Source organism: Prevotella sp. P4-119 (assembly GCF_002251345.1).
Classification (GTDB): domain Bacteria; phylum Bacteroidota; class Bacteroidia; order Bacteroidales; family Bacteroidaceae; genus Prevotella.
Map to the genome: position 1 here is coordinate 57,672 of NZ_NPJB01000063.1, position 115,343 is coordinate 173,014.

97 protein-coding genes, 2 tRNA genes and 1 pseudogene (1 of these 100 only partly in view) are annotated in these 115,343 nt (G+C 45.1%); 56 read left to right on the top strand and 44 right to left on the bottom strand.

Features of this window, described 5'->3' with window-relative positions; genetic code table 11:
• Positions 1-76, bottom strand: partial view of a hypothetical protein gene (locus CIK89_RS13915; protein ID WP_256387817.1) — the 5' portion only. It extends 47 nt beyond the left edge of the window; the window shows 76 of its 123 coding nt (coding positions 1-76); its start codon is at positions 74-76; its stop codon lies beyond the left edge, outside the window.
• Between the two features lie 525 nt (positions 77-601).
• Between CIK89_RS13915 and CIK89_RS06555 the strand changes: the two genes are divergently transcribed.
• Positions 602-1,951 carry an ATP-binding protein gene (locus CIK89_RS06555; RefSeq protein ID WP_094390592.1) on the top strand — a complete coding sequence of 450 codons (1,350 nt, stop codon included), beginning with the start codon at positions 602-604 and terminating at the stop codon, positions 1,949-1,951.
• Here CIK89_RS06555 and CIK89_RS06560 read toward each other — a convergent pair.
• On the bottom strand, positions 1,894-2,883 hold the full coding sequence (locus tag CIK89_RS06560; RefSeq protein WP_094390593.1) for an alpha/beta hydrolase: 990 nt from the start codon (positions 2,881-2,883) through the stop codon (positions 1,894-1,896). The genes CIK89_RS06555 and CIK89_RS06560 overlap by 58 nt on opposite strands.
• Positions 2,884-3,156: 273 nt before the next feature.
• Here CIK89_RS06560 and CIK89_RS06565 point away from each other — a divergent pair, with 273 nt between their 5' ends.
• From CIK89_RS06565 to CIK89_RS06620, 12 genes are all read left to right on the top strand, one after another.
• Complete coding sequence (locus CIK89_RS06565; RefSeq protein ID WP_094390594.1) at positions 3,157-5,160, top strand: glycoside hydrolase family 2 protein; 2,004 nt, start codon at positions 3,157-3,159, stop codon at positions 5,158-5,160.
• 21 nt (positions 5,161-5,181) lie between these two features.
• A complete protein-coding gene (locus CIK89_RS06570) occupies positions 5,182-7,173 on the top strand; it encodes a transglutaminase domain-containing protein (RefSeq protein WP_094390595.1) in 1,992 nt (663 codons plus the stop codon).
• 45 nt (positions 7,174-7,218) lie between these two features.
• Entirely contained in the window at positions 7,219-7,938 is a 720-nt protein-coding gene (locus CIK89_RS06575) for a copper homeostasis protein CutC (RefSeq protein WP_158214984.1), read from the top strand.
• A gap of 398 nt (positions 7,939-8,336) precedes the next feature.
• Positions 8,337-9,542: a BamA/TamA family outer membrane protein gene (locus tag CIK89_RS06580; RefSeq protein WP_094390597.1), complete on the top strand. Its 1,206-nt coding sequence runs from the start codon at positions 8,337-8,339 to the stop codon at positions 9,540-9,542.
• On the top strand, positions 9,542-11,227 hold the full coding sequence (locus CIK89_RS06585) for a phosphoethanolamine transferase (protein ID WP_094390598.1): 1,686 nt from the start codon (positions 9,542-9,544) through the stop codon (positions 11,225-11,227). The genes CIK89_RS06580 and CIK89_RS06585 overlap by 1 nt, the downstream gene beginning before the upstream one ends.
• Positions 11,224-12,198, top strand: coding sequence for a PCMD domain-containing protein (locus CIK89_RS06590; RefSeq protein WP_094390599.1), 975 nt, complete (start codon positions 11,224-11,226; stop codon positions 12,196-12,198). The genes CIK89_RS06585 and CIK89_RS06590 overlap by 4 nt, the downstream gene beginning before the upstream one ends.
• A gap of 270 nt (positions 12,199-12,468) precedes the next feature.
• On the top strand, positions 12,469-14,598 hold the full coding sequence (locus CIK89_RS06595; protein WP_094390600.1) for a pectinesterase family protein: 2,130 nt from the start codon (positions 12,469-12,471) through the stop codon (positions 14,596-14,598).
• Positions 14,599-14,838: 240 nt separating this feature from the next.
• Positions 14,839-15,948 (top strand): nucleotidyltransferase family protein, encoded by a 1,110-nt coding sequence (locus CIK89_RS06600; RefSeq protein ID WP_094390601.1) that lies wholly within the window; start codon positions 14,839-14,841, stop codon positions 15,946-15,948.
• Entirely contained in the window at positions 15,945-16,790 is an 846-nt protein-coding gene (locus CIK89_RS06605; protein WP_094390602.1) for a hypothetical protein, read from the top strand. Before CIK89_RS06600 ends, CIK89_RS06605 begins: the two co-directional genes overlap by 4 nt.
• Complete coding sequence (locus CIK89_RS06610) at positions 16,730-17,206, top strand: S24/S26 family peptidase (RefSeq protein ID WP_254046634.1); 477 nt, start codon at positions 16,730-16,732, stop codon at positions 17,204-17,206. The genes CIK89_RS06605 and CIK89_RS06610 overlap by 61 nt, the downstream gene beginning before the upstream one ends.
• Positions 17,207-17,211: 5 nt before the next feature.
• Complete coding sequence (locus tag CIK89_RS06615; protein WP_094390604.1) at positions 17,212-17,478, top strand: PqqD family protein; 267 nt, start codon at positions 17,212-17,214, stop codon at positions 17,476-17,478.
• The gene (locus CIK89_RS06620) at positions 17,475-19,100 is read left to right on the top strand and encodes an ABC transporter ATP-binding protein (protein WP_094390605.1); all 1,626 of its coding nucleotides are present in this window, start codon (positions 17,475-17,477) and stop codon (positions 19,098-19,100) included. The genes CIK89_RS06615 and CIK89_RS06620 overlap by 4 nt, the downstream gene beginning before the upstream one ends.
• Positions 19,101-19,592: 492 nt before the next feature.
• Here CIK89_RS06620 and CIK89_RS06625 read toward each other — a convergent pair whose 3' ends face one another.
• The 10 genes from CIK89_RS06625 to CIK89_RS06660 all read right to left on the bottom strand — a co-directional run bounded on the left by CIK89_RS06625 (position 19,593) and on the right by CIK89_RS06660 (position 29,836).
• Positions 19,593-21,173 (bottom strand): hypothetical protein, encoded by a 1,581-nt coding sequence (locus CIK89_RS06625; RefSeq protein WP_094390606.1) that lies wholly within the window; start codon positions 21,171-21,173, stop codon positions 19,593-19,595.
• A 19-nt stretch (positions 21,174-21,192) separates the two neighbouring features.
• Positions 21,193-22,791, bottom strand: coding sequence for a fimbrillin family protein (locus CIK89_RS06630; protein ID WP_158214985.1), 1,599 nt, complete (start codon positions 22,789-22,791; stop codon positions 21,193-21,195).
• An 11-nt stretch (positions 22,792-22,802) separates the two neighbouring features.
• Positions 22,803-22,934, bottom strand: coding sequence for a hypothetical protein (locus CIK89_RS13920; protein WP_256387818.1), 132 nt, complete (start codon positions 22,932-22,934; stop codon positions 22,803-22,805).
• A gap of 486 nt (positions 22,935-23,420) precedes the next feature.
• Positions 23,421-24,995: a hypothetical protein gene (locus CIK89_RS06640; RefSeq protein ID WP_158214986.1), complete on the bottom strand. Its 1,575-nt coding sequence runs from the start codon at positions 24,993-24,995 to the stop codon at positions 23,421-23,423.
• Between the two features lie 11 nt (positions 24,996-25,006).
• Positions 25,007-25,138, bottom strand: a complete 132-nt coding sequence (locus CIK89_RS13925) for a hypothetical protein (RefSeq protein ID WP_256387819.1) — start codon at positions 25,136-25,138, stop codon at positions 25,007-25,009.
• A gap of 433 nt (positions 25,139-25,571) precedes the next feature.
• The gene (locus CIK89_RS06645) at positions 25,572-27,050 is read right to left on the bottom strand and encodes a hypothetical protein (RefSeq protein WP_158214987.1); all 1,479 of its coding nucleotides are present in this window, start codon (positions 27,048-27,050) and stop codon (positions 25,572-25,574) included.
• 11 nt (positions 27,051-27,061) lie between these two features.
• Positions 27,062-27,193, bottom strand: a complete 132-nt coding sequence (locus tag CIK89_RS13930) for a hypothetical protein (protein WP_256387820.1) — start codon at positions 27,191-27,193, stop codon at positions 27,062-27,064.
• Positions 27,194-27,611: 418 nt separating this feature from the next.
• Positions 27,612-28,583, bottom strand: coding sequence for a Gfo/Idh/MocA family protein (locus tag CIK89_RS06650; protein ID WP_094390611.1), 972 nt, complete (start codon positions 28,581-28,583; stop codon positions 27,612-27,614).
• A 172-nt stretch (positions 28,584-28,755) separates the two neighbouring features.
• Complete coding sequence (locus CIK89_RS06655; RefSeq protein WP_094390612.1) at positions 28,756-29,451, bottom strand: LrgB family protein; 696 nt, start codon at positions 29,449-29,451, stop codon at positions 28,756-28,758.
• Entirely contained in the window at positions 29,444-29,836 is a 393-nt protein-coding gene (locus CIK89_RS06660; protein ID WP_094390613.1) for a CidA/LrgA family protein, read from the bottom strand. The genes CIK89_RS06655 and CIK89_RS06660 overlap by 8 nt, the downstream gene beginning before the upstream one ends.
• A gap of 1,296 nt (positions 29,837-31,132) precedes the next feature.
• Between CIK89_RS06660 and CIK89_RS06665 the strand changes: the two genes are divergently transcribed.
• The 8 genes and pseudogenes from CIK89_RS06665 to CIK89_RS06700 all read left to right on the top strand — a co-directional run.
• Positions 31,133-32,284, top strand: coding sequence for an SGNH/GDSL hydrolase family protein (locus tag CIK89_RS06665; RefSeq protein WP_094390614.1), 1,152 nt, complete (start codon positions 31,133-31,135; stop codon positions 32,282-32,284).
• 740 nt (positions 32,285-33,024) lie between these two features.
• On the top strand, positions 33,025-33,246 hold the full coding sequence (locus tag CIK89_RS06670; protein ID WP_040552952.1) for a DUF6140 family protein: 222 nt from the start codon (positions 33,025-33,027) through the stop codon (positions 33,244-33,246).
• Positions 33,247-33,355: 109 nt separating this feature from the next.
• Complete coding sequence (locus CIK89_RS06675) at positions 33,356-35,530, top strand: hypothetical protein (RefSeq protein ID WP_144007368.1); 2,175 nt, start codon at positions 33,356-33,358, stop codon at positions 35,528-35,530.
• A gap of 5 nt (positions 35,531-35,535) precedes the next feature.
• Positions 35,536-36,126 carry a DUF4112 domain-containing protein gene (locus CIK89_RS06680; protein WP_094390616.1) on the top strand — a complete coding sequence of 197 codons (591 nt, stop codon included), beginning with the start codon at positions 35,536-35,538 and terminating at the stop codon, positions 36,124-36,126.
• A 259-nt stretch (positions 36,127-36,385) separates the two neighbouring features.
• The gene (locus CIK89_RS06685) at positions 36,386-37,012 is read left to right on the top strand and encodes a hypothetical protein (protein ID WP_094390617.1); all 627 of its coding nucleotides are present in this window, start codon (positions 36,386-36,388) and stop codon (positions 37,010-37,012) included.
• 17 nt (positions 37,013-37,029) lie between these two features.
• Positions 37,030-37,440: a hypothetical protein gene (locus tag CIK89_RS13325; RefSeq protein WP_144007369.1), complete on the top strand. Its 411-nt coding sequence runs from the start codon at positions 37,030-37,032 to the stop codon at positions 37,438-37,440.
• Between the two features lie 604 nt (positions 37,441-38,044).
• On the top strand, positions 38,045-39,307 hold the full coding sequence (locus CIK89_RS06695; RefSeq protein WP_094390618.1) for an ATP-binding protein: 1,263 nt from the start codon (positions 38,045-38,047) through the stop codon (positions 39,305-39,307).
• A 779-nt stretch (positions 39,308-40,086) separates the two neighbouring features.
• Positions 40,087-40,296, top strand: a pseudogene (locus CIK89_RS06700) (serine/threonine protein phosphatase); the annotation flags it as partial.
• Positions 40,297-40,348: 52 nt separating this feature from the next.
• On the opposite strand, the gene CIK89_RS06705 reads toward CIK89_RS06700, so the two are convergent.
• Both CIK89_RS06705 and CIK89_RS06710 read right to left on the bottom strand, forming a co-directional pair.
• Positions 40,349-41,527: an ATP-binding protein gene (locus CIK89_RS06705; protein ID WP_094390619.1), complete on the bottom strand. Its 1,179-nt coding sequence runs from the start codon at positions 41,525-41,527 to the stop codon at positions 40,349-40,351.
• A gap of 306 nt (positions 41,528-41,833) precedes the next feature.
• Positions 41,834-41,918: transfer RNA gene (locus tag CIK89_RS06710), tRNA-Ser, on the bottom strand.
• A gap of 101 nt (positions 41,919-42,019) precedes the next feature.
• Between CIK89_RS06710 and CIK89_RS06715 the strand changes: the two genes are divergently transcribed.
• Entirely contained in the window at positions 42,020-44,572 is a 2,553-nt protein-coding gene (locus tag CIK89_RS06715) for an endonuclease MutS2 (RefSeq protein ID WP_094390620.1), read from the top strand.
• Between the two features lie 780 nt (positions 44,573-45,352).
• Here the strand turns inward: CIK89_RS06715 and CIK89_RS06720 are convergent.
• Positions 45,353-45,426: transfer RNA gene (locus CIK89_RS06720), tRNA-Thr, on the bottom strand.
• Between the two features lie 694 nt (positions 45,427-46,120).
• Here CIK89_RS06720 and CIK89_RS06730 point away from each other — a divergent pair.
• From CIK89_RS06730 to CIK89_RS06775, 10 genes are all read left to right on the top strand, one after another.
• Positions 46,121-46,648, top strand: coding sequence for a DUF4199 domain-containing protein (locus CIK89_RS06730; protein ID WP_094390622.1), 528 nt, complete (start codon positions 46,121-46,123; stop codon positions 46,646-46,648).
• A 37-nt stretch (positions 46,649-46,685) separates the two neighbouring features.
• The gene (locus tag CIK89_RS06735; protein ID WP_094390623.1) at positions 46,686-47,654 is read left to right on the top strand and encodes a glycosyltransferase family 2 protein; all 969 of its coding nucleotides are present in this window, start codon (positions 46,686-46,688) and stop codon (positions 47,652-47,654) included.
• A 4-nt stretch (positions 47,655-47,658) separates the two neighbouring features.
• On the top strand, positions 47,659-48,198 hold the full coding sequence (locus CIK89_RS06740) for a DUF6452 family protein (protein ID WP_254046635.1): 540 nt from the start codon (positions 47,659-47,661) through the stop codon (positions 48,196-48,198).
• Entirely contained in the window at positions 48,149-48,844 is a 696-nt protein-coding gene (locus CIK89_RS06745; protein ID WP_094390624.1) for a DUF6048 family protein, read from the top strand. The genes CIK89_RS06740 and CIK89_RS06745 overlap by 50 nt, the downstream gene beginning before the upstream one ends.
• 25 nt (positions 48,845-48,869) lie before the next feature.
• Complete coding sequence (locus tag CIK89_RS06750) at positions 48,870-49,901, top strand: FAD:protein FMN transferase (RefSeq protein ID WP_094390625.1); 1,032 nt, start codon at positions 48,870-48,872, stop codon at positions 49,899-49,901.
• A 5-nt stretch (positions 49,902-49,906) separates the two neighbouring features.
• Positions 49,907-50,611, top strand: a complete 705-nt coding sequence (locus CIK89_RS06755) for a Crp/Fnr family transcriptional regulator (protein ID WP_094390626.1) — start codon at positions 49,907-49,909, stop codon at positions 50,609-50,611.
• Positions 50,612-51,076: 465 nt separating this feature from the next.
• The gene (locus tag CIK89_RS06760; protein WP_094390627.1) at positions 51,077-53,137 is read left to right on the top strand and encodes a M3 family metallopeptidase; all 2,061 of its coding nucleotides are present in this window, start codon (positions 51,077-51,079) and stop codon (positions 53,135-53,137) included.
• Positions 53,106-53,537, top strand: a complete 432-nt coding sequence (locus CIK89_RS06765; RefSeq protein WP_094390628.1) for a dCMP deaminase family protein — start codon at positions 53,106-53,108, stop codon at positions 53,535-53,537. Before CIK89_RS06760 ends, CIK89_RS06765 begins: the two co-directional genes overlap by 32 nt.
• Position 53,538: 1 nt before the next feature.
• The gene (locus CIK89_RS06770; protein ID WP_094390629.1) at positions 53,539-55,239 is read left to right on the top strand and encodes a S41 family peptidase; all 1,701 of its coding nucleotides are present in this window, start codon (positions 53,539-53,541) and stop codon (positions 55,237-55,239) included.
• A gap of 5 nt (positions 55,240-55,244) precedes the next feature.
• On the top strand, positions 55,245-55,772 hold the full coding sequence (locus CIK89_RS06775) for a 5-formyltetrahydrofolate cyclo-ligase (RefSeq protein ID WP_094390630.1): 528 nt from the start codon (positions 55,245-55,247) through the stop codon (positions 55,770-55,772).
• Here CIK89_RS06775 and CIK89_RS06780 read toward each other — a convergent pair whose 3' ends face one another.
• On the bottom strand, positions 55,773-56,063 hold the full coding sequence (locus CIK89_RS06780; protein WP_094390631.1) for a DciA family protein: 291 nt from the start codon (positions 56,061-56,063) through the stop codon (positions 55,773-55,775).
• Positions 56,056-57,171 (bottom strand): DNA replication/repair protein RecF, encoded by a 1,116-nt coding sequence (locus CIK89_RS06785; RefSeq protein ID WP_094390632.1) that lies wholly within the window; start codon positions 57,169-57,171, stop codon positions 56,056-56,058. The genes CIK89_RS06780 and CIK89_RS06785 overlap by 8 nt, the downstream gene beginning before the upstream one ends.
• A gap of 149 nt (positions 57,172-57,320) precedes the next feature.
• Here CIK89_RS06785 and CIK89_RS06790 point away from each other — a divergent pair, with 149 nt between their 5' ends.
• From CIK89_RS06790 to CIK89_RS06815, 6 genes are all read left to right on the top strand, one after another.
• Positions 57,321-57,977 carry a tol-pal system YbgF family protein gene (locus CIK89_RS06790; RefSeq protein WP_094390633.1) on the top strand — a complete coding sequence of 219 codons (657 nt, stop codon included), beginning with the start codon at positions 57,321-57,323 and terminating at the stop codon, positions 57,975-57,977.
• A 6-nt stretch (positions 57,978-57,983) separates the two neighbouring features.
• Positions 57,984-58,460, top strand: coding sequence for a 6,7-dimethyl-8-ribityllumazine synthase (gene ribH / locus CIK89_RS06795; protein ID WP_094390634.1), 477 nt, complete (start codon positions 57,984-57,986; stop codon positions 58,458-58,460).
• A 76-nt stretch (positions 58,461-58,536) separates the two neighbouring features.
• Positions 58,537-59,286: an exodeoxyribonuclease III gene (locus CIK89_RS06800; RefSeq protein WP_094390635.1), complete on the top strand. Its 750-nt coding sequence runs from the start codon at positions 58,537-58,539 to the stop codon at positions 59,284-59,286.
• 7 nt (positions 59,287-59,293) lie between these two features.
• The gene (locus tag CIK89_RS06805; RefSeq protein ID WP_094390636.1) at positions 59,294-61,360 is read left to right on the top strand and encodes a protein-disulfide reductase DsbD; all 2,067 of its coding nucleotides are present in this window, start codon (positions 59,294-59,296) and stop codon (positions 61,358-61,360) included.
• A 116-nt stretch (positions 61,361-61,476) separates the two neighbouring features.
• Positions 61,477-62,118 (top strand): outer membrane beta-barrel protein, encoded by a 642-nt coding sequence (locus CIK89_RS06810; protein WP_094390637.1) that lies wholly within the window; start codon positions 61,477-61,479, stop codon positions 62,116-62,118.
• Positions 62,119-62,188: 70 nt separating this feature from the next.
• Positions 62,189-63,313 carry an Mrp/NBP35 family ATP-binding protein gene (locus CIK89_RS06815; protein ID WP_094390638.1) on the top strand — a complete coding sequence of 375 codons (1,125 nt, stop codon included), beginning with the start codon at positions 62,189-62,191 and terminating at the stop codon, positions 63,311-63,313.
• 473 nt (positions 63,314-63,786) lie between these two features.
• On the opposite strand, the gene CIK89_RS06820 is transcribed toward CIK89_RS06815, so the two are convergent.
• From CIK89_RS06820 to CIK89_RS06840, 5 genes are read right to left on the bottom strand one after another with little or no spacing between them, the layout of a single operon-like run.
• Positions 63,787-65,028, bottom strand: a complete 1,242-nt coding sequence (locus CIK89_RS06820) for an ABC transporter permease (RefSeq protein ID WP_094390725.1) — start codon at positions 65,026-65,028, stop codon at positions 63,787-63,789.
• Between the two features lie 9 nt (positions 65,029-65,037).
• Entirely contained in the window at positions 65,038-66,207 is a 1,170-nt protein-coding gene (locus CIK89_RS06825; protein WP_094390639.1) for an ABC transporter permease, read from the bottom strand.
• A gap of 30 nt (positions 66,208-66,237) precedes the next feature.
• The gene (locus tag CIK89_RS06830) at positions 66,238-67,224 is read right to left on the bottom strand and encodes an HlyD family secretion protein (protein ID WP_094390640.1); all 987 of its coding nucleotides are present in this window, start codon (positions 67,222-67,224) and stop codon (positions 66,238-66,240) included.
• A gap of 47 nt (positions 67,225-67,271) precedes the next feature.
• Positions 67,272-68,774, bottom strand: a complete 1,503-nt coding sequence (locus CIK89_RS06835; protein ID WP_094390641.1) for a TolC family protein — start codon at positions 68,772-68,774, stop codon at positions 67,272-67,274.
• Positions 68,775-68,801: 27 nt separating this feature from the next.
• A complete protein-coding gene (locus tag CIK89_RS06840; RefSeq protein ID WP_094390642.1) occupies positions 68,802-69,704 on the bottom strand; it encodes a hypothetical protein in 903 nt (300 codons plus the stop codon).
• A 335-nt stretch (positions 69,705-70,039) separates the two neighbouring features.
• On the opposite strand from CIK89_RS06840, the gene CIK89_RS06845 reads away from it, so the two are divergent.
• From CIK89_RS06845 to CIK89_RS06865, 5 genes are all read left to right on the top strand, one after another.
• Positions 70,040-70,816: a MotA/TolQ/ExbB proton channel family protein gene (locus CIK89_RS06845; protein ID WP_094390726.1), complete on the top strand. Its 777-nt coding sequence runs from the start codon at positions 70,040-70,042 to the stop codon at positions 70,814-70,816.
• Positions 70,809-71,192, top strand: a complete 384-nt coding sequence (locus CIK89_RS06850) for a hypothetical protein (protein WP_144007370.1) — start codon at positions 70,809-70,811, stop codon at positions 71,190-71,192. Before CIK89_RS06845 ends, CIK89_RS06850 begins: the two co-directional genes overlap by 8 nt.
• A gap of 10 nt (positions 71,193-71,202) precedes the next feature.
• Positions 71,203-71,772, top strand: coding sequence for a biopolymer transporter ExbD (locus CIK89_RS06855; RefSeq protein ID WP_094390644.1), 570 nt, complete (start codon positions 71,203-71,205; stop codon positions 71,770-71,772).
• Complete coding sequence (locus tag CIK89_RS06860) at positions 71,769-72,248, top strand: biopolymer transporter ExbD (protein ID WP_094390645.1); 480 nt, start codon at positions 71,769-71,771, stop codon at positions 72,246-72,248. The genes CIK89_RS06855 and CIK89_RS06860 overlap by 4 nt, the downstream gene beginning before the upstream one ends.
• Positions 72,249-72,342: 94 nt before the next feature.
• Positions 72,343-72,822, top strand: coding sequence for an Lrp/AsnC family transcriptional regulator (locus tag CIK89_RS06865; RefSeq protein WP_094390646.1), 480 nt, complete (start codon positions 72,343-72,345; stop codon positions 72,820-72,822).
• Between the two features lie 66 nt (positions 72,823-72,888).
• On the opposite strand, the gene CIK89_RS06870 is transcribed toward CIK89_RS06865, so the two are convergent.
• Genes CIK89_RS06870 through CIK89_RS06880 form a run of 3 tightly spaced genes read right to left on the bottom strand, consistent with a single transcriptional unit; the run spans position 72,889 to position 75,342 of the window.
• A complete protein-coding gene (locus tag CIK89_RS06870; RefSeq protein WP_094390647.1) occupies positions 72,889-73,371 on the bottom strand; it encodes a dihydrofolate reductase in 483 nt (160 codons plus the stop codon).
• Positions 73,368-74,162, bottom strand: a complete 795-nt coding sequence (locus CIK89_RS06875) for a thymidylate synthase (protein WP_094390648.1) — start codon at positions 74,160-74,162, stop codon at positions 73,368-73,370. Before CIK89_RS06875 ends, CIK89_RS06870 begins: the two co-directional genes overlap by 4 nt.
• Positions 74,137-75,342, bottom strand: a complete 1,206-nt coding sequence (locus tag CIK89_RS06880) for a hypothetical protein (protein WP_094390649.1) — start codon at positions 75,340-75,342, stop codon at positions 74,137-74,139. The genes CIK89_RS06875 and CIK89_RS06880 overlap by 26 nt, the downstream gene beginning before the upstream one ends.
• 120 nt (positions 75,343-75,462) lie before the next feature.
• On the opposite strand from CIK89_RS06880, the gene CIK89_RS06885 reads away from it, so the two are divergent.
• The 3 genes from CIK89_RS06885 (at position 75,463) to CIK89_RS06895 (ending at position 77,073) form a co-directional block, all read left to right on the top strand.
• Positions 75,463-76,125 carry a DUF6249 domain-containing protein gene (locus CIK89_RS06885; protein WP_144007372.1) on the top strand — a complete coding sequence of 221 codons (663 nt, stop codon included), beginning with the start codon at positions 75,463-75,465 and terminating at the stop codon, positions 76,123-76,125.
• Positions 76,126-76,208: 83 nt separating this feature from the next.
• Complete coding sequence (locus tag CIK89_RS06890) at positions 76,209-76,742, top strand: RNA polymerase sigma factor (RefSeq protein WP_094390651.1); 534 nt, start codon at positions 76,209-76,211, stop codon at positions 76,740-76,742.
• Complete coding sequence (locus CIK89_RS06895) at positions 76,735-77,073, top strand: DUF5056 domain-containing protein (protein ID WP_158214664.1); 339 nt, start codon at positions 76,735-76,737, stop codon at positions 77,071-77,073. The genes CIK89_RS06890 and CIK89_RS06895 overlap by 8 nt, the downstream gene beginning before the upstream one ends.
• A gap of 193 nt (positions 77,074-77,266) precedes the next feature.
• On the opposite strand, the gene CIK89_RS06900 is transcribed toward CIK89_RS06895, so the two are convergent.
• Genes CIK89_RS06900 through CIK89_RS06910 form a run of 3 tightly spaced genes read right to left on the bottom strand, consistent with a single transcriptional unit; the run spans position 77,267 to position 81,989 of the window.
• A complete protein-coding gene (locus CIK89_RS06900; RefSeq protein WP_094390653.1) occupies positions 77,267-79,267 on the bottom strand; it encodes an OmpA family protein in 2,001 nt (666 codons plus the stop codon).
• A gap of 9 nt (positions 79,268-79,276) precedes the next feature.
• A complete protein-coding gene (locus tag CIK89_RS06905; protein ID WP_094390654.1) occupies positions 79,277-81,337 on the bottom strand; it encodes a DNA topoisomerase 3 in 2,061 nt (686 codons plus the stop codon).
• A 22-nt stretch (positions 81,338-81,359) separates the two neighbouring features.
• The gene (locus CIK89_RS06910) at positions 81,360-81,989 is read right to left on the bottom strand and encodes a hypothetical protein (protein ID WP_254046636.1); all 630 of its coding nucleotides are present in this window, start codon (positions 81,987-81,989) and stop codon (positions 81,360-81,362) included.
• Between the two features lie 426 nt (positions 81,990-82,415).
• Between CIK89_RS06910 and ald the strand changes: the two genes are divergently transcribed.
• Complete coding sequence (ald, locus tag CIK89_RS06915; protein WP_094390655.1) at positions 82,416-83,522, top strand: alanine dehydrogenase; 1,107 nt, start codon at positions 82,416-82,418, stop codon at positions 83,520-83,522.
• A 348-nt stretch (positions 83,523-83,870) separates the two neighbouring features.
• Here the strand turns inward: ald and CIK89_RS06920 are convergent, their stop codons facing one another.
• The 7 genes from CIK89_RS06920 to lepA all read right to left on the bottom strand — a co-directional run bounded on the left by CIK89_RS06920 (position 83,871) and on the right by lepA (position 96,341).
• The gene (locus tag CIK89_RS06920) at positions 83,871-84,758 is read right to left on the bottom strand and encodes a carbohydrate kinase (protein ID WP_094390656.1); all 888 of its coding nucleotides are present in this window, start codon (positions 84,756-84,758) and stop codon (positions 83,871-83,873) included.
• Positions 84,759-84,794: 36 nt separating this feature from the next.
• Complete coding sequence (locus CIK89_RS06925; protein ID WP_094390657.1) at positions 84,795-85,952, bottom strand: MFS transporter; 1,158 nt, start codon at positions 85,950-85,952, stop codon at positions 84,795-84,797.
• A gap of 75 nt (positions 85,953-86,027) precedes the next feature.
• A complete protein-coding gene (locus tag CIK89_RS06930; protein WP_094390658.1) occupies positions 86,028-87,923 on the bottom strand; it encodes a GH32 C-terminal domain-containing protein in 1,896 nt (631 codons plus the stop codon).
• A 286-nt stretch (positions 87,924-88,209) separates the two neighbouring features.
• The gene (locus tag CIK89_RS06935; protein WP_094390728.1) at positions 88,210-90,513 is read right to left on the bottom strand and encodes a TonB-dependent receptor; all 2,304 of its coding nucleotides are present in this window, start codon (positions 90,511-90,513) and stop codon (positions 88,210-88,212) included.
• Positions 90,514-90,710: 197 nt separating this feature from the next.
• On the bottom strand, positions 90,711-93,509 hold the full coding sequence (locus CIK89_RS06940) for a substrate-binding domain-containing protein (RefSeq protein ID WP_094390659.1): 2,799 nt from the start codon (positions 93,507-93,509) through the stop codon (positions 90,711-90,713).
• Positions 93,510-93,917: 408 nt separating this feature from the next.
• Complete coding sequence (locus CIK89_RS06945) at positions 93,918-94,511, bottom strand: Crp/Fnr family transcriptional regulator (RefSeq protein WP_094390660.1); 594 nt, start codon at positions 94,509-94,511, stop codon at positions 93,918-93,920.
• A 48-nt stretch (positions 94,512-94,559) separates the two neighbouring features.
• Positions 94,560-96,341, bottom strand: coding sequence for a translation elongation factor 4 (gene lepA / locus CIK89_RS06950; protein ID WP_094390661.1), 1,782 nt, complete (start codon positions 96,339-96,341; stop codon positions 94,560-94,562).
• Positions 96,342-96,574: 233 nt separating this feature from the next.
• On the opposite strand from lepA, the gene CIK89_RS06955 reads away from it, so the two are divergent.
• The 3 genes from CIK89_RS06955 to CIK89_RS13520 are packed head-to-tail and all read left to right on the top strand — an operon-like array spanning position 96,575 to position 98,908.
• Positions 96,575-96,925 carry a PadR family transcriptional regulator gene (locus tag CIK89_RS06955; protein WP_094390662.1) on the top strand — a complete coding sequence of 117 codons (351 nt, stop codon included), beginning with the start codon at positions 96,575-96,577 and terminating at the stop codon, positions 96,923-96,925.
• A complete protein-coding gene (locus CIK89_RS06960; RefSeq protein WP_094390663.1) occupies positions 96,922-98,697 on the top strand; it encodes a PspC domain-containing protein in 1,776 nt (591 codons plus the stop codon). Before CIK89_RS06955 ends, CIK89_RS06960 begins: the two co-directional genes overlap by 4 nt.
• A 52-nt stretch (positions 98,698-98,749) precedes the next feature.
• Positions 98,750-98,908, top strand: coding sequence for a hypothetical protein (locus CIK89_RS13520; protein ID WP_158214988.1), 159 nt, complete (start codon positions 98,750-98,752; stop codon positions 98,906-98,908).
• Between the two features lie 955 nt (positions 98,909-99,863).
• Here CIK89_RS13520 and CIK89_RS06965 read toward each other — a convergent pair.
• Both CIK89_RS06965 and CIK89_RS06970 read right to left on the bottom strand, forming a co-directional pair.
• A complete protein-coding gene (locus tag CIK89_RS06965) occupies positions 99,864-100,898 on the bottom strand; it encodes a glycosyltransferase family 2 protein (RefSeq protein WP_094390664.1) in 1,035 nt (344 codons plus the stop codon).
• A gap of 277 nt (positions 100,899-101,175) precedes the next feature.
• Complete coding sequence (locus CIK89_RS06970) at positions 101,176-102,198, bottom strand: glycosyltransferase (protein ID WP_094390665.1); 1,023 nt, start codon at positions 102,196-102,198, stop codon at positions 101,176-101,178.
• Positions 102,199-102,552: 354 nt separating this feature from the next.
• On the opposite strand from CIK89_RS06970, the gene CIK89_RS06975 reads away from it, so the two are divergent.
• Positions 102,553-103,398, top strand: a complete 846-nt coding sequence (locus CIK89_RS06975; RefSeq protein WP_094390666.1) for a glycosyltransferase family A protein — start codon at positions 102,553-102,555, stop codon at positions 103,396-103,398.
• 74 nt (positions 103,399-103,472) lie between these two features.
• Here CIK89_RS06975 and CIK89_RS06980 read toward each other — a convergent pair whose 3' ends face one another.
• Together CIK89_RS06980 and CIK89_RS06985 are read right to left on the bottom strand one after the other, a co-directional pair.
• Complete coding sequence (locus CIK89_RS06980) at positions 103,473-104,405, bottom strand: beta-1,6-N-acetylglucosaminyltransferase (protein ID WP_094390667.1); 933 nt, start codon at positions 104,403-104,405, stop codon at positions 103,473-103,475.
• Between the two features lie 18 nt (positions 104,406-104,423).
• Positions 104,424-105,569, bottom strand: coding sequence for a glycosyltransferase family 4 protein (locus CIK89_RS06985; protein WP_158214989.1), 1,146 nt, complete (start codon positions 105,567-105,569; stop codon positions 104,424-104,426).
• A 97-nt stretch (positions 105,570-105,666) separates the two neighbouring features.
• Here CIK89_RS06985 and CIK89_RS06990 point away from each other — a divergent pair, with 97 nt between their 5' ends.
• Positions 105,667-106,824 (top strand): glycosyltransferase, encoded by a 1,158-nt coding sequence (locus CIK89_RS06990; protein ID WP_094390669.1) that lies wholly within the window; start codon positions 105,667-105,669, stop codon positions 106,822-106,824.
• Positions 106,821-107,192 carry a GtrA family protein gene (locus CIK89_RS06995; RefSeq protein WP_094390670.1) on the top strand — a complete coding sequence of 124 codons (372 nt, stop codon included), beginning with the start codon at positions 106,821-106,823 and terminating at the stop codon, positions 107,190-107,192. The genes CIK89_RS06990 and CIK89_RS06995 overlap by 4 nt, the downstream gene beginning before the upstream one ends.
• A gap of 6 nt (positions 107,193-107,198) precedes the next feature.
• On the opposite strand, the gene CIK89_RS07000 is transcribed toward CIK89_RS06995, so the two are convergent.
• Positions 107,199-108,365, bottom strand: coding sequence for a glycosyltransferase family 4 protein (locus tag CIK89_RS07000; RefSeq protein ID WP_094390671.1), 1,167 nt, complete (start codon positions 108,363-108,365; stop codon positions 107,199-107,201).
• A 94-nt stretch (positions 108,366-108,459) separates the two neighbouring features.
• On the opposite strand from CIK89_RS07000, the gene CIK89_RS07005 reads away from it, so the two are divergent.
• Entirely contained in the window at positions 108,460-109,056 is a 597-nt protein-coding gene (locus tag CIK89_RS07005; protein ID WP_094390672.1) for a DapH/DapD/GlmU-related protein, read from the top strand.
• Between the two features lie 43 nt (positions 109,057-109,099).
• Positions 109,100-110,227: a glycosyltransferase family 1 protein gene (locus CIK89_RS07010; protein ID WP_094390729.1), complete on the top strand. Its 1,128-nt coding sequence runs from the start codon at positions 109,100-109,102 to the stop codon at positions 110,225-110,227.
• 17 nt (positions 110,228-110,244) lie between these two features.
• Here CIK89_RS07010 and CIK89_RS07015 read toward each other — a convergent pair whose 3' ends face one another.
• The 3 genes from CIK89_RS07015 to aspS all read right to left on the bottom strand — a co-directional run bounded on the left by CIK89_RS07015 (position 110,245) and on the right by aspS (position 112,828).
• A complete protein-coding gene (locus tag CIK89_RS07015) occupies positions 110,245-110,589 on the bottom strand; it encodes a hypothetical protein (RefSeq protein ID WP_094390673.1) in 345 nt (114 codons plus the stop codon).
• 65 nt (positions 110,590-110,654) lie between these two features.
• Positions 110,655-110,954, bottom strand: a complete 300-nt coding sequence (locus CIK89_RS07020) for a winged helix-turn-helix domain-containing protein (RefSeq protein WP_094390674.1) — start codon at positions 110,952-110,954, stop codon at positions 110,655-110,657.
• Between the two features lie 113 nt (positions 110,955-111,067).
• Positions 111,068-112,828, bottom strand: a complete 1,761-nt coding sequence (gene aspS, locus CIK89_RS07025; RefSeq protein WP_094390675.1) for an aspartate--tRNA ligase — start codon at positions 112,826-112,828, stop codon at positions 111,068-111,070.
• Between the two features lie 456 nt (positions 112,829-113,284).
• Between aspS and CIK89_RS07030 the strand changes: the two genes are divergently transcribed.
• Complete coding sequence (locus tag CIK89_RS07030) at positions 113,285-113,668, top strand: DUF1573 domain-containing protein (protein ID WP_094390676.1); 384 nt, start codon at positions 113,285-113,287, stop codon at positions 113,666-113,668.
• 291 nt (positions 113,669-113,959) lie between these two features.
• On the opposite strand, the gene CIK89_RS07035 is transcribed toward CIK89_RS07030, so the two are convergent.
• Entirely contained in the window at positions 113,960-115,258 is a 1,299-nt protein-coding gene (locus tag CIK89_RS07035) for a DUF3078 domain-containing protein (protein ID WP_254046637.1), read from the bottom strand.
• Positions 115,259-115,343 lie beyond the last annotated feature (85 nt).

A 115,343-nucleotide genomic window follows, 5' to 3' on the forward strand; every position in this document is an offset into this window, starting at 1 on the left:
ATTTGATGAGCGAATGCAAGAGTTTTCCAATATTTTTTTTCGGCTTTGCTTTTTCTCCATCTTCAGAATCAATCATTTTTTTCAAACAAAACAGGACATCGAGGATCTCTCCCTAAATCTGATTTTGGTGGTCGATGTGTGGTCGAAAATCACAGTTTCCGCCATTCGACCACACAGGGCATTTCATTCTCCTTCAATGTTTTAGCCCAGTCTGGTGGTCGAGTGGTAACAAAAGTGCGACATCGCGTGTGCGCATGCACGCGAAGGTCCCTATTCATAGGAAACGCATCCTTTGCTTTTTTTCTCCAAATATATAGCTTTTGCAGCATACTAAGAAAACAAGCAGCTATTACGCATCAGGCTGTATGGCAGAAACATGCTTAGGAATTTTGTGATTTTACAGCCTAAAAACCATGGAATTTTGTGATTTTATAGTCTAAAAACTATGGAATTTTGTGATTTTATAGCCTAAAAACCATGGAATTTTGTGAGAAATACACCAAAAAACTATGGAATTTTGTGATTTTATAGCCAAAACGCTTGGGAATTTTGTGAAAAACAAGTATCTTTGCAAACAAAATAGAACCAAAAAGTATTGATTATGAAGCTTTTGCAAAGAAAGATTGACAGCATTCTAAAAGAATGGAAGAAAAACGAGAACAGACTTCCTCTTATCGTCAAAGGTGCACGACAAGTGGGAAAGACAGCTTCTATCTTGCAATTTGCCCATAGCAACTACAAAAATGTAGTAGCCATCAACTTCGTATTGCAACCCAAATACAAAGCAATATTCGAAGAAGGTTACGAGGTGGATGACATCATCAGAAATCTAACACTTATCGATCCTTCTCTGAAGATTGAACCTACAAACACGCTCATTTTCTTCGATGAAATGCAAGACTGCCCAGCCTGCGCCACCAGTCTGAAAGCCTTTAAGATAGACGGCAGATATGATGTTATCTGCTCTGGCTCGCTGATGGGCATCAACTATCAGGAAATAGAATCAAATAGTGTAGGATATAAAGAAGATTACACCATGCATTCCATGGATTTCGAAGAGTTTTTGTGGGCAAAAGGTTATGACTTCTCTTTCATAAATAGTCTATACGACAAAATGACTACCGTCACTCCACTTACTCGTATAGAGATGGATATTCTGGAGAAGATATTCCGTGAATACATGACCATTGGCGGCATGCCTGCTGTGGTCAACCAGTTTGTCTCTAACAATAACTTCAGTGGCACACTCAAAATGCAGCAACAACTTCTGCTCGACTACGAAGAAGACATTACCAAATATGCACACGGACTCGACAAAGGCAGAATCAAGAATGTCTATGACCACATCACCGTATTCCTTGGACAAGACAATAAGAAATTCCAAATAAGTAAAATTGCCCGTGGAGCGAGAAACAGAGAATATGTGGGAACCATTGAATGGTTGCGCAATGCCGGTATCATCAACGTATGCTATTGTTTGTCACAACTTACCCTTCCACTAAAAGGCAATTATGATCCCAAAACCTATAAACTCTATTATAAAGACACAGGATTGTTGGTTGCCTCACTCGACGAAGAATCACAAGAAGACCTAAGGACAAACAAAAACTATGGCACATACAAAGGTGCTATTTATGAAAACATCGTGAGCGATATGCTTGTCAAACAAGGATACAACCTGTATTTCTATCGCAATGAGAAATCCACTATTGAGATGGACTTCTTTATCCGCGATGCCAAATCACTCATCCCCGTAGAGGTTAAAGCCACTGACAATGCCACTAAATCACTGTCAAAACTGACAGCGCAAGATGGAAAATATCCCGACATCCGTTACGGCATCAAACTCTGCAACAAGAACATAGGATTCAATGGGAAATTCTATACGTTTCCCTACTTTCTCACCTTCTTGCTCAAAAGATTGCTGAGCACGAACTCCCTCACACGCTGAGTATATTCCTGATGATGGTCACGATAGGCATGCGCATGGTCTGACCCTGTTGCCACATAGATGGCTTTGCGACCGTGTGTCTTTGCCTCGTAAAGGGGTTTCAGCATGCGATAAGGCACGAAGTCATCGCAGTCGCCATGGATAAAGAGCATCGGTTTCACACTCTTGCGCACCTGGTCGATCTGTCGGGCTTCGTCAAACGACCAGCCATAACGTGCCTCGCAGAGCCACGACGTGGTAGTCATCAACGGAAAGGCGGGCAGTCCAAACTGGTCTTTCAGCTGTGCAGCAAACTCATCCTTCACCGAGCTGTAGCCACAGTCTTCCACGAAACACTCCACTCTATCGGGTGTTTGCTCTCCAGATAGTGCCATCACCGTAGCGGCACCCATCGAAATGCCATGAATCACCTGACGCGTTGACTGCCCGTCAGCAAAGATGCCATCAGCCACTTCCGACCATCGCAACACATCCCAACGGTCGTTCCACCCCATCTGTATATGGTCGCCCTCACTTTCGCCGTGGGCATAGAGGTCGGGCAATAGCACATTGAATCCCATATCATGATTGTAGAGATAGGCAATATGGAGCATACCCTCTGCCCTCACCTTATAGCCATGCACCACCACTGCCGTGCGGTTGGTGTGTTTCGGCGCATAGAGGTAGATGGCATGGGCACGATAGCCCGATGGCATCGTGACAAAGGTATCTTTCACACAGTGGTTCTGATAGACAGAGTCCATCCAGTGTGTCGTCCACGGACATTCGTCTTTGATGCGGTCTTGCCAATGTTCGGCACTGTTACGCTCTTGTTGTGGATAGCCCAACGAATAGTCGATCATATAACTGCTGGCTCCTGCCAGTATCAATGCCACCAATATCAAAACAATGGCAACCGAGGCTCGGAAGCGTCTTTTCTTTCTCTTTATCATTGCGTTACAATCTTTATTATCTTTGCTTTTTCATTGGCGAAGATACAACATTTCATGTAAACCTGTATCATCCTCACTCATATTTTATAATATCTTCACAACCGCAAGAGTCTTTCCACCATCTCTTGTCATCGGAATTATTCGTTTCTTATCATCAATAACCAAAAACACCTAAACGATAAAGAAACAAACACGAATGCTTGGTATTCACAGACAAATAGTGTAACTTTGCATAAGACTATTACTTTTCCAACAATAACATACCACACTAACATGAAAAAAGTATTATTCCTATTGTTTCTAATTGGAACAACTTTCACTGTATCTATATCAGCTTCTGTCAATATACCATTAAACGATGGATGGCTTTTCAACCGTGGCTTTCAAGCTTCTTCTGGAATGACAAAAGTAAACCTGCCACATACATGGAATGCAGAGGACGGAATGTTTGGCAACACCGATTACTATCGCGGACTGTGTAACTACACCCGTAAACTGCAACTCCCTATCCAATACCAAGGGAAACGCATATTTCTGAAAGTCGGTGCTGCACAAACAGTGGCTGATGTCTTTGTGGATCATCATTTTGTGACACAACACAAAGGCGGATATACGGCATTTGTGGCTGAGTTGACCGACTTTATCAAACCAGGAAAGGAGAGTACATTGGAGATTCGTGTCAATAATGCGCCAACTATGGATATTGCACCTATATGTGGTGACTTCAATATCTTTGGCGGTCTATACCGTGGTGTAGAACTGATAGTGACCGATGATGTTTGTATTGCACCTGACTATTATGCAAGTTCTGGTGTGTTTTTCACTCAAACAGAGGTAACAGAAAAGAAAGCCGCATTGAAGATAGAAACTCTACTTTCTTCAAAAGAAACATCACTGGATGGTTGCGAAGTGGAATTTCAGTTATACGACAGGGGGAAACAACTTCGTCGCTTGGTCTGCAACGAAATATCAGAAGGGAACAAGGTGGTAATGACCACTACAATAGACAATCCTCACTTGTGGAATGGAGTGAAAGATCCGTTTCTGTATCAGGCTGTTGTCATATTGCGAAAGAATGGACGAGAAATAGACAGGAGGCAGGAGGCAATAGGATTCCGCTATTATCACGCAGATGCAGATAAAGGATTCTTTCTGAATGGAAAGCCATATCGACTCAATGGGGTTAACATGCATCAAGACAGGGCAGAAATTGCCACAGCACTCCATCAGTACAACCATGACGAGGACTTGGATATCGTTCAGGAGATGGGATGCAATGCTATCAGACTCAGCCATTACCCCCAATCCAAATACCTACACCAACAAATGGATCGTCGCGGATTGGTAGCATGGGCTGAAATTCCTTTCGTCAATGTATATGTCACAAACCCCAACTATGACGAGAACCTACGTCAGCAGTTAAAAGAACTGATACTACAAAACTACAATCACCCATGTATCTTGTTTTGGGGACTCTTCAACGAAATCAACTCTGGATGGTTAGACCGCCCTTCTAAAATGGCAAAAGACCTCCATGACTTGGCACATCAATTAGACCCTTCACGCCCAACAATGGGGGCAAGCAATCAAGATGATGATTTCAACGGCACACCCGATTTGATTGCATTCAACAAATATTTCGGATGGTATGACGACAAAATGGGAGAAATTGGCAACTGGGCTGACAACGAGCACCGCAAACACCCAGAAAGGAAAATGGGTATCAGCGAATATGGAGCAGGCGCATGCGTATTCCAACAAACAGATTCATTAATTCACCCAGACCCATTAGGACAATGGCATCCTGAAAACTGGCAAACCTATTACCACATCAGGAATTGGACTGAACTACAGAAACGCCCATACCTATGGTGCAACTTTATTTGGTGTATGTTCGACTTTGCTTCTGCTGGTCGTAGAGAAGGCACCATTCCTGGTCGCAACGACAAGGGACTGGTAACTTACGACAGGCGCACAAAGAAGGACGCTTATTATTTCTACAAAGCCAACTGGAACAAAGACGATCAATTTGTGTACATTGCAGGAAAGAGAAATACACTAAGAAACTGTAAAACCACTACTATACAGGCATTTAGCAATAGCGGCCCTGCCAGCTTGTATATCAATGGAAAGTCTTACGGACAGGCATTTCCTGACAACGTTAATGTGTTACAATGGAAGAATGTTACACTGGACACTGGTGTAAACACTATCGAAGTAAAAAACAAACACAGTAAAGACACATGTAAATGGGTATTGTCTGACACCATTGACTAATATCACTTCACAACGAAAACGATGAAACACCTACTGATTACTACAGTGGCACTGATGACATTGGGAACTAACGCAATGGCACAAACCGAAAACGAATGCCTTGACTTCCTCTATCAGCACATGCCCACACCCGACAGCGTGGATTACCCCAAATCTTATTGGCGCAACCAAGTGCGACTCGCACTGAAAGCCAGAAAGACCATGTCCTGGGGACACACCGTACCCCTATGGGAATTTCAAAACTTCGTACTGCCCGTGCGTGTCAACAACGAAGCACTCGATGAAGCACGTGCCACCATTTATAAAGAACTGATGCCACGACTGAAAGGAATGACTATGGAGGAGGCGGCACTCGAAGTCAACCACTGGTGTCACGAGAAAGTAAGCTACCGACCAAGCGACGGCAGAACCGCTGCACCACTGGCTACCATGCGCAACAGCATAGGGCGCTGTGGCGAAGAGAGCACCTTCACTGTGTCTGCCATGCGTAGCGTGGGCATCCCTGCACGACAAGTATATTGCCCACGATGGGCACACACCGACGACAATCATGCATGGGTTGAGGTGTGGATTGACGGTAAATGGCGATTCTTGGGAGCATGCGAACCTGAAGCCACACTCGACAAAGGATGGTTCAACTGGGCGGCAAGTCGTGCCATGCTGGTAAGGGCATTCGACTATGAAGGCAACAGCATCTCTACCACCACGACATACGCTCCAGTCAAGACACTCAACGTGAAAGTGGTGGACGAGAACGGAACGCCCATCAAGAATGCCACCGTAGATTTCAGACTCTACAACTATTCGGAGTTTTATCCCTTGCATACTGCAAAAACAGATGCAGAAGGATGCGCTGCGTTTCAAACCGGATACGGCGATCTGCAGGTATGGGTGAGCACTGGCAATAGATACGGAGCTATGAAGGCTGATGCCTACACCACAACCATGACCATCACCCCCAATCGCAAAACAGGATGCGAATGGACTGAGCAATACGACTGGCATGTGCCGACAACTGTACTGCAAGAACCTGACCGCAGCATTGTAGATACAGTCAGCGCAAATGGAAGACGACTGATGCGCGAAGACAGCATACGCGCTGCCTATCAGCAACATACTTTCTACAAAGGACAAGACGAGACGCTTCGCAAAGCGCGTAGCAACTGGAAGGTAATAGAACGATTCATCAAGGAGAACCACCCCCATACGGCTCTCGTGCTGAAAGGCCTCAACGAGAAAGATCTAAGCGACGTGACGATTGATGTGTTGCACGATGCCTGCCTCATGAACGAAGAGGCTCTAAAATGTGGCGGTGTGCGCATCTCTACCGAACACCTCCGTCCCTTTGTGGCTTTCCTGCAAAAACAACTGCCGAAGATGACCGCTAAGGAATGGATCAACTGGGTGGAACAAAACATTGCTGTAGATAACAGCAAAAATCCAAAACAGCTCTATACCTCAGTGGTGGGTATCTATAACAGCAGACGATGCAACGACCGAAGCCGCGAACTCTTTACCGTTGCGGGCGCACGGGCATTGGGCATGAAAGCGGAACTCGACCCACTGGGCAAAGCAATGGTGGCAGACAACAACGCTACAGCAACAAGCGGATGGCTCAGACTTGCTAACAAAGAAGAGAAAGTGGAACAGGTTGCAATGGGCACACTACAACTGGATGTGCCGAAAGACATCATGTACTACCATGGCTACACCATTTCGAAAATGGTCAACGGACGACCCACACCACTCGACTATGCAGACGATGACCCTACCGTAACAGGCAAATTCCGCGAAGGATTGATGTTGCCTGAAGGCGACTATCTACTCACCACGGGCACTCGACTGAAAGGCGGCGATGTGCTTACCCATAGCACCATGTTCTCGTTGAAGGCAGGAGAGACCAAGAAGGTGAACGTACTCTTCCGCACCAGTCAACACAGTGTGAAGGGCGACTTACAACTCGACGACAGCGAAATCAACTCAAATGCCACTTCCCATCAGAGTGCACAATAACGCTGTGGTCTATTCATGAGCATTCACTATTCATTCAATAAAAATATGATATTAGAACTTTGCTGTGAAAACATCGAGAGCGTAGAGGCTGCTGTCCTTGGCGGTGGCAATCGTATAGAACTGTGTCGCAATTTGGAAGTAGGCGGACTGACTCCCGATCGCGAACTGACCCGTCAGGCGGTAAAATGCTGTCATGAAGGCGGTTTGAGTGTGCAGGTATTGATTCGTTCACGTGGCGGTGATTTCGTCTATACCGATGACGAAGTGGAACAGATGGCAGAAGACATACGCATGGCTATCATCGACGAAAAAGCTGACGGTATCGTGATTGGAGCACTCACCAAAGAGGGTGACATCGACTTGGAGGCTTGTCGCAAATGGATGGACATGGTGCGCCAACCAGACGGCACCTTCTCTTGCGAAGTGACCTTCCATCGTGCTTTCGACAGATGCCGTAACCCGATGGAGGCTATCGAACAGATTGCTGCCATGGGATGCGTTCGTATGCTCACATCGGGTCAGCAACCCACAGCGGAAGAAGGTATTCCCCTACTCCGTCAACTCGTAGAGAAAGCCAAAGAACTGTCTGTGAAATATGGTCATCCGTTCAACATCCTATGTGGTTCAGGTGTTACAGAAGTGAGTGCACCCATCATCCTGCAAGCCACAGGAGCTACAGAGATTCATGGTTCACTGCGCACTGGACGTGCCACAGATGTGGAAAAGGTTAAAAAGGTGATGGCATTTATGGCTGAGCAAGGCTAACCGCTCATCACTTTCTATCATCCTGATAATAAATAGGAGGGAATCACACATACGAATTTATCATGACTTTATGGTTGTTTGTCAAATATATACACTATATTTGCAACATCTCTGTGGGTTCTGCATGGTAACCACAATCCTTCATCATCATACTATTATAGTGGCAGACCAACAGGGTCTGCCACTATTTGTCTAATCCTAATCGGTCAATAGAGTTTGGTACGCGTAATGGCGAAACATCATTCGACTTTACGCTATTCTTGTTCTAAAAGGATGTTTTTAGAAAAGAAAAGCAGAGGATTGTGACAGATATGAAAAGAAAACGCTATATTTGCAGTCAGCTTTCTGCCGATTGCACAAAGGATCTGCAATACGGCAAAATGATATAAGACATACTGATGAAAAGAACAAAAAGACATAGTTTCCAACAGCTATTTGTTTTCCTGTTGACGCTCTGCATGGCGATGACTACAATGCAAACGACAGCACAAAACACAGATACTGACGCTGCCACCGTCCTACAAAACGACAGCAACACAATACGGAAGAAAGGACTGGTGGACAAACTGATGCAATATCTGGCAGAGAGCGACAAACCAGACCCTAACAAGAAGATTGACTTCGGCATCCTCGGCGGACCACACTACAATAACGAGACAGGACTGGGACTTGGCATTGTAGCTTCTGCCACCTATAGTGCCGACCGCAGCGACTCGCTGTTGGAACGGTCCAACGCTTCACTCTACGGCGACATCACTACCAAAGCCTTTATGATGGTGGGACTTTCCGGCAACCACTTCTTCCCCAAACGCCACTTCCGACTGGACTATACCTTATATGCCTATACCTTCCCGTCGTATCTCTGGGGATTGAGTTATCCACAGAGCGACAACGATGACAACAAAAGCAAATACAGTCACGACAAACTGGAAGTGATGACACGACTGTTGGCACGCCTGAACCGATATTCGTATGTAGGTCCTATCGTGCGCTACCAACTGGTGCATGCCTATAAACTGAAAGACCGCGCACCACAACTGCTTGAAGGTCAACCCATGACGGTCAACGACATCGGTGTGGGATTGAGCTATACTTTAGACTCTCGAGACTTTATCCTCAACGCCTCCAAAGGTTGGTTCTTACAACTCGACCTCATGACATCGCCCACTATGTTGGGCAATAAGCACACCTACTATTCGGCAGAACTGCAACTTGCCACCTACCGCAAAGCATGGCGTGGCGCCATCATAGCAGCAGAAATACACACCCGACAGACAACAGGTGAGGTGCCTTGGTCATCGCTCTCTGAAGTAGGATCAGGCAGAAGAATGCGTGGCTACTACGAAGGACGCTATCGCGACAAAAACGTGATAGACGCACAGATAGAACTGCGACAACATGTATGGCATCGCAACGGCATCGTCGTATGGTTGGGTGCCGCAGAGGTATTCCCTCGTTACAGTGAGATGCGTCTGAACCGCATCTTACCCAATGCAGGTATAGGCTACCGCTGGCAGTTCAAGAAGGGAGTCAACGTGCGACTGGACTATGGCTTCAGTCGTAACGGCACAGGATTCATATTCAATATCAACGAGGCATTCTGATGATGAAACAAAAGACTATCAACAAACTGTTTTACTTCTTCCTCACAGTACTCATCCTGCCTAACATCATACAGATCTATACCGAAGGACTTGGACTGTGGGGCAACATGGTGAATATCATCGCACCAATAGCCTTCTATATACTGGCACTAACCGTGGGACGACGTATAGGTCGCACGGTCATACTCCTCTTTCCCATCCTATTCCTGGGTGCCTTCCAACTGGTACTGACCTATCTTTATGGTCGTGGTCCTATTGCTGTGGATATGTGGCTCAACCTCGTCACTACCAATGGAGACGAGGTGGGCGAACTTCTCTCACAACTTTTGCCTGCCATCGGTTGGGTGGTCATCATCTATGTACCTACCATCATCCTCGCCATCACGCTATGGACGAAGAAAAGGGATTTAGACCATACATTCGTGAAACACTGGAGAAAGAGTGGATTCATCATGGCTGTGGCGGCTATTCTACTGACCACAACGGTGACAATCTCCACAGACTTTATACCTACCAACAGCATTTTCCCACTGAATGCCTGCTACAATTGCACCTTAGCATTCGGTCGAGAGAAGGCATCGGCAGAATACCATAAGACTTCTGACCATTTCACTTTCAATGCCAAGAGTACGATAGACCCGACAGATACTACACGCCAAACGATTGTCTGTGTGGTGGGTGAAACAAGCAGATCCGACAACTGGCAACTCTATGGCTACCACCGCCCCACCAACCCATTGCTGACAAAACAGCAAGGACTGACGGTGTTTTCCAACTATATGAGTCAAAGCAACACGACCCATAAGAGTGTGCCGATACTGCTGTCGTTGGCATCGGCAGAGGATTTCAATATCCTGTTTCGTACCAAAGGCATCATGCAGGCTTTCCGAGAAGCAGGATGGCACACCGCATACATCTCCAACCAACAGCGCAACCACTCGTTTATTGACTTCCTCGGCGAACAGGCTGACGACTGCATCTTCCTGCACGATACAGCCAATGGAGGCAGTAAAGCCATGACAACAGATAGCGATGTGCTGACTCCACTCCGAAAACAACTGGCAAAAGACTATCACAAACTCTTTGTCGTGGTACATACTTATGGTTCACACTTCGACTATACCGACCGCTATCCGAAGTTGATGGCACACTTTCTGCCCGATTCTTACAATGGAGCAAAACCACAATACCGACAGATGATGGTAAACGCCTACGACAATTCCATACGTTTCACCGACTGGCTATTACACCGTATCATCAGATTGGCTCAACAGCGAGGAGGCGCTACTGCCATGCTCTTTACCTCAGACCACGGAGAAGACATCTTCGACGATAGCCGCAAACTATTCCTCCATGCCTCACCCTATCCGTCATTCTACCAACTGCATGTGCCGATGGTGATATGGACTTCTGAGGTTTACACCAAACAATTTCCCAACGAGGCTGATGCGCTGCATCGCAACAGCCAGTTGCCAGCATCCAGCAACTGTGTGTTTCACACGCTGCTGACCTTGGGCCACGTGGCAACAACCTACCGCAACGATACGCTGTCGCTGGCAAGTCGGCGGTTTATGCCCCAACAGAAACGCTTCTTCCTCGACGACCACAACACGCCAAGAACCTACGAGGAATGTATGCAGGAAACGGATATAAGACTCTTGAAACTTAAACACATCATAAAATGACAAAGGCCATACTCATGAAAGCGGGCGCCATATTGGCGCTGACTTTGACCGCTACGACAGATGCTAACGGCCAGAACATTCAACCTATTAAATATGGTGATATGAACCAATGGGTGACACGCCATGTGAAAGAGAGTGCTATCATTGGTGGAAACACCAAAACCCTCTACGAGATAGCGCCTGCCAAAACGTGGAAACAGAATGCACCATACACCAACTGGGGCGGTTCGCCTTGGGGTACGTCAAACGTGATGGCGAAGGTGTCGGGCATTACCAAAACCAACGTATCGGTCTATAGAGACAGTCATCCGGGACATGGCTTTTGTGCCAAACTGGTGACACACATCGAGACGTGTAAGGTGTTGGGCATAGTCAACATCAAAGTATTAGCTGCTGGAAGCATCTTCCTCGGCGAAACCCTCGAACCCATAACTTCGACCTCAAACCCTATGGCAAAACTCGATGCGGGTATGAAATTCACCGGAAAACCCAAAGCACTGGTGTTCGACTATCGGGTGCAACTATCGGGACACCCCAACCGCATCAAGGAAACGGGATTCAGCAAAGTGAAAACCGTGGCAGGCATCGACATGGCAGACTGCGTCTGTTTGCTACAAAAGCGATGGGAGGATGCCAAAGGCAACATCTGGGCTAAACGTGTAGGCACTATGGTGGTGCGCTTTGCCAAAACTACCAACGGATGGGTGGAGAATGCATCTTTTCCCATCCACTACGGTGACATCACCCGACAGCATTTCTACAAACCCTATATGGGACTATTGTCAGGAAATGACATAAAATGGGCGAAAAACTCGAAAGGCAAGATGATGCCTGTGAAGGAAATAGGATGGGCTACTGCCAACGAAGCACCTACCCACATGATTCTGCAGTTTGACTCCAGCCACGGTGGTGCCTATATCGGTTCGGTGGACAACACCCTTTGGGTGGACAACGTAAGAGTGGAGTATTAAGAATACAGAAAGAAAACATAATTTTCTTTTTGTATTCTGCTCACTTAATCGTACCTTTGACCTGTCGGTCTTAGGTACTCGCGTTCGATAATACAAAAGAAAAACTTAATTTTCTTTTTGTATTCTACTCACTTAATCGTACCTTTGACCTGTCGGTCTTAGGTACTCGCGTTCGATAATACAAAAAGAAAAACATAATTTTCTTTTTGTATTCTGCTCACTTAATCGTACCTTTGCAATAGAAAACTACTAAAAAGACAAATCAACAACATGAAACAACAACTGACAAGGGTGGCAGTCTGCATCATCGCCATCCTCTTGGGATGCAACATTCAGGCTGCCAAGAAAGTATTCACACTGGGCGATTCCACTATGGCCCCCTACGACGTCAACACGACAAAAATGCGTGGATGGGGTATGTATTTCGGCAATTTCCTTACCCATGGATGGGTGAGCCTCAACTATGCAAAAGGCGGAAGAGACTCGCGTGCCGGATATAACGAGCTATGGCAGAATGCCAAGGATAGCGTGGGCTCTGGCGACTATGTGCTCATACAGTTTGGACACAACGATGAGAAGTTCAACGGCATGGACAACCAAGAACTTCAGACCTTCTATGCTACACAGGGAAACGATGCACAGTTGGCTACTGTAAGAAAGGACAAACGAGGCACCATCCCCCACTCCACCTATAAAGAATGGTTGAGAAAAATCATCAGAGAGGTAAAGGCAAAAGGTGCAACTCCTGTGCTTATATCACCCGTATGCAGATGTTATTTCGGTGCTGACCACAAGATAACACGTGCCGGACAACACGATTTGGGCGATAAGTTTGATGCTTTGCACCAAGATACTATCATGACCCAGCAACACATTGACAGCGACAACCATGACATGGACTATCCCTACCACATGAGACAGTTGGCTAAAGAGGAACATATCAGTTTTGTGGATATGACCACAGCCACCAAAAACCTCTACGAGCAATACGGCAGTTTTGACGCATGCTATGCGGCACTCTTCGACAAAGGTACTACCACCGACAAGACGCACTATAACAAAAAAGGTGCTATGGCTGCTGCACAACTCTGCGCACAACTGCTGAAAGAGCAGGGTATTTTGGCTAAACACATCACGATTCCTACAGAAGCCAAACATGCCTATGATGCTGTGGTGTCAACAACTGCCGAACTCTGCCATGCTATTGCTGCTGCCAACAGCCGCAAAGACCAACAGACGCGTTACCGCATCTTGGTAAAAAAAGGCACTTACAAAATGCCGACAGGAGCAATGAAACACTATAAGCATACGGGAAAAGACCGCACCACCGTATTGTGGGAAGGCGATCTGCCCGACCCTATCACCTATATCACCGCTGCCAACCTCTCGCTGATTGGTGAAGACCGCGACGCCACCATCATCACACAAGACATCTCCAACGATTCGAACATGCTCTTCAAAGGTCCGTTTGGCACTGCCCACAAATACGAAACCATACGCTATAGTCCTGTTTTCCAACTGACAGACGCTGCCGTTGGCACCTATTTCCAAGACATCACCATCAAAAGTGGCATCGACGACAGACTCGGACGCAACCTCGCTGTCTATGACTGTGCCACCAACACCATCTATAAGAACACCCTGCTCTATGGCTACCAAGACACATGGACCAGTAGCAACGAACAAGGACTCTACTACTTTGAGGGCGGTCAGGTGCGCGGACGTACAGACTATCTCTGCGGTAAAGGAGATGCCTATTTCAACCAGTTGGAACTGCTACAGATTGCCGGTGGATATACTGCAGTACCGTCGAAACCGAGAAACGTAGGTTGGGTGTTCAAAAACTGCACCATCAGCGCATCAGGCAACGACGTCGATGGCACCTACACCTTGGGGCGCCCATGGGGCAAGGCAACACCTGTTGCCGTGTTTATCGACACACGAATGAATGTGAAACCTACCACTCTGGGATGGAACGAGATGCATGACGGATGGCCTGCACGCTTTGCAGAATGGAACTCAAGAGACTGCAACGGAGTGACCATCGAAACCGCTGGACGCAAGACCATCTTTGCCAATAGCCATGAAAACAATCCCACACTGACAGAAAAAGAAGCTGATACCTACAGCAACATGAACCGTATGTTTGGCGACTGGCAACCTACCGATGATACCAAACAAGCTGCTATTCCTGTTGACATCCGCGTCAACGCCGGTGTACTGACATGGAGCAAGAGTTACGACACATGGTTGTGGGCCATCTGTAAAGATGGCAACGTGATCGATTTCACCGAACAACCCACCTATACTGCAAAGCAAGCTGGAATCTACAGCGTGCGCGCAGCCAACCCTATGGGCGGACTGAGTGCACCTTCGGCAACAGTGACCGTCACCTTGTAAGCCACAGAAAAGTCACACAGGCTGGTACCTTCATCATGCGTGGACTAACAAACGAGCAACCATTAAACAGTATAAACAATTCGTTGGGATTGGCTTTATACTGCTGACCTATGGCAACCTTCTTCAATCCCTTGCAGTTTTGGTAACAAATAAATCTCAATATGCAAAATTTCCGTGGATTTATTCTGCTGATTTCATATAAAAGTTTTATCTTTGCAGTCAATTATATGCAGATGAGAAATGAATGACACAAAGTGGACATTGATACGGCTGATGAGAATGGCTGTGGGCTGCGAACCTTATGAGCCAATGACACTCCCGGAAAGGGAGTGGAAGGAGGTTTATATACAGATATGCCAACAAACGCTCACTGGGGTGATATATTGTGTGGTAAATCGGATGAGTGGCGACGTTGGCATACCCAAACCGCTACTGATGGAATGGACCCTGAAAGCCGAAGCTATACGCAGATTCAACGCTAAGATGAACGCAGAGGCTGCAAGGCTAACGCGATGGTTTGGCGAAAGAGGACGGAAGACGGCAATACTGAAAGGACAAGCCAACGCACGACTGTATCCTCACCCCGACGAACGGCAACCCGGAGACATTGATATATGGGTGGAAGGCGGCAGGGACAGCGTCGTGAAACTGCTGGGCGACGAGGGCGTTCTGGACACAAAGGACACCGTGTCGTATCATCATGTGCACCTGAATAAAAACGCAAGCGGTATCGCGGTGGAGGTGCACTTCCGACCATCGTCGGGTAATTACAACCCCATCACCAACCGCCGACTGCAACGGTTTCTCGAAAAGGAAATCCTGCTGTCGGAGAGTTGTCCCGAAGGCTTTGACGTGCCCACCTGCAGATTCGCCCTGATCATGCAGATGGCGCATATACAAAGGCATTTCCTCTCGGGAGGCATCGGACTGAGGCATATCGTGGATTACTATATGCTGATGAAGATTTCATCTGAGGAAGACCGGCGATTTGTAGCCTCCCAACTGTCAAGGTTCGGACTGCGGAAAACGGCAGGAGCGGTGATGTGGATGATGAGCGAACTGTTCTCAATGGAGAGCGACAGGATGATATGCCCGAAGGATGAAAGGCGTGGCAGATGTATGCTCGACGAGGCATTTAAGAGCGGAAACTTTGGGTGGTATCACGAAAACCGCCGAAAGGGATACTGGCCAACCGTAATCAGTGGCATACTGATACCGATAAGGCTGATGGGATTCTCATTCCAGGAATGTCTGTGGATTAATGTCAAGTTTGTGATCTATATCATACGCACAATACCCAAGAGGATTAAATACAGAAGTTTATCACTAAGATATGTTCACGAAGAATGACAACAAGATATTATAGTGTGGCACGACATGTGATGGCATTGACTGCCGGGGACGACATCTTCGCATTGCTCGACAACTGCCGTCCGTTTGAGGTGACTCCGTCGGAGCCGCTGATAAGTGTCGTGATACGCGAGAATGCTCTCCTACCCGAGGCTTGGACAGAGGAATGGCGACAGGAGGAAGAGGGCGACGAGATAGCATGCGGACATTCGGGAGGAAATCCGTTGTTTGTGTTCCGCTCGCACGGGAAGATGGCCGGCTGGATGGAATGTGGCAGCGACTATCGCAGGGCGACGGTATATACTGGCGAACTGCCCAAGTTGGCTATCGACAACGCGATGATGATTGCATTTGCCCTTGCCACGGCGGAAATGGACACACTGCTGTTTCATGCGTCGGTGGTATGTCGCGGGGGAAAGGCGTATATGTTCCTCGGACCGAGCGGAACGGGCAAGAGCACTCACACCCGCTTGTGGCTCAAATATATAGAAGGTAGCCGACTGCTAAACGACGATAATCCCGTGGTGAGGATAGAGGCTGACGGGGAAGCGGAGGTGTATGGATCGCCATGGAGCGGAAAGACTCCGTGTTATGTCAACGAGCATTATCCCTTGGGTGCAATAGTGAGGCTTCGCCAGGCACCTCATAACGCCATCCGACGGATGTCGCCCATCGAGGCATACGCCACCATGGCATCAAGTGTGTCGGGAAAGAGGTGGGAGAAGAACATCGCCGACGGACTGCATCGTGCACTCAACTCACTGACTGCAACGGCAAGAATGTGGCACATGGACTGTCTGCCCGACGAGGCGGCAGCGAAAATGACAAGCTCAACGATATGAACGACAACAAGATAATTGACGAGGCTGTGGCACTGATGAACGAAGGATATAGTGTGACTCTGCCTGTTTCGGGGCGCAGCATGCTGCCGTTTATCATCGGCGGCAAGGAGAGTGTCATACTCGCTCCTCCTGCAGGGCTCAAGCGCGGCATCGTGGCATTGGCATGGGTGGAGAACAGGCGATATGTGCTCCACCGCATAGAGAGGATTGAGGGCGAGAGTGTGACGCTGATGGGCGACGGAAATCTTGTCGGACGCGAACACTGCTCCATAGGCGACGTCAAGGCTATTGCCACTCATGTGGTGGACAGTAATCAAAAGCGTCATTATCTATACACCCGTTGGCGCAAGACGGCATCCGAAATATGGTGGGCGCTATTGCCCTTAAGACGATACATATTGAAATTAATCATTTAGAAGATATGAAGAAGAAAGACGGAATGGTGCTCCGCGAAGTATGCGGAGAGAAAGTGCTGGTGGGCGAAGGACTTGGAGCCGTGGATTTCGGCAGGTTGATAAGTCTCAACGACACTGCGGCATACCTTTGGGAACAGCTCGAAGAGGATTCGGACATCGACTCCTTGACACTGGCATTGTGCAAGGAATACGACGTGGAACAAGAGGTGGCACGACATGACGTGGAGGCCATCCTGGAAGAATGGATAAAGACCGGAGTGGTGGATAGATGAAGTATGCAAGGTGGTTTATAGACAACTCGCGCGGCATAAGACTGAATATCCTTGTGCGCATAATGGCAGGACTGCTGCAGACAGGGCTTGCATTGTGCGTAGTATGGCTGAGCAAGAGGCTCATCGACGACGTAGCCATGAGGGGCACCATGAGCGAGATGGCTGTGCAGGCATTGCTCATAGCTGCTGCCGTAGTGGCGGGGGTGAGCATACGCCAACTAAACCAATACCTTGCCAATAAGGCATTTATCAAGAAGGTGGCGGAACTGCGTCTCGCTATCTTCTCGCAACTCTTCAACCGACGATTGTTTGAGGCCAATGATATACACTCGGGGGACGTCACCTCGAGGATGGCCAAGGACATAGATGCAGTGAGCGAGACATTGGCTGTGCAACTGCCGCAGGTGGTGGTGATGACTATACAACTGGTTGGAGCGTTCCTCCTGATGAGATGGTTTGACAGCCGACTGGCATGGGCGCTCATTCTCATCACTCCACTCGCAATAATCATCGGTAAGTATATCTCCCACCGACTGAAACGCATCACTCTCTCGATACGCGAGGATGAGAGCAGAATAATGGCGAGGATACAGGAGAGTGTGGAATTGAATGTTGTGCTGAGGGCATTACAGGGCGAGAGATGGATGCAGGACAGGGTGGAAGAACTGCAGGACAGGCAGACCGCCAACTATATCCGTCGTTCACGGTTTATGGTGTTCAGCCGGTTTGCACTTGGTTGCACATTCGGCTTGGGATATATGCTCGCCTTTGTGTGGGGAGCCTACGGACTGCGCACGGGGGCAATCACCTTCGGAGTGATGACATCCTTCCTTCAACTCGTAGGACAGATACAACAACCTATCCTGTCATTGCTCGGCGCATTTCCGTCAATCATATACAGCACTGCCAGTATCGACCGGCTGAAGGAGATGGAACATGGCGAGGAGAAGCAATCATGCGACGGCGAAGACATCACTACCCGCACATTGCTTGGCATACGCATGGACAACGTGACATTCCGATATGCCAAGGGCGACAGGGAGGTGATGAGTAATTTCTCGCATGACTTCCGTCCGGGCACCAAGACCGCAATACTCGGAACAACAGGTGCAGGAAAGACAACGCTCTTCCGACTCATACTCAATTTCATACAACCCGACAGTGGAGAGGTGACATTCTACGGGAATGGATTCACTCATGCTGCCGACAAGAGCATGAGGAAGAATGTGGTGTTTGTGCCACAGGGAAACACTCTGATAAGTGGCACGATACGCAATAACCTGCTGATGGCAAAACCGGATGCATCCGACGAGGAACTGCATACTGCACTTCACACATCGTGTGCCGACTTCGTCTTCGACTTGCCGCAAGGTATCGACACGGTATTGTCGGAACATGGCGGAGGATTGAGTGAGGGACAGGCGCAACGCATAGCCATAGCACGCGGACTTCTCCGACCCGGTGCCGTCTTTTTGCTCGACGAGATCAGTTCGGCTCTCGACGAGGACACGGAACGAGAATTGTTCAGTCGCCTTTTCGCCGCCCGTCCATCCACCACCATCCTACTTATCACCCACAGAAAGAAAGTGGCGTCACTATGTGATGAACGCCTTGAGATTTAAATCATCGGGGACAGGTTCATCGCCCCTAAAGAGTGAACCAATGTACCTGTCCCCATGACCCTTGGTATAAAAATAAAACGACCCGCCGATTTAAGCATCGTAGAGAGGCTTGGCGGGTTCTTGTGGTGCAAAGGTAAGACATGTATTTGGATTGTGCAAGGCTTTTGGAAGAAATGTGCGGAATTGGAGGTGATTTTTAACAGTTGTTGGGTGTTGGAAATACAAAATGAGGTATCTGCAAACCAAAGAGGGTCATCTACAAACCATATTGGGCGGTTCTGAGGATTGGATGTAATTTCGGGAATCATCGGGGACAGGTACTTGAACCATCTATATACAATTGAGAAATGGCACGTACAGCAAGAAAGCATTCAGATAGCGGAGTCTATCACGTTATATTGAGAGGGGTTAAAAGAATCATCGGGGACAGGTTCATCGACCCTAAAGAGTGAACCAATGTACCTGTCCCCATGACCCAATATTGCTGAAGTTTCAATCCACTGCAACCAAGCGCACCGGGCGCACCGAACAACCGTTTTGGCGATTGTTATAGTCATTATGAGTTACATTTTTGTCTTTGCATTTCAGGCGATACGCGCGTTCGCTCGAGCGGGCTGTGGCTGACAAGTAGTAGCCTATAGAGCCGACTTCCATGAACTCAGTCCTAGAGACGTAGCCAGCTGCAGGCAAGAAGAGCAACTGACCAGATCCGTCATTCCTGACTATAGAAATTCCGTTGATTCTTCCATCCCTTTGGTCAAAGGTCCATTTTCCCTCGGGTCCCCAATAGACCTGTTCATGATTGGCATATTCCAAAGCCATCCAAATCTCTTTTGTTGGTATCTGCCAGTCACCTTTAAGTATCTGACGAGCGGCATCGTCTGCTGCTTCAAGGTTTTTTCCATCTTCCGCGTATTTGGTACCTTTGTAATATGGGGCATTGGCTGTCGTGTATCCCTTTTCTTTGCCATTTTGCCAAATTTTATTAGTAAAATTCGCATCTTCATAACCTTTTCCATCATAAGTATAAGAAGTTAACCAAGGCGCAGTAGCTCCCCAAGCAAAGTAATCACCAAAATCATATTCATGTGTGGCAAGACCATCTTTTGTGAGGTTGGATTTGGCGAATATTAACCTATAGTTTTTTCCATTAATTTGAAACACTCCCATATCAAGTTCTTGACTTTTATCTACTATGCCACGCGAATTATATGTCCATTCCCCCAATTTTTTACCTGTTGTATCAAATATGCCTGTTGTCTCAAATTTGCCGATGTGTTTAAACTTACTACGATTAAACGTATTGCTTTTGGTGCTTGTTCGAGTGTAAACACAATATTCCTCAGAGGCATGGAAACTAATGCTGAAACCTTTTGTCAAGGTTATAGGAGGAACTACAATAAAATACTGATCACCTTTTTTAAGATATTTTCCTGTAGCAGGTTTCAAAGTAATGGTCTTCGATTGGTTTGACGTAAAAGAGATTGAAGGTTCACCATTATTATAAGTTAGAGTTCCTGTACCTGCAATATCCTCGTTTGCAGTCAGCACTATCTTCTTGCAAGGAAACTCTATCTGTAACTTTATAAGACTTACGGCATTCTTGAAATCCAAATTATACTTTTTGTCTTTTGTCGATACAGCCATCATCAATGCTGCCTTTGGGTCGAAACTCCAAATAGTTGCAGTTTGTTCTGCAGGAAGAGTTATACCACTTACACTACCATCTTTTTCAAGTGTAGCTCCTTCTGTGTATGGATAAACAGCAGTGAAAGATGTTGCTTCTGACGATGCAGTGCCAGAAAATTTTCCGTCTTCAACATCTTCTGTTAATGTAAACGTCCGGTTACCTTGACCATCAAATACACTAATCTTATCACCTGTCTGCCAATCGACAGTGCCAGCATTAAGAGCCGTACGAGTACCAACATTTGATTCTTGTGTGGCAGTGAAAGTCATTGGAACTAACTTGCTTTCTTCTTTGATTTCTGCCACTTCATCGTCTGACGATGAGCAACTTGCCATTGCCATCAGCATGGCAATGGACATAAAAGGTAGAATATATTTCTTCATTGTTCTTTTAATTTAATAATTATTCCCATTTGAAATCGTTTTCATAATCATATGCCTCTGTAGTAGCAACAGGATCCGCCAAAGATTCCACAACCAAGCGCACCGGGCGCACCGAATAACCGTAGTAGCGATATTTTGGGGAGATATCCTTATTGTCAGTGTAATATAAATATAAGTACAGGGAATATGCGGCATCATTCGAGTTGGCTGTGCCTGACCAGTAGGAGCCGGAAGTACCGGCACCGCTGAGCGAAGATCTATTGACTTCGCCAGCTACAGGCAAGAAGATAGTTCCTGTTTCACTTTTTTTGCTTTTCACTTGGTAGCCATTGTATTTTGCTTTTTTAGTCTTAGTCCATTCGTACTTTGAAGACTCAAACAATTTATCCCAAATCTCTTTTGTTGGTATCTGCCAGTCACCATTAAGTATCTGATGAGCGGCATCGTGCTCCATAGCAAGTTTTTCGCCATCATTAATGTATTGGTTGCAATACCAGTGATTACCATCTCTAAATGGAAGAGTTGTATAATCGTAAACTGTGGCATTTTTGGTGTTCACCCAAGCCGTTAGTGAAACTTGAACGTTATATCCTGTGCCAGTACGAGAATATTGCGTACACCAAGGCTCAGTAGCTCCCCAAGCAAAATAATCACCAAAATCATTTTCATTTTCGGCAAGACCATCTTTTGTTAGGTTGGATGTGGCGAAGATTAATCGATAATTCTTATCACCAATTGTAAACACTCCCATATCAACCTGTTTGTCCGCTGGCACTTCACCATTTTGTGATAACGTCAATTTCAACTTATTGTCAGTTCTTGAAAACTCACCGAGATTAATGATAGTATTTCTCTTAAATGTAATACTCTTAGAACCTGTGCGAGTGTAAACATCACCGGTGGTGTCAGTGAACGAAATGCTCCAACCTGCGTTGAGTGTTACGGCAGGAACAGCTATGTAATAAACCGTGTTCGCAGTAATGTTTCCCGATAGTGTAATGGATGTTGATTGTCCAGAGGTAAATGTTATCGACGGTGTACCATCGCCGTATGAGAGTGTACACTTTCCTGCAAGATATTCAGATGCTCCACCTGCCTTCAACACAATCTTGCTGCAAGCAAACCTTGGTTTCACCTTCACATAACCAACGGCATTTTTGAATTCCAAAGTTGTGTTGGTGCTCTTTGCCATCATTAATGCAGCTTTCTTGTCAAAACTGTTGTCTCTGGCATATTGAATGGCAGGAAGAGTAACGTTTGTAACATCATTGCCCGAAAGAGAGGCATTTTCCTGATATGGATAAACGGCTGTATAAGAATTTGATTGTCCTGCATTACCTGAAAACTTACCAAATATAGTTTCAGCACCGTCAGTTAGCGTAAACTGATTATTATTCGTCCCATCGAAGATGCTTATTTTGTCTTCTGAGTCCCAGTGAATATTGGTACCGCTTAGTATAGCCCTAGTGCTTGCCTCATTACCTTCTTGCGTTGCAGTAAAGGTCATTACCTTTGTCGCACTCTCGTTTTCAATTGTAGTGTTGTTGTCCTCCGACGAACATGACGCAAAGGACACGATGGCTGCAAAAGCCATCATAGATTGAATATATTTCTTCATTTTCATTCTTTTTACCATCTATATTCTTCTTCAACAAGTGTTTCTGTTTCTCCTTGTCCACTTCCCGCCAAAATCTGTGTCCTGCTGATTTCATAAACCGTCATAATAGGAGATTGATAGATTTTCTTTTCTTTTTTTTCCATTTTTGTGTTTCTTGATTCTCGGTTGCCTATAGGTTCTCGGAGTCGGCTGGTTGTTATAATATTGTTATAATATGGATAAGGTGAACCTATAAATGAAAGAGCGTGGAACCTGACACTTGCCTGTTCCACTTCTCGAGGTTCTGGAATACCTGATTTCGAGAAGTCAGAAACAAAGCGCATGAAGACGCTCTCCCATAAATAGAGACAAATGCGGAGCCAAACTCTATTGGCTCAGAAGCCCAAGCGAGTTGGGCAACTTGCAAATGTCGGTGCAAAATTAGTGATGAAACTGCCAAACTTTTCGGCAACTTTTTTGCTTGGTTTCCCATCCTACCCTCCTCGCGCAACGACGGCGCGTGGAGGGAGGGGGAATGGGGTGATTCATATACACAGGGCTCACGCCCTGTGCTGGGCTATGTCACCCCTTCGGGGTTTAGGAGGCGGAGGGATATATAAATCCCATCGCCATGCGCTATTGCTGAAGTTTCAATCCACTGCAACCAAGCGCACTGGACGCACCAAGTAACCGTAGTAGCGACCGAAGTTGCCCTTCGGATAGACACTTTTAAAAAATAAATTGAAGTTCAGGCAATACGCGCCAGTGTTCGGGTCGGCTGCTGTGCCTGACCAGTAGTTGCCTTTCGAGCCGACATTGTAAAACGAAGTCCCCATATTCTCGCCTTGGCCAGCTTGGCCACCCGCAGGCAAGAAGATATAAGTATTAGAATCGTCTTTCTTGCTTATCTTCATTCCTTGGACTATTGTTTCCGAAACCTTATTTCCATAAAACTCCCAATTCACCATTTTTGTATTGGCATCGTACAATGCCTGCCAAATCTCTGTAGTTGGTATCTGCCAGTCACCACCGAGAATCACGTTTGCGGCATCGTCAGCTGCTTCAAGGGTATTTCCAGCCGTGTATTTGGTATAAGAGCCATTGTAATATGGGGCATTGGCTTTAATGTATCCACCTGATTTGTCCCAATTAGGGCCTTCTCCTACTATCGGTGTTCCACCAGGAGCATTAATGTGATAAGAAACATACCAAGGCTTAGTTGCTCCCCAAGCAAAATAATCGCCGTAGTCGTATTCATAATAGGCAAGACCTGTACCTGTGCCTGTTGAGAGGTTGGCATTGGCAAAAATAACTTTATAATTCTTTGTGCCAATCTTTATTGTAAATCCCAAATCAACCTCCCTATTTTCATCTATTTTTCCTCTTGGCTCATACCAATTTGTTTCATTGATATCAAACTCACCAAGGTTGGTCACCTTGTTGCGAGTGAAAGTGATGTCTTTTGTTCCCTTGCGGGAATATACTGTACCATCAGACGCTGTGAATTTTATAGTCCAACCAGCCTTAAGTGTAACTGGGGGTACTGCAATATAGTAGTAATTGTCAGCCTTGATTTCTCCTTGAAGTGTGATGGCATAATCCTTTATTTCCGCCTTGGAAAGATTGAGTGTTGGTTCTCCTCCGTTATAAGAGACTGTGCCAGTACCTGCCAATACCGCAGAGTTGTCAAAAGCCTTTAAATCTATTCTTGTGCAATTGAAAGTAGGTTGCACTTTTACATAGCCTACGACATTCTTGAATTCCAAAGTTGTGTTGGTGCTCTGAGCCATCATTAATGCAGCATTCTTATCGAAGCTGTTATCGGTAGCGGTTTGAGTTGCAGGAAGGGTTACGTTTGTAACATCATTGCCAGAAAGAGATGCAGTTGACTGATGTGGATAAACGGCTGTATAAGAACCCGACTCAAGTGCCTCACCTGTAAAAGTAGCATTTGGTGTTCCTTTACCATCCTTCAATGTAAACTGCTTATTATTCGTCCCATCAAAGATGCTTATTTGGTCTCCTTCTTGCCAATTGATGACTTTACTTTCAGTGCTTGAAATAGCTGCCCTTGTTGATTGTTCGTCACCCTCTTGCGTTGCAGTAAAGGTCATTACCTTTGTCGCACTCTCATTTTCAATTGTAGTGTTGTTGTCCTCCGACGAACACGACGCAAAGGACACGATGGCTGCAAAAGCCATCATAGATTGAATATATTTCTTCATTTTCATTCTTTTTACCATGTATAATTTTCTTCATCAAGTGTTTCTGTTTCTCCTTGTCCACTTCCCGCCAAAATCTGTGTCCTGCTGATTTCATAAACCGTCATAGTAGGAGATTGATAGATTTTCTTTTCTTTTTTTTCCATTTTTGTGTTTCTTGATTCTCGGTTGCCTATAGGTTCTCGGAGTCGGCTGATTGTTATAATATGGATAAGGTTAACCTATAAATGAAAGAGCGTGGAACCTGACACTTGCCTGTTCCACTTCTCGAGGTTCTGGAATACCTGATTTCGAGAAGTCAGAAACAAAGCGCATGAAGACGCTTTCCCATAAATAGAGACAAATGCGGAGCCAAACACTATTGGCTCAGAAGCCCAAGCGAGTTGGGCAACTTGCAAATGTCGGTGCAAAATTGATAAATAAAAATGAAACTGCCAAACTTTTCGGCAACTTTTTATCGTTTTACAACTTTTTTGCTTGGTTTGAAGGGTGTTCACAGAATCATCGGGGACAGGTTCATCGACCCTAAAGAGTGAACCAATGTACCTGTCCCCATGACCCTTCGCTATTGCAGAAGTTTCAATCTACTGGAATCAAGCGCACCGGGCGCACCGAACAACCGTATGAGCGAGCGATGTCACTCACTTTGAGTTTTCCGTCAGAGAAGGACAGGCGATATGCGTAAGAGCTCGAGTAGGCTGTGCCTGACCAGTAGCGGCCTTGAGAGCCGTAATCATTGAAATATTTCGCACGGACGTAGCCAGCTGCAGGCAAGAAGAGAGTTTGACTATTATTTGTAAATGTATATCCTTTTCTATCACTATCCCAACTTTTTGAGCTTGAATTATTCACAAACGCATACCATATCGCTTTGGTCGGTATCTGCCAGTCACAACCGAGAATCTTGCGAGCAGGGTCATCTGACATTTCAAAATCTTTTTCAGACGTATATTCGGGGGAGAAGGCTGGGGCTGTTCCACTTGCATATCCGCTACTATGCTCAGGTTTCCAACCTTGAAAATTTTCACCTGAATAAGAGGTATACCAAGGTTCCGTAGCTCCCCAAGCAAAGTAATCACCGTAGTCGGATTCACTTGCGGCAAGACCATCTTTTGTGAGGTTGGATTTGGCGAAGATTAATCTATAGTTTTTTCCATTAATTTCAAACACTCCCATATCAACCTGTTTGTCCGCTGGCACAATACCATTCTGTGTTAACGTCAATTTTAAGTTATTGTCAGTTCTTGAAAACTCACCGAGATTAATTACAATATTTCTCTTAAATGTAATACTATTAGAACCTGTGCGAGTGTAAACATTACCGGTGTTGTCAGTGAACGAAATGCTCCAACCTGCGGTGAGTGTTACGGCAGGAACAGCTATGTAATAAGCCGTGTTCGCAGTAATGTTTCCCGATAGTGTAATGGATGTTGATTGTTCTGAGGTAAATGTTATCGACGGTTTACCATCGCCGTATGAGAGAGTACACATTCCTGCAAGATATTCTGATTCTCCTGCTGCCTGCAACACAATCTTGCTGCAAGCAAACTTTGGAGTCACCTTCACATAGCCTACGACATTCTTAAATGTCAATGTGGTGTTGTCGCCCTCTGCAATCATCAAGGCTGCTTCCTTGTCAAAACTATTGTCGGTAGCGTTTTGAGTTGCTTTAAGGGTGATGCCTGTTACTTTGCCATTCGATGTGTCATAACTTGCCTCTGACTGGTAAGGATATACAGCAGTATATTTAGCTGCTGTTGCAGCGTTACCTTGGAAGGTCGCACTCTTTGTCCCTGCACCATTCTTCAAAGTAAACTGATTATTCGTTTTACCATCGAAGATGCTTATTTGGTCTCCTTCTTGCCAATTGATGACTTTACTTTCAGTGCTTGAAATAGCTGCCCTTGTTGATTGTTCGTCACCCTCTTGCGTTGCAGTAAAGGTCATTACCTTTGTCGCACTCTCATTTTCAATTGTAGTGTTGTTGTCCTCCGACGAACATGACGCAAAGGACACGATGGCTGCAAAAGCCATCATAGATTGAATATATTTCTTCATTTTCATTCTTTTTACCATGTATAATCTTCTTCATCAAGTGTTTCTGTTCCTCCATCAGCACTTCCCGCCAAAATCTGTGTCCTGCTGATTTCATAAACTGTCATAGTAGGAGATTGATAGAATTTCTTTTCTTTTTTTTCCATTTTTGTGTTTCTTGATTCTCGGTTGCCTATAGGTTCTCGGAGTCGGCTGGTTGTTATAATATGGATAAGGTTAACGTATTAATGAAAAAGCGTGGAACCTGACACTTGCCTGTTCCACTTCTCGAGGTTCTGGTTTACCTGATTTCAAGCTGTCAGAAACAAAGCGCATGAAGACGCTTTCCCATAAATAGAGACAAATGCGGAGCCAAACTCTATTGGCTCAGAAGCCCAAGCGAGTTGGGCAACTTGCAAATGTCGGTGCAAAATTGATAAATAAAAATGAAACTGCCAAACTTTTCGGCAACTTTTTATCGTTTAACAACTTTATATACTTTTTCATAGGGGTTATACCCCATTTATCATTCGGTCTGTTCTATCGCAGCGTCAGGCATTGTCTATCTGCCATACACATCATCCATCAGTCCATCGGGTAATGCACGCCCCACTCTTTCCTCAGCGCGTCCATCTGTCGCATAATGGCAAGTGTCTCTGCGTGAGGCATCATAGGCGATTCAAGGAGTCCTGCCTCCAAACAGCGTTGACATTCGATGACTTGATACTCATAGCCATTAACCATATCTGCTGGTTTATGGTAAGAGGCGACAAGTTGATAGTTGCGATAAACCTCTATCAGTTCTGGACAGTTGATATTATCCACACGAATGTAACCCTCCGTGCCACTGATAATGCCTTGGCGGTCGTTCAGACACAGAGCTCCCGACTGGAGATTGGCCATACGACCATCACGGTATGAGAGCGAGATACTCTCGTGCATGTCAACTCCTGTGTCACTCTTATGCACATTGCTTACCATGCGACAAATATCTGTACCGAAATACATACGTGCAAAATTCAAGCAATAGACTCCGAGGTCGAGCAATGCACCGCCACACAGTTCAGGGCGCACGATACGCTCTTTCTGTTCCATCATATAACATAAGGTGGCTGTCAGAACACGCGGTTCACCTATCACGCCAGAATCCATAATCTCCTTCACCCGATGCGACAATGGCATATAACGGGTCCATATCGCCTCAGTAATGAAGAGTCCCTTCTCATGAGCCAAAGCCAACAGCTGTTCTGCCTCGCGGGCATTGGCAGTAAAGGCTTTCTCCACCAAACAGGGTTTTCCGTGTTCAAGAGCCAAACGGGCATGAGGATAATGATGAGAGTGAGGGGTGGCGATATAAACGATATCCACCGCAGGATCGCTGACCAGTTCTTCGTAAGATCCATACACCTTATTTATATAGAACTGTTTGGCAAAAGCTTCAGCCTTTTCCAGTGAGCGTGAAGCCACAGCATAACACTCACATCCATGTGGTTTGTTGGCAAGTGCCTCTGCCATCTTTTGAGCTATCCACCCTGCTCCAATGATTCCTAATCGCATAGTAACTTTTAAAGTTTTAATCCAAATGGGGAGTTTCCCTCACCTCATTTCTCATGCAAATATACTCAATCTTTTCGTAATACCATCTTTTTCCCTTCTAAAAAAGCATAATTCTCCCTAATGACAGATTGGTGTCATGCACAAACCAAGCCATGAATCTCGCAAGACCGTATCAGCTCATCAGTTCAACGATGGTGGGTGTCAGTATGGCGGTCAGTATGCCATTGAGCGTGAGGCCAAGGCTGGCATAAGCCCCCACAAACTCGTCGCGTTCCATGGCTACCGAGGTGCCCACAGCATGCGATGCCGCACCCATCGACAGTCCCTTAGCCATAGGATTGTATATATGTCCTACCGCCATGAGTTTAAATCCCACTACACCGCCTATCAGACCGGTTATCACGACGATGGCTGCCGTGAGCGATGGTATTCCGCCCAACGCCTGCGTCACCTCCATCGCTATCGGCGTGGTCACCGACTTACTGGCGAGCGATGCCACTACTTCACGTGAGGCGCCAAGCATTCGTGCGGTCACTACTACACTGATAATACCGACTACACAGCCCATCATCTGCGAGGCCAGTATTGGCACAATCTGCTTTTTGATCTGCGAGAGTTGCAGATACAGCGGCACACCAAGTGCCACCACTGCGGGTTTGAGCCAGAAGTCTATCATCTTGGCGCTTTCGTGATAGGTGTCATAAGGAATGTCGCAGACTTTGAGAAACACAATTACTAAACCGATTGTTATGAGTATCGGGTTGAGCAGGATGGATTGCGTGCAGTGTTGCACCATTTTTGCACCTTGGTAGATGCCGAAAGTCAGCGCCAGAAGAAAATACTGGTTGGTTACTATCTGTTCAATCATGTTTGCTCCTTTCCTCCATTTTGTCCTTGATCACGTTAGTTATCTTCTTCTCGCCCTTGGCCACCATCTGATGTGTGTGTCCCGTAACGAGTAGTACCAAAGCTGTACTTACCAGTGTTGCTCCGATGATGGGCACAAGCTCAGCCCTAATCAGATCGAAGTGTAACATCAGCGCGACGCCAGGTGGCACAAAGAAGAATCCCAGATTGGCAATGAGAAAGTCGGTAAGCCCTCTTACCCATTCCAGTTTAATCACTTTTACCTTCAACAGCAGCGTGAGCAACAGCATACCGATGATGCTGGAAGGTAGTTTCACTCCAGTGAGTGTAGTTATCAACTCACCCAAAGCCATACATCCAAAGAGGATGAAGCATTGTCTAACCATAAATTTACTTAGCGAAAAGTTATCCTAAAACATTCTAAAACTGTAATCGAGTGCAAAGGTATATAAAATTTCTGATATGACACACATCCATCCCCACTAATTTTCAAACCATCTCCTTACCATCTGCTGGTGTAAAATGACAAGGACAGATTATTGGCATCAAATGAAAGCAAAGACAATAATGTCGATCTCCTTTGTAGAGAACGCCAATCGCCGGTCAAGAGAACGCCAATCGCCGGCCGAGAGAACGCCAATCGCCGGCCGAGAGAACGCCACTCTCTACAAGTATGGGGTTATACTCCTATTTTACATCGAATATTTTATTTACATAAGATATTTGATTTTCTATCATATCCCATCCTATTATCTTTGGAATACTCGACTTCATTTATAAGACTTTTTATCTCTTCTTAAAATCATGGAGTTGTTCTTAAGGCACATGATTTATGTGAATATATCTATATTTTAGTTAAACTAAATTAAAAATTAACTAAAAGAGTGACAAAGAGTGACAAAGATGGACATCTGGGTTTTGTGATGTTGTATCTTTGCAGCCCTACCTGAGGATGATATTCAAAACAAGAAGGCACCTTAGCACCAAACCAAATATCGCATAACTAAAAATACTACAATTATGTTTACAGACATCACGCTCAACAATCCAAACTGGTCGCAACAGAAGAACCACGGCTTTTTGATTGACACCCGACATGTTCTCGATAGCTTCTCGTTCGGTTCTCGATCACTTCTCGTTAGTTCCTCGTTCGTCTCTCGTTCGTCTCTCGTTGCTTATTCGTTAGTCTATCGAAGACCGAACGAGGACCGAACGAGGAACAAGCAAAAAACGAACGAAAGAGCAACGAGACTGGGACGAGAAAGCAACGAGAAACTATCGAAAACTCGACGACAAACGATTGGTTTGGCGATGAGGAATCCCCAAACTGGCCTGACGCCAGATGGCACAACAATGCACCTACTGCATGTTGAAGTCGGGGGTGAAGTTTGCATCTGAGTATTTGCTCCACACAATCTCTGTGCATTTCACTTGAAGAATGGATACTCACTTACGAAAGTTCAGTGATTATAAAGGGGCTACTGCGATATTGTTGTTACCCTCCTGCGTCTTCACGGCTTGTATAGAACTGGAGCTTGATCACTTAGTTGAAAGTTGCCCTAAATCAATTTCTTGTTTGTTTAGACATGATTACAGACCTTAAACAGGCATTTTGCGTAATATAAACTTTGCTGTCTAAGAAAAAATGAGTAGTTTTGCATCCTGATTTCACATAAACATTTATGACTCAACAGAAAGATAAATATACCAAATGGGTGGCATGCTGGGGTAATGCCACGTCCATCACAGACAGAAAAGAGTGTGTTTACGCCAAAGATATCACCCTGAGATACCCCGTAAGAGTTGTTTTCTCAGGATCTAAGATGCGCTTCCGTTTCTCAAATCTTACGGGTACGGAAGACGTTGCAATGACTAAAGCATACGTAGCAAAGCAAAATGAGAACTACGGTGCTGTACCTATAACATTCGAAGGAAATGCTTCGGTGGTAATAAAACCAGGAAAAGAGGTGGAGAGCGATGAAATAGCTTTCGACATCGAGGCTGGAGAGACGGTCGATGTGAGCATGTATTTCGCAGGCTTCACACAGATGAATGCAGGCACTCTAATTACCGGACCGCTCTCCAAGGGGAAGTATTCCTATGGAGATTTCGCCTCAGAGAAGGAACTTCCTATCGACTTGACGCGTAATACCAACTGGTTTTATTTCCTCAATACGATAGATGTGCTGACGGAAGAGAAAAATCATGCTCTCGTTTGCTTCGGTGATTCCATCACGGCACAGAGCTGGCCCGACTGGCTTGCTATCCGTGCATGGGAAAATGGTTTCCATAATGTGGCTATCATACGTCGTGCTGTAAGCGGAACAAGAATCCTCCGACAGTATGACTGCATCACATATCAGGCTTACGGACTGAAAGGTGAGACGCGTTTTCCTATTGAGATGAATGTAGCAGGTGCCAGTGCAGTAATCATTCAGCACGGTATCAATGACATCATACACCCTGTTGGTGTGGAGGTTAATCCATTCCGACCTTGGAGCGATATGCCTACTTGCGAAGAATTGGAATGTGGAATGGAGAACATCTATGTGAAACATGCCCGCAAACTGGGACTGAAAGTATGGAGTGGAACGCTGCTTCCTATCTTCGGATGGCGCACTTACAATGAGAAGCGTGATGAGATGAGGACTCGATTGAATGATTGGCTTCGCTCTTCCGACCTCTTTGACGGTTGTGTAGATTTCGATTTAGCTGTCCGCGACCGCAGTAATCCTGCATCTTTCGCTCCTGGCTTCGATTCTGGAGACCATCTGCATCCAAGCGAAACTGCTTACGCTGCTATGGCAGACTGTGTGCCTGAGGAGCTATTGTAAAATGGCAAAAAACGCGTACTGATGCAGTCACACGAATCTCGCAGATGATTTTTTTATTTTTATTGTGAACTGAATTTAGTATTCTATCTGGAATATGCTGTTGAATATATTGTATTTCATCTTCAATTTAATCTTCCCTCTTCATTTTTTCTCCTCCTATGTCAGATTTTGACGCATCCTGATTGTACTTTTGCCACAGAATTGACAATCATTCTATCTATAATAAGGTATGGATGCAGGAAGAAGGAGGGAGTGGAGTCCCTGAGATGTGAAATATAAGAGGAATCCATAAGATTTCTTGTTAAAAATTTGGTGGCTCATCAGATTTTTAATACATTTGCCATTGGTTAGTGACAGGGCAGGTGAAAGTCCTCGCTTGAAGTCGCTACGATGCAGAGAAACAAGATAATCTTGTGGACACGAGCAAACTATTCAGTTCTGTAAGTTGAAATCTGGTAAATTGAAACGTAGAAAGAACGCGAATCTGTTTGAGCGAGTTTACGCCGTCATAGGTGTGGATTCCTCTTTCGCATTTTCTTTTCTACGGGTTTTACCAGAGCCTAACTTACAAGGATGTGAAGAAAGTAGGGGTTCGCACCTTTCTTTTTTTTACTTATGGACCATTATGGACTTGTTTGGTTCGCAGATTTTCCTTATCTTTGCCCCTAAAAGTAAATGATTCGCTGTTTCGGCAGAAAAGCAGGAACAGTTATATATAAAGAACCTAAAACTGAATGCTTATGAGTAAGGTATTTCAAGTAAAGCCTAAGCGCCTCAAACGCTCTAACGGTACCGTCCTCACTCCCGATATGGTAGTGACCGTAACAACCATGCAGCACACCGCCACCCCTTTTTACAATGGAGCCAAGGAGGTGCAAGAAGCCTACATGCGCATCTATGCTTTCGATTATAAGAAAGCATGCTGCAATCCGAATGATTTCGAATTTAAGAAGTTGGACTAAATTTTTGCAGCCGAAATCGAATATATAACTATATAAGGTAATGTAACAATGAAAAAGAATAATCGTAGGTTGTGATAAAGAATAAATTAATATAAATACGATGAATAGTATGGCTGATAATCAAAAAGTATATCAGGCAATCAAGACGATTGCTGATGAGCTCTGCAAGGTGAATGAGACGTATCTTCGTGCAGATTTGGCTTCTGAACTGAAGAAGTATGGTATAGCTTCCGATTCCTCGGAGGTGAGTAAGTTGGTATTTGATGCCTACAGATATTTCCATGATTATGGCAATATCGCCATTGCTTTTGTTTCCAATAATTCACGTACAACCCTTGTGGCTGAATACAAGTTGAATGACAGTCTGGAACAGGGCAACAAGGAGGAGGCTTTGAAGATAGCTGAGACGGAACTGGCGTTGTCTTCATCTGCTTTGGAGCAGTTGAAAGAGCAAGTGGAATTGAACCTTAACTTGGTTCTTGCTAAGGGAACGTCGAAGATGGCTGATATTGTCATGGGCACGAATGGCGTGAAAGATGTAAGAAGTAAGGCGTCTACCATGTTTGATAAATATACCAAGATGGTGGAGGCTTATCACTATGCTGAGGATAGCGTTCGTGGAAACATCGAAGATTTTACTTCCTTGCGTAGTGATATCGGGACGGTTTATCGTGATTATGCCCTGAAACTGATTGATATCTATGGTGACTCTATTAAGATGGTTTCACCTGATCTGTTCGACTTCAAGCGAATAGAGTGGCTGGATGTGGACGAGATGCTTAAGTATGTGGAGCTGGAATATAATAAGCTCACGGAAAAATGTGCAGCTCTGATTGGTGAAATTTCTGATAGTTTCCGCACTTCTTTGCAGGGTTCTTTGCAGGCTTATAAGTCTTTGTCGAACGGCAACAAGTCATTGGGCTTGGCGATGGCAGGATTGACCATGCTCAAACACTATATGGGAGCAAGTGAACGCGCTAATCGATTGAAATCAGATTTGTCAGTTTTCCAGATGAGCGTGAAGCATGATGCCACTCGCATCAAGGCTGATATGGGACGATTGTTGGTGATCTGCAAAACGCTCAATGATGTGGTAATCCCGAAGGCGAATGTGTTCTTGCGCTATGGAGAAAAACTGTTGGCTTCTGACTTGAAGGCGACTCTTGATGCTTTGTATGCGGATGAGACTATTCGTCCATTAGAGGAGCAACGAAGAAGTCTGCTTCAGCAGATGAAGGCGATGGACATAGAAATGAACGATCATCTCCAGAACATCGATGTCTATACCTCGCTGATTAATGACATCACCGCTACCTTGGAGTCGAAGCATGGAAACTATCTGGAAGCCAAGGCGAAAGAACCTTCCAAACCTTTCTTCTTGGTCAACTGGATTACCTTAGGTATGGCCAACAAGAACTACTATCGTGACTTCGCTGAATGGAATGCTGTATGCTTCCCTCTTGTGAGAGAATACGAGAGCTATCAGGTAGATTTGAAGTTGGATAAGGAGGAATTGGAATCGCATCGTGAGGAACAAACCCGTATCAAAAATGAGTATGCCAAACTCTCCAGTGAACTGGATAAGGTTTCTAAGGAGATCAGAAACAAGATAGTTTGCTCTGATGAATTGAAGTTGAAGATGCTGAAACATCTTCGTGATATGGTTGCCATGTTGAAACTTGGTCGTGAAATCATGGAGAGCAAGATAGATGAGAAGTTGGTGCACACGGTCGAAATACCCGATTATAGGGAGGCCGCCAAGCTTCCTGCTGATGTGGAACAGAACCTTTCTCTGTTTACAGGAATGTTGGCAGACAATCTCCATGCCGACAAGGATATGGCTAAGAATCTGCTTGACGGAGTTGAAGCATACACGAAAGACCCTAAGAAGATAGAGGGTAAGACCGCACAACAGAACAAACCTGCAGAGTATAGCGAGGAAGACTTGGCGCAGTTAACTGGTGCTATGGAACAATCCTTACAGAAAGGTATCGCTCTGTTTGATAGTTTCGCTAAGCTCAAAGCGCAGCAACTCAACGGAAAGCTGGCTTCTGTAGCTTATGATAAGGAGTTGAAGAAACAAGCAGATGATTTTAAGCGTGAAATGGCTAAGATAGACAACAAGAGTGCTTATCTTCGTGAGGTGTTCAAGCGTATCAATCTGGCTGGTAGTGAGGAGAAACGTCAGCAAGCTATGGAGTTGATGAGCGACTTGAGCGGTTTTTCTCTTTCGGAACAGGAGTTCACGGAATTTATAAATGGTAAGAAACAAATAGAATTATAAGGCGTATGGAAAGTTCAAGAAGACAGCAAGCTCAGGCTGATTTGGGCATGGATTTCGCTAAGGAAGACCAAAAGCGAAAGGCGGCTCTTGCCAAAGAACAGGCGAGGGCTGATAAAAAAGCAGCAAAGCGTGAGAAGATGATGAATATGCCATCATATCGTCTGATGGTAGGTACGGCGAAGTATATGGACAAGTGGTTTTTGGATCCTATCCTTGGTTTCTTCCTTCCTGCCGGTATCGGTGATGTATTGTCGAGCGTGTTTGCGTTCCCATTTATCTATTACAGTCTTTGCGTGGTTAAGTCGATTCCGCTGACATTGGCTGTCATCTATAATATCCTGAAGGATGTGCTGATAGGAGCCATACCTTTCTATATTGGCGATATATTGGATGTGTTCAAGCGCTCGTATGTTGAAAACTTGAAGCTGATTACTGGCTATATCGAGGATGACAAGGAGATTATCAATAAGGTGAACGAGAAGGCATTCTGGACAGCTGTGGTTATCGCTGTGCTTTGCTGGTTGATTTATCTGATTATCTCATGGGCCATCAGTTTGAGCACTTGGGTTTATGATTGGATTGTTTCATTGTTCTAAAAAAGGATTGCTTATGTTTAGAGGAATGACAAAGTTTACCTGTGATAATTGTGGAAACAAATTCATGGGATGGGACTGTGAGTGGCGGTGTACAGTATATACCGCTCCTGTAAAATGCCCTAAGTGTGACAGTATGCACACTTATCCATCAAGTTATAATATAGCTTTTCCACTTGGCGGATTGTTTGGCTTGAAAAAGACTTTTTATCGAAAGATATGGAAAAGCATCGATGAGAGGAATAAAACTGACAAATAGCTTATGAGCAGTAACATTTTCTTTCAGCCTTTCGTTGGCAAGGATTATGCCAACGGAGGCATCTTTGGCAAGCGAATCATGATATTGGGCGAGAGTCATTATTGTGAAGAGGAATGTGCGGATTGTGGAGATTGCCGTCTGCATCAGGAGTGTATGGACTTTACGCAGCACGTGCTTGATGATTATCTCAATGAGAATAAGGAACGACAGAACTGGATGCGGACTTTCTTGAAGTTTGAGCGTTCGTTAGTGGGAGAGGAGACCAATCAAGCGATGAGGCTGAAAATTTGGAACTCGGTGGTATTCTTCAACTATCTGCAAGTGGCGATGGGTGGTCCTCGCGAGGCTGGTACTGCCGAACAATATCAACAGGCAGGCAAGGAATTCTTTGAGGTCATCGAAAAGTATCAGCCTGAGTACATCATCGTATGGGGCAAGAGGCTTTGGAACAATCTTCCTAATGTGCGCTGGCTCGATGGTGACGACATCGTAGTGGATGGTTATCCTGTTGCTACAGGTGCTTATCTTCTGAGTAATGGCAAGCAGGTGAAAGTGATGGCGGTGAATCATCCTTCCGTAGGTTACTCCTGGGACTATTGGTATCGGGTGATACAAAGATTTTTGGAGTAATAAGCAAAGAACGTGCTATGGACAATCGTGTGAAATTCTATAGTTGGCTGATAGGCCTCTTGGATAGTGCGCATCTTACCTTTGAGGAGATTGCTGATGAATGGAAGGAAGCCCATGCTAATCAGGATAACAATGTGCTGGACAAGCGTACCTTTCATCGTTATCGTGAAAATATCCAGTCGCAGTTTGGCATTACTGTGGAATGTAACAAGAGCGACGGCTATCGGTATTATCTGAAGCGTGATCCCGTGGATGACGATGATGTGACGGAATGGATGCTGAGTTCCCTACGGCTGGCTTCGTTAGGTGATATGCTGAAGTATCACAATAAGGTGATGCTCGATACGCCGCCATACAACACGGAATATCTGGATGATATTCTTTCTGCTACCCTCAAAACGAACCTGTGCATTTTTTGCACAGGTTGAGATCTCATCCAACTCCTCTACCTTATATATGTTTCTGATATGACGAACAATAGACGTTCTGTCTACCCCAAACAACTCAGCCATTTGGTTTTGAGTCAGCCATACAGTATCTTTTTCAAGCTTTACATTCAGTTCGACCTTTCCGTCTGCAGAACGATATATCTCTATTTTGTTTTCTTCCATATCAATAGTTGTCAGTCTTGTTTGTATAACTCCCATAGGCTTTTTGCCCATTCTTTCATTGTTTGTCGCAATGATTTTGGTTCCATCCTTTTCTCCATAGATACGGTAGTAATCAGAGCCTTCATCCAAAGCAATATATACCTTGCCCTGAAATTGGAAACCATTCACCTGCATGACAAGAGCCGCCATAGTGAAGTCTTCGCCATTGACATTCTTGACAATTTGGGTAGCATACATCTTAGAGATGCCCCAACTATTGATAACGTCTATCGGCGTTGTATGAAGAAAAAACTGCCTTGTAAGAGTTAAAAATGTGACCATTGACTCATTTTCTTGCCTTGAAATTTGCGTGTACAAAAGAATAAGGCTAACTTTGTGGTCGTTAATAATGTGTATTTACACAAAATAAACGAATAGAAATATGGAAATCCGTAGAGATAAATATCTAGATCTACTTATCCACAGTTGTGGGAATGGGTTGATAAAAGTGATAACAGGAATGCGCAGATGCGGCAAGTCATACCTGTTGTTCACCCTTTTCAAGAACTACCTCATAAAACAAGGAGTGAAAGAAGACCATATCATAGGGGTAAATTTGGAGAACCGACTGAATAAAAGTTTGAGAGACCCCGACGCATTACTTCACTACATAGATAGCCGTCTATCATCAGACGGTCAATATTATGTTATGCTGGATGAAGTACAGATGGTCAGCGAGTTTGAGGATGTATTGAACTCATTCCTAAGCATAAGCAATGTGGATGTGTTTGTTACCGGCTCTAATGCAAAATTTCTGTCTAAGGATGTCATCACTGAATTTCGTGGACGAGGAGATGAAATACACGTGCGTCCATTGACCTTCAGAGAAGTAGCAGATTTCCGTGATGACTATTCGCAAGATATGATTCGTGAATATATGCTCTATGGAGGATTGCCACAGGTCGTTTTAGAAAACGATGTCAACAAGAAGGTGAGTTATCTGGAACAGCAGATGGAGCATACTTATTTGCGTGACATAAAAGAGCGATATGAAGTTCGTCAAGATAGCGATTTGTCAGAACTAGTGGACATCATGGCATCATGTGTGGGTGGTCTGACCAATCCTCCAAAGATTGCAGACACTTTTAAAAGTGTAAAGCATAGTAGCATTTCGGTAGATACCATACGTCTCTACTTGGAATATATGGAGGATGCGTTCGTGTTGGAACGTGTTACTCGTTATGACATTAAAGGAAGAAAATACATAGATTCGCCGTTTAAGTATTACTTTGAGGATTTGGGACTGAGAAATGCCCGATTAGGATTTCGGCAAGTAGAACCAACGCATATGATGGAGAATATGCTCTACAACGAGCTTCGTGCTATTGGAATGAAGGTGGATGTAGGACAGGTGTTTACCGAAGTGAAAATCGAGAATGGATCCCGTCAGCGCAAGACGCTGGAAATCGATTTCGTCTGCAACCGTGGCTATGAGCGAGTATACATCCAATCGGCCTATGCGATGGAAACAGAAGAAAAACGAGATCAAGAACTGACCTCACTACGTAAACTTCGCGACGGATTTCGCAGAATCGTAATTGTAAACGGGCTACAACCTACCTACATGAATGAAGAAGGCGTGTATATTATAAATCTTATGGATTTTTTGCGCGACCCGGAGAAATACATGGAGGAGAGAGTATAAGATCACAATATTCTTAAACTAGTATTATTTTGTTATGTCTGAGTTCATCAAAGCCATCGGCATATTATAAGAATGAATTAAATGCCATCAAGAAGAGTGGAGCCCAACTTCAACCCGTGTACGAGGCGTTCTCCAATGCATGGGAGTCTATAAGAGATTCCATGGCGAACTCATGGCTCAATAGAACGGCAACCTTGGATAAGATTGATAAAAAAAAGTCCCGTAAATCTTGCGAGGCACTTTTATACAATTTTCGGCTTTATAGGCGCAAATAGTACAAAAAAATGTAGCGCAATGTAGCGCACTTGAATATCAGTGGTATATATAATTTTGCTACACGGAAAACAAGTAGCAACCATGTAGCACATAGGCAGCACAATGTAGCGCGAAATCTCGGATGAATTTTAGGCTTTTTTGTAGCGTAACCTTATATATAACTGAAATACAAGTATATAAAATTTTTAAGATTGAATAAAAAATGATTTTGATGGGTTCGGCAAGAGGGTTCGATTCCGAATATCTCCGCTCTTGATTTTGAGCTTTTACCCCTGGCATTTCAGACCTAAAGCCCTTCTTCACCCGTTTTGAAGTGCCAAATTCTATCTTGTAGCGTAAGTTTTTATAGGTAATGGAACTTTAACCTATTTTTAGATTTCCAGGGGAATTACTGGAAATTGGGCGATATTGACCCTAAATCAGTACCGCCCAGCTAATATTATCCATCCTTCAAAAGCCTACTCTGACAGGTTTTGTTCAACGAACTTGTCGAACATATCTTTGTTATGAGCCTTGATGAATCATCGGGAACCCATTGGGGCAATGCACCTCTAAGGAACAGAGTGTTTGAGATTAAGCCCAAGTATCACTTGTTTGGTCATGCACACGATGCTTTTGGCACAGAAAAGCAAGAAGGAATTGTCTTTTCGAATGCTGCCATGCTCGATGACAATTATAAATCTCGACGAAAAGGCAAACTTTTTATTTTATAACGAAGAAGCAGACATCTGGTAATACAATCAGCCAAATGTCTGCTTCCTTGCTTTAGTATAACAATCCAAAGCTCCACAAAGGTAGGAACTGTCCGCTTGCATATTCCGTATCATCACGGACGATGTAAGCGTTCTCCACGTCCTTTACCTGCTTCAGTCCTTTCTTCTTGCCACCCACCTCAAAGGTGTATTCACCAATCTGGAAGTCTGACACTTTGGAAGAGATCACTTCCTGGTTCAGTCTTGTCTGATTGAAGAAGAAGGTCTCGCGGACATTACCGATGTTGGCGTTCTCACCGGTCATGGTATATATCATATTGGTATTGTCAAGATATACCTTCTCGGTCTTGCCCAATCCACGCATACCACCTGTGCAATCACGGAGCTGTCCGATCATTCCTGCTTTCTCCATATACAGCAGGTAATTCGGAATATCGTTGCGACTAACCTTTATCTCATTGGCAAGGGATGATGCCTCTGGCTTGTAAGGAACATTGCTTGCGATGATGCCAAGCATACGGCGAAGTTTTCTGCCTGTTGTAGGTGTCATGTTGGCATACTGCGGTATGTCAACCTCCATGGTCAGACGGATTACCTGCTGAAGGCGCTGCTGGAAGTAGCCTTCGAGTGAGAAAGGATAATATCCCTCGCGAAGATACTGCTCGAACAAAGGAAGAGGATGCTCTACTCCTTCTATCTGTACCTTGCCCTCCAGGACTTCCTTTAAGGAACGTACTGGAGTCTTTATGCCATGGAACAGTTCAAGGAACTCACGGAACGAAAGACCCTGCATGTCGTTGAGAAGAACACGACGGCTAAGGTCGGCTTCACCTTCCAGAATATCCAGAACGGAGGAACCTGTGAAGAACACATGAAGTTTTGGATGGGAGTCGTAGATCTGCTTCAGTTCTGTCGACCATCCCTCGTACTTGTGAACCTCGTCGATGTAAAGCCATTCTCCACCCTCACGGACAAACTGGGCTGCAGTGTCTATGAGCGTGTGGGTTGAGAAATAACTGTGGTCAGCCGAAACATACAGGCTTTTATCCTGGATGTCCTCGGCTTGCTCCTTGATGTGCTGGAGAACCATTGTGGACTTTCCTACACCACGAGGTCCCATCAGACCGACAAGTCTTGCCTCCCATGGCAGCTTGTCATACATATAACGCTTGAAGTCAGTTGAAACGAGGTTCAGCTGTTCCTTCATAAATTCAGTCAATGTCAAATCCATAGTAGAATGTATTTAGATGCACCTTGAAAAGTGCAAGTTTAACCTCAATATGCACGATGGGAAGTGCAGATTAAAACACAATATGCACTCTCCAAGGTGCAAATTTAGCACTTTTGAGTTAAATAACCAAGAAAAATCATGTCAAAACACTTTGTTTTATAGAAAATTAGCATAGAAACTGTCAATACAGATTGACAACAGGTACTACCCCCTATAAATGATACTTTATAAGGCTTGATGATACCCTAATTTTTGGATGTAAAATTGGGTGTAAAAAAAAAACTCGCTGATTTTCAGCGAGTTTTGCGGAGAGAGAGGGATTCGAACCCCCGGTACCTCTCAGTACGCCGGTTTTCAAGACCGGTGCATTCGACCACTCTGCCATCTCTCCTTGGTCGAAAAGCGAGTGCAAAGGTACGGGTAATTTTTGAATTATGCAAATTTTTCAAGAACTTTTTTGCAAAATAGGGCAAAAATGAGTAATTTTGTGGCATGATTTACCCGAAGAACTTTGAAACCAAGATAGGTTTCGACGAAATACGCACACTGTTGAAAGGCCATTGTCTGAGTACTCTGGGCAAGGAGAAAGCCGATGAAATCGACTTCACTGATGATGCTGACACCATTAATGAATGGATGGAACAGGTGAGAGAATTCCGCCGATTGCAGCAGGAAACGGATTCGTTTCCCCTGAACTATTTCTTTGATGTCAGACAGTCGATAACCCGCATCCGATTGGAAAATACCCATCTGGAGGAGAACGAACTGTTTGATCTGCGCCGGTCATTGGAAACCATCTCGCTGATTGTGACATTCCTCAACAAGAATGAAGGTGACGAAGATAATCCGGAATATCCCTACCCTGCCCTTCATCGATTGGCAGAAGACGTACTGACTTTCCCCGCAATGATTCGTCGCATAGACTCTATCCTCGACAAATTCGGGAAAATCAAAGATTCTGCTTCTATGACATTGGCAGGAATACGCCATGAGTTGGCTCAGACCGAAGGTGGAATATCGCGTACCTTATATACTATATTACATGCAGCACAACGCGATGGTCTGGTAGATAAGGACGTGGCTCCTACCATGCGCGACGGACGATTGGTGATTCCCGTAGCACCGGGACTGAAGCGCCGCATCAAAGGTATCGTGCACGATGAGAGTGCTACTGGTAAGACGGTGTTTATAGAACCGACAGAGGTGGTGGAAGCCAATAACAAGGTGCGCGAACTGGAAGCAGCCGAACGACGTGAGATTATCCGCATCCTTACGGTATTTACTGCTGAGGTAAGACCTCACGTGCAGGAGATTCTCGACTCATACCAATTCCTGGCGCAGATAGACCTGATACGTGCGAAAGCCGAACTCGCCCAAGAGATGAATGCCTTTGAACCTCAGGTACAGTCGGAGCCTCATCTCGACTGGATCCGTGCCGTTCATCCGTTGTTACAACGCTCTTTAGCCCGACAAGACAAGAAGGTTGTTCCGCTCGACATCATTCTGACACGCGACAAGCGACTGTTGATCATCTCCGGTCCTAATGCCGGTGGTAAGTCTGTATGTCTGAAAACTGTAGGACTGTTGCAGTATATGCTGCAATGCGGTCTGTCAGTTCCGTTGAGTGAACGTTCCACGGTGGGTGTATTCCAAGACATCATGATTGATATTGGTGACGAACAAAGCATTGCCGACGACCTCTCAACCTACTCCAGCCATTTGCTCAATATGAAGAATATGATGCGTCAATCAAACGAACGCACCCTACTGCTCATTGACGAGTTTGGCGGTGGAACCGAACCAGCCATCGGTGGAGCCATTGCCGAAGCCGTACTGAAACAGTTCTGGAAGAAACAGGCATTCGGTGTGATTACCACTCACTATCAGAACTTGAAGCATTTTGATGAAGACCATGAAGGAGTGATCAATGGCGCCATGCTCTACGATCGCCATCAGATGCAGGCGCTGTTTCAGTTGTCAATCGGTCAGCCCGGTTCTTCGTTTGCCATCGAGATTGCTCGCAAAACGGGTATTCCGGAAGAAGTTATCAGCGATGCCAGCGATATCGTTGGTTCGGAATACATCCAGAGCGATAAATACCTACAGGATATTGTGCGCGACAAACGCTATTGGGAGGGCAAGCGCCAGACCATCCACCAGCATGAGAAATCGTTGGAAGGTCGCATTGCCAAATACGAAAGCCACATTGAAGAGATTGAACAAGAGCGCAAAGCCATTCTGCGTCGCGCCAAGGAGCAAGCCGAAGAACTATTGCGCGAAAGCAATAAGAAGATAGAGAATGCTATCCGAGAAATCAAGGAGGCACAAGCTGAAAAGGAGCGCACCAGACTGGTTCGTGAGGAGTTGAACGAATTCAAGCAACAGGTATTGGAGATTGACACTCGCGAGAAGGATGAGTTGATAGAGCGCAAAATGCGACAGATTCTGGAACGTCGCGAACGCAAGGCTAAGCGCAAACAGGAAAAGAAAGAACAGGCCGCCAATCCCACAGCAACGCCATCGCCTGTATTTACATCAGCAGGAAAACCGAAACAGGAAGCTCCCATCACCGTGGGAAGCAATGTCCGCATCAAAGGACTGAATACGGTAGGTAAGGTGGAGAGCCTGTCAGGCAAGAATGCCGTTGTCATCTTTGGCGACATGAAGACCAAGATGAAGCTGGAACAATTGGAACTTACTGACAAACTGAAAGAAGCGCCCAAGGCCGAAACTCCCCACGCTGCCTTAGTTGTGCAAACCTCGAAGATGACTCGTAGTACCATAGAAGACCGCAAACACAATTTTCATCAAGATATTGACGTAAGAGGTATGCGTGGTGACGAAGCCGTTGATGCCGTAATGCACTTCATCGACGATGCCATACTGGTGGGAATGTCGCGTGTGAGAATCCTACATGGTACAGGAACGGGAGTTCTTCGCCAACTGATTCGTCAGTATCTAAATACCGTGCCCAACGTGAAGAGTGCGAAAGACGAGCATGTGCAGTTTGGCGGTTCAGGCATTACTGTTGTGGATATAGATTAGACAAGCTATTTTTCCGCTTTTTCTCTTTAACGGTAATGACAATCGCGACAACTTAAACGGCAAAAATATAGTTTTCAAAAAAAATCGACCACTCGACCACCACTATAACATAATGCACTATCACGCAATGCTTTAAGTGGTGGTCAATGATTATATATTTACACATTTCGACCACACTTCGACCACCATCGACCACCAGAGAATATCTTGCCCATGTTTATCCGGACTATTGCCGATACCTGATAAAAATATTATCCAACGTTTGATAAAGGTATTATCCAATATTTGATAAAAGTATTATCCAACGTTTGATAAAGGTATTATCCAACGTTTGATAAAAGTATTATCCAACGTTGACAAGGGCGTTTTCAAACGTTTAGAAAGGATGTTTTCAAACGTTTAGAAAGGATGTTTTCAAACGTTTGGCAATAAATCTTTGGAACATTGCACAGAATTGCCGCGAAACGCCACGTACATTCTCAGCCAAATACACACAACAAAAACCTCGTTGTTACTTGGATTTCCCACAGAGATTGCACCATGTGCAACGAGTATTTAACAGATGTTCGATGCACGTAAAGATATAGTCATCTAACACCACTTAAGTCCGTGATCGTATGTCAATTACGACATCATGGTGTTCGATGTTAGCATTTGCAGACTCTCGCGTGTGCGCGTAAAAATATGGTAATCATAAAACGAGAACCCGTTGTGGCTTGAACACTTCAATATAAGAAAAGCAAAACGGACCTCCTGGCATGGAAGTCCGTTCATCATTTGAGCCTCTTGTCGGATTCGAACCAACGACCCCGAGATTACAAATCACGTGCTCTGGCCAACTGAGCTAAAGAGGCGGGTGGGCAAGCTGTCTGTATCGCGCCGCTACAACCAAGTACCTTTGCTACGTTCCCGTCCTGGAGGATTCCGAGGGAGCTGGCCGTACAGGACTTGCCCATTTTTATTGTTTGATTTTTGCCCTAATGGGCGAAATCGGGTGCAAAGGTACTAAAAAGTTTCCAAATAACAGGCATTAGTCGTGATGTTTTTTCGTTTTTAACACTTTTCTAAGCGTTTTTCTAAGTTTCTCCCCCACTTATCTACAACTTACGACTCTATAGTTGCCCGTATAGCAGAAATAAACAGAGACCGGTTGCCCCTCCTGTATTTCGCATGATTCACCACGACCACAAACCTACAGTCTTAGACTAACGGCACCTAACCTAAAGGTTTTCTTCCTCCTTGAAAGGCAGAGTTCAAGAGAACTTGACTCTGCTCTTTCTTCGTTCGTCAGTTCGGAAATAAAAGAAAAACGGGCTTTTTCTTTGTATTTCGCTCGGTTTGCACTACTCTGGGCTTGACAGCCCCAAGGTAGGCGGCACCTCGGAAATAAAAGAAAAACGAGCTTTTTCTTTGTATTTCGCTCGGTTTGCACTACTCTGGGCTTGACAGCCCCAAGGTAGGCGGCACCTCGGAAATAAAAGAAAAACGAGGTTTTTCTTTGTATTTCGCTCGGTTTGCACTACCTTTGCAAACGATATTCGAATATTGATGACACCACAGGAATACGTACAACTGAAAGCGTTTGCTCGCCAAGATGGCGCATTGCTTTCGCTCGTTATGATTGGGGCGTTCGCTTGCTATATAATAGGAATGACGCAACCGCTCCTCACGTTTGTCGCTTTGATGACCATTGCGGCTACACCTTTTTTCGTAGCCAGCCGTCTGCGCCACTATCGCGACTACGGCCGTCAAGGAAGGCTATCGTTTGGACTGGGCTACGCCTATAGCATCCTCACCTTTTTCTATGGCGGTTTGCTACTGACGGCTGCTACTTTCATATACTTTGCCTATCTTGACAATGGCTATCTGATAAGCCAGTTTACAGACATCCTGCAATCTCCAGAAAGCCAACAAGCCATGAAACTCTACGGCGTTGACCAAGAAATGAACGACAGTTTGCGCATATTGAGCGAACTGCGACCTATCGACTATGCCCTCAACGTGCTGTCGTCGGTCATTCTTTCAGGCTTCTTCTGGGGACTGCCCATTGCTCTGTTTATGCACAAAAAACAATAGAACACTATATACATACCAACATAAAAGAATAGAAAAAATGGATATTTCCGTAGTTATACCCTTATATAATGAAGACGAGTCGCTACCTGAACTCCACGCATGGATAGACCGCGTGATGGTGGCCAACAATTTCAGTTACGAGATTATCTTCGTCAACGACGGTTCTACAGACCGCAGTTGGGACGTAATCTGCGAACTGGCTTCTAAATCACAACACGTGAAAGGCATCAAATTCCGCCGCAACTACGGTAAGAGTCCCGCACTCTATTGCGGTTTCAAGGCTGCCCAAGGCGATGTTGTCATTACGATGGATGCAGACTTGCAAGACTCGCCCGACGAGATTCCAGGACTCTACCATATGATAATGGACGAGCACTATGACCTGGTGAGCGGTTACAAACAGAAGCGCCACGACCCACTTTCAAAAACTATCCCCACCAAACTCTTCAATGCCACGGCACGCAAGGTGAGCGGCATTAAGAACCTTCACGATTTCAACTGCGGGCTGAAAGCCTACCGCCGTGATGTGGTAAAGAACATAGAGGTGTTCGGCGAGATGCACCGTTTCATTCCCTATCTGGCAAAAAATGCCGGTTTCGACAAGATAGGTGAGAAAGTAGTACACCACCAGAAACGCCAGTACGGCAAATCGAAGTTTATGGGATGGAATCGTTTCGTCAACGGTTACCTTGACTTGATGACCCTTTGGTTTCTTGGAACATTCGGCAAAAAGCCGATGCACGTATTCGGTTTCTTGGGCACACTCGTCTTCATGATAGGATTCATATCAGCCTTCATTATCGGAGCCGAGAAACTCTGGGCACTCTATTGCCACATACCCATGCGATTGGTTACCGACTCACCATTCTTCTACATCGCTCTGACGATGATGATGATTGGTACACAACTGTTCTTGGCTGGATTTCTGGGCGACCTCATCAGCCGTAACAGTGCAGGAAGAAACGACTATCAGATAGAAGAAGAAATAAAAATTGAGCAAGCGTAAAACCATGCAACAGAAGCAACACAATATTCTGAAATACTGTAAGCAAGGCAGCCTCTACTGGCTACCCTGTCTGTTGGTCGCTACTCTACTGGCTATCGCAGGTTGCTCGTCTATCGACTGTCCGGTACAGAACCGTGTATATACGGTCTATAGTCTGAAGAAAGCCAACGGAACAGCCGACACTCTGAAGGTCGATACCCTATCCATCTGCAGCCGACGCGCCGACGGACGCGACACAATACTACAGAACCGCATCACCGGAGTAACTACGTTCGACCTCGACATCAGTTACATCAACCCCATCGATACACTCCACATGACACTCCTCGACACGATGGGCAATACCTATCGCGACACGATCTGGGTGGAAAAGAGCAACCAACCACATTTCGAATCGGTAGATTGCCAGATTTCCTACTTTCATACTATCCTGTCGGTGAAGTCAACACACCACATCATCGACTCGTTATCCATCAACAATTCCCAAGTCAACTATGACGCATCGAAAGAACATTTCCACTTATATCTCAAGGATCGCTATTAGTCTTCTGCTGATTGTGGCAGCCACCGGCAACGGTAGGGCTCAACAGAAAAACATCATCATACCGGAAGACTCGATACCGATGTTCAGGGGATTTGCCGTTTCCTTCGACCTCGTTGGCCCTGCCATGTTGGCACTCAGCGACCATGGCGAATACGAAGGAGCATTCCGACTGAATCTCCACGACCAATGGTTTCCCATCGTAGAGGTGGGTTACGGTAAAGCCAACCACGAGAACGATGAGGTGACGGGCATTACCTACAAGACCGGAGCACCCTACTTCCGCATCGGTATGGACTGGAATCTGCTGAAGAAGAAACATGGCCCCAATCGTCTGTATGGCGGTTTCCGCTATGCTTTCACCTCTTATAAAGTAGATATAATGCGAGGCGAAATGGACGACCCCGTATGGCAAGGAAGTAATATCGTTGACATCCAAGACATGCAATGTTCGCAACATTGGCTGGAAGCAGTATTCGGCATTGATGCTAAAATCGCCGGTCCCATCCATCTGGGATGGAATGTACGCTACAAACGACGCATAGCCCACAACGACGGAACAGCAGGACAAACCTGGTATATTCCTGGTTTCGGCACCTATGGCGACACTCGAATTGCCGCTAATTTCAACGTGATTATCGACATTTAAAACAATACAAACTATCCCTGAAACCATGTCTGCAAAAAACAAGAAACGCCTGATTTGGCAAATACCATTCCTCGCCGTACTCATCATCGGCACCGTGCTGATTATTCGGCAACAGCAAAACGTGCCCTACCTCACCAATAAAGGTTTTATATTCGGCACTACTTACAGCATCACCTACCAGTCGGATCAAGACTACGAAAAGGAAATACTTGCAGAACTCAACAAGGTTGACGCAGCCCTGTCGATGTTTAACAAGAGCTCCATCATTTCCAATGTCAACAACAACAAGGACATGAAGGTCAACAACATGTTTCTTGAAGTATTCAATCTGGCACAAACTATATCAGAAAACACCGAAGGAGCATTCGACATCACCGTAGCGCCACTGGTCAACGCATGGGGGTTCGGCTTCAAAAGTGGAAACATGCCCACCCGCCATCAAGTAGATTCCATCCTGCAGTTCATAGGCTACAGAAAGGTTTCTATCGACCACATGAAAGTGAAAAAAGCCGACCCTCGACTGATGCTCGACTGCTCTGCCATTGCCAAAGGCTACGGAGTGGATGCCGTGGCAAGACTGTTGAAGAAAAAAGGCGTGAACAACTTCACGGTAGAGATAGGTGGCGAGATTGCCACACGTGGTGTCAGCGCACGAAGAGCACCATGGCGCATCGGGGTGGTAAAACCAACGGAAGACTCTTTGCTCTACAACAACGAATACCAAACAATCCTCAATTTGAGCGATATTGCCATGGCCACCAGCGGCAACTACCGCAACTTCTATTACAAAGGCGGCAGAAAATATGCACACACCATCGACCCAAAAACGGGATATCCTGTACAGCATAGTCTGTTGTCGGCTACCGTACTTGCCAACACCTGTGCTGAAGCGGATGCCTATGCCACAGCATTTATGGTGATGGGGATGGAAGGGGCTAAGCAGATACTGGAAAAGGAAAAACAGCTGATGGCCTACTTCATCTATACAGACGAAAAGGGAAAAATTGCTGTATGGTACTCACCTGAGATGAAAAACAAAATAGAGCAACTACCCTAAGCAACATGCCCGCCATACACCTCTACGATAAACTGTTACAATTTCCCCTGTTCCAAGGCATGGGCCATTCGGAACTCATGGAGGTTGTGGCACACACACGTATCGGATTCCATAAATATCCCGCAGAGAAAACACTATGGACTGCTGGAAGCCGATGCGAACAATTGGTGTTTCTCATCAACGGGCAATTGCAGTCAGAACACTTTTCCGGTCCACGACCCTGTCGGGTTATCGAACAACTATCTGCACCCTATGTGCTTGAACCCGAACGACTCTATGGTGTGGAACAACACTACCAACACACCTACTCCACGCTGACCGACACCAATATCCTTACCATCGACAAAGCAGAAGTGCGTCTGCTGATGGAAACACAACTGGTGTTCCGCCTCAACTATGTCAATCTGCTTGCCACCACCTGCCAGCGGTACGACAACCGAACACGTCAATCGGCACCAAAAGATCTTCGCGAACGACTCATTCGCTATTTCTTCTCACAATGTCAATACCCCGCAGGCCCCAAAACGTTCCATATCCTCATGCGACAGTTGGCAGAAATGATTGACGCCAGAGTGCGCGACATCTCACAAACGCTCAACCAAATGCAAACGGAAAACCTACTCTCCCTTCATCGAGGCCGCATCGTCATTCCCTTGATAGAAAGACTTCTGATGTGGAACACGACCGCTACAGAAGGGAATGACCTTTGAAACAAAAATACATCATCATAACGACAGTTTACAACAGAAGGTTGGTAAGAAGCCTAACGGCATCATGATAACATAAAAACGTTATATCAAGGAAATGTCTCCCAACAAGCTCCCATAATCAAGCAAAATATTGGGACTTACATGGGACTCACATGGGACTCACATGGGAAATACTATATAGGCAGAAAGCTGATTATAAACAGAAAGCATCCCGAACACATCCCGAACACATCCCGAAGGAAAAATACTGTATTTGATATTGGAAAAACGCCAATAGATTTCTACATGGATAAGTCTTGTGAAGGGCATTTTGAAGCGTATGATACTCCCGCTTATCAACCACAAAAAATTGTCAAGACAGCCAGACACGATAATTTGTAGTATATTTTAATTTCAATTAACGCGTTTTCTTTCGTTGTATGCTACATATTTCGTATCTTTGCACCTTGATAAATTAACGTTAGTATGAGTGAACATCAGAATCCATTTTTAGTACCCTACAATACTCCACACGATACTGTGCCCTTCGATAAAATCAGACTTGAAGACTACGAAGAGGCATTCATGGAAGGAATACGCCGTGACAACGAGCAGATTGACAAAATCATCAATAATCCAGAGAAGCCCACTTTCGACAACACCATCGTCACCAGCGATGAAGACAAAGAGGGCTACTACGACCTGTTGGGACGTGTCTCTGCTGTATTTTTCAATCTGATGTCGGCTGAAACCAACGACGAGATGGATGCGTTGGCACAAAAGTTGCAACCTATTCTGACACAACACTCCAACGACGTGCGACTCAACCCACGCCTCTTTGAGCGCATCCGTCAAGTGCATCTGCACCACAGACGTCTCACCGATGAGGAGCAGCGTTTGCTTGACGACTGTTATGACGGGTTTGTACGGAGTGGTGCACTACTCGACGAACAAGGCAAGGAACGTCTGCGCAAACTCACAGAAGAGGCTTCTATGCTCTCTTTGCAGTTTTCACAAAACCTGCTGAAAGAGAATAAAGCCTTCACACTCCATATCACCGATGAGCAACAGCTCGACGGACTACCCGATACCGCACGGGAGGCTGCCGCACAAACGGCCAAGGAAATGGGAAAAGAGGGATGGGTATTTACCCTCGACTTTCCATCCTACTCACCGTTCATGACCTATTCCACACAACGCGACCTGCGCAAACAGATGTATATGGAGCGTAATACCGTGTGCACCCACAACAACAGCGAAAACAATATAGACATTTGCAAACGCCTTGTTAATCTGCGTCGCGAAATAGCCCAACTGCTGGGATTCAAAAACTATGCAGACTATGTATTGAAACATCGCATGGCATCCAACGTGAGAAACGTATATCGACTGCTTGACGACTTGATTGACGCTTACCGCCCAACAGCCATCAAAGAGCGCGACGAACTCATCAAAATGGCACATAAGGATGTAGAAAAAATGATGCCATGGGATTCCGGATTCTATTCACATAAGTTGCAGATGAAGCGCTACAACCTCGACGCCGAGATGTTGCGCCCCTATTTTGAACTCTCAAAGGTGATAGAAGGTGTATTCGGACTCGCCAATAAACTCTACGGCATCACTTTCCGCGAAAACAAAGACATTCCCGTCTATCATCCAGACGTAAAAGCCTACGAGGTGTTTGATAACGACGGAAGCTATCTCGCCGTATTCTATGCAGATTTCCATCCCCGCAAAGGCAAGCAGGGTGGCGCATGGATGACCGAATACCAAGGACAATGGATCACACGAAAGGGCGAGAACGTACGTCCACATGTCAGTGTGGTGATGAACCTCACCAAGCCCACAGATGATAAACCAGCCTTGCTCACACTGGGCGAGGTAGAAACCTTCCTCCACGAATTTGGGCACTCGCTCCACGGCATGTTTGCCAACACTCGCTTCGAAAGCCTGTCTGGTACCAATGTGTGGTGGGACTTTGTAGAACTGCCTTCACAGTTCATGGAGAATTATGCAGTAGAGAAAGACTTCCTCAGCACCTTCGCATTCCACTACAAGACCGGCGAACCAATGCCCGACGAACTCATCCGACGCATCAAGAAAAGCCGGAACTTCATGGCAGCATCGGGATGTCTGCGACAAGTATCGTTCGGATTGCTCGACATGGCATACTACACACAGCGCAAGCCCTTTGACGACGATATTCTGACGTTCGAGAAAAAAGCATGGAAGAAAGCCATTATCGGCACCCAACTGCCAGACACCTGCATGACAGTACAGTTCTCACACATCATGGCAGGAGGTTATGCAGCCGGATACTATAGTTATAAATGGGCAGAAGTACTCGATGCAGACGCCTTCGCCGTATTCAAAAAGCATGGCATTTTCGATAAGCAGACCGCACAAAGCTTCCGAGATAATATTCTGTCAAAAGGTGGAACAGAACACCCCATGACACTCTATAAACGCTTCCGTAAGGGAGAACCCACCATCGACGCATTACTGAAAAGAAATGGAATCAAACGAGAAACAAAGAAAGCTTGACCTCCGCTATCTGAGGATGGCAGGCATCTGGGCCGAGAACTCCTACTGCCAACGCAGGCAGGTAGGCGCACTTGTGGTGAAAGAAGGTATGATCATCAGCGACGGCTATAATGGAACGCCAAGCGGATTTGAGAATGTCTGTGAAGATGACAACAACGTCACCAAGCCTTATGTGCTCCATGCCGAAGCCAATGCCATTACCAAACTGGCACGGTCGTCAAACAATTCCGACGGTGCCACCATCTATATCACAGCCTCACCATGTATCGAGTGTGCTAAACTCATCATCCAGGCAGGCATACGCCGCGTGGTCTATGGTGAAAAATACCGCCTGACAGACGGTATAGACCTATTGGAACGCGCCGGAATAGAAACAACATACCTCAATCCCAACGAATAAGATGAAAGAGAAAAAGACTAACCGATTCCTACCGCTTCTCATGGCGCTCAGCGTCATTGTCGGTATTCTCATAGGCACATTCTATGCCAACCACTTCTCAGGCAACCGTCTGAGCATCATCAACTCCAGCAGCAACAAGCTCAACAACCTGTTGCGAATCATCGACGCACAATATGTAGATTCCGTTGACGTCAACGATTTGGTGGAGAAAGCCTTGCCTCAGATTCTGGCAGAACTCGACCCCCACTCCATCTATATCTCAGCAAAAGACATGCAGATAACCAACGATGACCTAAAAGGCTCATTCTCTGGTATCGGTGTAGAGTTCACCATCCGACAGGACACCCTGCATGTTCAACAAGTCATTGGCAACGGACCGGCAGAAAGAGCTGGCGTCATTGCAGGCGACAAGATTGTGATGGTAGATGGCAAACCCTTCACAGGGAAAACCCTGACCAACGAAGAAGCCATGCACAGACTGAAAGGCCCAAAAGATACGAAAGTAAAACTCGGTATCCTGCGCTATGGCGAAAAGAAGATACGCAACATCGTTGTCACACGAGGAGAGATTCCTACCAAGAGCGTGACTGCCACCTATATGCTCAACGATAAGACAGGCTACATACGTATCAAGAACTTCGGCGAGAACACCTATGCAGAACTGCTCATCGCACTGGCACAGCTCTCCCAACAGGGATTTGAGAACCTGACCATTGACCTGCGTGGAAATACTGGCGGCTATCTGGAATCTGCCGTACAGATTGCCAACGAATTTATGCCCAAGGGCCGACTCATCACCTATATGGAAGGACGCAAATCACCACGCAAGGAGTTCAGAAGCGATGGCCGCGGTAGTTATCAGCACATTCCACTCGTAATACTCATCGACGAAGGATCGGCCTCTGCCAGCGAGATTCTTGCCGGTGCCATACAAGATAATGACCGTGGTACGATCATAGGCAGACGCTCATTCGGTAAGGGACTGGTACAACAACCTATCCCATTCTCAGACGGTTCCATGGTCCGACTTACCATTGCTCGCTATTACACCCCGTCAGGTCGTTGCATCCAGAAGCCATACGTGGCAGGCGACAATAGCGACTACGAAGATGACATGCTGGCAAGATACAAACACGGTGAGTTCTTCTCACAAGACAGCATCAAACATTCAGGACGTGCCTATACTACACGCATCGGTCGAGTGGTTTACGGTGGTGGTGGAATCACCCCCGACATCTTTATTGCAGAAGATACTACCGCATACACCTCTTATTATAAGGCAGCATCCATGACAGGACTCATCCTGCAGTTTGCCTATAACTACACAGACAACAACCGCCAAAAGCTCAACGAGTTTACCACATCAGAAGAATTGGCAAAATATCTCGTCAAGCAGAATACCGTAGAACAGTTTGCTGCCTTTGCAGACAAGAGCGGACTGAAACGTCGCAACCTGATGATTAAACGCTCTCACAAACTTCTGGAACGCTATATCAATAGCCGCATCATCTATAACATGATGAACGAAGAAGCATGGCTGAAATATCTCAATGCAGACGACCCTGCCATCATCGAGACGCTACGGGTGTTCCATGCCAACAAGGCTTTCCCCAAAGCTCCCGCAAAGGCTGCCAAGAAGAAGACAGCAGTACTGCTGGGTAGAGGATATGGCTTAGCACGAGGAAAACGTCTATTGGCATAGTACTTATGATGACCAAACAAGACATACGGAAAATGCTTCGTCGCGGTGGACAACAAGGTTCACCCGACGAAGCATTTGCTTTACAGCAAGCATTAGACGGTAATAAACTTCTCCGCAATGCACAAATTGTAATGGCCTATTGTGCGCTCCCCGACGAAGTGCCCTTAGAACCACTCTTCCAGAAATGGATTGACGAAGGAAAAAGTATCCTATTGCCTCGTGTAGTCAGCGGCACTACATTGCAGATACACCACTACACAGCCCCCAATCAACTGGAAGTCGGGGCTTTCGGCATTATGGAACCAACTGGTGAAATTTTCACGGACTATGCTAAAATTGACGTCGTAATAGTACCAGGAATGGCATTCGACAAACAAGGGCATCGGTTAGGACGCGGTAAAGGCTACTACGACCGATTCCTTTCACTTTGTCCACAAACTTATAAAATAGGAATCTGCTATCCACATCGACTTCTTGACCAAGTGCCAGTGGATGCCCACGACATCCTGATGGATGCAATTATGACAATATAGTCAACTAAAACGAATATCAATTATCACACGCTCGCCTACTGCATCATTCAATCGTTGCACCAACACCTGCCGTTGCATCGACAAATCTGCACGCAAGGCAGGATTTGACAAACGAACAAACAACGTCTGGTTGTATATATATGTTTCAGTAGTATAACGCGCAATAACAGGTCCTGCCACCGTAGGCCAAGCCTCTACCAAGCGTTTCTGAAGGATGGGAGTCTCTAATCCTTGTTTGTGCAACACCTTCAGCAATACATCATGCAAAGTTTCTGTCTGTCTTCTAAACATGGGCTGTCAATAGTTTGATATTACCATTATCCACTTCAAACATACGGTAGTCACTTGCTGTTGATCCAACGATGGCATCCAAATGTGTGCGGTTTGTATCTGTTACAAATATCTGACCGAAAGCATCCCCAGACACCAATCGCACAATCTGTTCCACACGTCCTGCATCTAATTTATCAAAGATATCATCAAGCAAGAGTAAGGGTGTTGTATGAGATGCTGTACGCTTGAGCAGTTCAAACTGAGCCAGCTTTAGGGCAATGACATACGTTTTGTGTTGCCCTTGCGACCCCTCACGTTTCATGGGTCTGCCTCCAAGCGTAAAGATCAAATCATCACGATGCACACCATGCAAAGAATAGCCCACGGCAAGGTCTTTTGCACGATCACGAGAGATGACATCCAACAAGGGACCACGCTGTCCATGTGAGAGATATTCCAATCCAACATTTTCACAACCTGAGGAAATCTGTGTATAAAACTGTTGAAACAGCGGTTGTATCTCTGTCACAAAAGCCGACCTTCGGCGATAAATCTCTTCTCCTGCTTCAGCCATCTGTTCCTCCCAGATTTGCAATAACGTCGGATCCGGCCCTGGATTTTCCTGTTTCAACAATATGTTGCGTTGCTGTAATGCATTATTGTAGTTTGTCAATAGTGTCATATACTGCCGGTCATACTGCGAAATAACAAGATCCATCAACTTACGTCGTTCCTCCCCTCCTCCATCAATCAACAAGGTATCGGAAGGCGAAACGACAACAATGGGAATCAATCCAATATGTTCAGAGAGTCTCTTATATTCCTTTTTATTGCGTTTGAAATGTTTCTTCACACCACGTTTCAAACCGCAGTAAATATGTTCTTCGTTTTCATGTTCATCATCATACGTACCCTCAACAACACAAAAAGGTTCGTCGTGACAGATGACCTGCGAGTCAATAGGGTTATTAAGTGAACGGCAAAAAGAAAGATAATATACCGCATCGAGCACATTCGTCTTACCAGCGCCATTGTGTCCGATGAAGCAATTCATCTTCGGAGAGAGATCAATAGAAGTCTCCCGAATGTTCTTATAATTGATGATGGAAAGTTTTCTGAGTATCATTTATGGTGCAAAGTTACACCTTTTATCAGTCAAAAACGAAAAAAGTCTATAAGAAATTTCAGTATCTGCAATAAAATGAGTAATTTTGCCACGCAAAACTTGGCTCTATGGAGCTATAAAGAAACGCAAATAAAAAACTAACAACAATAATGGCAAACAAAAACCAAACAGTTGCTGTCGAGACCGAGCAGCAGTTAAACAAGACAGAGGCATTCTTTGATAAGTACAAGAAAGCCATCATCATCGGTGTAGTAGCAGTTGTCGTTCTCATCGTAGGCGGCATCCTCATCAACAACTATTATCTTGCTCCACGTGAAGACGCTGCCAGCACAGAATTGGCAAAGAGTCAGGAGCTCTTCAACAACGAACAATTCGAACAGGCTCTGACTGGTTTCAAAAAAGTAGCCAGCGACTATTCTTCGACAAAGGCAGGTAATTTGGCTCAGCTGTACATCGGTCTCTGCCAAGCTAACCTCGGTAAATGGCAGGAAGCTGCCGATGCCCTCGAAAATTTCAGCACCAAGGGTGACCAAATGATCAGTCCCGCTGCTGAAGGCGCTTTAGGCAATGCTTATGCAAACCTCAAGCAGTATGACAAGGCCGTTGACCACTTGAAGAAGGCTGCCAAGATGGCTGACAACAACTCACTCTCTCCCACCTTCCTCATTCAGGCCGGTGAGATTCTGGAGAGTCAGGGCAAGAAAGACGAGGCTTTGAAACTCTACCAAGAGATCAAGAAGAAGTATTTCCAGTCAATGCAGTACCAGAACATCGACGCTTATATCGAACGTGCTTCTGCTAAATAAATAAAGATGGCAACAGCACTTCATAACCTGAGCGACTACGATTTTGATGCAGTCCCTGACGCATCGAACATGATATTCGGCATTGTTGTAGCCGAGTGGAATCCTGAAATAACAGGAGCACTGTTGCAGGGATGTGTTAGCACACTGGAGAAACACGGAGCATTGCCCGAAAACATCCATGTAAAAACCGTTCCCGGTTCGTTCGAACTCATCTACGGTGCACACCAGATGACTCTCAACGACGGCTATGATGCCATCATCATCCTCGGTAGTGTAATACGTGGTGAGACACCACATTTTGATTATATCTGCCAAGGTGTGACCCAAGGCATTGCACGCCTTAACGCCACCAACAACATTCCCGTCATTTACGGACTGCTCACCACCAATGACCTACAGCAGGCCAAGGATCGAGCAGGCGGACGATTGGGCAACAAAGGTGACGAATGTGCAGTAGTAGCCATCAAGATGGCAAAATTCTAACCGATAGACTCACCTATCAAATAACTACATGGCGGACTTCTCACAACGAGAAGTCCGTCTTGTTTACAAAGCGCTTATGAAACTTATTTCATGGAATGTCAATGGTCTGAGGGCTTGCGAGGGCAAGGGCTTCAGCGATGTTTTCAAACAGTTGGATGCAGATTTCTTCTGTCTACAAGAGACAAAAATGCAAGCAGGCCAACTCGATTTGCAGTATGACGGATACCAGTCATACTGGAACTATGCCGACAAGAAGGGATATTCTGGTACTGCCATCTTCACTCGCCATCAACCCATTGTCGTAAGTTATGGTATCGGAATTGATGAACACGATCATGAAGGACGTGTTATCACCTTGGAGATGGACCGCTATTTTGTAGTGACATGCTACACTCCAAATTCACAAGACGGACTCCGCCGATTGGACTACCGCATGAGATGGGAGGATGACTTTCGGCAGTATCTATTAGAACTGGATAGTCGGAAACCCGTCATCCTCTGCGGTGACCTTAATGTGGCACACGAAGAGATTGACCTCAAAAATCCCAAGACTAACCGTCGTAATGCTGGTTTTACCGATGAGGAACGCGAGAAGATGACAACGCTCCTTGAATCAGGCTTTACAGATACATTCCGTACACTACATCCCGACGATTCCACCTATTCATGGTGGTCGTATCGTTTCCAAGCTCGCCAAAAGAACGCAGGATGGCGTATTGATTATTTCCTTGTCAGCAAACGACTGATGGAAGATGTGAAAGGCGCTGCCATCCACACCGAAATATATGGTTCAGACCATTGTCCAGTAGAACTTACATTGAAATGACATAACTATGAAAAGACTCTTCCTTATTATTATAGGTATGATCTGCCTTGTGTCTGCACAAGCCCAACTGGCCGATCCTGTACACGTTTACACACAATTGAAAGAAACCGGCAACCAAGAAGCCGATATCATCTTTACCCTCAAGATTGACAACGGATGGCATGTGTATTCCACTAATCTCGGCAATGGAGGTCCTATCTCCGCTACTTTCAATACTGTAAAAATTCAGGGAGCCACACTTGTAGGAAAACTTAAGGCCAAGGGTAAGGAACTTAGCAAGTTTGATCACCTCTTTGACCAACAGGTTCGCTATTTCGAACATACCGCCACCTTTGTGCAGAAGATTCGCTTCACCCAAGCCAACTACAGCATCGACTGTTATCTTGAATACGGAGCATGCAACGATGAAATGTGTATGCCGCCGTCAAGTGCAAACTTCAAGACAAGTGGTAAAGCCACAATCGTTGACAACGCGAATAAAGAAGAACAGACACAAAAGTCCATTGACAATACCAGTACGCTGAGCGATCAAAGCACAGCTAAGGACGACAGTATAGCCATTGACAGTACTGCTAATACATCCGCAGCAACAGACACTGCAGCAGTAGCAGGCAATGCCCTTTGGACTCCTATCACCCAAGAATTACAATCGTTCGACAATACCACTCCCGATGATTCACTGCTATACATCTTCCTGGCAGGACTGCTTGGAGGGTTCCTCGCACTACTTACACCTTGTGTATGGCCCATCATCCCAATGACAGTGTCCTTCTTCCTCAAACGCAATAAAGAACGTACGAAAGCCATCCGCGAAGCATTGACTTATGCACTGAGCATCATCATCATCTATGTAGCATTGGGACTGCTCGTCACCGCCCTCTTCGGTGCTAATGCCCTCAATGCCTTAAGCACCAATGCATGGTTCAATATCTTCTTCGCCCTATTGCTCATCGTCTTTGCAGCATCTTTCTTTGGCGCTTTCGAATTGACCTTGCCCTCGTCATGGTCCACCAAGATTGACGAAAAAGCCGACCAACTTTCCATGCGCAAATCATTCTTCACAGCGCATCTCTCCATCTTCCTGATGGCATTCACCCTGGTACTGGTATCATTTTCTTGCACTGGTCCTATCATAGGTTTCCTATTGGTAGCTGTTTCTACCCAAGGCAATATACTTGGTCCCACGCTCGGTATGTTGGGATTTAGCATCGGACTCGCCATTCCCTTTGGTGTGTTCGCCCTATTCCCCTCATTGCTTAAATCAGTACCTAAGTCAGGCGGATGGATGACCACCATTAAGATTGTATTGGGATTCATCGAATTGGCATTTGCTATGAAGTTTCTCAGTGTAGCCGATCTGGCATACGGTTGGCGCTTGCTCGACCGTGAGGTATTCCTATCAATATGGATTGCCCTCTTCGCTCTGCTTGGTGCTTATCTTATGGGATGGCTCCATTTTTCCGGTCATGGCCCTGCCGACAAGTCAGAAGGAACTCCCATCCCACAATTCTTCCTTGGTCTGATCAGTTTTGCCTTCACCATCTATATGATACCTGGATTGTGGGGAGCTCCACTGAAAGCCATTAGCGCCTTTGCGCCACCCATGTTCACACAAGACTTCAATATGCAATCAGGCAAAACCGTTGAAGCTGTTTATAAGGACTACGAACAAGGAATGGAAGCAGCACGGGCACAAGGTAAGCCTGTCATTATCGACTTCACAGGTTTCGGTTGTGTCAACTGCCGTAAGATGGAAGCGGCAGTATGGAGCGATGCCAATGTAGCAAAACGATTAACAGACGACTACATTCTCATCTCGCTGTATGTTGACGACAAGACACCATTGGCACGACCCATTGAAGTGAACGACGGCAAACGCATGCGTACATTACGTACTGTAGGCGACAAATGGAGTTTCCTACAAGCAAGCAAGTTCGGTGCCAATACCCAGCCGTTCTATGTTTTGCTGACCCCCGACGGTCATGCACTTGCTCCAAGTCGCTCCTATAACGAAGATGTGAAACAATACACCGATTGGCTCGACAACGGATTGTCACGCTTTCGTGCGGAATAATTGTCCTCTTTAGGATATATTAGGAAAATACCTAAGCTTTTTAGGACTTTCCCCCTCCGTAATCCAATAAATATATGTATCTTTGCATCACATAACAGACAAAAACAACAACGACTATGAAAAAATTTATCCTAATATTGTTGGCTACCGTCATGGCTATGCCGACATTTGCACAGTACCAATCCAATCGCAGCCGCAGCCGCTACAACCACAACGACACCGAGAGTTACTACGGTATTCGTTTGGGACTGAACTCAGCCAGCACGAGTTGTGACGATGCACCCTTTGACCTTGACGCTCGCACCGGTTTAAACATTGGTGCCGTCTATGGTTTGCAGCTCGCCAACAATACTCCAATATGGCTCGAAGCCGGCGCTTACTATTCAGAAAAGGGTGGTAAGAGTCTGTCAGATGGAATCAAAAAAACCTATCGTCTGCGTTATATAGAAATTCCCTGTGTAGTAAAATACAACATCAATGCTGACGATGACTTCTTCCTCCAACCTTTCTTAGGTGGTTATATCGCACTCGGTGTGGGCGGAAAGATAAAAAACTATGCAGACCGCACAACATCAAGTGCATTCGACAGCGACCGTTTCCAACGTTTCGATGGTGGTCTCCGCTTAGGTTGCGGTGCCGAATACAACATGATCTATGCTGAAGTCGGTTTCGATTTGGGTATTGCCAATGTGCGCCACGATGATTTTGAGGCAGCTCACACCCGTAGCCTCTTTGTCAACTTTGGAGTAAACTTCTAATTTTCACGGTGATGACATACCGATATAGCAGTGTTACCATCAGCTTTTTTATATATTACAAACAATTAAAATGACACTATATCCCCAAATGATTATGGATGCACTGCAGACTGTGACGTATGCAGGCACCAAGAAAAACCTTATTGAAAGCGGTATGGTGGCCGATCAACCTGCCGTTGCCGCACCGTCTGCAGACAATGAACCCTGGCGCGTTCATGTAGTGCTTGAATTTCCACGTGACACCGACCCATTTCTTAAATCAACTGTCAAGGCAGCCGAGGCAGCCATTAAATACCATTGTGGCAAAGACGTTGTGGTAGAGATTACCACCGAATTCAAATCAAAGCCACGTCCTGAGGTTGGCAAACTATTACCACAAGTTAAGAATGTGGTAGCAGTAAGTAGCGGTAAAGGCGGTGTGGGTAAAAGTACTGTTTCTGCAAACCTCGCTATCGCCTTGGCACGTCTGGGCTATAAGGTAGGTCTGCTCGATGCAGATATTTTCGGACCTTCTATGCCAAAGATGTTTAATGTAGAGGATGCACGTCCATATGCAGTAAATGTGGATGGTCGCGACCTCATTGAACCTATTGAAGCCTACGGTGTAAAACTTCTGTCTATCGGATTCTTTGTTTCACCCGAAACAGCCACATTGTGGCGTGGTGGCATGGCAAGCAATGCCCTGAAGCAACTTATTGCCGATGCCGATTGGGGAGAGCTCGACTATCTCATTCTCGATACCCCACCGGGTACAAGCGATATCCATCTTACTCTATTGCAGACACTCGCTATCACTGGTGCTGTAATCGTTTCGACCCCCCAGCAGGTAGCTTTAGCAGATGCTCGTAAGGGAATCGACATGTATCGCAACGAGAAAGTCAATGTCCCCATTCTTGGTCTGGTAGAGAACATGGCATGGTTTACTCCTGCAGAATTGCCCACTAACCGATATTATATTTTCGGTAAAGAAGGTTGCAAACAGTTGGCAGAAGAGATGCAGGTTCCGCTCTTGGCACAGATACCCCTTGTACAAGGCATCTGCGACAGTGGCGACCAAGGCACTCCGGCAGCTCTCAATAGTGACAGCGCAACAGGCATTGCATTCATCAATCTAGCACAGGCTGTTGTAACTGTAGTGAACCGCCGCAACAAGGAACTACCCAAAACCGAAATCGTTGGTGTCAAAAAATCATAATCTACACACTTATACCGACGTAATCTATCATTAGATACAGCTAAATCTATAACAATCTCCCCATCATACCCCACATTAACGTGGAAGATGATGGGGATTTTGCATAATAATTATAAAAATATGTACGATTTACTTGTTTTCAATCTTCTTTTGGGTCACCAGTAAAAGTGTGTTGATTAGGCATAGATCTTCATTAGTCTGAAGAGAAAGCACTTACGGTCAATGCATGCGGGCTGGCAACAGGCATTCCGCTAAGAGTCTATACTGTTCCATTTTATTCTAACGTTTACTCTATAAACGTACACCTGCTTGCTTTTATTGTGCTATGCTATCCACACGCTTTTGCAAGTGATCCATAATATATGGAAATACTGCATCCGTTGATCAACGGATGCAGTATTTGGTAGATCATATATGCAGGACATTTGATTCGTTAATCGGATACCACACTATGATTATCCTTTTATCCCAAATCAGCTATTTTCCATTTTTCTCTTCCTCATATCTTGTAGTCTGTCAAAGATATGGCGACGCATCAAGAGTATCTGATAGCGATAGACAAGGCATGCCAACACAAAATATACCAGTACTTGCAGCCACAGCACACGGTATTCGGTCAATACATCGCTGAGGGTAGCCCCCATTGAGTTCATGCGAACATAGGCACGGATACCAAAGGTAGAGGGGAATATCCATGAAATACCCTGCAAAAAGCCAGGAATATTAGACTGAGGCCACGAAACTCCACTGAGGAACAGAAGGGGAACACTGGCAAATACCACCAAGAGCATAACATTCTCACGATAACGCACTATGCATGATATGGTGATGCCAAAGAAAATACATGCTAAAATATAGGGTATCAGCATGGCAAGAAGATCCTGCCAATGGGCCAGACATGGGAAATCAAATATTCTCGGCACTACAACGGTGAGGTATGTGCCCATAATGGCATAAATCATGAAATAAGCCAATCCTTTGCCCATAACAATACGGAAAGTACCATGATAGTGTTTCTGTATAGGTACTAAGTCTTCAAAACGGTTTGTTTCGCGTGCAGAACCGGCAGACAAGCCAATACCCAATGCCAATGTCTGCTGTAGTATGAGGATCAGCACTGCTGGTAATATAAAGGATCCATAACCTCCCGATGGATTATAAATCGGTTGGGCATCATAGTCAAGCGGTTGGGTCAGTATTTCTTCTTCCCGTTGGGTATATTTACCCGACAATCTGACTTGAATTTCACCATTCATCTGTTGGGTCACACTGATAGCTGTCATATATGCAGCCTTATAGGTCAACATTGTACTCATATCGCAGAATACAGCCACAGCTGTCTGTTCCATGCGATTCAAACGCGACTGGAAATCTGCAGGTATATGATAGATGGCACGTGCAACTTGTCGCCCCACAAGATTCTTGGCCTCATCCATATTTGAGGCATAGCACACCACCTTTACATCCGGTGTAGCATTGCAGGAACGTATAAATTGACGGCTGGCAGAAGAATGTGAATCATCTACAACTACAACAGGCACTTCACGTACTACCTCATTGTTATAGATCCAAGAATAGAGCAGCGGATAGCCTAAGGGCACAAGGATAAAGAAAATGAGCACACCCTCGTCTTTAAAGGTCTGGCGCATCTCATCCTTCCATATGAGACAAGCGTCGTATATACCACTGATTATGGTTTTGAATAGTTTTTTCATCATAGCGCGTCAGGGAATATAGACATAGTTCAACATGGCATTGCGAATCTTTGGCGCCACCAATATGGGCAACAAGGCGAAAGCAACGAGAACTGCAATATGCGACCATGCATCTGCCAACGGATAGTCGTTGAAGATACATGTCTGATAAATCATAAAATAATGGCGCAATGGAAAGAGCCATGCCAGCGACTGCAAAGCACCGTCCATAGCCATGGCAGGAAATGCAGATCCTACCATTGAGAAACTTAGCACTGCCCACAGCGAACAGGTACTCATCGACATACGCAGAGATGGCAAAAGGCCGAACATAAAGATGCCGAAACCTAAAGAAGAAAATACTTGCAACAGTGTGAGCATGATAATGCGCAGTGTTCCACCCGGATGTGGGAAACCAAGTATGCCATAGACATAGTAGGCATAAGTCATGGTGAGTATCAGAAATACAAGGGCATGTGGTGTGAATTTACCAATGAGAGCCACCCATGCCTTATTGTCAGCCATCTCCATCCATTGTTTGGAGCGTCCAAACTTGAGTTCCGTGCCAATAGAATATGGAGTGATAAGAAACATGAAGAGCATCATCAATCCTGGCACAAGCATAGTGGAGAGATAGACATTATAGTCTGTTGTCGGATTGTTGAGCGGATGCAAATCGACCTTTATGGGTTGCAGAAAGGTTTGTGCTTGTTCGTCAGTAAATCCCTTGGCAAGCAGTGTGGCCTGACCGACAGCAGCCGATGCCAATGTGGAAATAGTTTTGAGATCACTGAACAACAGCGAGCCTGCCACCAAAGAAGTCTGCGTATAATAGAACGACATCTTCGGCTGCCGGCTTGCCATCAGATCATCTGTTGTGCCTTCGGGTATATAAAGAAAGGCATAGATTTGATTTTCCTGTATTGCTTTTCGTGCCTCAGCCACACTGGGATAACGCGCCACAACATGTGATGTCTGGAAGGCATCGAGCCGACGAATAATGCTACGCGTAGTAGAAGAATTATCGAGATCTACCACTCCAACAGGCATTTTGAGCGGTTTCCCCTCATACAGCATTGCTGTGAAAAAAAACATCACCAGCAGAGGAAATACCACCATACAGAGCCAATAGATGTGGTTGTGGCAGATAATGCCACACTCACGCACCGCAATTCCGTATATTTGTCGAAGCTGTTTCAAAATATCATTTAAAAAGTATGTTATTTTCCGTTAGTCCTGAATGACAAGCGACATGCCCGGACGTAATCCTTCAAGTGGCTGTGTGGGACGTGCCTTTACCTCAAAGGTTTTCAAGTCATACTGACCGTTGGCTTTAGTTGCCTTCCATACAGCATAGGATCCCTGGTCTTTCATATAATAAACCTTCATAGGAATAGTTTTGTTGAAAGCTGGTACATAGGCATTGAAGGTCTTGCCAACAGCAAGTCCACCCAACTGGTCCTCACGCACGTTGAAGGTGCCCCATAGATCGCTCATAATAGAAATGGTCATGATGGGGGATCCTGTGCCAACGAGTTCGCCGACTTTTGGATAAATATTGCTGACCTCACCCTCCATTTGGGCAATCTGAACAGTTTCATTAATATAAGAGGTAACTTCCTGAACAGCCCCCTTGGCTCTGCCAACAAGTGCTTGTGCTGCCTGTTTTTCTTCACGACGTGCACCATTTCGAGCCATATTATACTGACTCTCTGCAGCTTTAGCCTGAGCCTCCATGGCTTTATAGTTGGCAAATGCTTCATCGCGCTTTTGGGCGCTCATCACACCTTCATCAAAAAGGCGTTGCACACGTTGATATGACTTCTGTGCAATATCAAGTCCTGCCTTGGCCTGTTGCCATACTTGGTAGGCACCTTGTATCTGTTCCTGTCGCGCCCCGTTACGTGCCATTTCCTCTTGGGCGGCGGCAGCATTCTCTGCACTCTGGGCCTGTTCCATCTTGGCACGTACTTCTGGGGCATCTAAAATAGCGAGTGTATCACCCACTTTGACATAATCCCCCTCTTTGACACGAATTTCAAGAATACGTCCAGGAACCTTGCTTGACACTCGGTATTCACTAACTTCCACCTGTCCTTGGATATTTTCCTTTTCATGGCTGAAAGCGAAGAAGCCGATAATTCCCACAACCACCACAACTGTAGTGAATCCCAGGATGGCTAATAGTACGTTGTTATGTTGTGATTTTGCTGACATAATATCTTTCTCCTATTTTCTATCTTTATTGTATCGTTTATTCTCTCTTAATTTTCCAATGTACCAAGTGCTTTCTGCATATTGGTTTGACTGAGGCGCACATCAATCTCTGCATCAATCTTCTGAGACTGCGCCTGAAGCCAAGCAGTCTGTGCCTCCATCACTGTAGTGGATTGGATGACACCTTCACGAAATCCGAGATTTGCAGTACGAAGGTTTTCTTCCGCCTTGCGCGTACTTGCCATAGCCAGTTGAAGTTTCTTGCTTGCCTCATTGAGTCGGAATGAACTTTGGCTAACCTGCAGTTCGATTTTCTCTTTCACTTCTTCGAGTTCGAGCGAGGCAATAGCAGATGCGCCCTTAGCAGCACGCACCTTATAGGTCACATCTCCCCAATTCCATACAGGAACTCGAACCAACACACCAACATTCCACACTCCCCCAAATTTGCGTTCGAAACCATTGAAGAGATTAGGGTTGCTAACAGCATATCCACCAACTATAGCCACCTGAGGCAGGTTGCCAGCCTTTAGGAGTTTGACAGATTGTTGTGTCATATCAAGGGTATTGCGCAACATGCGAATTTCCGGACGCTGTTCAAAAGCGACAGCAACATCGGCTTTTGCACAAGAGGTGTTCTGAGCAATATTCTCACTTTCCTCATCAGCGAGTGTAACACTTCCATTCATCGGCAGTCCACACAACTGGGAAAGATACATCTTTGCCAGTGTCAATCCGTCATTGACTTTCGAAAGGGTCATCTCTGCTTCATTGACTTTCACACTAACGCTAAGTCCTTCGGAGCGAGTAGCCACACCTTCTTCTATCATCTTCTGTACATCACCATCAAGCTTTTTGACGAGGTCGAGATAGCTCTGGGCCAATTTCTGCTTATGGCGGAGCGAAACAACCTGCCAGTAGGCTTGATCAATGCTATAGAGTGTGAGTTGTCGTTGAGCATGCGCACTATTGGCAGCCAACTGCTCACCAATATCAGCCATACGGTTCATAGCGGTAATAGCACCACCCATATAAACAGGTTGTGTCACCATGATGGCTCCAGCCCACATGCTCCGAGTATCGGTATGGAAAGCATCTACAATACCAGCGCCCACTTGGTTGAGCGATCCTGCCAAACTTCCTATACCTGCAGTAAGTTGTTGTTGGATTCCCTCAGGAGTGAATCCCAACTGTCCAAGTTGTTGCCATACACCTTGTGGTACAGCCTGCAACAACTCGTTAGCCTTTCCGCCAATTCCTGCTGTCGCATTGGTACCCATATTACCAAGAGTTTTCTTCTGATCATCACTGAGAAGTGATATTTCGCGGCTTGTGTATTCATAACCTGCCAAGGCACTGACACGTGGCAGATATTTCGTACGGGCAGACTTGCGCATATTGGCAGCTATGTCTTGTTTGACATGTGCCACAGCCAACTGTTTATTGTTGCTGAGTGCCAAAGCTCTGCAACTGTCTAAGGTGAGCGTCGTTTGTGCTCCGACAGGCAAAGCCACGCAAGTAGCTAATAGATATCCTGTAATACGTTTCATAAATAATATAAAAAGGTCTATCTTCTATTATTTCTCAAGTTCGATGGTACGTGTACCAATCTCATGTCCATCAGCAATAACCTGCACACGATAAGAACCAGGTGTGAGTGTAGTTTTCGGAGCATATACTTCTATAAGCTTTTCTTCACCAGTATATTCCACATCTTTTCTTGCAGTGCATGCAATCTGCTGTCCTTCAAAGTTGCAGCGTTCACCAGCTCCCAATACATTACCCGCAGGTGTCAGTACTCTGACATAAATAGTACGCATACCATTCTGAGCGGTCACATTGCGTGTCAAGACAAAACGCACCTTCATTTGGGTAGATCCACCAATTTTATGAGGATGTTTAACACGATCCCGAGAACTTGATGAAAAAGCTTTCTTATAAAGCATCACAATATCTATATTAGCTGCATTCAGTTGGGCAGCAACGGCAACCTTTTCAGAGAGCGACATATTATCAGAAGCCAATGCCATATTCTGCTGATTAGACTGTGCAAGTTCTCCACGCACGCGATTATTTTCATTCATCAGCTCTGCATTGAGTTGGTTGAGTGAGTCAATCTGTAGCACATAGCTACGCAAAATGTTACGCACCTGCGCGAGTTCCTTTTTCAAGCGTGTAATCTCTGCGGCATCATCAGATTTTGTCTTCTTCAGTTCAGCAAGAAGTTGTTGGGTGCGTTCCTGTTCGCGAGTCAATTGTTCTACGATAGAGTCATTATTGATACGCGTTTTCATTTCATTATATTGGTCGGCGAACTGCTGATATTCGTTTTCCATTTCCTTTTTGTCGAGAGCCGCCAATTCCTGCATATCCTTGTTGGCTTGTTTCTCTTGATTCAAACTGATGGCGAGATATGCCACGCCACCGATAAGCAATAAGATGACGATGACCACCACAGTATTTACAACTTTCTTGTTCATGTTATGCTATTTAAATGATAAAATTCTTCTGTATGACATGCAAAATTAAGGATTTTCTACGAAACGACAAAGGAAAATCGGCCTATCCACAATGCAATCCGTTTATTTTTAATAATATTACGGAAAAAAAGAACAATTTTAGCATTTCTTTGAACTCTGTATCGTCAATCTATTAAATTCAAGTATATAGTCAGAAGAAAAATCGGGATTTCTTTTGTTTTCCGACTAGTTAATTGTAACTTTGTCGCCGAAAAAGAGAAACAAGAAAGATGTATCAACGTAACATAAGACGTAAATGGACGATAGTGCTGGCTGTATTTGCCTTCACTTTCGTCATGCAACAGGCATTTGCCCAGCATACTACCCACAACGATTCTGTTGCCACTACCGTGAGCGACACCATCGATAACGATTCTGCAATGGCTGTCATCGATGCCGACTTAAACGCTATGGACCCTACCGCTCAAGGAGGTGGTGGTCTCCACAAGATGCTAAAACAGAAATTTATTGAGGGTTCAGCAGGTTTCATGTCTCTCGTAGCATTAGCGCTCATTGCAGGACTGGCTTTCTGCATCGAGCGCATACTCTACCTCACCCTATCAGAAATCAATGCGAAAAAGCTATTGAAAGACATTGACGAGCGGTTAACAGCCAATGATGTAGAAGGTGCCAAGACTCTCTGTCGCGAGACACGTGGACCTGTGGCAAGCATCTGCTATCAAGGATTACTCCATCAGAAAGAACCACTCGACCAGATAGACCGTCAGCTCACCAATTACGGTTCTGTACAGATTAGCAATATGGAAAAGGGGTGTTCGTGGATTAAGTTCTTTATCGCCGCCGCACCGTCTTTGGGATTTCTCGGAACCGTAATAGGCATGGTAATAGCATTCGACCGCATCCAAACGGCAGGCGACATCAGTCCAACCATCGTTGCAGAAGGCATGAAAGTGGCACTTATCACCACCATCTTCGGTATTATAGTAGCACTCATTCTGCAATTCTTCTACAACTATATACTCTCCAAGATAGAACATCTCACTTCGCAGATGGAGGAAAGTGCCATCAGCTTGATAGATGCTTTATCCAAATACAAGCAGCAGCATGACTAATATTGGTGATTACCTACTGGCAGAAGTCATATTGTGGTTCATTTATGCCACAATAATCATCGTGGCAATAGTCATGGTATTGTCAGTAGTGCGCTCGTTGCGCAACCGCACAGATAGCATTGCTGAAAGCAACCGAGTACCCAGACGAAAAATTGCTTATGGAGTTGCTATCACCACCCTGCTCTTTCTGACCATTGCCTGTCTTGCTGGATCTTCTTCTCCCATAATCATCAACGGCATTAGCTACACAGACCGTTTTTGGCTAAAGACCACCGATGGTCTCATCACAGTATCCTTGATCATGATGGTTGTGGCAGCATGTTTCGTTGCCTATGGTCTGTCTGGCATAAACCGTCGTATCCATCAGAAAAAATAATTTGCCGTCTATGTTCATCCGTCGCCATCACCATGAAGTTCCACTACTGAACACCACGTCCACCGCCGATATTTCTTTTATGTTGCTGGTGTTCTTTCTCATGACATCATCGATGAACAGCGACAAAGGTCTCTCGCGCCAACTGCCACCAACTAAGTCAGAGCAATCAGCCATCACCGACATCAATCGCAGTAATGTACTCCAAATTCATCTCGATGCAAACGATGCACTGTGGATTGACGGACAAACAGTAGCTGACGAACAACTGCAACACGAAGTAGAATCCTTTTTGGCAAGCAGACAGAGCCAACGTTTCATGATAGAGGTAACCACAGATCGTCGCACATCATACGATGCCTATTTCAACATGCAGAACACCATTGTGGCAGCATTCCATACCTTACGTGAAACAATGGCACAAAAGCAATTCGGCATACATTTCACTCAGTGCAACGACCAACAGCGTAATATCATCACCCAGCGTTATCCCCTGCGCATCAGTGAAGCAATAACCGATAATATCACGATACCTACTTCACCAAAAGCAACGTCAGCAACAGAGAAAGGAGGTCGCCCATGAGTCGTTTCCGCCGTCATAAACGCGAGATGCCAGGTCTCAACCTTGCATCCATGCCCGATTTGGTTTTCACCGTATTGTTCTTTTTCATGATAGTCACCCACATGCGTGAGGACAATATCAGAGTTCGCTTCACTGTGCCTCAAGGCACCGAACTGGAAAAAACTGAGCATCGAGGCAGTGTCATCCACGTATATATCGGCCATCCCACCGATAGTCAAGGAAACAGCAACAATAATGAGACCCGCATACAGGTTAATAGCAAGAGTGTAACCATAGATCAACTGCCGAAAGCCATTGCCACAGAGCGCGACCACATGTCGTCAGAGGACCGCCAACACATGGTGGTCAGTATTCTTGCAGATAGCCAAACCGACATGGGACTTATCAGCGATGTTAAGCAAGCATTGCGCCAAGCTGGTGCACTCAGAATCAACTATGCAGCCACAAATCGCACCGACGAAACAGGCAATGAGTAATAATCTAAAGGAAAAACGCACAAAAATACTATAAATTATTGCAACTGTCGCTATTTTTTCATAACTTTGCATACAAATAGTAAAAAGTAGAAAAATGGCAATACAAAAACTCGACAATTTGGATAAACAGATATTGCGAATGATCGCAGAAGACGCACGTGTACCATTCCTTGAAGTGGCCCGAGCCTGTGATGTGAGTGGCGCTGCCATTCACCAGCGCATTCAGAAGCTCACCAGCATGGGGGTACTCAAAGGTTCACAGTTTATCATCAATCCAGAAAAGATAGGATATGAAACTTGCGCCTATATCGGACTCAACCTGAGAAATCCTGAGAAATTTGACGATGTAATGGTCGAACTTCAGAAGATTCCAGAAGTAACAGAATGTCACTACACCACGGGTAATTTTGATATGTTCATCAAGATTTATGCCAAGAACAACCATCATCTGCTCAACATCATCCATGACAAACTGCAGCCGTTGGGATTGGCCTCATCAGAAACTCTGATTTCTTTCAACACAGTCTTTGACAGACAACTTCCTGTAGTTGATTTCACCGAGGAGCAAGATTAAAAACAAATCATTCCGATAGTAGCCGATACATTCGGTCTATCGGAACGATATATCAATAAACTCGGATTACGACCGAACATAATCCACAAAAGCGTACGCAAAGGCATGTTTATCATCCTTTGCGTGCGCTTCTTTCGTTTCTACTTTCCAATCACTATAGTCAGGAAAGAAGGCATCGGCTTGTTGTGGCGTGTCATCAATCTCTGTCAGACACAACCGGTCAGCTTTGTCAAGTGCCTGCTCATAAACACTTGCACCTCCAATAATATAAACCTGTTCATCTGGTTGACAACTGGCCAGTGCCTCATCAAGCGTTGCATAAACATCACAACCAGGAATCTCCTTAACCGTACGACTCAACACAACATTGCGGCGATTAGGCAGTGCCCCTTTCGGCAAACTAAGGAATGTGTTACGTCCCATGATAATGGTATGTCCTGTTGTCAATGCCTTAAAACGTTTCAAGTCATTGGGCAACCAATAGAGCAATTTGTTTTCAAGACCTATGGCCCGATTACGCGCCACAGCAGCTATAATATGCAATGTCATACGCTAACCTCCGCTTTAATATGTGGATATGGATCGTAGCCTTCCAGTTGAAAATCCTCATACTGGAAATCGAATATACTCTTCACATCAGGGTTTATCTTCATCACAGGCAATGGGCGCGGTGTACGTGTCAGTTGCAAACGCGCCTGATCCAAATGATTAAGATATAGATGTGTATCACCTGTGGTATGGATGAAATCACCAGGTTTGAGTCCTGTCACCTGTGCCATCATCTGCAACAGCAGGGCATACGATGCGATATTGAAAGGTACACCGAGGAAAGTATCTGCCGAACGCTGATATAATTGAAGTGACAAACGACCATCTGCCACATAAAATTGGAATATCGTATGACAAGGAGGCAATGCCATCTCATTAACTTCCGCCACATTCCATGCCGATACTATCATTCTACGAGAATCCGGATTGTGTTTGAGTTGATCTACCACTTGACTGATTTGGTCTATCACTCCACCATTATAATCGGGCCATGAGCGCCACTGATGTCCATAAACAGGTCCGAGTTCACCGTTTTCGTCAGCCCACTCGTTCCAAATGCGCACACCATTATCTTGTAGATATTTCACATTGGTATCCCCTTTAAGAAACCAAAGCAGTTCGTAGATGATACTCTTCAGATGTAGTTTTTTTGTTGTCAGCAGTGGGAATCCATCCTCCAGATTATAGCGCGATTGTGTTCCAAAGATGCTGATAGTACCCGTTCCTGTGCGGTCTCCTTTTTGGGTTCCTTCGCGCAGTATGCGGTCAAGTATGTCTAAGTATTGTTTCATATTCGTTAGGTATGTAGGTTGTTCTTATTTTCCATTCTTTAGGATATAGATTGTTGGCACGATTACCTATATTTTTGGCGAGTCCGAGCAGATGTCCCTCAAAGCAGATACCAACCATACCGCGTGGTACATCTGCACCGAGGGTAATGGCCTCGTGGCGCAGATAAGCCATAGCCTGTTGATAGTTCACCTCCACCTTTACCATATCAGGTTGTGCTTTGGGGCAATAGATGATATTGAGATTCTGTTGCGACTTGCGCAAAGACTTCAACGAGTGTCCTTGTTGCCATGCCCCGCCCTTACGCAACACACAAAGGAACAGTCCTTCGCCTTTGCTGATTCCGGGAATAAAGCGATATACAGGCTGTGAGAATCCATCAAGTAGCGAACCGGTGATATTCCATGCAGCATCCACCTTTACGGGTAGCACCTCAGCTCCCAGTTCATCCATCATCCATTGTATATTCTCCTCATCTTCATGAGTATTAAATGTACAGGTACTATATATAAACAGTCCACCATCTGCCAGACAACTCCAAGCATCTGCAACTATTTCACGTTGCAAACGGGCACACTTCTCAACATTCTGCATACTCCATTCGCGTATGGTGGCCTCATCCTTACGAAACATGCCTTCGCCAGAACAGGGCACATCACACAATACCACATCTGCTATCATCTTCGCCCGACGGTAGTCGCGTGGAAAATTGTTGGTCACGAAATGGTCAGCATATCCCCATTTCTCCACATTCTCAGCTAAGATATTGGCGCGATTGCGCATCGGTTCATTGGAAAACATCACACTGCCTGCAGCCAATGCAGTACGTGCCAACAACGACTTTCCACCAGGAGCAGCACAGAAATCTATCATCACTACGGGTGCGTCAGACACCCATTGCTGCATGACAGTATCGAGAAACATCGATCCTGCCTCCTGCACATAGTAGCACCCTGCATGCAGCAAAGGATCGTAAGTAAAGTTGGGGCGTTGTGGCAAATAATAGGCATTGCGACACCACGGCACCCGTTCACCATCTGCGGTAAGTTCTTTTGCCTTTTCCGGATTCAGTCTGATACTCACAGGAGCATCCGTTTCAAAAGCCTTAAGATAGCAATCGAAGCGTTCTTCGCCCATCGTACGACGGGCCATATCGGTAAAATCTATGGGTAACTGTGTCATTTGCTTGCAAAATTAAAAAAAATATTGCACCTTTGCAACTTATTGCGTAGCTATCACGTCAAACAATCGAAAATAAAACAAAAACAATAGAAAATAAACAAAAACAAAAGGAATACAGCTATGAGAAAGTTACTATTCACCCTGGCATTTATCGCCACACTCACCACATCAGTGCCAACTATGGCGCAGAAGCATCGCCACACGCCCCGTACGCAAGAGTTGATAGATACCACATCTTCCGCTGCAACAGCTATTGAAGCCTACTCCGACACTACGGCAACAGCGACAGATACCATCACCAGTTACAACAACAATAGTAGCAATGCCCCCTTTGCCAGTTTCGACTACGATGGAGGCGATGAAGGATTCGGTGCAAAATTTGTCATTACCGTCTGTTTCATACTCTTTGTCTTAGCCCCCATATCAATCATCGGCCTCATCTTCTATTTCATCCGTCAAAGCCGAAAAGACAAAATACGCTTGGCAGAACTGGCTGCGCAAAACGGACAACCCATTCCCACCGACCTGTTGCGTTCTGCCAAAAACAGCAATGCCAACTATGCTCCCGGTGTACGCCAATGCTGTCTGGGCATCGGACTGGCCATATTCCTCGGCATCATCATGGACGAATTAGGATTCGGCATCGGTGCCCTCGTATTCTTCATCGGACTCGGCAAGATTATCAGTGTGTATCTCACCAAAGACAAATCGTTGCCCAATGCGCCCGAAACAAACGCCAGTGCACTTGACCCTGCACGCGATAACAATCATGCGCAGCACTAAGATCTATAGGATTAGGCATACGAAACAATACATCCAAGTAGAGAAACCATATATCCAAGTGGAACAAGAAAGCAGATAAAGCAATGCAGTCACTCACCGATTTTGCACTCGTCACACAGGTCACTATGATGGGCAACCGCCGGGCATTCGACCAGCTCGTGGTGCGCTATCAGTCACCTGTGCGGCGATTCTTCCTCCATCAGACGCTTGGCGACGAACCGTTGAGCGATGATTTGGCACAAGACACCTTTATCAAGGCGTGGCGCAACATCGGTTCGTTTCGCGCCATGTCGTCCTTTCAAACTTGGCTGATGCGCATTGCTTATAATGTATTCTACGATTATGTGCGCAGCAGAAAAACCACTTCCGACATTGACAACGTGGCAGAGCCAATGACCAACGGCAACAGCAATCCATCGCTACAGATGGATCTCTATCATGCCCTATCACTGCTCAAGCCCGACGAACGCACCTGCATTACCCTCCAATTGGTCGATGGCTACAAGATAGACCAAATAGCCAAGATCACCGACATGAAGGAGGGAACTGTAAAATCCATCCTCTTCCGAGGAAAAGAAAAACTAACCAAATATCTGAAACAAAATGGCTATGGATAGAAAAGACGAACAACTCTTGCAACAATTTTTCATAGAAGCTTCACAACAGACTATTGCAGACAATGGTTTTAGCGAACGTGTCATGCGCCGGTTGCCCAATCGTGCCAATTGGTTCAATCGTGTGTGGACATTGGGTTGTATCCTTATAGCTATAGCATTGCTTCTCATGAGCGATGCCATCACTATCGCCAAGACCAACATAGAAGTATTCACGCAGTCACTACTGAACGGAGGTCTCATAGAAATGTTGCCCACCATCAGCATGTTGATATTTGGACTCGCCATCGCTGGCGCCTACGAACTGTATGTTTGCGTGAAAGAGAATCTATAATCCTTGAAGCTCTCCTTAAATATCTCGCGCATACGCATACGCATGTGCGCGAGTCATTCATTTTGTTACCACCGACCACCCACTACCACAACCTACTATCTTTCAGTATTTTGTATAATGTTAACAACTTTTCCATCGACCACCGACCGACCACCAAATCCCCCATTACCCCCCCCCACTTCATTCGTATAAATCACTTCCGAATGAGTTGTCCATTGGCATCAAACATGCCATAGGTGGTATTGGTCACACGAAATTCCGTGCGGCGATTCAATTGGTTGCATATCTCCTGTTGTTCAGGAGTAAGTGTCTTAATGAAGTCTTCCGTCAATACAGTATTCTCTTGTAAGAAGGGATAACACACCGCCAAACGGTGCTTAATAGTCTTTGGTTGTTCCTTTCCATAACCCACAGCCGTCAGTCTGTCGGCACTGATTCCGTGTGCTGTCAAATAGTGCGCCACAGCTTCAGCCCGCCTTTGCGACAGTCGTTTGTTATAATCGCCCTTGCCTTTATAGTCGCAATGGGCACTCAGTTCGATAGCCACATGCGGGTTGGTATTCAGCAGCGTTACCAGCGAGTCGAGTGCAGCCATTGACTCTGGTCGCAGTGTGGCACGATCGAAATCATAATGTATATTGTCTATCAGTACAGGAGCAGTGATACTTGCCAACGGAAACTGCAAGACATGTTCTTGCGACTCATCGGTTTCCACCACATGCAGTTCGGTCTGATGATTGAGATATCCTGGACATGATGCCATCAATACATAATCCACTCCAGGACGCACCGTTTGTGTAAACGAGCCGTTGTTCATCACGCTAAGTCGGAGGTTAGTGCCATCGTTTCCCACCATATAGACCACAGCTTGGGGAAGTTCATAACCTTCTCGCTCATAGACCCATCCCCTGACCGTCTGTATGATTTCAGGATTTTCAAAACTGTAGATATGATCCCATCCATGGGCATCACCACGGTTAGAAGAGAAGAATCCACGGTTTTTATTGCCTTCAAAAGTCATTCCAAAATCATCGCCCATGGAATTTAGCGGGTAGCCCGGATGTACTATAGTCCATCCTGATGCTGTCGGATGAGCTATATAGATATCGAGTCCTCCCATTCCCTCATGTCCATCGCTTGAGAAATAGAGGTCGCCATTGGGTCGAAACGTAGGAAACATCTCGTCGCCAGGGGTATTGACAGGTGTTCCAAGATTCTCTACCCCACCCAGTCCAGCTTCGGTCAGTCGCACTCTCCACAAGTCTTTACCGCCCATTCCGCCCGGCATGTCACTCACAAAATAGAGCCATTGTCCATCGGGACTGACTGCCGGATGGGCATAGAGCGACAGTGTATCGCGAGTGATAGGAAGCGGTTGCGGTTTGTTCCATGTGGCATCGCTACGGCGTGAGGTGACAATGGTAGCGAAACGCGGATAGCGCTCATCGCTCTGACAACTGGTGAGATACATGGTTCGTCCGTCTGGCGATAGGCAACAAGCCCCTTCGTCAGCATTGGAATTGAGTTCGGTATCTATCACTTGCGGTCTCTGCCATCGTCCCTGCTCGTCTTTCTGAGCCATGAAGATGTCGGCATTCTTAGTTCCAGTGATGCCACTGATATCATCGCCAGTAGCTTCGTTGCGAGTAGAAGTAAGATAAAGACGATCGTGTTCTGCTCCAGCCAATACCGGCGAATAGTCAGAACGTCGTGAGTTGAACACATCTTCGCGTTTCACTTTATAGCGCGATCCCTCCTTTTTCCATTGCGGAGCCTTACGGGCAGACGCCAGGAGCGTTTGCGCCATACTGTTTTGCGGACACGAATCGAGCATTTCAGTCATCACCTTGGCAGCCTCTTTGTATTGTCCTACTTTGAGCAACTGTTGTCCCAAAGCCATACGTGTGGCAGAATCGCCCTGTTTATAACGCAGTGCATTGCGGTATGCGGTAATGGCTCTTGCGGTATAGTTGATGCGCCGGTAACATTCCGCCTGTCGCAAGGCAATCTGTCCACGTTGCGTGCGCTCTTTGGGCGATGTCTGCGAATAAGCCTTGCGGTACTGTGCAGCAGCATCGAAATAGTCACCTGTGGCATACAGCTGGTCTCCTTGTTTGAGCGCCCGATCGGCACCACATGCCATGAGAAGCATGCAGAGCATCAACAGGGGTAGGTAGCGCGCAGTTGTATTCATCGCTTTGTTTTATGCTTTGAAGGGCAGTCGCCACTGGCAATGCTGATAGTCAGAACATCCGTATGCGGTCTTACCTTTGACGATATGACCTTTTCCACAAAGCGGACACGGATGTCCGATGATGCTATCATCGGGAGTTAGCGCCTGTTGCTTCGCTTTGGCCTTGGTGGTTTTGGCTTTGGCAGCCTTGGGTTTTGATGCTGTTTCAGCCTTTGGCGACTTCACCTTTTTCAGTTCTGCATCTGTCAATACGGTCACACGGCGGTTGGTAATGTCGTGCATCACCTCATTGACAATGTCAGTCACCTGCTGTTTCAGTTCGTCTATAAACTGAGTGGCATCATATTTCTGATGTTCTATATCGCGCAGTTTCTTCTCCCAAATGCCCGTAAGTTCCGGACTTTTCAGCAGTTCTTCGTGTATCAGGTCTATCAGTTCGATACCCGTAGGCGTAGCCACGAGGCGCTTTCTGTCGCGTTTGATATAGTGTCGCTTGAAGAGTGTCTCGATGATACTGGCACGACTCGACGGTCTGCCAATGCCATTCTCCTTCATGGCAGCACGGAGGGTTTCGTCTTCCACAAATTTTCCGGCAGTTTCCATGGCACGCAAGAGCGATGCCTCGTTATACCAGTTGGGTGGTGTAGTCCATTTCTCTGTGAGTGTTGGCTGATGTTCGCCCGTTTCACCTTTGACAAAAGTAGGCAGTGTGCGCTCTTCGTCGTCGTTTTTTTTCTCTTCATCATCCACCACTTCCTTCTTCGTATCCCTTACCACACGCCATCCCGGATCGAGTATTTCCTTTCCCGTAGCCTTGAAGTCGATGTCATCTACCTGTCCGGTGACTGTTGTAGTAGAGAATTTACAGTCGGGCAGGAACACCCCGATGAAGCGTCTGGCTATAAGGTCAAACACCTTTCGTTCTGCGTCAGAGAGGTTTTGTGGCACCACTCCTGTTGGTATGATGGCATGGTGGTCGGTGACTTTGGCACTGTCGAACACCCTTTTCGACTTTTTCAACGTCTTTCCACCAATGGGTTTGATAAAATCAGCATATGGTGCCACACCGGCGAACTGTGTCTGATAGAGTCCGTTGAGCGTAGCAGGACACTTGGGATAGATATCGTCTGACAGATACTGCGTATCTACACGCGGGTAAGTGGTGTATTTCCGCTCGTAGAGTGCCTGTATGAGATTGAGCGTCATCTCGGCAGAGAATCCGAATTTTCTATTGCAATCCACCTGCAACGAAGTGAGGTCGTAGAGTTGGGGTGGCTGTTCGGTACCGTTTTTCTTCTGCACACTGGTCACCGTGAAGGTTTTTCCTTCGATGGTAGAGAATGCCTGTTTGCCCTCTTCCTCATTGGTAAACTTTCCCTTGGTAGCCGTGAAAGTGGTGTCGCGATAGATGGTGGCGAGCACCCAATAGGGTTCTGGTTTGAAGTTTTCTATTTCCTTTTGTCGGTTCACAATGAGTGCCAGCGTCGGAGTCTGTACGCGTCCGATGGAGAGCACCTGTCTGTTTTGACCGTATTTCAAGGTGTAGAGTCTCGTGGCATTCATTCCCAACAGCCAGTCGCCTATAGCTCTCGACAGTCCAGCCATATAGAGAGGCTGATAGTCTGCTTGGTCTTTCAGATTGGCAAATCCCTCTCTGATGGCATCATCGGTCATCGACGATATCCACAATCTGCTGACCGGACAGGTAGCACCGGCCTTCTGCATCACCCATCGCTGTATCAGTTCTCCCTCTTGTCCGGCGTCACCGCAGTTGACGATGCGTTCGGCTTGCTTCATCAGTTTCTCGATAACGGCAAATTGGCGTTTGATACTGTCCTGTTCTATCAGTTTGATACCGAAGCGTGGCGGTATCATGGGCAGTGATGAGAGATTCCATGACTTCCACATGGACGTATAGTCGTTGGGTTCTTTCAACGTACAGAGGTGACCATAAGTCCATGTCACCTGGTATCCGTTGCCTTCTATATATCCGTCATGGGTTGTGTTAGCACCTATGATGCGTGCGATGTCGCGTGCAACACTGGGTTTCTCTGCTATACAGACTATCATGCTGTCGTTGTTGTTTTCTACATTAATAATAATATGGGCGATGGCCTGTTTCGAGCGATACCTGTATCCATGTCGATGGATTGAAGTGGTAGCGAACGGCTGCCCCTATTCTATCGCCGAGTTCATGGTCATAGACGGGCACAGGAATCTTATTGCCCATCAAGGTTTTCTGTCCGTAGAGGAATCCTTCCCAACGTTGTGAGAAACGATAATCGAGCACGGCATTGAATCCTGCCTGACGGAGATTATAGCCTGCCCAATCGGCATTATGGAAGTAGCCACCTACGGCGAGCGACAGTTTCTCGGTCACTGGCAGTGCATACATGCCGCTGACCTGCTGGCTGAAGCCTGCACCTTTCCATCCTTTGCCAAACGAAGTAAAGACGCTTGCACCGAGCATGAGGTTCATGCCCTTATGCAGTTTCCAGTTGTCCATCCCGACATAGCCCACAGGCCAATGACTCACAGCGGGCTGCATCTGTCCGTAAGCGTTGAGTTCAGGCAGATGTAGCGTAGAATCGGGCAATGCTCTTTGGTCCTCTTGCGCCATGATGGGCGGTGTAACAGCCAGCATCAGCAGCATCACCGTCATAGCCATCATGTGCCACATCTGATGTATTGGGCGATTGTATTTTGTTGATTGAATCTTCATCAGGTTTTTGTTTTATCTCTACGAAACACTATTGTTTCAAAGTGCGAAGTTACGATTTCTTATGGAGACTACCAAACATTTCTCTCTTTCTTTATGCTTTTTTCAGAAACGCCCTATCCTGATCTTTCGATATGACATGGGTTCCACTGCAGATAATTGCCAGCCTGTCAGTCTGTCTTTGTCCATAATCGTCCGGCTGTGTTTGCCATTGTCCGCTTGTGGCCATTAAGGTCTGTCTTTGTCCGGCTCTGTCAGCTCTAAAACCGCTATTATCTGTGATTTATTTCGTTTTGCAAACTCTACCCATCAAAACGACTATTTTCTTTATTAAAAAATGCTATTTTTTTCATCTGTGAAATACAAGTTATTCGATTTTTTCATAAATTTACAGCGTAAAAAATATGTTTAACTTAAAACCCTACTATTATGAAAATCGGTATTCCTAAAGAAATCAAGAACAACGAGAGCAGAGTTGGCATGACACCCGCCGGAGTAGCAGAACTTATTCGCCATGGGCACCAAGTGTTTGTACAACACACAGCAGGCATCAACAGCGGGTTCAGTGATGAAAAATATGAAACTGTGGGGGCTAAAATTCTCCCCGACATAGCGTCTGTCTATAACGAGGCAGAGATGATTATCAAGGTGAAAGAACCTATAGAACAGGAATACAAGTTGATTAAACAGGACCAACTCGTTTTCACATACTTTCATTTTGCATGCGACAGACAACTTACCGAGGCTATGATAAAAACCGGAGCGGTCTGTCTGGCTTACGAAACAGTGGAAACTGACGACCATAAACTGCCGTTGCTCATCCCTATGAGCGAAGTGGCTGGTCGTATGGCTACACTCAACGGTGCCTATTATCTGCAAAAAACCAAAGGCGGAAAGGGTAAACTCATCAGTGGTGTGCCCGGTGTTGACCGCGTCAAGGTGCTGATATTAGGTGGTGGAACCGTTGGTGAAGCTGCAGCACGAATGGCTTGCGGACTCGGAGCTGACGTATGGATTACAGATATCTCGCTGCCACGCCTTCGCCAACTCGAAATGGAACTGCCGGTAAATGCGCACACCCTATACTCTACTGCACACAATATCAAGATGATGCTGCCCGACATTGATATCGTTGTTGGCAGCGTATTGGTTCCGGGCGACAAAGCGCCCCACCTCATCACCAGAGAAATGCTGAAGATGATGCAGCCGGGGACCGTACTTGTAGATGTTGCTATTGATCAGGGCGGTTGCTTCGAAACGTCGCATCCCACAACCCACTCCGATCCTGTATATATTGTGGACGATATTGTTCACTATGCCGTTGCCAACATTCCAGGTTCTGTGCCCAATACTTCTACAATGGCGCTTACCAATGCCACACTGAGTTATGCCCTTGCCCTGGCAGACAAAGGATGGCGGAAGGCTTGCAAAGACGACCCTGCACTCTACAAAGGGCTCAATGTGGTTAATGGCAAAGTGACCTACCATGCTGTGGCAGATGTATTCGATTTGCCATACGAGCCTATTACACTTTAAGTCAACGAATAGTTGATGACTGAGCAAATTCAATGTATTTGCTCAGTAAACTCAATGAAATTGCTGATCAAATTCAATGGATTTGCTGAGGAAATTCAATGAATTTGCTGAGAAGATACGATGAAATTGGTCAGCAAAACAATTTGATTTGCCTACAAATAGATATTTCACACCATGCTTACTGGCGTCTGTTTTCACACCTATCACAGTTGTACTGAATGGCTTCAAACGTCATTTGCTCCTTTTCCTATCTACTTGACAACAGTATAGGAGTCAGCTTATAACAAACAAAAGACATGCCGCACGGCTTCTGAAAACCATACGGCATGTCATAACTATGTTTGTGTGTTATCCTAAAAGTTCTTGGGGTATTTCCGGCATAGCACCTTGTTGGGTGCAGACATAAGCACTCACTTCAACAGCACGCTTATGGGCTTCGGGCACACTCATGCCCTTGAGAATACATGCACAGAACGTGCCTGTAAACGAGTCGCCAGCACCAACAGTATCAGCGACCTCCACCTTTGGAGTTTCTTGGAAAGACAGATTGCCAGGAGTAAACACATAACTGCCGTTCACGCCACACGTCAATACCAACATATCGAGATCGTATTTGCCGAGTATCAACCAGCATTTGTTTTCGATATCAAGACCGGGATAACCAAACATGCGACCTATTGTGACAAGTTCTTCATCGTTGATCTTCAAAACATTGCAACGCTTCAAACTCTCACAAATCACCTCTTTCGAATAGAAATTCTGACGGAGATTGATATCAAAAATCTTCAGGCAATCCATTGGAGTATAGTCAAGAAAGCGGTAAATGGTATCGCGACTGACCGTATTGCGCTGTGCCAACGATCCCCAACAAACGGCACCACAACCTATTGCCACCTCACGAATGTCGTGGGTAAAGGGAATATTGTCCCATGCCACATTTTGCTTGATGTCATAAGTGGGGACGCCGTCCTTGTCAAGTTCCACCTGTACCGTACCTGTGGGATAATCTACCACAGGCAATACATGTTTGAGCTGTTTCTCATCCAACAAGCGGAGAGCCTGAGTGCCTAAAACATCGTTGCCAATAGCACTAACGGCTACCGATGGCAAGCCATGCTGACCAGCATGATAAGCAAAGTTGGCAGGAGCACCGCCCAATTGTGATCCGGTAGGAAGCACATCGAAAAGGATTTCACCCAATCCTACACAGTATTTTTTCTTCAAAGTAGTATTCATAATTTATGTTCTATTGTTTAAAGTTCTACAAAGCTATTACATTTCCACCTTATTGATATAAGAGAACAGATAGATAACACCCACTGCCATGACAGCAACGGCACCCACCTGACCTACGGCATCGCTGGCAAAACCCATGATGAGTGGGAATACAGTACCGCCGAAAAGGCCCATAATCATCAAACCGCTCACTTCGTTTTTCTTCTCTGGAACTGACAAAAGGGCCTGGGAGAATACGATGGAGAAGACATTGGAGTTGCCATAACCTACCAAAGCGATAGCGATATAAAGGATGATTTTGCTCTCGCCGACGAACAAGCCTATCATGCTCAGCGCCATCATCACGATGCTAATGGCGAAAAACAAACGTGGTTTCAATATGCGAAGGAAGAATGAACCGGTGAAACAACCAATGGTGCGGAAAATGAAATAAAGGCTGGTGGCAATGGCTGCTTCATTCAATGTCCATTGCAGACGCTCTATCAGAATCTTTGGTGCGGTGGTATTGGTGCCCACATCGATGCCCACATGACACATGATGGCGATGAACGACAGCAGAACAATGGGTTTGCCCAACAATCGAAAACATTCACCAAAACCAGAAACTCCACCATCCATCTCTTCTTCCTCAATAGGTGTTCCTGCCAAAAATACCGTGGCAGCAATGCCGATGACGAGATAAATGGGGAAGAGCACACGCCAACCTAAACCGAATGTGGGGATGGTGGCAATGGCACCCCACATGGCAATGTATGGGGCAAGGAATGACGCAATGGCTTTGACAAACTGGCCAAAAGTCAGAGTGGATGCCAGATGTTTGCCGGTGGCAACCACCGAAACCAATGGGTTGAGCGATGTTTGCATCAGTGCATTACCAATGCCCAACAGCGAAAACGATACCAACATCAGTTCGAACGATTCGCCAAGGATAGGCAACAGTAGCGACACAGCAGTCACGATGAGCGACAACAGCACAGTGCGCTTGCGTCCAATCTTATTCATCAACATGCCTGTAGGCACGGAGAATATCAGAAACCAGAAGAATACCAGCGAAGGAAACAGGTTAGCAGTAGCATCATTGAGGTCGAGATCTTCTTTCACATAGTTAGAAGCAATGCCTACCAGATCTACAAATCCCATGGCGAAGAAACAGAGCATCACCGGGATAAGGGTCAACTTAGATGATTTATTCATTGTTTATTTTTCTATAGCAATGGTCTGCCAGTTAGGGAAGACCATTGCTTTTTGATGTTTATAGTGCTACAATCATTATAATGCAATCTTGTGGAGCTTTACATTCTTGTATTCTGCCTTACCGCCTTTGCTATAGAGTTTCACATTCTCGTATGGTTCAACAGGGAACACAAGGTTGGTCATGGCAATGCGACCGCCATCTACAAAAAGTTCGATAGATGACTTATCTACGAAGATATCAACATGATAAGTGGTCTTGCCATCCTCGCATAGCGTCAGTGGTGCCCATGTGGCAAGGGAGAAATCGTTCTTATAGTTGATAGAATTGGTGATGCGGGCTGGTTGTTTGCCTTCTGCAACAAGTTGCTTGTCCCATGCTAATTCGATATCATGGGGACTTGCCTGCTTGCCAAAGTCGGTCAAGCCACTCTCGGTTCGATCCATCACTACCTTGCCCTGCTTCATATCGAAATAGATCAGGGTACGCTCACGTTTGTTATTTGAGATCTCAATACCTGCAATACCGTTGGCATCAGGAGTAACATCAGCCTCAATCTCGAAGGCGCCTTCCATATTGGCAACAGCACTCTTCAATTCTTTGGCATCTGCCACAGTAGCATCAGCGATATCCTTAGTATCCTTTCTCAAGGCATAAACCTCAGGGGCAACATCTTCTGAAACATAGTATTTGCCGTTCTTCTCATAGAGTTTCAACTCTCTTGGCAAACCGTTGGCACCACGATTCTGCTTGAACAGAGTGAGATTGGCATACTGCCAGTTGCTCATCCAGGTCATCGCCAATACTCTATCACCCGTGTTTGAGAAGGTAACAGTTGCATAATGATCCTTACCCCAATCGAGCCATTTTACATCGTTAGCATCGGGACAAATAAAGTTTTTACCATCGAAATCGCCAACAAAATACTCAGTAGCACTACCGCCAAACCAGCAACCGGGGTTGATATTCATAATCATCACCCATTTCTTGTTCTTCTTATCGCCATTGACAGGCAACTGGAAGAAGTCGGGACACTCATACTGACAAGGTTGCTGACCCATACTTTTGCCGAAGGCACTGACATAATCCCACTTCTTGAGATTCTTTGATTTATAGAAACGCGTCTCTTTATCGGCAGAAACGATCATGTACCAACACTTTCCTTTCTCATACCAGAACACTTTCGGATCACGGAAATCCTTCAAGCCATCGAATGGTGTCAACACAGGATTGCCTTCATACTTGGTGAAAGTACGACCGTTGTCGGTGCTGTATGCCATGCACTGAATCTGACCGTTTTTATCACTTGCTGAAGTATAAAGCGCTATGATGGCATCCTTGCCATAGCCTGCGGTATTGCGCTTGTCAACGACAGAACTTCCTGAGAAAATATGGCCCATATTGTCGCGGGCGATAGCTGGGGCGAGATGTTTCCAATGTACGAGATCTTTGCTGACTGCGTGTCCCCAGTGCATATTGCCCCACTTGCTTCCATAGGGGTTATACTGGAAGTAGAGATGATACTCACCGTCTTTATAGACCATGCCGTTGGGGTCGTTCATCCAGCCATAGAGCGGAGTGAAATGATAAGAAGGACGATAGTAATCGGTGTTGGTGGTATCGAATGTATCGTTGAGTTTCATCAGATTGACAGCCAAAGCATCTTTCTTCAAACCAAGAATCTTAACCGTAGCAGTTTTTCCCTTACCCAAGGCGAATGGCACGTAATAGTCAGCACCGTTCTGTGCCAGTCGCACATCCATCCAAGTATCATCCTTGCTACCTGTATCGAGTAACACTTGTGCTTCATCCTTTTCTTCCTGGACGGGGAGCAGCAGATACTTAGTGGGGTTTTCAATCTTGATGACAGTGGTGTCACCTTTATGTTCGATACTCATTTTCTGTGCGAAAGCAGAAGAAGCAGATGCCATCAGTAGCAGGCAAGATGCTTTGATGAAATTGTTTGTTCTCATTGTGTTAGTATTTTAGGATTGTACTATATAAACGTTGGATTTCTGTTTTTCTTGTGTTATCAACAGTTCTGTATATGTAACATCCCGAATCAGTCACCCGTATGAAAGGTGTATTATATATGAATATTCTTTTTTTTGTGTTTATGCATTACAACCATATCCTGTTTAACGTAATTGATATCAATATCTGTGTTATCCTGAATCTGTGTTATCCTAATTAGGGCCTGACAACTAATGGGGTGATACTATACAGAGGCTGTCGATAATGTTATAAAGATTGAAGCGATTAGAATTTCAGCGATGCTGAGAATTCTACAGTAAATGGACGGAGATAACTACCTGTCATGATTTGATTCTTAATACCCTTGGCTTCATCCTTGGTAATAAGTTCGGCACCGGCAATACTGCCTTTAGCACCAGTCTGATTGAGGAAGTTTACTACTGTACAGCCAAATGCGAGGCGCTTGGTGGCCTGCCAGTTGATACCGCCAAAGGTTTCCCAGTGACCGTTGAAGTAATATGCCTCATTGATATTGGCATAGGTCTTGCTGAAGTAACGGAAACTGGTCCAAAGCTTGATATTCTTGGTTATCATATAGCTAGGATCCAATTCTATAAGTACCTGAGGAATCTCAGCAACAATATTGCCTGTGGCATTGATTGTACCAATATAGCCATCGTTGAAAGTTACAGAGGTTTCAAACTTCTTGTAGGTAGGTTTCTGATAAGTGAAGAGGAAGTGGAAATCAAATCCTTTGAAAGGATGAGCCACTGCATCAGTTGTCCAGCCCCAAGTCTGGATATCGTATGCCAAAGGTGCTGCCTTGATTTCACTGCCATGTTGCAAATTGAGCGTTGAGTTATTGTTCGTCTTTGAAATGTATGAGAACAACGAGGTCAGACTCAACCATGAATTGTTATAATAGATTCCTGCACGTCCCAGTGGCACTGAGATCTTATCGGTATTAGGCAATGTTGCTGGTGCGAATGCCTCAAACTTAGGATGCTGCACGATATAAGTAAAATCGCCAGTGAATCCAAACTTATTGGTCAACTTATAAGTTGCTGCCAGCGAGAAATCGTAGTTCACCCAGTTGTAGTTCAAATCTACAGGAGCTATCTTGGTTCCATCAGCGGCTGTAGCACCGAGATGATAGTCAGCAAAACGACCGACAAACTCACCCTGAGCATTCTTCACTGCTGCATTCTCACCCTTCAGTTTCTGCCATTCCAAGCGAGCACCATAGTAGAGATTCAATTTCTTGGTCACATCCCAATCGTGGGTAAAATAGAGTGCCAATTTATTTTCACTTCCCTTATAATATTCTGAAGCGTTCTTGTTGAAGTCATAGAAATAACTGTTGCGCTGGTTGGCATCCCATACACGAACGGCATAACTGCCATCTGCTGGCACGCTCTGATCGTACATGGTTGTGTTTGAGCAATAGTCGATATGATAAAACCACTCGTTGATGCCCAATCGAAGGGTTGAATTGCGGAACTTCTTAGAAAGTTCAGAAGTAAAGAGAGCCTCGTCGATGGTTCCGGCATTGAGACATGACATGCGGGTCTGGACATACTGTCCGTCGTAGGCCTGAGTCTTGTCGTCAATATCGCGATACATATATTGATATCTGCCTTGGTTGTCATCGCTCTTCAAGTCGATAATAGCCATAGGAGTCTGAAACACCATGGCACCACGAGAGTGGTCATATTTCAAAGTAGCCTTCCAATTCAAGCCATTGTCAAACCGATAAGTGTTCATCAGTGTCACCTCACTGGCTTTATTCAAGCAAGCATCGTAGAGTGTGGTCTGTTCCAACTCTCCTGTACGCATATTGCGATAGGTCATATTGTTATCTGTGGGAAGATAAGAAGTAGTACCGAGTTTGAATTTGCCATACTCTTTCACGCTGCCATCACCCACATAGACAAAGGGAGCACTCTGAGTGGCATAGTTATATACATTATGGCTGTTGGCATATTTGTACATAGCGGTAAATTCACCACGGTTGCCGTTATAGCGTTTAGTAAGGAGTGCCTTATAGATTTGAGTGCGGTCTTGATAAGGAGTGGATTTGATTTTGAAGGTTCCCGGATCGAAATCCTGATACATATTCATACTATAGTACCAGTCTTTACCCAAGTCGCCATTCATATTCAAAGAGAATTCTTGCAGTCCGAAATGGTTGCTCTTATAGTTCAACGTACCATTGAATCCCTTTTGTCCCTTCTGGGTAAATGAATTGACTGCATAACCGATATTACCGGTGGTGATGGCTGTTTCGGCTATTTTGAGCAATCCTTGGTGACTCAAACTGGCATCACCGCGCCAAATAGTGTTAACTGAATGGGGATTGGTGGCATAGGTGACAGGCAAACCGTTCTCCAACACATTGACATCGGCAGAGGGAAGTCCGATTTGAATCTCACGTGGACCATTAGCACTGGCAGCATTGAGCATTACATTGCGGTTGCCTTCCTCTTTGGCATTGGCATTGTCGTCTTGCGCAAAAACTGCCGCTACATTTAATAATGAAATTGTAAGCACTGTGACGGTTGCAAATTTACCATTGAATAAGGTGTTCATAATCGTTACGTTTTTTATTGTTAGCATTGTTGTTTGATTTCTGCTGCAAATTTACGATACGAATAGAACACCGTACATAAAAATCATTTCATCGGATACAAAAAATCGTTCATGGTAACATTTTTATTAGTCCATGAACGATTTTTATCATTAAATACCAACTTTAATGCATGGTTTTCATATAGTTACAACCAACCCTACCCTACTTCACCAGGTAACATACCATATTCATCTTTGAAACATTTGGTGAAATAAGACGGTGCTGAGAAACCTACTTCATAGGCAACTTCTGCTATACTCATGCTACGACTCTCCAAGAGGCGCTTGGCCTTATAGAGCCTTGCCTTGCGCATCAGGTCAACAACCGAAGAACCTGTCATGGCCTTCACCTTGCGATAAAGTTGTACACGGCTCAAACCGATTTCCCTACCAATATCTTCAACACCAAACTCACTGCGCGAGAGATTTGACTGAATAATATGGTGCAACTGTTTCATAAACTGTTTATCGCGATCATCCATGGACGATTGGTCTATCGTCTGTTCATCGGCCTGCGTAATATCCTTGAACAGCGACTTCAACAATCGGCGTTGCTTCAACAGATTGTTGATACGAGCAAGAAGCACCTTACTATGGAATGGCTTGGTGATATAGGAGTCTGCCCCATGCTCATAACCCTCTGCTCGCTGTTCTTCCAGATTCTTTGCTGTCAGCATGATGACGGGAATATGCGATGTAGCAGTATTGGTCTTCAAACGTTCGGTAAATTCGAGACCGTCCATAACGGGCATCATCACATCGCATACTACTAAATCGGGTACTTCCTTTATTGCCACATCAAGACCTTCCTTGCCATCAGCTGCTTCCAATACAAAGTAATCGTCCTGCAACAAAGTACGTTCATACTGACGGATGTCATTATTGTCGTCTATAATTAATAATGTGGGACGGTCGGTATCGGGATTTACCAATTGCTGAACCTTGCCCTGCAGTTTGTCTCCGTCATCAATATACTGCATGCTACTCTCATCAACAGCTATGTTACCTTCTGACTCTTCTGGTTCCACTTCACCTTCTTGGGTAAGAGGCAGAACCACAATAAAGTCGGCACCCTTGCCACTTTCACTCTCCACCCATACTTCACCATGATGCAATTCCACAAAGGATTTGACCAATGCCAATCCTATGCCTGTACCGCTGGCGGCACCCTGGGCTTGGAAGAAACGTTCAAATACCTGCGTTACCTCTTCACGTGCAATGCCCTTTCCTGTATCTTTCACATCGATGCGCAATGCATCAGGAGTTTCTGCATCACAAAGCGAAACAAATATGTTGCCACCAGACGGGGTATATTTCAAGGCATTACTCAGGAGATTGAATACTATACGTGCCACTTTCTCTTTATCGGCAATGATGGTCGGTGAAGCTTTAAAGCCTTCGGTGTTGAAGTGGAGTTGGATATTCTTGCGCTCTGCCGTCAGTCGGAAGTCATCAACCCATAAGGTCATAGCCTCTACAATATTGAAACGATTGAGCGTCAATGTCATTTTTCCATTTTGTATCTTTCGGAAATCGAGAATAGAACCTACGAGTTGCTGTAATGCCAATGCGTTGCGCTTCACCATACCAAGTAGTTCCCTACTACGTCCCTTGATATTGTGATCATCAAGCAACATTTCCACCGGATCAGCTATCAAAGTCAATGGTGTACGGAGTTCATGACTGATATTGGTAAAGAATACCAAGCGCGAATGGGTCAACTCCATCACCTCATCGTTGAGTCGTTTCAGTTCATCGTTCTTATCTTCCAATTCCCCATTCATGCGCTTCAATTCATCATTGGCATTGGCAAGTTTCTCATTGAGTCGAGTCTTGACAATATAACTTCTGAATATCAACGTAGAAGCAATAATACATACCAGTAGGAAAAGTCCCAAGCTCATCAACAGAACCTTTTGGGCATTATAATCCGATAGATATTTATCTACTTGATGGTGGAGCGTTCTTAGTTTGTGCGTTTGCCGTTCGGCATCTCTTGCCTCCATAAGGGTGAGTTCGGCATTTGCTTTAGTAATGATGGAAGAGCTTAGGTAATTATCACGCTGATAAGGTTGATGGTTTAGTATCGTCAAAGCCAATGCAATGACCTCATCGCCTTTGGTGGGATAGAGATAGGATGCTTCAAACACACCATCGCGCACCAATTCCAAGCCTCCGCCTTCGGTAGCCATGCCATCCACACCAGTATATTTATAATTGCGGTTAACGCCCATTTGTCTGGCTGCCACATAGGCCCCCCATGCCAATCGGTCGTTATGAGCAAACACATAATCGAAATTCTGTGTCTGTTGGAGAATACGTTTCATGGCCTTTATACCACTTTCTTCCTTCCAATCACCACCTTCTGAGGCTACAAGATGAATATCAGGATAGTGTTTGACAGCATCCATAAAACCACGATGACGCTCTATGGCAGGTGAAGAACCCTCCGATCCTCGGATTTCCACGATGCGCCCCTTGCCATGAAGCTGTTGTGCGATGAAAGTACCCATCGACTTGCCAATAACATAATTGTCACACCCGATGAATGCGGTATATTTGTCGGAATTGGTTTTGCGGTCATATAGAATAACAGGAATACCTCTGTCATAGGCACGTTCTACAGCCTTTGATATGGCACTCAACTGATTTGGTGAAACAATCAACAAATCCACGCCTTCATCAACAAACTGGTTGATTTGCTTATTCTGCAATACATTGTCATCGTTGGATGAAGCAAGTTTCACCATAATGGAATCATTGAGATACTCTCCCGTTTTCAATTCTTCGTTGAGTTTGTCGCGCCAAACATCTTCTGAACATTGAGATACAGCTATTACAAACTTTTTATCAGGTTTTCCACAACCCACAACTATAGCGACAAGCAGTAAGAGTGCCAGTCTGAATGTACGGGCAACAGGATACATCAGAAATTTATAAGCTGGTATAAGTTTCATATAATGAATATCTATAGAGAGGTCTAACCGCTTGCAAATATACACTATTCTCGTGTTATTGCCAAAAAAAAAGCATACATTTTAATCTATAAAAATCAAAACACGTCATATCTTTACGTCACAATACCCTATTCATATACGCATATAAAGAAAGCAACAAAGCAGGAAAACAATGCAATAATAGCTTGCAGACAGCTTGGCGTATGATTTATTATATATATAATGTACGCGCACGTGCGAACTGTAAATCAACATGTTTATATATTTCCAAACAGTATCAGCCCGATTGGGTTACAACCAAATAATCGATTCTGATTAAATAGCCGGAGCCCCATCATTGATATAATGACAGGGCTTCGACAGGATGGCTATTCAGAGGATTAACTCCATATGGGTGTTGCCGGTTGATTACAGCAAGGCCGATGTACGAACACGACTCAAGGTCTCTGGAGTCATCTGCAAATAACTCGCGATATAGACCAATGGAGCGCGTAGTACCAATTGCGGACTTTCCTTCACCAACTTGGCATAACGGTCCTGTGCAGTCTCGAAGCGCAGCATATCTGCATGCTTCTGAGAGATGATGAGCGACTCTTCCAATATCTTACGATAGAGCATCTGAATATTGACATTCTTAATAGCCTCTTGCTCAAGCGCAGCCTTTGGCAATGCATAGATGATAGTGGGTTCAAGAGCAACAATCTGCTGTTTCGACGGTTCCTCATGAAACAAACTTTCGATAGCCATACAGATTGTGTTTTCTGTTGCCATATATTCGGTCAACTCTTTACCATTTTTATGATAGAACTGTCGCACCAGTCCCTTGACAATCCAGAAGATATTTTTGCATACCTCCCCTTCGCGCAGAATGTATTCACCCTTCTGAAATTTCATTGGAACCAATATACCTTCCAGCATATCGAGTTCGTCATGTGTCATCGTACTGTATCGACGTGCCAGTTCACGAGCCACATCACGTGGCGTCAGTCCAATATTAGTCATCGTTTTTGGCTTTTATTATATGAGTTAAGATTTTTATTTGTTCGTTAGTTAGTCTAACTTCAGCACAGCAAGGAAAGCTTTCTGTGGCACTTCCACATTGCCAATTTGTTTCATGCGTTTCTTTCCTTTCTTCTGTTTTTCAAGCAGTTTGCGTTTTCGGCTCACGTCGCCTCCGTAACATTTAGCTGTCACATCCTTGCGCACACACTTAATGGTTTCGCGGGCAACAATCTTGGCTCCGATGGCTGCCTGAATGGCAATATCAAACTGTTGACGAGGAATAAGTTCCTTAAGTTTCTCACACATACGTCGTCCAAAGGATACGGCATTATCCTGATGGGTCAGCGTTGAGAGTGCATCGACTGGTTCACCATTGAGCAAGATGTCAAGTTTCGCCAGTTTGGAAGGTCGGAAACAATCTACATGATAGTCGAATGAGGCATAACCCTTAGAGATAGACTTGAGTTTGTCGTAGAAGTCGATAACGATTTCTCCCAATGGCAACATGAAATGCAGTTCCACACGATTACCACTGACATACTGCTGGTCTATCAGTTCACCACGTTTATCGAGACAAAGCGTCATGATAGGGCCGATATAGTCGGCAGCAGTGATGATTGAAGCACGGATATAGGGTTCTTCGATATGGTCGATGAGCGTAGGTTCAGGCAATCCCGATGGGTTGTGCACCTCTTTCACTCCCCCCTGCTTATCGTAGCACATATAGGTTACGTTGGGCACTGTGGTGATAACATCCATATTGAACTCGCGGTCGAGACGCTCCTGTACAATCTCCATGTGCAACAAACCGAGGAATCCGCAACGGAATCCAAAGCCAAGGGCAATGGAGGTCTCAGGCATAAAGGTAAGTGAGGCATCGTTCAACTGCAGTTTCTCAAGAGAGGCACGCAAGTTCTCATAGTCAGTTGGATCAATGGGATAGACACCCGCAAACACCATGGGTTTCACTTCCTGGAATCCGGCAATAGCCTTTTCGCAAGGACGTGCCACATGAGTAATGGTATCGCCGACCTTCACCTCTTTAGAGTCTTTAATGCCACTGATGATATAGCCCACATCACCGGTACGCAATTCGTTGCGTGGTATCATGTCCATTTTGAGCACACCTACCTCATCGGCTTCATATTCCATACCAGTATTAAAGAATTTCACTTTATCACCTTGACGGATAACACCGTTTTCAATCTTGAAATAGGCAATAATGCCACGGAAGGAATTAAACACCGAATCGAAGATCAAAGCCTGTAATGGTGCATCGGCATCGCCTTGCGGATGGGGAATACGTTCCACTACAGCGTCGAGAATCTGCTGTACTCCTTCACCTGTTTTTCCGCTTGCACGGATAATATCTTCTGGGTCACAACCAATGAGATCAACAATTTCGTCTTCCACCTCATCGGGCATAGCCGAAGGCATATCTATTTTATTGATGACGGGAATAATCTCCAAATTATGGTCAATAGCCATATAGAGGTTTGAAATGGTCTGTGCCTGCACACCCTGTGTGGCATCTACCACAAGTAGAGCGCCCTCGCACGCGGCAATAGATCGCGATACCTCATAAGAGAAATCGACGTGTCCTGGAGTATCAATCAAATTGAGCACATATTGCTCTCCGCCATGCGAATATTCCATTTGGATTGCATGGCTCTTGATCGTTATACCACGCTCTCGCTCCAAATCCATATCATCAAGCATCTGACCACCAGTAATCTGAATGGTCTTTGTATATTCAAGCATTCTGTCAGCCAGTGTTGACTTGCCATGATCAATATGGGCAATAATGCAGAAGTTTCTTATATGTTTCATTGTTTCGTTTACGTACAATTTTGTGCAAAGTTACGAAAAAAAAATGAATAACACCCGAACATTATACATTTTTATAGAGAATATTCTATGTTTCTTTACTATGTTCTTATTATTTCCGCCACACACAAACTGTTAATATATCATAATTCTTCGCATCATCATAGTACTTTGTATTGCAAGGTACTAATATTTTGCCTAACTTTGCATTCGAAATCATATAAACGCAATATAGTATGAACATAGAGAATGCGAAATCACAGATGCGAAAAGGTATGTTGGAGTACTGCGTGCTGCTACTTCTGAAGCGCCGTCCATCGTACGCCAGCGATATTATTCAGCAACTGAAACAGGCAGAATTGCTTGTGGTGGAAGGGACACTCTACCCTTTGCTGACTCGTTTGAAGAATGATGGACTCCTGCAATATCAATGGCAGGAATCAACCCAGGGACCTCCACGCAAATACTATGCTCTCAGTCCTGAGGGTGAAAAATTTCTCGAAGGCCTCGATCTCGCTTGGGCAGAACTCTCAGGCACTATCAATTATCTTAAAAACAATCACCCCAATCTTTTAGAAGCAAAATGAAAAAGAACATTACCATCAATCTTTGTGGGCGTCTCTTTCAGATAGATGAAGATGCCTACGAGCTGTTACAACACTACATAGAGTCGTTACGCCATTCTTTCGGTAAGTCGGAAGGTGGCGACGAGATTGTCGATGACATCGAAGCACGTATTGCAGAATTGTTTACTGAACTTCGCGAACAGGGCAACGAGGCTATCACTATCGACCACGTGAAAGCCATCATCAGCCGTATTGGCGAACCAGAACAGCTGACAGAGAACGAAGAAAGCGACAAAAGCGATAAAGCACACAAGTTTGATTCTTTCAACTCAGCTGCACAAGGTGTGTATGACAATGTACGCAAAAGAACTTCCGGAAAGAAGCTATTCCGCAACCCCAACGATAAAATGGTTGCTGGCGTCCTCTCTGGATTGGCTAAATATACCGACACCGGCCCTGTCATCTGGCGGCTGCTGACGGTCTTATTCTCGGCTTTTTATGGCGTTGGTATTATTATTTACATCGTTATGGCCATCATATTGCCTGAAGCAAGAACGCCTGAACAATTATTGCAGATGGAAGGAAAGGCTGTCACACCACAACATTTGGCAGACATTGTGGTAGATAAAGATCAGAGTACTAACCATCAGCCGAATCTGTTTCGCAGTCTTTTCGCCATTATTTTAAAGATTCTGTTCGGATTCTTCGTGGGCATCGCCTCCATCGTAGCCATCATTCTGTTCTGCGGTTTTCTGTTTGCTTTAGTTGTCTTGGTATCGGCCCTGACATTCCCCGTCAACAGTTATATGCCATTCAATTTGCAAGCCATGGGACTGGCAGAACTGTATGAGACTAATCCGATGATACTCATCATTTTCGTATTCTCTCTGTTTATGATGTTGCTCATACCCATATATGCTATCGTCCACATGCTTCTCTCGCTATCGAAAAAGGTTCAGCCAATGGGCATAGCACAGCGCATCGCATGGATTTTGCTATGGATTGTTGCCCTCTGCAGTATAATACCCTGTAGCATTTCGATGGCGAAATTCCGCCATGAACAACGAACCAAAGAGTATTTCCATACCCATATCTATCAAGACGTACTGATGGATGATAACGATATGGACTTTATGCGCCATGGCGAATGGAATCTGATTAAGGCAGAAGACTGTGCCCACTATACTGCACATGGTGAGTATTTCGACGGTAATAAAAGTGTGAGATACCTTGACACCTATAATGATGAGTGTCGCGCAATATACCAAGTGGAACGCAAACAGGCAGTAGAGCCCGGCATCTACCGCCTCGACTGTATTGCTCGCGCCGAGGGCCCCGGTTCGTTTGTCTATGCCATTGGCGACAGTAAGATGCTGGCAACCATTCCCGCTTATGGCAACAGAGGGGGTGAACTGGCTGCACAAATAAAGAAAGAGATGAGCCACATGCTGGCAAGCGACTCTCTCAATGACGTGGGCATCGACGAAAGCACTAAAGAAGTTGATATTAAGGGCATGAAGTTTGTCTTGACAGATTTACATCAAGATAACAAAAAGAAGCTGAAACGTATCTGCAAAGGCTATGGTTGGTCTATCGTCAGCATAGACAACATCGTGGTAACTGGCGACTCTATTACCTATGGAGTATCTACCGACGAGGGTTTTACGGGCCACCCCTATCGTGCTAAGTGGTTCTCTGCCACCGACTTCAAACTGACACGCACAGGCGATCTGTCTCATATAAAAAATGACAAGACACGCCATCCCCGTATAAAGAGGAACAAAAGGCGATAACCGTCTCTATTGGGATGCAGCCCTCACGAAGTCGATTCATAAAGGCCAATGGGTGATAAAACTTCGTGGCTACGACCTTCTCGGACAAGTGAGCAACCTCCGCTACGCAATAAATGCGCAGGGGCGCACCGAGACGTGGACCAACTCCATGCGCCGTTATGCGCTTCTGACCATCAGCTACCGGTTCTCTCAGAAGCCCAAGAAGAAATAGTCTGTTGTCTCTATACCAATATTTCCGATATGCGGAAAGACAGGATAACAGAATACTTGTTTATCCATAACCAGAAGGACCGGATTCCCATAAATGGAATCCAGTCCTATTTATTGTTATCTGCGCATAGGATGATTCTATCAATAGGAATGTGGCTATAGAAGTTTGTGCTATAATACATAGTTGTGCAATATTCTACAACCTATATATGGATAGACATAACGTTTGGGTTGATTTATCAGCACACAGTTATTTTAGTTTTCTGGAAAATTTCGACCACTCGACCACACTTATTGCCATCGCTCATCAACATGAAACTGCTAAGCAAATAATCCTTATCGATGCCTAAGCGGAGGGCATGATGATTATTACGCTTTTATCCAACGCAGGATAATACTTTTATCAAACGTTGGATAACACTTTTATCAAACGTTGGATAACACCTTTATCAAACGTTGGATAATACTTTTATCAAACGTTGGATAATACCTTTATCAAACGTTGGATAATACCTTTGTCAAACGTTGAAAAGACCTTTGTCAAACGTTGGACAATACCTTTGTCAAACATTGAAAAAACCTTTGCCAAACGTTGGACAATACTTATGCCAAACATTTGGCAACAACTGGCAAAACGTTATCTAAGAAATAGCACACTCTTTTATTTCTGAGTAACAATTGTTATTGTTGACGGACATATACAAACATCGCGGATACGCTTACCAATAAGTGTGGTCGAAGTGTGGTCGTAAATTCTGAATTACAGGAATCGACCACGCCTATAAGAGAGTGATTGACAACGAGATGCAGACGCCTGTGGTCGAGTGGTCGAATATTTCATGAAAACTAAATTTCTTGAGCAGTTATCACCCCACCCTTTCGCCTTACAAGCGTTTGGCATATATCTGTCGCCCATCACATAGTGGTCGCGATGCTCATGCTCTCGCTCAAGTCAACTATGATTTATACACCAATCTATCAATCATCAACTCAAATTTATCCACAACCTTTTTGATATTTTGGAAGTGTGAGCGTACAAAACGAATACGATAAATATGGCTCATCGGTCTGCATATAGTCAGGAAGAAAAGCAGCATAATGGGGCGCTTGAGAGTCTTGGCTGTTGCAAATAGTTGCTTTTCAACATCACGCATGGCTTGTTTTGTACCTTCAGGACATGCCACCTGATAAATCAGATGCTTGTCTTTCAACAAAGCTGGGAACACATAAAGCAACATTCCAGTTGGCCGAACCTGTTTCAAATTCATAACATGGTCAATGATAATCTGAAAACTGCGTAGTCGCTTTACAAGATTCGCCACCTTGTCTTGGGTAATAGAAGTGGTTACATGGCGATAATAATAAGTAACCTGGGGCAGTACCACCACGGTAGAAACCTCAGACAAAAGTTGATAAGTCCATGGATTGTCTTCATGGATAATGCCTTCTATGAAATACAGCTGATGAGACAAGACAAACTGGCGGTTGACGAGTTTGTTCCATGCCATGATGGGAATGCGATCAAACAATATTGCCTCCACACATGCTTGTCCACCAGTCAACACATAGGGACGAGAGGTATGATACCACAATGATTTCAGTCCTACGCCCCACAGATTGTTGGCTTGAACCACATCTGCCCCAGGACAAAGATCGAAGCCCGACACCAAAGTTGAAAGACAGTCGGCAGAGAGATAATCGTCGGAATCGACAAAAAGCAGATAATCGCCCGTTGCGGCATCAATACCCGTATTGCGTGCAGCAGACAATCCGCGGTTCACTTCGTGACGAAGTAAACGAAACTGAACAGCTCCCTGATAGTTATCCACAAAGCGCCGAACAATATCCATACTCCCATCGGGCGAACAGTCGTCAACGATGATACACTCGATATTAGCCTTTGCATCTGATTGGGCTACTACCGAAGCCAGACATTCTTCGATATATGCCTCTACTTTATAGACGGGTATGATAATGGATATGGTTAACATGTATTCCTTTATTCGTAGTTTTGGGTTGTAAGTTATTATCGGTCGAAGCACAGGTCTTGATAATATTTATCAGTATAAGCGCTACGACAAGGCAAAGTTAAGAAAAATAAATAAGAAAAGAGAATAATAGCCAAACTTTTTTCAAACACATCCCGAACACATCCCGAACACATCCCGAACACATCCCGAAGGCTGCAAATATTACAAAAGCAGCAGTTTCAGACCAATCAAATCTTCCATCCCGAAAGGTTCAGCAACTTATCATAGTCTCACCCCACTACCATTTCAACCGGTCAATCATCAGTTCCAATGCAAGCATTATGCGCTCCAATATATGATATTTTCTGCGAACGAAATGGAATGAATAGATGTGGTAGAACGGTTTGAAAATAGTCAGCGAGAACAGTAACAATAATGGGCGTCCGTGGCTAATGATATTCTTAAGCAACCGACTACGCAGACGGCGGAAAGCTTGTAACTCTTCCTCAGAGCAACCATGCTGATCTATCATATTTTGTATCTCCAACAATCGGGAGAAGACATTGACCAACAGACATCCCCGAATATTGCGCTCCTGCTTGAGCATGGTTGTCAAAATAACATCCCAGCAATAAATTGTTTTGCCTATTTTTAATTGTCTTGTATGCATGATAGAATTAGCATTAGGGCGATAGTAATAGGTAACTTGTGGCAACACCAATACTTTTTGGGCTACATCCATCAGTTGATAACTCCAAGGATAGTCTTCAAAAATGATACCCTCAACAAAATAAATATGATTATTGATGAGCACATTCCGCCTTATCAGTCGGTTCCATGGGTTGACAGGAAAAATAAGATTTACCAAAGCGCCAAGTCGTTCTTTTTTAGATAACAATACTATAGGCTCTTGTCTCTTGCTATATGCTTTCTTGTCTAAAAACAAACTATTACCCTGTACAACGTCTGCGTCAGGATTTGCCAACAACCCATCAACCAACGTTTTCAGACCATGTTCCATCAAATAGTCGTCGGAATCGATAAAAAACACATAATCGCCCGTTGCCGCTTCTACACCCGTATTGCGCGCAGCAGATATTCCGCGGTTCACTTCGTGACGAAGCATACGAAACTGAACAGCACCCTGATAGTTATCCACAAAGCGCCGAACTATATCCATACTGCCATCCGGCGAACAGTCGTCAACGATGATGCACTCGATATTAGCCTTTGCATCTGATTGGGCTACTACCGAAGCCAGACATTCTTCGATGTAGGCTTCAACATTATAAACGGGTATGATGATGGATAGGTCAAGCATGTGTTTCTAATTTCGTAGTTTTGGGTTGGAAGTCATTATCGGTCGAAGCACAGGTCTTAATAGTATTTATTAGCATAAGCGCTACGACGAGGCAAAGTTAAGAAAAATAAATGAGAAAAGAAAACAATAGTCAACTATTTTCTATAAGCCTCAGTTAAATCTTATGTGATTGTACATGAATATAACGATAGATCTAATCAGCATTATACTGTTTTTAGACCCTAAAAAACAATGGCTTTTCTTTATAAGAACAAAAAAAATAGTAGCAAATACATATATTCTTAGAAGAAAAACTTGCGATTATCATCAATATCCATTATCTTTGTGGAACAAAAAACTAAAAACAACACTCCAATGGCATGGTATTCGAAATATCTATCAATATACGGAAAGAACTTCAACGAAGTATCTAACGACATCATCAGCGAAACAAGAGAAAGGTTGGCTGCATTGCAAAGCGAGAAACCACTTGCTTCGATTGTGGTCATTGCCTATAACGAAGAACAACACCTACAGGCTTGTCTTTGGGCTCTTAGCGAGATAAAATGCAAGTATCCTGTAGAAATCATTGGCGTTGACAACGATTCGAAAGACCGTACTGCAGAAATTTTCGAGGCATCAGGCATACCATATTACACCGAATATCAGCATAGCTGTGGCTATGCACGCCGCTGCGGTCTGCAACACTCAAAAGGCAAATACTATTTCGATATAGATTCTGACACCATCTATCCACCACACTATTTTGACATCATGTTGGAGGAGCTATTAAAACCTGATGTATCCTGTGTCAGTTCGTTGTGGAGTTATTTTCCTGATGAAAACCATTCATGGATTGGTCTTAAACTCTTTGAGACATGTCGCGACCTCTTTTTATATATACAGCACTTCAAACGACCAGAGCTAAGCGTCCGCGGCCTTGTATTTGCCTATAATGCCGATTACGCTCGCCAAGAGGAATATCGTGTAGATATCATCAGAGGAGAAGACGGTTCGATGGCATTATGCCTGAAGAAATACGGCCGTATCGCCTTTATCTACAACCGCAAAGCACGTGCAATTACCGGCTATGGTACACTATCATCAGATTCGCTTTTTAAAAGTTTCATCAAGCGCATCAAGATTCAAACAAAAGGCATTACTCGCATTTTCTTCACAAAAGACCATTACGAAGATGCTGATGACAATTTGGTGAAATAGATACAAGCAACAACAATTGAATGATTTTATAATTGACCAGTACTTTCTCTTAGAACAGCAAAGCTTCCACTACATCACTTCTCGGTTGTGCCGAGAAGTGCCTTTACTAAACTGTTGATGAGTATTTGGTTCTTGCTGCTCATCTTGCGTGCAAAGAGATATTCGGAACTGAGCAATTCCGCTTCGTCACCATCCTGCCAAGTATAAGGTTCACCACGTCGTTGCTGTTCGATGTTGGCACGTTTGAAATCGATAAAACGCATACAACTATGAACACCATCGTCCATATCGAATATATTCTTCTTCAATTCGGGATTGGAGATAATCAACGAATGTTTATACATCTCATCGCCACACGATGTATGGGCAAAGCGTTTGTTGATAAAAGCCTCCTGGTCTATCAGATATTTCACGGCTTTCTCCGTCAGCGAAACCCAGTTGTGCCCCGTACGGAATGTCAACTCGTTGCCTCTTGAGAAATGGGTAATATCCTGCAATTTCAAGAGAATATGCCGGATAATCTGTGCGGGCACAACCTTCCAACGCGGTTCAAAGGGACAACGGGAGTTCCAACGCATCAAGACATAATATCTGCGGCGCTTGCGCTCAGTATCGGCTTTGATATAATCGGTACGGTCGAAGAAGCCGATAAACTCCTTGCCTTCGTGTTCATCGAAGAACCGATGGATGTAGTCTTGAGTCTTGATAGGCAGATCCACACCCGATAATTTGTGGTAGTACTGATAGGGGCCATGCTGGAAAGCAGTCTTGAAAAGCTCCATCTCACTATGTATCTGGCTGACATCTCCCCATCTCACATCGTAGCGTTTGGGCGTATAGTAGAGCGTAGAATGTTTGGGCTGATACAGCTCTGGCATTTGCTTCACCTTCTTATCGATATGCAGATAAATATCGTTGCGGTCATCGTCAAGCAACGAGAGCAACACATTGAGCAGGCTCCATTCATTATGGGCCATGATCAAATAGGCGTGTCTGTGGTTTGTCATTATCTGTTAGTTGTTGGTTTAATGATTATCATTTTGAACTATCGTTTCAAACAGTTTCGTCCATTGTGGCATAATATTGTCTGAGGTAAATCTTGCAGCATTCAATCTTGCTCGTACTCCCAACCGTTCGCGCAACTCTTTGTTGTTGATGAGCAGTTCCATCTTTTCAGCCAACTGTTGTATATTGCCATTCTCTACCAAAAAGCCATCTTCACCATCGCGAATAATATCACTCGGTCCATAAGGACAATCGAAGGAAACACAGGGCAAACCACACGACATAGCTTCGACAAGCACGAGCCCCCACCCTTCATAGCGCGAACTCATCACATAGAAGGCGCTATTCTGATATTCTTTATAGATGTTGTCGGTCGTACCAGCGAAAGTCATAGACGATGTAAGACCAGCTTTCTCCAACTGCTGTTGTAACTTCTGTAGGTCTCCACCATGTCCATAGACGACAAGTTGCCAATCAGGATGCCTTGCGGCTATAAGTTGCCAAGACTGAATCAATAGGTCGAAGCCCTTCTGTTCGTGAAGTCTGCCTACGGCAATTATCCTTTTCGGTCTATCTGCAACATCGGTTATTTTTTCTGGATAATTAGTCACTACGTTATGAATAACCTCGATATTGTCATAGCCTTTCCAGCATGCAGCATCCTTATGAGTAAGAACTACAACCTTCTCACACCGCTTCAGCATTCCCAACAAATGCCGTGTTATCTTACGGTCTAACCATGGAATATGAGTAAATGTATTCTGCAATAAGAGCTGATAATAAACATGCGATTCTACGACGTGCCGATAAGGCTGGGATAAAATCTCACGAAAAAGGAAAAGTGCATATGTTGTGGACACAACCACATCGGGCTGAATCTCGTCTAACAACTTTCGCAAGCGATGTTTAAACAATCGTGGCATAGTGAATTTGAAACGGATTTTCTTCAGCAATGACATCGTGCCCGTTGTAAAAAACCTTGTGTTTAAATCGACATGTCTGATTTTATTAGACAAAGGATATGCGAAAGGATGGTTACCTTGTTCGTAAGTTACAAATACTATCTCATATCCTGCAACTTCAGCCAGCCAGTTCATCTTGTCACAGAAAATACGCTCTGTGCCACCTTTTGCTGCAAATGAACTGAATATATAGACTAACTTCATATCTGAAATTGTTTGTTCGTGCAAATATATAAAATATTTCTTTATATCCATTTACATTTCGTGTTTTTTTAGTAATTTTGGCGGAAAAATCATTGGTATGGCAAAAAAGGTATGCTTTTTGGTTGATTCCATCTTCAGTATAGGAGGGGTGCAGCGCGTTACTGCAGTCATTGCCAAAGCGTTAAGCAACACCTATGAGGTGACTATTGTCACATTGGATGCTCCATCGGCTTACGATACAACCCTCTACGGACTGGATGAATGTCAGATCAACTTCCGTTTCTTCCAATACCCTCCTGTAGGAAAATGGAAGAACCTGATGTGTAAGGCATATAGCTACCTCTATCGGAAAGTGTTGCCACAAACACACTTCACCTCTGACCTCTATGCGCATAGTTCTTTTCCATCAGAACTGCGGAATGCTTTGGTTGCTGAATTAGACCGACAGTATGACGTCATCATTGGCGACCACGCACCATTGGCAGTCAGACTGGCAACATGCAAAAAACAGCTGAAAGGATCGAAATTGATGGGGTGGATACACAATTCATACGATGCACTCTATGGCAAAGGGTCATTATATATAGGTGAGGAGTTGCAACAACACTATGAATACCAACTGTCGAAACTACAACATACCATCGTTTTGTGTCATTGCGATGCCATCAAATATCATATCCCAACCGACGTGATCTATAATCCCCTAACCCTCAAACCGGGTCAGCCTTCTGACGGAACATCCAAGCGATTTCTTGCTATTGGACGTTTGTCGCCACTCCACAAGGGATTCGACATACTGATAGATGCCTTCTGTCTGTTTGCCCAACATAATAGCGAATGGCATCTGGATATAGTGGGTGAAGGTCAGGAAGGCGATCGCATCCAACGAATGATAGACAAATACAAGCTCAACGACAGAATCACTATCCATCCATTTACCAACAATATCCAAGCGTATTATTCACGTGCTCAAGTCTATATATTGAGTTCGCGGTGGGAAGGGTGGGGGCTCGTGCTTGTTGAAGCCATGTCACATGGGCTACCTGTGGTTTCTTCCGATCTCCCCGTGTGTCAAGAGATTATGGGCGATTTCGGCATGTACTTCAGAAATGGAGATGTTGAAGATCTGTCGCGCAGAATGGGCGTTGCCACCATGATCAATTGGAAAGAGAAGTCTGCTGAAGCCATGGACATTGCCAAAAACTTCAGTACCGACAGTATTATCAAACAATGGAAAGCACTAATTGAAGAATGAAACACAGTAAGGGATTGGGAGAAATCATCCGTTTCGGCATTGTCGGAGTGATTGCCACCGGCATCCAATATGGCATATATTACTTGCTGCTGGGGCACCTCAACGAAACTGCTGCCAATACGGTGGGCTATCTGGTTAGCTTTGTCTGCAACTTCATCATGACAACCTACTTTACATTTCAGGTAAAACCCAATAGAAAGAAAGCAGGCGGCTTTGCCTTGAGTCATTTGGTCAACCTGATATTGCAAAACATATTCCTCAATTTATTCCTATGGCTGGGTGTTGCGAAAGAATGGGCGCCGTTGCCTATGTTTGCCATCTGCGTACCCATCAACTTCCTCTTGGTGCGGTTTTTCGTCAAACGTTAGTCAGAATCAGTCTTTCAACTGATGGGTTGGAAACACAGATTCAACCACTTTCTGCATCTGCACCTTCCACGACAGATGATCCACACTATGACGTATAACCATAGGATTCCATGATTGACTATCCACAAAATCGATGATATCACAGATATTGATGGGCGATTCATCTGCTGGAGCCTTTAAGACATAAGACTGATGATCGAAATCTTCATCTTGTTCGCTATATATAAAAGGTATGCCGCGAGTGGCATACTCACGGTTCTTCAAGGTCTTGATACGAGTTATACCACTACGATGGCGTCCTAAAGAACCGATGGCAAACTGGCATTGGTTGAAGACATCATCCAATTCTGCACCAAACAAAGCTCCATGGAATATGACTTTATCCTTCAAATCATAGCGGTCTATCAAAGTTTGAAAGCCTATCTGCTTGGAATTGCCTGTCATATACGTTTCATCCACTCCACCCACAATATGGAAGATGACGTCACGCTTTACCTTACTCGGCTGTTGGTAATAGGCACCCAAACCAGCTATCAATCGGTCGAAGCCGTGCCAATAATGCACCTCTGCCACACCGATCAGGTGAAGGGGATTGGATAATTGCGGAAACGCAGGATGCAAAGGTGTGCTATCCATATCCACACCATTGCTAATGCGGATGGTTTGCTGACCAAATATCTTCTGTTCGTCAGAGAAAGTGACGATGGCTGACATGGTTTGCGCCAATTGTTGGCGGTATTGTTTATTGATAAAGACACCCAACCGCACACTCCATCCATAGTCGTGAGTATATTCCGAATCATAGGGATAGGTGGGGATTTCGGTAACTGCCACTATTCCCTTTGATCGCAATCTACGGAAGAAACGAATCAGGAAGGGATTGGCATTATGAAAGCTACGGGCATAGACGAACGCTATTCCCTCACGAAGACAGTAGTCATACACACAGCGATAGTCAACACGCTGACGCACAGCAGCCAAGCGTCCCTTGCCATAATCCTGTATAACCTGACCATCAATATATCGACAACGATGGCCTTCGGGAGAGAAAGCATAGTAGCAGAGGCGGACATCGTGTCCGTTTTCACGCAGTCCCTTCACTTGATAGTGAATCTTCTTGCTGATACCGCTATAGTCGGAAAATCCGTGGTAAACGAGGAAGAGTATCTTCATCCTTATAGTATTTATCTTTGCAAAAGTATAGATTATTTTCGAAAAATCACCATAAAATTTGCATTTTTACACTTTTAGTAGTACCTTTACCGCCATGAAAGACAAAGAAACGATGCGAGAACGGCTGAAAGCAAGTCCACGATTGAAACATCTGTTGGACTGTATCATCATGAACCAACGGGATGCACGCCCCCGATGGTACATCAGAATACTGGCGCCTCTCTATCAACATCGTGGTCGCAGTTCGAAGATATACAGTAGTGTGAGGATGGACACCCCACCCTACCGAAAGTTTTCGCTTGGCAAGAATAGTGTGATAGAATCGTTCTGCTGTATCAACAATGCTGTAGGCGACGTCAGTATTGGTAATCACACGCGCATCGGGCTTCATTGCACAGTAATCGGCCCTGTAGCAATCGGCAATCATGTCAATCTGGCACAAGGCATCACCGTAACTGCGCTCAACCATAATTTCGCAGACACCAATCTACGTATTGATGAGCAAGGTATCAGCACACAACCTATTATTATCGGCGATGACGTATGGATTGGCGCCAATGCCGTCATCCTCCCTGGTGTTTCCATCGGTTGCCATTCGGTTGTTGCAGCAGGTGCTGTGGTCAGCAAAGATGTGCCCGACCATTGCGTCGTGGCTGGTGTTCCAGCAAGAATTATCAAGAGACTGGACTAAATAATATTTGAGAACAATTTCCCCATATAAGGACTGTGAGATGATGAGAATTGGTATTGAAGCGCAACGCATATTCCGCAAGAACAAACACGGCATGGATTTCGTGGTTCTTCAAGAGATTAAAGAACTGCAAAAGATGGATACCCCACATGAGTATTTTGTCTTTGTCAAACCTGGCGTTGATCGCTGTATAGAGAGTTCTGAACATGTTCACATCATCGAAGTCAATTGTCCGTCCTATCCGCTTTGGGAACAATGGGCTTTACCACGTGCCGCAAGAAAAGCAGGTGTAGATATTTTGCATTGCACAAGCAATACGGCACCTATCTGGTGCGACATTCCATTGGTGCTGACGCTGCACGACATCATCTTTCTGGAGCCACGCGACAAAAAGAATAAATCGCTCTATCAAAACCTGGGTTATTTCTACCGCCGATGGGATGTGCCTCGCATTCTGAAGAAATGTCGCCGCATCATTACGGTATCTGATTTTGAATTAGGCAATATCAAACAGAAACTTCAACTGCCCGACAGCCAGTTGAAGATGATTTATAACGGTTACAACGAGTGGTTTCGTCCTATAGAAAATGACAAACAACAATACAGAAAATATATTACCGATGCTGGCTATTTCTTCTTCCTTGGCAATACCGATCCGAAAAAGAATACGGAACGCACGCTTGTGGCTTATGCCAAATATCTGGAACTATCAGAAGTGAAACGTCCTTTGCTTATGGCTGATCTTGACCAAGAATATCTCAATGGCATCATCGAGCGCAACGGCATAGAGGCTATCCGTGACCACATCGTGATGCCTGGATACATTATCAATAGCGATTTACCTTATATCTACAATAATGCCTTTGCATTTCTCTACACATCATTGCGTGAGAGTTTCGGCATTCCTTTGCTTGAAGCCATGGCTTGTGGCACACCTGTTATCACATCAAACAAATCTTCCATGCCTGAAATAGCTGGTCATGACGCCATTCTTATTAACCCTGAAAGTAGTGATGAGATTGCGTTGAAGATGTTGCAACTGGAACGTGATACAGACTTCTACCAACGACAGAAGGCTGTAGGACTGGAGAGAGCCAAACTCTTCTCATGGCGCAAGACGACAGAAAACCTGCTTCGTCTTTATGAAGAGGTGTATAAGGAAATAAAATAAGTATGTTTGATTGGTCGCTAATCAAATAGACTAAGCGAAAGATCTTGCTGTTGAGGTTTCTCATCTTCGGCTTCCTCGATGTTTTCATGCTCTTGAAATTCGAGCATGAGTTGTCGGGCATCTGCCGAACCTTTGGTATTGAGACGATAATAACCTCTGCGTTCTGTTCTCTCTATGAGCGACAAAGACGATCGTGAATTGCGTAAGAGATACTGTTGTACATAGGTGCGTATTTCCTCAAAGTCGGGAGATACAAAAAACGACACATTCATATTAAAGACGTGTCTTGCTATGGTTTGAACCGAAATGCCGCGCTCGCCAGCTTCAGTCAATATATGTAGAATCTGTTGGTCGTATGTCATTTGTTAGGAAAGAAAAGGCCGATAAGCGAAAAACTTACCGGCCTCTTCTATAGTTTCATATTGGATTATGCCAATGTGATTTTGTCTTCAGCCGAAACGAGCTTACCCTCTTTGAAGAGCCATCCCAGACCGAGGAGAGTTTCCTCTTCGCTGATTTTAGCAGCTTTGGCAATTTCCTTAACGGTCAGAGCCTTTTCTGCAGCAGCGAGTGCCTGATATACATCACCAGCCTTGAAGCCGATATTCTCTGCATTGACTACTACTTCAGCAACCTTCTTGGCTGCGGGTTTCTTTACGGTTGCCTTTTTAGGCTCAGCAACTTTAGCAGTTGCAGTTGCCTTCTTTGTTGTTTTTTTCTCTGTCATAGTTACGTTAAATAATACACTATTCAATATCTTTCCCTAACATTCCGTTGCAAATTTAGGTAAAATCTTATAATATATTAACGTATTAACATGAAATTTACACTTTTATCGCTTTATTCTTGACGTAGGTCAATAGACAGGTTAAGTTCTTCTAACTGTTTGGCATCAAGCTCACCCGGTGCGTCGAGCATCACATCGCGTCCGCTATTATTCTTTGGGAAAGCGATGCAGTCGCGGATGGAATCGAGTCCTGCCATAATGCTTACGAAGCGGTCGAGACCGAAGGCAAGTCCTGCATGAGGGGGTGCGCCATACTTGAAGGCATTGATGAGGAAGCCAAACTGTGCCATTGCCTTTTCGGGTGTGAAGCCCAAAATCTGGAACATTTTCTCCTGAAGTTTACCATCATGGATACGGAGTGAACCTCCACCGACTTCGATGCCGTTGCAGACAAAGTCGTAGGCCACCGCACGCACACGTTCTGGATGTTCATCAAGCAAGGGGATGTCGTCTGGATTAGGCAATGTGAATGGGTGGTGAGTTGCCATGAGGCGCTGTTCTTCATCGCTCCATTCAAAGAGTGGGAAATCGACAATCCACAGACACTCAAACTTGTTTTTATCGCGCAGTCCGAGGCGGTCGCCCATCTCCAAGCGTAGTGTACAGAGTTGTACGCGAGTCTTATTGGCATTGTCACCACTGAGGATGAGTACGAGGTCGCCATCTTTTGCACCTGTCTTTTCTTTGAGCTGTGCCCATACTTCAGGAGTATAGAACTTGTCTATGCTGCTCTTGACAGTACCGTCGGCATTGTATTTCACATAAACCAATCCCTTGGCGCCTACCTGTGGACGTTTCACAAATTCGGTCAGTTGGTCGAGTTGTTTGCGGGTATAGTCAGCGCAACCTGGCACAACAATACCGCCGATATATTCTGCCTCGTTGAATACTGAGAATGAACCAGTTCCTTTGAGCACATCCATCATCTCGACAAATTCCATGCCGAAGCGCAAATCGGGTTTATCGGAACCGAAACGACGCATAGCATCATGCCATGTCATGCGTTGCATCTTAGGAATCTCTACGCCGCGAATTTCTTTAAAGAGATGGCGTGCGAGATCTTCGAATATCTGAAGTACGTCTTCCTGGTCGGCAAACGACATTTCGCAGTCTATCTGTGTGAACTCTGGCTGACGGTCAGCGCGCAAGTCTTCATCGCGGAAACACTTGGCAATCTGAAAATAGCGATCGAATCCACTCACCATCAAGAGCTGTTTCAAGGTCTGTGGACTCTGTGGCAAAGCATAGAACTGACCGGGATTCATACGGCTGGGCACCACGAAGTCACGTGCACCTTCAGGAGTACTTCCAATAAGTATTGGAGTCTCAACCTCTATAAAGTTCTGATTGTCGAGGAAGTTACGAATCAAGATGGTCATACGGTGACGCAGTTCAAGATTCTTTCTCACAACAGCACGGCGCAGGTCGAGATATCTGTATTTCATGCGGATATCATCTCCACCGTCAGTATTATCTTCAATAGTGAATGGCGGTGTAAGGCTCTCGCTCAACACGTTGAGTTGTTTGGCAAGAATTTCAATATCGCCAGTAGGCATTTTAGCATTCTTCGATTGGCGCTCGCTGACTTTACCCGTCACCTGTATGCACCATTCGCGTCCCATGCGGTTGGCCTGTTCGCAGAGTGCGGCATCAGCCGACTCATCGAATACCAACTGTGTGATTCCGTAGCGGTCGCGCAGGTCAACGAATGTCATACCGCCCATCTTACGTGTTCTTTGTACCCATCCGGCAAGTGTCACTTCGCTGCCGGCATCAGTGAGTCTAAGCTCACCGCAAGTTTTTGTTCTGTACATTATCTTACGTTATTTATTCTTTCTTTTAGTTTGCAAAGGTACGAATAAGTGAGCGAAATGCAAAAGGAAAACCCGTTTTTCTTTTCATTTCCGAACGAGAGTACCTAAGATGCGTAGCATCAAAGGTACGAATAAGTGAGCAGAATACAAAAAGAAAAAAGCAATTTTCTTTTTTATTCTCGAACGCAAGTACCTAAGCGACTATGGCGCAGAGGTACGAATTTTTCTCTTTCAAACTACCTATTGGCTACTACAAAGGCCATTTATACCTTATTCTTTCGGGATGTGTTCGGGATGCGTTCGGGATGCAATCATCAGTACAAACAGATAGAATTTGATAGTTACTCACCTGAAAGACATCAGTTAAAAATACAAAAAAACTATCTGGTTTTTGCATATGTATCAAGAAAAAGCCATACTTTTGTATCGTTTTTAAGAACAAAGAAAGGAAAGAACATGAAAAAAATGATACTTATGGCCTTGATGCTCGTATGCGGAATGGCCACGATGATGGCTCAGAAACCTGCTGAAATCAAGTTTGAGAAACTCACCCACAACTTTGGCACTTTCTCTGAGAAGAATCCAAAAGTGACTTGCACCTTCTCCTACACCAACGTAGGCGAGAAGCCACTTGTCATCAATCAGGCCATTGCCTCATGTGGCTGTACCGTTCCTGAATACACCAAGACTCCCATTCAGCCAAGTGGAAAAGGTACGATCAAGGTGACATACAATGGCGAAGGAAAATTCCCTGGACACTTCAAAAAGACCATCACTATCCGCACAAATGGTGCTATAGAGATGACTCGTCTTTATATTGAAGGTGACATGACAGAATAATACCTATTAAGAAATTATAATATGAAACCGGTCTGTTTGCATCAAGTAAACAGACCGGTTTTTTATTTGAGACATAACTGAGACCCAACACCTCATAAATCCATCTCTCAAACGCTACATTATTTCAATCACGACGCTACCTTATCTTGAGAGCATCATTCCAATATCCGTCACACCACGAAACAGACTTCGAAAGACAAAGCAAAAGACATACCGAAGTAATGGTCTGCATACAAAGACTCCCCGACAAATTACTGTCGAGGAGTCTTTGTATGGGTATCGAATGCAGAATCAGAACGAATAGTTCAGACCCAACGAGCAATATTCCTGGAATTGAAAATAGCCAAGTTTGTCGTCGCGCTTGCCAGAATCGTCGAAGCGAGGATAAAGGAAAAGGTTGGCTGAGATATACTTGCTCACCTGAAACCGGAATTGGTTTTCCCATTCCATCAATCCACGATGATAAGAGGTATAATAGTAAAGACGACTCTTCCACGTCACTTGGTCGGTAATCGTCCACTTCACATCACCAGTAAACTGCGAACCGAAGTCCTCCTTAGTATGGTGACCACCAAGTTTATAACGGTCCAACAAGGTATTGCGTGCTACATAGCGGAAGTTGAACGAGAGGGGCGAGAAGTTGAGCGAACCTGTCAATTTTCCATTAAGCGCCTTCAGCTTATATTCCATACCGACACCAAGGTTGAGATCGAAAGGCGACATGAAGTCGGAATAGGTAAACTCATCGTTGGATTTCAGTCCTCTAGCAAACTGCGTATAAGCCAGCAACTGCAAGGTATAATACCATTTTTTCGATGCTTGCAGTCCGAGTTTACTGGTCAGACGAAGCAGGTCGTTGTTGGCTTTAAACTTATGCAACGTATCAGAGCGAGAGGTTTGGAAACCTAATTTCATCTCCAACTTGTTTGAAAAAGTTATCTTATCCTTGTCGTTATAGTTCATCTCAAGGGTAACAGCTCCTACTGCCGAGTAGTTGCTCTCACCACCTTTATGCCAGTTGTCCGACACATAGTTTTGCAGGAATTGCAGATAGCCTTCGCCTTTAAACTTCCAGAAGTTAGGCTTCGTAACTACCAGTCCGATGGGCACAGCCTCTGGTTCTTCTGGCTGCAACTCAACTTTTCGTGTAAGATCTACCTTCTGCTTCACTTCCTTGTTGACATCCTCTCGTAGCGTTCCAGCTTTCTTCAAACGTGTCTCGTTATTCTTCACCAAGTCTGGACGCTTCATATAGAGTTGGAGCATAGCTTTGTCAACAGCCTCTGCTACTTCGTCACCTTTCTCTCCATCAAGCGACAACAGACGCTTCACACCAGAGTGATAGAATGTTGTAGGAGCAAAAAGGCGATAATAGCGCCCATCGGTCGATTCGCTATGCAGGCTATCGTTCACTCGCCGCACTTCTTCAAGCTGTTGCTTGAGTAATGCCAGCGAGTCGGCATATTGCTTCACAATCAAAGCGGTATCGGCACTTGCCCTACCACTTTTAGTCAATCTGCGCTGGGCCATAGACTGTGTGGCAGTCAGCAGAGTAAACAATAGAAGTAACAGATACTTGTATTTCATCATTATCAAATATTTCGGATGCAAAGATACGAAATAAATCTCAAATCATATCCTAATACCCATATTTATTTCGCCATACCGATGTTGC

Excerpts from the sequence above, each read along its gene's own strand:
- CIK89_RS06555 (WP_094390592.1), top strand. The coding sequence starts at position 602 with ATGAAGCTTTTGCAAAGAAAGATTGACAGCATTCTAAAAGAATGGAAG.
- CIK89_RS06560 (WP_094390593.1), bottom strand. The coding sequence starts at position 2,883 with ATGATAAAGAGAAAGAAAAGACGCTTCCGAGCCTCGGTTGCCATTGTT.
- CIK89_RS06565 (WP_094390594.1), top strand. The coding sequence starts at position 3,157 with ATGAAAAAAGTATTATTCCTATTGTTTCTAATTGGAACAACTTTCACT.
- CIK89_RS06570 (WP_094390595.1), top strand. The coding sequence starts at position 5,182 with ATGAAACACCTACTGATTACTACAGTGGCACTGATGACATTGGGAACT.
- CIK89_RS06575 (WP_158214984.1), top strand. The coding sequence starts at position 7,219 with ATGATATTAGAACTTTGCTGTGAAAACATCGAGAGCGTAGAGGCTGCT.
- CIK89_RS06580 (WP_094390597.1), top strand. The coding sequence starts at position 8,337 with ATGAAAAGAACAAAAAGACATAGTTTCCAACAGCTATTTGTTTTCCTG.
- CIK89_RS06585 (WP_094390598.1), top strand. The coding sequence starts at position 9,542 with ATGATGAAACAAAAGACTATCAACAAACTGTTTTACTTCTTCCTCACA.
- CIK89_RS06590 (WP_094390599.1), top strand. The coding sequence starts at position 11,224 with ATGACAAAGGCCATACTCATGAAAGCGGGCGCCATATTGGCGCTGACT.
- CIK89_RS06595 (WP_094390600.1), top strand. The coding sequence starts at position 12,469 with ATGAAACAACAACTGACAAGGGTGGCAGTCTGCATCATCGCCATCCTC.
- CIK89_RS06600 (WP_094390601.1), top strand. The coding sequence starts at position 14,839 with ATGAATGACACAAAGTGGACATTGATACGGCTGATGAGAATGGCTGTG.
- CIK89_RS06605 (WP_094390602.1), top strand. The coding sequence starts at position 15,945 with ATGACAACAAGATATTATAGTGTGGCACGACATGTGATGGCATTGACT.
- CIK89_RS06615 (WP_094390604.1), top strand. The coding sequence starts at position 17,212 with ATGAAGAAGAAAGACGGAATGGTGCTCCGCGAAGTATGCGGAGAGAAA.
- CIK89_RS06620 (WP_094390605.1), top strand. The coding sequence starts at position 17,475 with ATGAAGTATGCAAGGTGGTTTATAGACAACTCGCGCGGCATAAGACTG.
- CIK89_RS06625 (WP_094390606.1), bottom strand. The coding sequence starts at position 21,173 with ATGAAGAAATATATTCTACCTTTTATGTCCATTGCCATGCTGATGGCA.
- CIK89_RS06630 (WP_158214985.1), bottom strand. The coding sequence starts at position 22,791 with ATGAAGAAATATATTCAATCTATGATGGCTTTTGCAGCCATCGTGTCC.
- CIK89_RS13920 (WP_256387818.1), bottom strand. The coding sequence starts at position 22,934 with ATGGAAAAAAAAGAAAAGAAAATCTATCAATCTCCTATTATGACGGTT.
- CIK89_RS06640 (WP_158214986.1), bottom strand. The coding sequence starts at position 24,995 with ATGAAGAAATATATTCAATCTATGATGGCTTTTGCAGCCATCGTGTCC.
- CIK89_RS13925 (WP_256387819.1), bottom strand. The coding sequence starts at position 25,138 with ATGGAAAAAAAAGAAAAGAAAATCTATCAATCTCCTACTATGACGGTT.
- CIK89_RS06645 (WP_158214987.1), bottom strand. The coding sequence starts at position 27,050 with ATGAAGAAATATATTCAATCTATGATGGCTTTTGCAGCCATCGTGTCC.
- CIK89_RS13930 (WP_256387820.1), bottom strand. The coding sequence starts at position 27,193 with ATGGAAAAAAAAGAAAAGAAATTCTATCAATCTCCTACTATGACAGTT.
- CIK89_RS06650 (WP_094390611.1), bottom strand. The coding sequence starts at position 28,583 with ATGCGATTAGGAATCATTGGAGCAGGGTGGATAGCTCAAAAGATGGCA.
- CIK89_RS06655 (WP_094390612.1), bottom strand. The coding sequence starts at position 29,451 with ATGATTGAACAGATAGTAACCAACCAGTATTTTCTTCTGGCGCTGACT.
- CIK89_RS06660 (WP_094390613.1), bottom strand. The coding sequence starts at position 29,836 with ATGGTTAGACAATGCTTCATCCTCTTTGGATGTATGGCTTTGGGTGAG.
- CIK89_RS06665 (WP_094390614.1), top strand. The coding sequence starts at position 31,133 with ATGACTCAACAGAAAGATAAATATACCAAATGGGTGGCATGCTGGGGT.
- CIK89_RS06670 (WP_040552952.1), top strand. The coding sequence starts at position 33,025 with ATGAGTAAGGTATTTCAAGTAAAGCCTAAGCGCCTCAAACGCTCTAAC.
- CIK89_RS06675 (WP_144007368.1), top strand. The coding sequence starts at position 33,356 with ATGGCTGATAATCAAAAAGTATATCAGGCAATCAAGACGATTGCTGAT.
- CIK89_RS06680 (WP_094390616.1), top strand. The coding sequence starts at position 35,536 with ATGGAAAGTTCAAGAAGACAGCAAGCTCAGGCTGATTTGGGCATGGAT.
- CIK89_RS06685 (WP_094390617.1), top strand. The coding sequence starts at position 36,386 with ATGAGCAGTAACATTTTCTTTCAGCCTTTCGTTGGCAAGGATTATGCC.
- CIK89_RS13325 (WP_144007369.1), top strand. The coding sequence starts at position 37,030 with ATGGACAATCGTGTGAAATTCTATAGTTGGCTGATAGGCCTCTTGGAT.
- CIK89_RS06695 (WP_094390618.1), top strand. The coding sequence starts at position 38,045 with ATGGAAATCCGTAGAGATAAATATCTAGATCTACTTATCCACAGTTGT.
- CIK89_RS06705 (WP_094390619.1), bottom strand. The coding sequence starts at position 41,527 with ATGGATTTGACATTGACTGAATTTATGAAGGAACAGCTGAACCTCGTT.
- CIK89_RS06715 (WP_094390620.1), top strand. The coding sequence starts at position 42,020 with ATGATTTACCCGAAGAACTTTGAAACCAAGATAGGTTTCGACGAAATA.
- CIK89_RS06730 (WP_094390622.1), top strand. The coding sequence starts at position 46,121 with ATGACACCACAGGAATACGTACAACTGAAAGCGTTTGCTCGCCAAGAT.
- CIK89_RS06735 (WP_094390623.1), top strand. The coding sequence starts at position 46,686 with ATGGATATTTCCGTAGTTATACCCTTATATAATGAAGACGAGTCGCTA.
- CIK89_RS06740 (WP_254046635.1), top strand. The coding sequence starts at position 47,659 with ATGCAACAGAAGCAACACAATATTCTGAAATACTGTAAGCAAGGCAGC.
- CIK89_RS06745 (WP_094390624.1), top strand. The coding sequence starts at position 48,149 with ATGACGCATCGAAAGAACATTTCCACTTATATCTCAAGGATCGCTATT.
- CIK89_RS06750 (WP_094390625.1), top strand. The coding sequence starts at position 48,870 with ATGTCTGCAAAAAACAAGAAACGCCTGATTTGGCAAATACCATTCCTC.
- CIK89_RS06755 (WP_094390626.1), top strand. The coding sequence starts at position 49,907 with ATGCCCGCCATACACCTCTACGATAAACTGTTACAATTTCCCCTGTTC.
- CIK89_RS06760 (WP_094390627.1), top strand. The coding sequence starts at position 51,077 with ATGAGTGAACATCAGAATCCATTTTTAGTACCCTACAATACTCCACAC.
- CIK89_RS06765 (WP_094390628.1), top strand. The coding sequence starts at position 53,106 with ATGGAATCAAACGAGAAACAAAGAAAGCTTGACCTCCGCTATCTGAGG.
- CIK89_RS06770 (WP_094390629.1), top strand. The coding sequence starts at position 53,539 with ATGAAAGAGAAAAAGACTAACCGATTCCTACCGCTTCTCATGGCGCTC.
- CIK89_RS06775 (WP_094390630.1), top strand. The coding sequence starts at position 55,245 with ATGATGACCAAACAAGACATACGGAAAATGCTTCGTCGCGGTGGACAA.
- CIK89_RS06780 (WP_094390631.1), bottom strand. The coding sequence starts at position 56,063 with ATGTTTAGAAGACAGACAGAAACTTTGCATGATGTATTGCTGAAGGTG.
- CIK89_RS06785 (WP_094390632.1), bottom strand. The coding sequence starts at position 57,171 with ATGATACTCAGAAAACTTTCCATCATCAATTATAAGAACATTCGGGAG.
- CIK89_RS06790 (WP_094390633.1), top strand. The coding sequence starts at position 57,321 with ATGGCAAACAAAAACCAAACAGTTGCTGTCGAGACCGAGCAGCAGTTA.
- ribH (WP_094390634.1), top strand. The coding sequence starts at position 57,984 with ATGGCAACAGCACTTCATAACCTGAGCGACTACGATTTTGATGCAGTC.
- CIK89_RS06800 (WP_094390635.1), top strand. The coding sequence starts at position 58,537 with ATGAAACTTATTTCATGGAATGTCAATGGTCTGAGGGCTTGCGAGGGC.
- CIK89_RS06805 (WP_094390636.1), top strand. The coding sequence starts at position 59,294 with ATGAAAAGACTCTTCCTTATTATTATAGGTATGATCTGCCTTGTGTCT.
- CIK89_RS06810 (WP_094390637.1), top strand. The coding sequence starts at position 61,477 with ATGAAAAAATTTATCCTAATATTGTTGGCTACCGTCATGGCTATGCCG.
- CIK89_RS06815 (WP_094390638.1), top strand. The coding sequence starts at position 62,189 with ATGACACTATATCCCCAAATGATTATGGATGCACTGCAGACTGTGACG.
- CIK89_RS06820 (WP_094390725.1), bottom strand. The coding sequence starts at position 65,028 with ATGAAAAAACTATTCAAAACCATAATCAGTGGTATATACGACGCTTGT.
- CIK89_RS06830 (WP_094390640.1), bottom strand. The coding sequence starts at position 67,224 with ATGTCAGCAAAATCACAACATAACAACGTACTATTAGCCATCCTGGGA.
- CIK89_RS06835 (WP_094390641.1), bottom strand. The coding sequence starts at position 68,774 with ATGAAACGTATTACAGGATATCTATTAGCTACTTGCGTGGCTTTGCCT.
- CIK89_RS06840 (WP_094390642.1), bottom strand. The coding sequence starts at position 69,704 with ATGAACAAGAAAGTTGTAAATACTGTGGTGGTCATCGTCATCTTATTG.
- CIK89_RS06845 (WP_094390726.1), top strand. The coding sequence starts at position 70,040 with ATGCAACAGGCATTTGCCCAGCATACTACCCACAACGATTCTGTTGCC.
- CIK89_RS06850 (WP_144007370.1), top strand. The coding sequence starts at position 70,809 with ATGACTAATATTGGTGATTACCTACTGGCAGAAGTCATATTGTGGTTC.
- CIK89_RS06855 (WP_094390644.1), top strand. The coding sequence starts at position 71,203 with ATGTTCATCCGTCGCCATCACCATGAAGTTCCACTACTGAACACCACG.
- CIK89_RS06860 (WP_094390645.1), top strand. The coding sequence starts at position 71,769 with ATGAGTCGTTTCCGCCGTCATAAACGCGAGATGCCAGGTCTCAACCTT.
- CIK89_RS06865 (WP_094390646.1), top strand. The coding sequence starts at position 72,343 with ATGGCAATACAAAAACTCGACAATTTGGATAAACAGATATTGCGAATG.
- CIK89_RS06870 (WP_094390647.1), bottom strand. The coding sequence starts at position 73,371 with ATGACATTGCATATTATAGCTGCTGTGGCGCGTAATCGGGCCATAGGT.
- CIK89_RS06875 (WP_094390648.1), bottom strand. The coding sequence starts at position 74,162 with ATGAAACAATACTTAGACATACTTGACCGCATACTGCGCGAAGGAACC.
- CIK89_RS06880 (WP_094390649.1), bottom strand. The coding sequence starts at position 75,342 with ATGACACAGTTACCCATAGATTTTACCGATATGGCCCGTCGTACGATG.
- CIK89_RS06885 (WP_144007372.1), top strand. The coding sequence starts at position 75,463 with ATGAGAAAGTTACTATTCACCCTGGCATTTATCGCCACACTCACCACA.
- CIK89_RS06890 (WP_094390651.1), top strand. The coding sequence starts at position 76,209 with ATGCAGTCACTCACCGATTTTGCACTCGTCACACAGGTCACTATGATG.
- CIK89_RS06895 (WP_158214664.1), top strand. The coding sequence starts at position 76,735 with ATGGATAGAAAAGACGAACAACTCTTGCAACAATTTTTCATAGAAGCT.
- CIK89_RS06900 (WP_094390653.1), bottom strand. The coding sequence starts at position 79,267 with ATGAATACAACTGCGCGCTACCTACCCCTGTTGATGCTCTGCATGCTT.
- CIK89_RS06905 (WP_094390654.1), bottom strand. The coding sequence starts at position 81,337 with ATGATAGTCTGTATAGCAGAGAAACCCAGTGTTGCACGCGACATCGCA.
- CIK89_RS06910 (WP_254046636.1), bottom strand. The coding sequence starts at position 81,989 with ATGAAGATTCAATCAACAAAATACAATCGCCCAATACATCAGATGTGG.
- ald (WP_094390655.1), top strand. The coding sequence starts at position 82,416 with ATGAAAATCGGTATTCCTAAAGAAATCAAGAACAACGAGAGCAGAGTT.
- CIK89_RS06920 (WP_094390656.1), bottom strand. The coding sequence starts at position 84,758 with ATGAATACTACTTTGAAGAAAAAATACTGTGTAGGATTGGGTGAAATC.
- CIK89_RS06925 (WP_094390657.1), bottom strand. The coding sequence starts at position 85,952 with ATGAATAAATCATCTAAGTTGACCCTTATCCCGGTGATGCTCTGTTTC.
- CIK89_RS06930 (WP_094390658.1), bottom strand. The coding sequence starts at position 87,923 with ATGAGAACAAACAATTTCATCAAAGCATCTTGCCTGCTACTGATGGCA.
- CIK89_RS06935 (WP_094390728.1), bottom strand. The coding sequence starts at position 90,513 with ATGAACACCTTATTCAATGGTAAATTTGCAACCGTCACAGTGCTTACA.
- CIK89_RS06940 (WP_094390659.1), bottom strand. The coding sequence starts at position 93,509 with ATGAAACTTATACCAGCTTATAAATTTCTGATGTATCCTGTTGCCCGT.
- CIK89_RS06945 (WP_094390660.1), bottom strand. The coding sequence starts at position 94,511 with ATGACTAATATTGGACTGACGCCACGTGATGTGGCTCGTGAACTGGCA.
- lepA (WP_094390661.1), bottom strand. The coding sequence starts at position 96,341 with ATGAAACATATAAGAAACTTCTGCATTATTGCCCATATTGATCATGGC.
- CIK89_RS06955 (WP_094390662.1), top strand. The coding sequence starts at position 96,575 with ATGAACATAGAGAATGCGAAATCACAGATGCGAAAAGGTATGTTGGAG.
- CIK89_RS06960 (WP_094390663.1), top strand. The coding sequence starts at position 96,922 with ATGAAAAAGAACATTACCATCAATCTTTGTGGGCGTCTCTTTCAGATA.
- CIK89_RS06965 (WP_094390664.1), bottom strand. The coding sequence starts at position 100,898 with ATGTTAACCATATCCATTATCATACCCGTCTATAAAGTAGAGGCATAT.
- CIK89_RS06970 (WP_094390665.1), bottom strand. The coding sequence starts at position 102,198 with ATGCTTGACCTATCCATCATCATACCCGTTTATAATGTTGAAGCCTAC.
- CIK89_RS06975 (WP_094390666.1), top strand. The coding sequence starts at position 102,553 with ATGGCATGGTATTCGAAATATCTATCAATATACGGAAAGAACTTCAAC.
- CIK89_RS06980 (WP_094390667.1), bottom strand. The coding sequence starts at position 104,405 with ATGACAAACCACAGACACGCCTATTTGATCATGGCCCATAATGAATGG.
- CIK89_RS06985 (WP_158214989.1), bottom strand. The coding sequence starts at position 105,569 with ATGAAGTTAGTCTATATATTCAGTTCATTTGCAGCAAAAGGTGGCACA.
- CIK89_RS06990 (WP_094390669.1), top strand. The coding sequence starts at position 105,667 with ATGGCAAAAAAGGTATGCTTTTTGGTTGATTCCATCTTCAGTATAGGA.
- CIK89_RS06995 (WP_094390670.1), top strand. The coding sequence starts at position 106,821 with ATGAAACACAGTAAGGGATTGGGAGAAATCATCCGTTTCGGCATTGTC.
- CIK89_RS07000 (WP_094390671.1), bottom strand. The coding sequence starts at position 108,365 with ATGAAGATACTCTTCCTCGTTTACCACGGATTTTCCGACTATAGCGGT.
- CIK89_RS07005 (WP_094390672.1), top strand. The coding sequence starts at position 108,460 with ATGAAAGACAAAGAAACGATGCGAGAACGGCTGAAAGCAAGTCCACGA.
- CIK89_RS07010 (WP_094390729.1), top strand. The coding sequence starts at position 109,100 with ATGAGAATTGGTATTGAAGCGCAACGCATATTCCGCAAGAACAAACAC.
- CIK89_RS07015 (WP_094390673.1), bottom strand. The coding sequence starts at position 110,589 with ATGACATACGACCAACAGATTCTACATATATTGACTGAAGCTGGCGAG.
- CIK89_RS07020 (WP_094390674.1), bottom strand. The coding sequence starts at position 110,954 with ATGACAGAGAAAAAAACAACAAAGAAGGCAACTGCAACTGCTAAAGTT.
- aspS (WP_094390675.1), bottom strand. The coding sequence starts at position 112,828 with ATGTACAGAACAAAAACTTGCGGTGAGCTTAGACTCACTGATGCCGGC.
- CIK89_RS07030 (WP_094390676.1), top strand. The coding sequence starts at position 113,285 with ATGAAAAAAATGATACTTATGGCCTTGATGCTCGTATGCGGAATGGCC.
- CIK89_RS07035 (WP_254046637.1), bottom strand. The coding sequence starts at position 115,258 with ATGATGAAATACAAGTATCTGTTACTTCTATTGTTTACTCTGCTGACT.